This window comes from Dyadobacter luteus, from assembly GCF_003383615.1.
Lineage (GTDB): Bacteria > Bacteroidota > Bacteroidia > Cytophagales > Spirosomataceae > Dyadobacter > Dyadobacter luteus.
The window spans coordinates 115,344-207,824 of record NZ_QNUL01000008.1; the positions used below are offsets into that span (position 1 = coordinate 115,344).

A 92,481-nucleotide genomic window follows, 5' to 3' on the forward strand; every position below is an offset into this window, starting at 1 on the left:
CGTATGTTTAGGTTAACAATTTTACCCTATAAACGATAAACAATGTGCCATAGATTTATTCTGATCAAATTTATTCACATATCAGCACCACCAAACAACAACCAAATAACTTATAATCAATACATTAAACACTAAACAAAGCACTTCTCAGGCTATCGATATAAAAAATCGCAACCTCTGACAAATGGGCAGTCCCATCCCATGCACAATGCCAATTTGTCTACAATGATGGTAAACACCTCAACGGTCGTTATGTCCCAAACCTCGGTCTGGAGCTATAATATCCCTCACTTTTTGTTTCAATTCCTTCGGTTCAGGAAAATGACCTTCTCTCTTTCTGTCCCAAATCAGAACACCGTCCAAATGAATCGTATAGCGTCCTGCTACCTCAGAAGGTACAAGAGTCACACCGTGCAGGTCATCACTAAATGTAGATAACAATTCCTGCGCCATCCAGGCTGACCGTAATAACCAGTTACATTTAGGGCAATATTCAATCGTGATTGCAGGCTTCATATATCAAAACAATTTTACTCAGAAACAGGAGTTTATTTTCCCCGGTTTATTTCACGGGAATCATCAGGAAAGATACTATATGAGAGCGACTTCATATCACTTAAATCAATTCACACCATGACTACCACTTAATAAGCAAAGTGTCACCCTGAATAAAATAAGCACTGAAATAAAAATCAAATATTTGATTATCAACAAGTTAATTTAATTTGCCGTTAAATCAATTTGTAGTTATATCCTTGGGTTTAAGATATCTTCCTTCTAATTTTAACCTGTTGTTAAATATTTCACTACCCATTTAATCTGCAATAACATTATGACTCAAGGGAAAGCCGTATTCACAGGTGACGAAGGAGAAATTATCCTTGCCGCCGATGCAAAAACAATTAAAGATGGCCATAAAGGGCGCAGAAAAGAAATTGAAGAAGGAGGCAAAGACAATTATGTGGAAGCTGAATTTTTTGGCTTAAATACTTTCAATAAACTTATTGCAAACTTTAAAGATGAATGCGTCGGATTCCGCGTTTACCATGGTAGCCGCCATGAAGATCACGCCGGTGAAGGTGTAAAGATCACCAAAGAAGGCTCGGCAAAACGAACCTCACGGGTGGTTATAGTTCCTGTCGATAAATACGGAAACGACTTGAGATCGCCGAGAGGTCTTAAAGATGATTCAGGATCAGCTGTGGCCAATGGTCCTCTATGCCCGAACAAATGCGCACCTCCAACGAACGACTAGTTACGGTTTTAGAGAAACCCTGGCTTGACTTTTACTAAAGGAACCAACAAACTAAATGATTGACAAATACTTATACTACTTCAACTACGATATACTTGCCGGGACTTCAGTGGTAATAACATTATTACCACTGATTTTAATCATCTACCGAAAGGCATACATTGACCCATCCTTCCGGTTGCTTTTATTTTTTCTGATTTCGAAGTTAATCATTGATCTTGCCATGTTTCATTTGGCAGCCACGAGAGCGAATAACCTGGCATTATTCAATGCAACAATCGTGATCCGGTATGTTTTGTTGAGTGGGATGTTTTACTCTAAGTTCGAACGCGAGGCGATACGTCGTTTTATACTACCGGTTTCAGTAATTTTCAGTATTTTCACACTCTGGGATATCTGGCAATGCAACGAAAATCTAAGCAACTTGCATCTTCACCGACTGGTACAATATTCGGCTACGGCAGAGTCAATCCTGATGATTTTATTAGTTCTTCTGTACTTTTATGAATTAATCAGATCTCTGAAAATACCTAACCTGCTGACTTTTCCATTTTTTTGGGTTTGTGCAGGCTTATTACTTTATTACTCGAGTATGGTGTTCGTAGCTCCGGCCCTGCACTATGCTGCTCAATGGGACTCTATCATGAAAATTGGATTACTGGATCGCATACCTTACATTTTCGACATAGTGAGTGTACTGCTGTTTAGCATGGGAATTTTAGTATTTTCAGCACGTCATTATGCAAGAAACTGAACAAATGATATGGACCTTATTCGTAGGGACATTTGCCATGCTCATGATGGCCTTCTTTGTTATATCATTTGTCCTCTATTATCAGAAACGCCGCTTTGCCGAAGAAAAAAAGCTAAATGAGATAGAGAAAAATTACAGCAGGCTCCTGCTTGATACCGCGCTCAATTCCGAAGAAACAGAACGCAGAAGAATCGCTCAGGATCTTCATGATGACATCGGGACCATGCTTTCTCTGACAAAACTGAGTCTCAACCAACTTTCCAAGGTGATCGGTGAGAATAGTGAGAAAGAGGAACAGATTATGAAGAAAACGCAATCTCTCGTGGAAGAAACCATTCTTCATGTGAGGCGTATCACACGCGATCTCGTCCCCACAACGCTGGAAAGGTTCGGGCTGGCGGAGGCTATAGATGAATTTATTCATAAACTGGAGCAGGTAAATACCCTCTCAATAACACTCAATGCCGGTACCGAAGAACTTCCCCGCCAGGGACAAAAAATAGAGCTGACTATTTATCGTATTATGCAGGAACTGGTCAACAATGCTATTAAGCATGCAAATTGTTCCGAAATTGACATAAGCCTGGAAATGAATGACAAGTTTATAGGTCTACGTGTCACGGATAATGGAATCGGATTTGATCCGGAAGCTATCAAAGATGGACATTTGGCTGGTTTAGGACTGTTGGGAATCGAAAGCCGGCTTGCTATCGTAAATGGTACCGTACAGTACAGTAAAAATGGAAACGGCGGTTCGTGCGCGTTAGCTCTGGTGCCGATTATAAGCGAGATCCCGGAAAATAAACCCGGACCGCTGCATCCCTTTCGTCGTGAAAAAGTGATTATCTAAACCAACCAAGCCAATGTTAAAATTAGCTATCGCCGACGACCACGAACTTTTCCGGAAGGGATTTATATCCATGCTTAGTGGTATACCCGACTTTGAGTTCATGCTGGAGGCAGCCAACGGACAGGAGCTTCTGGACAAAATGGCTGCTAACACTCCCGATATCGTTTTCATGGATCTCCAAATGCCTGTTATGGACGGAATCCAGGCTACAGAAGCTACTTTTGAACGCTATCCAAATGTCAAGATCATTGTGGTATCTATGTACAATGAAGATCGGTTTGTGATCCATATGCTTGAAAAAGGCGTACAGGGCTACCTGCTGAAAGACACCAGTCCCGATGAAGTTGAAAAAGCCATACGACGTGTAGCTGATGAGGGTTTTTATTACAACGACTTTGTATCAAAGGCAATGCATCGAAAAATGGTAAACCGTCAACCCAATAAACATCCCTTTTTTCCGAATGCTGCCAATGTAGCATTATCCGCACGGGAAAAAGAAGTGTTGCAACTGATTTGTGATGGCTTGTCCACAACCGAGATCAGCGAGAAGCTTTTTATCAGTGTGCGCACCGTAGAAGGACACCGCCTGCGTGTACTTGAGAAAACGGGCACCAAAACCACCGCTGCAGCTGTTGCCTTCGCTTATAAAAATCAGCTACTCTCGGTCTGAAGTAAGTTCAGTTTCTGCTGACTGGAATTTGCACTGATTTTATGGTATCTTTCATGCCATATCATCCTGCACAAATATCATGAAAGTACTCATCGTTTGTACCAACCACGATACCTATCCTTCAAAATCCGGTAAAACCGGCTCATGGCTGAGTGAACTGACGCATTTTTATGATGTCATGATTAGACGTCGGGTTCTTATTGATATCGTGAGCCCACAGGGAGGACACATCCCGATTGACGAACGTAGCCTGGACCTGAAAGATGAAGTGAATCAGCAATATTGGGACGATGAGACATTTCAGCAAAAAATCACGAACTCTCTTGCCCCTGAACAGGTTCATGCAGAAGATTACCGACTTATCTATTTTTCGGGAGGCCACGGAGCTATGTGGGATCTCACGTCCAATCCGGCATTAGAAAAAATGGCCCGCACCATTTATGAGAATAATGGCATTGTAAGCGCTGTTAGTTATGGAGTTTGTGGTTTGTTAAATATCAAATTGTCTGATGGATCGTTACTGATCAATGACAAATACCTCACAGGTCTTTCCAATGTGGAAGAAACGCTCCAGGCTTTTGTGAGTGAAGTACCTTTTTCCCTGGAAGACAAACTAAAAGAAAACGGAGCGCACTACACCAAATCGATGATCCCTTTTATGGAATTTATAGAGCTGGACGAACGCCTCATTACTGGACAGAATCCTCACTCAGCACGAAAAATCGCTTCAAAAGCTTTGGAAGAATTATTTGAAAAGTAAAACGGGAGGTTCAACAGCTATCACTATCAAACCTCCCGTTCCCAATCAACTTTGTTGATTGTTTATTTCCTGATCTCTCCGAAAAGTTCTTTTAAAGTAGGAAGAATCACATCTTTTTCCGACACGATAGGATCCGCCACGCCCCAGTATATACCCAGTTCAGGATCATTCCAAAGTAGGCCTGATTCTGATTCTTTGTTATATACATTGGTACATTTGTAGCTAAAAACCGAATCTTCCAACGCCACAAAACCGTGTGCAAACCCTTCTGGTATATAAGCCATATTGTTGGTATCACTTCTCAATTCAAACACTTCGTGCTTGCCGAACGTAGGTGATTCCGGGCGGATATCCACAGCAATATCCAATACACGGCCCGATATAACTCTGACTAATTTACCTTGTGCAAACGGAGCATTTTGAAAATGCAGCCCGCGTACAACCCCTTTTACAGAGAATGACTGATTATCCTGAACGAAGTTGGTAGGTAAGCCAAGCTCTTTGAATACTCCCTCATTATAGGATTCAAAGAAAAAGCCACGATCATCTCTGAAAACGCGTGGTGTTAATTCTACTAAACCCTTGATGGATGTTTCTCTGATCTGCATAGGTGTTGTGAATTGCTGATTGTTATGATGTTAATTACTGATATCTGTCTGCAAATTTATGAATCTATTGTCATTGGTTGTAATTTCGGCGCAACATTTCGAAAATCATGACGTATAAGAATCTTTTTGATCATATTTCCTCGAAGAAATCTTACCTCTGTGTTGGTCTGGATACTGACATACGTAAAATCCCTTCACACCTTCTGAGCGAACCGGATCCGGTATTTGCATTCAACAAGCAGATTATTGATGCCACGGTAGACTATTGCGTTTCGTACAAGCCCAACATTGCTTTTTACGAGGCCATGGGTGGAAAAGGATGGGAAAGTCTTCAGAAAACGATGGAATATATTCCGGATTCTCATTTCACTATTGCGGATGCCAAACGCGGAGATATAGGTAATACCTCAGGTTTGTATGCAAGAACATTTTTCGATCCGTCGTCATCAGGCCTCAACTTCGATGCCGTTACAGTTGCTCCTTATATGGGAAGTGACTCCGTACTGCCGTTTCTTGAGTTTGAAAATAAATGGGTGATCCTGCTGGCTCTCACTTCCAATTCAGGCGGGGCGGATTTTCAGAGATTGGAAATAGACGGAAAACCTCTTTATGAACAAGTGCTTGCAAAATCTCAGGAATGGGCGGGTGCCGACCGTATGATGTACGTTGTAGGTGCTACTCAGGCCAGGGATATTGCTCATATCCGGACCATTATCCCGGATCATTTCTTACTTGTTCCCGGCGTAGGTGCGCAGGGAGGAAACCTCGAAGAAGTATCACGCTTTGGTATGAACAGTCATTGCGGATTACTGATCAACGCTTCCAGAAGTATTATCTACGCAAGCAACGGAACAGATTTCGCCCAAAAAGCACAAAATGAAGCAAAGAGTATTCAGCAGGAAATGGCTGTTTACCTCGACAAATATTGTGTGCAATAAAATATCTTTTAAAATTCTATAAGTGCATCCATGCAACTGTCTGACCAAAACCAGTACACCATACAAGGCATAGCTCCTGCCCAACTCGTTGAACAATTCGGAAGTCCATTATATGTTTATGACGGACAAACCATACGCCGTAAAGCTGCTGCCCTGCAGAAGGCTTTCTCTGGTGTAAATATGAAAATTAAATTTGCATGTAAATCCAATACCAACCTTGCCGTTCTTCGCCTGATGCGTGAAATCGGTGTGGAGCTGGATGTTGTTTCCCCGGGTGAGCTTGAAATGGGTAAGCTGGCAGGATACCAGGCAAATCAGATTACTTTTACCCCAAGCGGTGTCCCTTTTTATGAAGTAAAAGAAGCGGTAGAAGCGGGTGCGATCGTCAATGTCGACAGTTTACCCTTATTGGAATGGTTCGGACAAACATTCGGAAATACAAAACCCTGCCTGATCCGTATCAAACCTAATGTTGCGGCTGGGGGACATGCCAAAATTATGACGGCCCATGCTGATTCCAAGTTTGGCATTTCAGTGCTTCTACTGGATCAGATTCTGGAAATTGTTAAGAAATATGATATCAAAATCATCGGTTTGCATCAGCATACGGGTTCAGATATCAAAGACGCAGAGCCTTTCCTGAAAGTAGCCGATATACTTTTTGAAACTGCCAAACATTTCCCTGATCTTGAAATCGTGGATTTGGGCGGTGGCTTTAAGGTTTCCTATATGCCTGGCGATGCCATCACCGATATGGAATTACTCGGAAATAAAATCACTGCACGTTTCAAAAAATTCTGTTCTGAATATGGCCGTGAGTTGCAATTGTGGTTTGAGCCGGGCAAGTTCCTGGTGAGTGAATCGGGAAATCTGCTTGTGACAACTACCGTTGTGAAAGAAGATCCGGCACGCAACTTCGTGCATGTGGATTCAGGTTTGAATCACCTGATCCGCCCGATGATGTATGGTTCGTACCATCACATCCTGAATACTTCCAATCCAACCGGTGAAGAGAAACCTTATAACGTGGTAGGATATATTTGTGAGACAGATACGTTCGCCTCAGATCGTCACCTACCGGAAGTAAGACAGGGCGATATTCTTGCGTTTCTTAATGCAGGAGCCTACGGTTTTACAATGAGTTCGAATTACAACGCACGTTTCCGGCCAGCAGAAGTATTGGTAGACAACGGCGAAGCCCGTCTTGTTCGTCGCCGGGAGACCCTTGAAGATCTTTTACTAACGCAGCAGGGATTATAAAAAATTAGCCACGGATACACAGATTATCACAGATAAAAATTAGTGAACATTCGTGCATCCGTGGCTAAATACCTTCAAAAACTACTTCGCAGCCGTCAGACTTTTAATTAAATCTACTTCTGCCTGACGATACGGTGTTCCGTCTTTACGGAAGATATCGTGGAACCAGAGATCAGGCTCTTTGGTGTACGTTTTCTTCCAGCTGTCCCAAGGATAAATCGTCTGAGATTTACCGTCAACCAATCCCCAGTTAATCGCACCCACGTTGTATTTCTTAGCAATAGGAAGGAACCCTTCGAAGAAACTGCCGTTTCCACGTGACATATATTCTGTACAGATCAACGGACGATCGTACTGCTGCAATTGCTTGATACGCCTTTCGAAATCTTCAGGCTTGTCGTAGTTATGGAAACTCACCACGTCCGACTCTTCTATACTTGCTGTCTCAATAGGTTTTAAACTCTGAGGAGTAGCCCAGTCGCCAGCCCAAACCCCAGCCGTAAGTGGCTGCGACGGATTCGCTGCACGAGCCCAGGTAAACGCGTCTTTCATCAATGGCAATACGTAATCCACTTTGTCAGGAAGCTCTACTTTACCATACGAACTCGTATTCGGATTATCCGGCTCATTCCAGATATCCCATGCAAGTACACGGTCATCGTTAGCAAACTTCGCAACGGTACCATTTACATACCTTGCCAAACGTGGATATTGAGTACTATCTTTCAATGCTTCCAAACCGGGGCTTTGCACCCAACCTGAATTGTGAACGCCTGGCTTCGGATCGCGCTGTTTGCCCAGTTTAGGGAATGGATCCCAGCACGAATCGAACAATACCAGCATCGGTTTGATTTTGTGCTTATCTGCTATATCCAAAAATACATCCAGTCTTTTGAAGAAACCTGCCGAATCCTGCTCGTACAGCAAGTCGTGCAGATATACACGCATTGTATTCATACCAATGCCTGCTGCCCAACCCAACTCTCTGTTAATTGTTGCTGTATCAAAAGAGGCTTCCTGAAACATTTCAAGCTGGTTGATAGCAGTGCTTGGAAGGAAGTCGGCACCTACAAGCCATCCCTGCTTCCCGTACCATTCTTTGGCCTGCTCCTTTGTCCATATTTCACGACTGCTTGCAGTGGCTTCTTCTTTCTTTTCTTCTTTTTTCGCACAGTTCTGAAAGGTTAACCCAATCAGTAACGCGCCCATCGTTAGTTTTAATAATTTCATCGATTAAGGTTTAAAATAGTTAGTCTGATATTTCTCCTCTATAAGACACAGCCGTCTCAATTCTATCCAAAGATTGCTATTCGAGCCAAACGATTTGTGTAAAGGCGCCATTCGCTGCCACATCCCAAACTTCCAGTCTCAGCCATTTTCTGTTCTTCATACTTTTGGTAAAACTGAATGACTTCTGTCCGAAAGCCTGCGTATTGTTCAGGTTGATTACGTCATGAAAAACTTCATTTCCATCGCCCGAGATAATTTCTGCACGATTTAAAGGAAAAGTCCAGCTCGCATCCAGATGGATCGTAACATTCCCTGCTTTATCCACTTTTGTAGTTTCTCCTGATCCTACTCCATTTACTTTGAAAGATGGCAAAAGCACTTCTCCTGTCGAGACAAAGAATTTACCTTTTTCCATCACATCTAAAACCGGCTGCCATCCATCCTGAAAACGTGGAAGCTCATCCAGTTGCAGATAGTTAACATTCAGGTGACCATAAAGCTCGTAGTTTGGCTCAATACGGAACAGATCTGCTTCTGCAATCACATGCTTTTTCTGTCCCCAATTGGCCATATCGTCCATCAGATCAAGTACGCGTTTGCCCAATTTGGGTTGAGATAAGTCTGCCGGCATCGCTTTCCAGGCAGCACCCAGGAATCTGTCCGACTTGTAAAATGTTTCTTCTTTGTACTTGTCAGGATATCCGGTTGAACCTTTCGTACGTGCGTGTGCTGTCCATGCCAGACCTTTTTCGATTTCAAGCAGTTTGAGCATATCTTCCTTGTTTCCGATCCGGTATAGTTTTCCATATTCCGGATGGTTCTCTACAAACGGTTGGTCTTTCTCCCTGGACATGAGCCAGTACACCGGCTTAGGGAAAATATTCATCCAGTGTCCTCCAAAAAAATTATTGGGCTCCTCACCGGGCAGCAGAAGGAAATTCCCACCCGATAGCCGCTCGCATTCACTAAACATAGTTTTCAGTTCAGGCCATCTTTTAGCTTCCGGTCCGCGTGGACTACCCGGCCCGTGAAACTCTCCGAGATGAACTATGTTGACTCCCGTATTACGAAATGCTTTTACGAAACCAGGCATTTCCGCCATTGGTTTTCTAGTCAAAACATCATCTGAATGTTCCTGATGAAAATGGCTCGACATCGTGTAATAACCTGGCAACGGCGCATAGGTATCATTATGCGTAAATGCTTTCACTTTCTCCAACACCTTGCCGTCCTTTTCTCCGCTCAACAGACAAAAGAAGTTGTACCGCTGCTCTGTACCCGGAGGTGCATTGAACCAGGGAACCCAGCGCCTGTCGCCGAGCAAATCGTGCCGGATACCAATTCCGAATCCGGTAATAAGTGTGCGGTAATTTTCTCCATACCAAACATGTTCCAGGTTGTAGCAATTGTCGAGAGGATAGAAATACTGGTGTGGAGCCGGAAATAGCGCCAGGCTACCCTGTTCACCTTCTCCTATAATGGTGCGGTATTTTACGGCCATCATTTCAACCGTATCCGTTTTTACAGCATTTGTACTCCTGATAAAATTCTCAGTATCCGACCAGAAAATTTTTTTCCATGGTACATCCTTTCCTACCATTGCCGCATCATAAATAACAGCCAGTGAATCTACTTTGGTATTCATCACTGCAGCTACATTCATCAGGGGACTTCCATTATACAGCGTGACATGATAGGCTCCGGAAAAAGGCCCCGCCGTAGCACCTGAAACTATAATTTCTGTTTGAGCGCCTGATGTGATCACCTTTACACCAGATTTCACTAATTTCACGGGATAACTTGTGTATTTCTGATAGGCTGTTTTATCGAAGAAGATATTCCATCCATTTTGAGATACGAGATCGCGCTTACCTATTGTGAGAATAACCGCCGGATCCAGCTGTTTTGCAATGGTTTTATATTTCCCCTCCATGCCGATCTGTAGTGCCTGAAACAGGGATTCTGCTTCACGGAGATCCAATATGATTCTCCCGGTTTCTGAGTTTCCGGCAGGCCATTCAATATTCAGTGCATTTCCTTTTTGTGAAACCTGTACACCCGACTTTTTGTCAAAGCCTTTGGTGTCAACGGGGATTTGCGCCATGCTGTCGTATACCCCGAAGAATAAAACCAAAAAGATTAGAATTCGCATAGATGGTGTGGTTGTGGTTCGCCCCCATGCGGCTCACCAGATAAAACATTTTACCTGAGTTTTGTAGCAGAATGTACTATTGCCCAAAGGCCTGCTTGTAAAAAGCAAGTCCTTCACTTGCGAGTTCGTCGGCACTGTTAGCTAGTGGTCGCCATATACATGCTGCTCTTGCGAGTTCTTTAGAAGGCTGACCAAATGTTTCGATCACCACCGCTCCCTTGTAGCCGATTTCCTTCAAAGCTTTGCTGATTCCCTCCCATTCCAAATGTCCGGTGCCCGGAGTACCACGGTCACTTTCATTGCCCTGCACGTGGCAAAGCAAATCTTTCCCGATCTTACGTATCGAAGCAGGAATGTCTTTTTCTTCAATATTGGAATGGAAGGTATCCAGCACAATTTTGAGGTTCGGGCTTGCCACTTCATGTACGATAGAAAGTGCCTGATTAACTGTATTCACCATATCCGTTTCAAATCTGTTGAGTGGCTCCAAACCTACTACAACGCCATGATCAGCAGCGATTTCCCCTATCTCTATCAAGGTGTTTACACACCATTCTCTCTCCTGTTTTTTCTGCTCTTCCGAAACGAGACGTGTTTTACCTACTGCCGAGTAAACCGGTCCGCCAAAAATAGGACTGCCTACGTCCTGAGCAATTTTGATACAGTCAATGATGTATTGTTTTCCCAATTCCCTGTAAGCTGGCTCCGTACTAGAAATATCTCTTTCTGTACCAAATGCGCCACTTATTGTAATTTTTAAGTCGAGGTCGCGGGCAATATCCTTAATCAGTTTCCAGTCGATAATGCTGGTGTCTTCAACGGCTATTTCGATAATGTCGTAGGCCATGTTTTTTACCTTGGTCAATAAATCGACATTAGCACTTGAAAACGGGGATACCCAAATGAATGTGCTTGCTCCAAATAACATTTTTGATGTTTTTAAATTCGGAATATTGCCACGGGCAATGCCCGTGGCAGAGATATATGAGTCTTTCAGGCTGATAGCTAACAGATAAGATTACGCTTCAAAGCTTGGTATCTGTACACGAATACCGCCGTTCATAGCCGACTCGTGCGCGCAGATACCTGCGCATGTATAATTCGCGGCAAGAGCCGCATCCACAGCTGAATCTCTTCCTTCTATAATAGCAGCGACAAATTCCTGTACAAGGTGTGGGTGAGAACCTCCATGCCCTGCTCCCTGAAGGAAGGAAACGTGATTCGGGTCATCAATTTTTTCTCTTCTTGTAAAATGTTTGATCGGTTCAATCAGCAAATCATCTGTATCTGGAATAGAAATGCGTTTTGCATTTTCACCTCCATCAAAAATCACGTGATCTTCATCCTGAAGCTGTTCCCATTCGAACGACATTTTGGTTCCGTACACATCATAACTCTCACGATACTGACGTACCACATCAAACAAAGAACGTGTTGCTTCTGCCACTACGTTTGAGTCTTTCAAAGTGAATGTAGCGGTTTCAACTGCAAACGGAGATCCGTAACGGCTTGCCAGATCTTCCGAAAGACGTCCGGAACCATGGCAAACTACAGTTTCTGCAATCGTATTGTTAATTTTCAAAAGAGGAGAAATGGCGTGCGTTCCGTTCAACATTGGCGGATATCCTTTCCAGTACTCATCCCATCCGTCCATGCTCATATCCTGAATGTGAGAACCACGCACAAACTGAATATCACCCAATTGTCCGGTCTTAGCCAGATCAAGTCCATACAAAAACTCGCGTGTGTATAGTGCGGTTTCCATCATCATATATACTTTGTTCGCTCTGCGTTTTGCATCAACGATAGCGATACAATCTTCCTTGGTCATCGCCATTGGAATGGTACAGGCTGTATGTTTACCAGCATTAAGAGAAGCCAGGGTCATTTGAGCGTGTTGAGGAACAGGCGTTACAATGTGAATCGCATCCACATCATCTCTTTTTGGAACATCATCAAAATTCTCAAATACCAGATTCGGGTCCAGATTGAATTTCGCAGTCAGCTCATCACGGGTTTGTTTGTTGCGGGTACAAATACCCACTGCTTTGATATTCGGATGGCTTTGATAAATAGAGATGAATTCTTTCCCGAAACCCATACCTACGATAACGACTGTAATTTGCTTCTGACTCATGTTTTTTGTTTTTATTGGATAATAATATTTTTATCAATTTCGAATCCCGAACATGTTCCGCGGGCGATGCCCACGGCTCAGGGATTGCGCCCTTTCAGGGCTATTGGGATTTTGACTTCGACGGCGGAGCCGATCTTAACCGCAACGGCGGCCCGGTCTTAACCGCAGCGGCGGCCCGGTCTTAATTCTTAATTCTTAATTCTTAATTTACTTCCCAGCTGCCCATTTCACGGCATTTCTCAGCAGTGTTTTGTAAGGTTGAATGGTGTGCGATTCTGCATCATGCCCCAGCGCAATACCTACAATGCGTGCTTTTGGATATTTCACGATCGTAACACTTGGGAATACATCGTCTGATTCTTTTGCTTTTGCTGTCGCCAATACCTCAACCGGAGAGCCTGACGCATCCGTTTTGAGATAATACAACTCATCTTTCAAATTGAAAGTAGCCGGAACACCCTTCATAACAGGATGTTTTTTATTGGTTACCGTTACATCAAAAGGACCGTATTTATTATGTCCTTTTGAGCCGCCACCCACCAGTTTCTGGTTGTATTCAGGCCAGTCTTTCCAGTTGTACCAAAGCGCAGGATGTGCTAAAACAAGCCCTTTACCTGCATCAGCAAAGGCGAAAATAGCCTTACGCGTAGCCTCATCTTTGATGGGCTGATTATTAGCCAGATAAAGCACATCAATATTAGGCAAGTGCGACAGGATCGTGGAAGGATCGCTTGTATACTCAACGGTAGCAAACCCGCCTTCCTGTAATGTTGCTACATCTTCCTGTTTGTACCATCTGTCGAAATCGTGAGACTCACCTCCTCCGACGAGCAATACCCGTATCGCTTTCTTTTGTCCCGGACCGTCCGCTCTGGTTTCAGCAGCAACCGCTAACAGCGTCAAAAACAGACAAGCTTTTAAAATCAATCTGATCATTTAAAATAGAAGTTAAAGTAGTTAAGAATTTAAAAGAGTTAAGGGTCAGGTTTAGTCTATTTTGTTACACGCAATATTCCGTTCATACCTCTCCAGTGCCCCGGGAAGGTGCATACAAATGGATAGTCTCCCGGTGTTGAAGGAATTGTTATTTCCAAAGTAGCCGTTTCGCCTGTACTGACAAGTTTGGTCGAAAACAGAACCTCAGGGATCTTAGGAACGTACTGCTTTTCAGCTGCCTTCGGATCCGATAACATATCATCTGCTGCCTTACCTACCTTCTGCAATGAACCTGGTTTGATTATCAACAAATTGTGCTGCATACCATCAGGGTTTTCAAGATTGATTACCACCTTTTGGCCAGCTTTCACCTGAATCAGTTTTTTGTCATACTGCAATAACTCCGGCACCACCTGCAGATCAATCACCAACGCATTGCTGTTCGATGAACTTACAGGTTTAGTGGCATTTGCAGCAGCTGTTGAAGCACCTTTACTGTTCGGACGGCTCAATTCCAGAGATGCTTTCTGGAAGTTTCCTTCGAAACCGAAACGTCCTTCGTAGGTACCAATCTTATCATCACCTTCCACGTCTTCACCCGTTCTGAATGAATTGGACAGAGGCGTTGTAAATAACATATGCGCTTTTCCTTCTGCGGCAAGCTTACCATCAATGTAAATGGTGATTTTACCACCGGCTGCGAGATTGGCCACTACATCAAATTTCTCAGGAAGAGGTGTAGAAGTTGCAGCCTGGCTCACCATACCATGTTGTTTCACAGCCATGATCACTTTACCATCCTGGATATACAAACCATAACCTCCATCCTTTCCACCCTGTCCGGCGATGAATCCTTTTAAAGCGCGATCACGTGATTTAGTCACACTTGCTTTAATGGTGATTTCTTTTCCTGAAACATCAGGAGGGAACTGCATTGTATTTCTTCTTCCCAGTGCATACACTTCTTTATTCAGTGCTGCCACAATTTCCTCGCTGAATTTGGATTTCAAAGATTGTTTTTCGGCAGCTGCCAAAAAGCCCTTTTCATGCGTAACTGCTGCTGCGAACAACGCTTTTGAAAGCCATGCATCCTTGGCATTTTGCTCATCCAAAGATGCCTGATATACCGCTTCACCAATTTTTTCAGAGGCTGGCAGTTCAACCAGCGCTACGAAAGCAGCAAGACGTGTATTCAGGTCAGCATCTTTCATCAGCTTTTGAATACCTCCAAAACTCTGTTCCGTTTTAGGCAATACGGAAGCCGCTGCTTTTCTCACACCAGCTGCGGGATGGGTCAATGCTTTGTCTACAACTTGTAACGCTTCAGCATTCGAACCATCCAGTGCACCCAATCCATGTAAAGTCCACAAAGCATGTACAGCCGGACTGTTCAGACCGATTTCATCCACTTTCTGATCGCCGATGATTTTGTATAGTTCAGGTAAAACAGACAGTTTCTTAGATTCAACCAGCAAGCGTTGCGCAGTCATTCTCCAGAACATGTTATCGTTTTGAAGAGCGGTAATCAGTCCGGGCAAATCATCTTTTGACAGCTTCATAGCCGGAGCTTTCTTACCATTTTTATACACAATTCTGTATACACGGCCGTGGTCCAAATCCCTCATTGGGCTGCTGAACGCATTACCCGGACCATGTGGCTGATCTTTAAATGGCAAAATAAATTCAGAAGGAGACTGAGCAGGTACGAATACGTTATGCTGAATGATGAAGTTATACCAATCTGCAACCCATACAGCACCATCCGGTCCTACCTCGGCATGCACCGGACCAAACCATTCATCAGAACTAGCCATAAAATTCCATCCGTCTTTTTCCTTATATCCCGCTCCGTCGCGTTCGATGATTGCTTTATGAATCAAACGAATAGTAGGTTCTGTTACGAAAGCTGTCCTGTTCCAATATTCTTTCGGGTAGTTACGTGCGGTATAAAAATGATGTCCCGCTGCCGAGGTAAATCCACCTACCACATCCACCTGACGTAGATTAGGCGTCATGGAGTGTGCATCATAATGGCCGTCAATCTTGTGTACCGCCTGAATAGAAGGCTGATCCGGATCACCAACAGAACGTTGCAGATATTTGGCAGGCATAGAATAGTACGCGCTGTGCGTGTTGTTGGCAGTAGAAAGGAATACGTTGTTGTCTTCCGTCATACCTAATCCCCAGGTATTGTTGCTGCTGCTTCCCAGGTAGGCGAATTCTTTTCCGTCGGGCTTAAAATGATATACACCCTGTCCAAAGTTGTAAGGTTTACCCTCAATAGTACCTCTAAAGCCTGAATAGCCATTCACTCCCCAGATCTTATTATCAAATCCATATTGAAGATTTGATGGTCCCGCATGCGTATCGTTTTTCCCCCAGCCCGTCATGATCACTTCACGTACGTCAGCCACATCGTCTCCATTTGTATCCTTCATGAAAACAAAGTCCGGAGCCATAGACACGATAATTCCACCATTGGAAAATACCATACTGGTAGGAATATTCAATTTATCGGCAAACACAGTGAACTTGTCTGCTTTGCCATCGCCATCCGTATCTTCACAAATCTTGATTCTGTCGTTAGCCGCACCATCCGTTTCTTTAAATGTGTTAGGATAATCTACCGATTCCACTACCCAAAGTCTCCCTCTTTCGTCCCATGCCATCGCAATCGGATTGGTAATATCCGGTTCCGCCGCGAAAAGCTGAATATCAAAATCATTAGCAACTTGTGTCAGTTTGTTGGATTCTGCCGGACTCAATGCTTCCTGCATTTTCTGAACAACATGACGTTTGGTATACTGAGAAATGGTATCAGAATCATAAATATCAACATCAGGCAAATTGAGGGCTTTGATCTGATCCTGCACTTTATCGCCCATCGCCCATAGTACGCCATTTCTTACCAAATCAAGAAAACCTTTGTTAGTCCAGGTTTTGTCCTCGTGGCCATAAGCAGTATAAAATACCCGTCCTTTTCCCTGATTTCTTACCCAGGTGTAGGGCTCGTGGTGATCGCCTTCCACACGTTCGCCTAATACAATTTTATCAGGGTTCAGATTTTTATGAACATAGGTTTCATCCCATGTTTTGAAGTTGGTAATACCTTTCATTACAGGATGATCCGCTTTCAGAATCACATTTTCAAATGTATCTTCCTTGTGTGAAGCAAACTGCCCGCCGATTGTTTTGATATACCAGTCAGAATTTTTAAAACACCCTGCAGCCGAATGCAGAGGTATTAACCCTTTTCCTCCTTCCACAAATGCCTTCATCGCACTCTCCTGTGAAGCAGACAGTGTATCATGATTTGCATAAATGACCAGTACGTCATATTTGCTCAGATTTTCTGTGTTGATGTCTTTCAGATCGGTGGTATAGGTCATATTAATACCACTTTTAAAAAGCTTTATCGCGAGCCAGGGTGCATATTTCCCGGAATCGTGATGTTTACTATTATGACCCAGAAACAGGACTTCGGCTCTTCGCCCCTCCTGTTTGGAATTTCCGGTTTTTCCACCCGAATTACTCATCTGGTTGTGGGCACAGCCTAATGCGAGTAATCCTAAAAATAATACGGCGACGTACTTCCTCATTAAAACAGTCATTTAAATCAATTATATAGCTCTAAAAAATTCGATATTCTCGCTAAGCTGTTTTGAATCAGCTATCGCCTCACAAAGGCGATAGCTGTATACCCAATCTTAAAAGAAGCAGTCGCCCATTAAGATACTTGTTGCCAGAAGCAATAACTTCTTATTCGTAGGCATTGATGCCCACCGGGTTATCTTCCTGATATTCTAAAAATTAATTCGTTGTACCGGAGAAAAAATCATATCCTCAACTCCGGCAAGCTTAAGACCAACCCTGGCAAAAATGTAATTCTGCGTTGGCGATATAGCCGGGATTCCCACAGTCATTGTGATGCCCGTCATGCTTGTAATCTGAGCAGCGGTAAGCTGTGCACTCGCAATATTGTAGTCTCCTGCCGACACAAACTGCGTCTTGTTGATATACAAATTCGCACGCTCAATATTCTTCGCATTGACATCGGTAACTACTTTTTCCAGATTGAAAGTGCCGGTAACTTTGTTATCAGCTGCTGTAAATACTGCGTTACGGATCATATAGTAAGGCGTTATTTCCACATCAAGTGACTGACTGCCTGCCATCTTCACGGCGATTGAATCCTGGCTGCCATTTGCCGTTCTTTTCCATAGAAACGGACCCTGATTGGCTGGAACAGTCAGTTTATAATCACCATCAAAAAGAAGGGCCGAAAATTTACCATCCTGATCAAACGTGCTGTTTATCGCTCCTACCTTTCCAAATCCGAACTGAAAAAACTGAAACGGAACCTGATTCACTTCTACATTAATCGGCTCGCCTTTGTAAACCAGCCTTCCGCTGAACATCGATTGTGGCGGAGCGTAATTATCCTTTTTACATGATATGAATGATGCCGTCAGTAAAACAGCCATCATGATATATGATATCTTCATTTTCATAATATCTACTCTTAAAATGGTTAATCCTGATTAGGCTGTCTTACTATTTTTGGATTCCGGCTCCGGATATCATCGTTAATAAAGCTGTAGTAATTACCCAGTCTGAATCGGTTAGAACCGGTAACAAGATTGGATATAGCCACTTTATAAATCCATTTGTTGTGATTCGGCTGTCCCGGATTATAGATCTTGTATGGAAGCAATGAATAAGGCTGTGTGCTCTTCTTATTAGCCTTACCTATATTGGCCAACAATTCTGCTTCGGTCAAACGCTCTCCATCCCAAACCACATGTGCCAACCGCCAGCGTTTCATATCATTAAGCAAATGACCTTCAAATGCCAGCTCAACGCGACGCTCATGTACGATTCTGTCAAAAGTGATATCGGCGGCTTTCAATGGAGTAACAAGCCCGGCACGCGCTCTCACCTGGTTCATATATCCTGCCGCTTCTGCTACATTGCCTGTTTCAAAAGCTGCTTCAGCTGCATTCAGCAATACTTCGGCGTAGCGATAACGGATGTAGGGAAGTTCGCTTTGCGTACCTCTTGATCCTGATCCAATCGCCGGATCCAGATACTTGCGGATGTAAAAACCAGTCTGGGCTGTATGTTCTTTACCCACAATAGGTCCGTCGAAACCTACTACCTGAGCCGTAGTACCATCCGGCAAAGGGCGTTGCGAGCCACGGTCATCGCCCGACAAAATGTTTCCGTTTGGTAACTGATAGCCAGCCCATATATCCACAGGCCTCAGCTTAAAAGAACTTCCCGGCAAAATTACCGTACCTCCGAGTCTTGCATCTCTACCGGCAAACGCATCTATTTGTTTATCATAGTAAATCGGGTTACCCGAAGCATCTTTTACAGGAATCGGAGCAAAGGTGTTATCTATTTTTTCAAAAGCCTGCACCAGATTCAGAGAAGGATTAATACGCCCGCCTTCTTCTTCCTCAGCACCAAACCGTGGCTGATTGGCAATGGTAAAGTTGTGTACCTTCACAGTCTTCAACTGGAAATCCTCCACCCATATACTTTCAGGATTATTTCCCTTATCATAGAATATGCTGGCGAAATTTTCCTGCAGATCGTTCGGCTTTTTATTGTACAATGAATAAGCCCCGGCACTACCACTGATGATTTCCTTCGCCGCCGTGAGCGCTTTTGCATAATAACCGGCAGCCATGCTGGCAGGAATTCCTACTTCGTTACCAGGCAATGTAACCTGAGGTGTATTTGAACTACCATATTTGGCAATAGATGCTGCGTACAGGGCAGCTCTTGCTTCCATAGCCAGTGCAGCCGCTTTGGTAGCACGTCCTTTTTGGTTGGCATCTGTCGGCAAAAGACTCTTGATAGCTTCTGCTTCGCTGATCACAAAGTCATATACCTCATGTTCTTTTGCACGGGGAAACTGAAGGTATTCAGCACTTCCACTGTAATCGTAAACCAGCGTTTTCAGAATAAGCGGAACACCGCCCATTCTTTTTACCAGCTCGAAATAGTAGTTCGCTCTTAGAAATCTGGCTTCGGCAAGAAATCTGGTTTTGTCAGCCTCTGAAAGAACTGTTGCTTTTTCAGCTCTTTCCATGAAAAGATTAATGTCACGGATATAAGCGTAATCCCAGCTGTTCCATGAATCATAATTCCAGGATGTTCTTCTCAGAATAGCAACCTGATCTGCACCGTTGTCCGATACGAAGCTCTCACTGAAATCGGCCATGGTCATCCAGCTCTTTACCGTAGCAATATCAACCTGACGGTTGTATAAATTGGCAAGGATAGAAAATACCTGCGGACTACTTGAAAATACCTCGTCGGTAGTGAGGTCACTCAGAGGTTCTTTGTTTAAAAATTTATCGTCGTTACATCCTGCTGCACCAGCCAAAACCAGCAGCATGGTAAGTTGAAGTATCTTTTTCATTCTTATGAAAGTTAGAAGCCGTAACATTAAAATGAAAGGTTAGCCCCGATGTTGAAAATTTTACTCTGCGGATACTGACGTCCCCGACCATCTGACACTTCCGGATCAATGTTATACTTGCGCATATTGTCTATCGAGAACAGGTTATATGCGTTGACATAGAAGCGGGCTTTCTGCAACTTCACTTTGCTGATCAGTTCCTTAGGCAGCGAATATCCCAGTTCGATCGTACGTGCGCGGAAATAGGTTACATCATGCGCCCAGAAAGTAGACGGTCTGCTCGTATTACTATGGTTTCCGTCATTGAAGCGGAGCGCCGGATATTTACCCGGAATCCATGCACTGTTTTTGTCATAGATGTCTGCGCGATGCCAGCGATCTTCAAAAATCGTATTCAGGTTTCCGTCGTAGGCAAAAGGAACACGGTTAGGCTCGGTCATGAACACGGTATAACCTGTTGCGCCTGAAAAATCAGCGTTGAAATCAAAGCTTTTGTAATTGATTCCAAGTGTGAAGCCCATGTTTACATTAGGCAGGTCGTTGGCATATCCGATAGGACGACGATCATAATCGGTAATTTTACCATCACCATCTACGTCTTTATAGATAAGATCTCCCGGTAAAAGTGTACGGTTACCCTGGCCATCAATGTTGACAGGATAATTATTAATCTCTTCCTGGCTCTGGAATTGTCCGATATGTTCAAAACCCCAGACATATCCCTGATAACGATTTATGCCTGAACTGAAATACTGATCCACCGAGTTGAAAAACTGAGGATTGTACTGTTGCAGGTTTTTGCCACGGGATAAAGAAAGGTTACCGGACACGTTGTATTTCACTTCGCCTTTTTGTCCGGAATAACCTAATGCAAAATCGTATCCAAAGCGTAAATCACTGTTAAGATTTTCCAAAGGAAGTGTGTAACCAATCTCTTGTGGCAACAATACGTCGGTACGTGCAGCAGGAAGACCGGTACGTTTGCGACGGAAATATTCAAGAGACCCTGTCAACTGACCATTAAACAAACTAAAATCTGCACCAATATTGGTCATGTGGCTTCTCAGCCAGCTCAATCCCGTAATGGGTACACCTTTATCTCTTGAACCTAAAACCGGTTTCCCATCCAGAATAACTGTTCCTTCACGATATCGGTATCCTTCCAGGTAAGCAAATTCAGCTACAATAGGTTGATTCGCATCGTTTGGATTTCTGTCGTCCCCAAGTACACCATATGATCCGCGGAATTTAAGATCTGTAAGAATAGAGTTGGAAGGCATTATTTTCTTCATGAAGCTTTCCTCTGTAATTCTCCATCCTACCGATCCTCCAGGGAAATAACCTACTCTTTTATCCGGAGCAAACAAATAGGAAGCATCACGACGACCTGATAATTCAAGGAAATAGCGGTTGCCATAGCTATAGTTGATACGGGCAAAATACCCGGCTCTTGCACGATTGATTTCGGAATCATCATATCTGTCAGACGTTTCGAAATACATCAGACGCTGTACATTGGCACTGGGAACCGAGTGTATCCAGTTACGAAGGCTGTTTTCTGTAAGTCTTTCAGTACCAAGAATTACAGCAATGGTATTTTGTCCAAAGTTCTTCTCGTAGTTGAGCCTTGCCTGAGCAGTGGTTTTAATTTCCTTTACCTGCTCACGCTCTCTCCATGGATTGATACTACCACCTGTTCTTGCATAGGTTTCATTTTCAGGATTGTAGGTAAACGTATCGTACGTATATTCATGGTTATTAAGCAGTTTATCAGCCATGTAGTAGGAATAAATTCCATAGACCGAAAGTCCGGGAATGGCTGCAACCTGATATTCTGCATCAAAATTGATCTGAATCTGACGCCAGTCGCTTCTGAACTTCCCGGCATAATTCTTATTCAGATAACCCCAGTTTGTTTCGTTATGTTTGATATCATTCAGATAATCAGGATTATCGTTAGCGTAGGGTCTTTCCAGAGGTGTGTTTCTGATAGTTGAAAACAACGCCACTTCGTAGTCGTCACCACCCGGTACACCCGGATTTGAATTGGTTTCTATACGACCGTTGATACTGCTTCCGATCTTCAGACCATTGGCAATACGTGCAGTAATATTGGATTGAACGTTGGTTCTTTGAAACTGATATTCTCTTCCCAATACAGAATTCTGGAACAAATGTGTACCTGAAACATAATACGTTATCTTATCCGAACCACCCGTAAAGTTGAGGTTATAGGTGTTCATTGGTGCATTCCTTTTAATTACGAAATCGCGCCAGTTGAAACTCCGGTAGTTATATTCTGTTCCGGCTTTATAGCGATCCAGCTCCGACTGAGTGATAGCTGTAGAGCCATTCCGGTTGATCTCAGCTTCCGCACGATAACTCATATACGCATGAGAATCATTCAGCCCTTCGAAGTATCTTGTCCAACTTTGAAAACCAAAATTGACATCTGCGTTAATCGTATTTCTGGCGTTCAGTTTTCCTTTCTTGGTAGATACAACCACAACTCCGTTTGCAGCTCTTACTCCATAAATCGCAGCAGCAGCATCCTTCAATACAGTAATACTTTCAATATCATTCGATGCGATCTGGTTGAATTGCCCCAGATCCTGTTGTACACCATCAATTACGAATAAGGGTCTACCCAGGTTACGTATATTAATGTTGGCTGTACCACCCGGACGGCCGTCTGCCATTCTAAACGATACACCCGGAATCTTTCCGGCCAAAGCAGAACTTACTGTAGAACCAGCTCTCACACGACCGAGGTCATCGCTGGTAATAGCTGCTACGGAACCTGTAATGCTGGTTTTCTTCTGCGTACCATAACCTACAACGATCACGTCATTCAGCTGTGCAGCTTCTTCTTTAAGGATCACATCCAATGTGCTGCGTGTGCCGGCAGGAATTTCCTGTGACACGTATCCGATATAGGAGAATATCAATATAGCATTCTCATTTTCAACATCAATACTATAACGCCCCCCAGCATCGGTAGAGGTTCCTTTTGTAGTTCCTTTGATTACTACGTTCACACCTGGCAGATTGACCCCGGTTGAATCTTTAACGATTCCGCTAACGTTTCTCAAAGAAGTGCCTTGTCCTGCTTTCACCTCAGGTTCAGCCTTAACAGGCTCCTGGTTGGTGCTGCTTTCGGGCTTGATCACGATCAGGTCCTCGGAAGCTTTGTAATTCAGTTGCAATGGCGTCAGTAATTCATCCAGCACGCGTGCGAGAGTGCCATTCTGAACTTTAATAGTTGCTTTACGATCGGATTGAATCAGCTTGGAACTGTAGACAAACTTAATATTAGTCTGTTTTTCAAGCTGATGCAAAATTTTCTTAATGTCCTGATTTTCGACATTAAGCGTCACCTTCTGACTAAGAGCGGACTGACCTCTCCCATCATGTGCCAGCGACACGCCCAGGAACAGGCACGCCAGAAAGCATTGAATGACTGTTATACGCATGAGTGTAAAGAGTAAGTCATCAATTCGTCGAACTTTTTTCATATTTTTGAACGGATTTGTTGGTTAAGGAGATTATTCAACGAAATCTTTCCCTGCATCCACTGAGAAGCGGATGAGCAGTAACGTCAATTACTTTGGGAAACCGTGGGATCGGTCATGCTGCAACATGGCTGATCCTTTTTTGTTTTGTGCGAGTGTGAGGTAATGGATTTATTTCATAGGCTAAAACGGTTTAGTGTTAATAAAATTAAGGGTTCAGGTATAGTCAAATTATTTACAGCCTTTGCCGGATATAATTACATGATCATCCCGGATCTCATACTGCGCGTCCAGAGCAATACAAATTGCTGTTAACTTCTCGGTGAAAGATTGCCCTACCAGTGTGGCATTGAGCGGACAATTGCTGATAAGCGATTCTTTATAAACAATCTTTATGTTATAGGCACTCTCCAACGCTTTGAAAACCTCAGAGGCGGGTGTTTCATCAAATATGAATAACTGATCAGCGATATCCGTAGTAACATTTACAACCCTGGGGGTATCCTGAAGTTTAATCGTTTTACCGTTTACTTTTGAAAACGCTATTTTTTCATCCCGATTCAGAATAGTACCTGTCAACTCCGGTTTGGAAAATGCTTCCTTTTCCTTTTCCGAAGCATTCAGACTCAATGGAAAAACAGAAACCTGACCAGTTTTAACTTCCACCTTTATTTCAGAGCCATTTTCAGGAGCATCAATTAAAAAGCTGGTTCCCAAAACTTTGGTCGCAAGACCGTCAGTATAAACAATAAATGGTCTTTTTTTATCTTTTACAATTTCAAAAAATGCCTTTCCTCTCAAACTCACCTCCCTTTTGGCAGTAGTACTTTTTACGAAAAAGCTCAATTTCCCGGCGGGTTCCAAAACCACAGAACTACCATCTTCGAGCAGTATCGTCATAGGCTTATCAGAATCATTCACTTTCTCGATCACATCACTAATGGTTCCGACTTCTACATTTGCATTCACGATAGCTACCTGCGATGGTTTGTGCTGATACCAATACACAGCTACACCAAAGCCCGCTATCAAAACTACAGATGCAGCGATTCGTGCCCATTGCCAGGAATTGATAGTCTTCTCCTCCGCCACTGAAACCTCTTCTTCTGCATCATCAGCCATATGGCTTTCTACCACACTCCACATTTTCCGGCTTTGTTCCGTAGTTGGCTTATGCTTCCCGGTATCTTCAGCAACCAGATTCACATAACCCCTCGCATCTTCTACTACACTCCGTTTTTCAGGATTATTCTTCAGAAATTCCTGCCACCGTGCTTCACTCGCTTCATCAGGATGTCTCACCCAGGCAATAAAGTCGTCGTTCCGAATTAATTCCGTGAGCGAATATTGATCGTACTTCATGCGAGTGATAAACTGGTTTTAAGGCTTTCAAATAGAAAGAGCCTCACTTTTGCAAAATGACCCCTCCAAAATGAAATTATTTTTAAATAAAATTCTAAAAAATAAATAACAGGCAGAAAATCAGGGAAGAAAGCAGCAAACTCTGGCGGTGTTCCCGCATCGAAGTGAGTGCCTTGTAAATAAAGTTGCGGACAGATTTTTCACTGACTCCCATAATCTGGGAAATCTCGTCAATACTGAAATCATCAAAATAGCGCAGCGTAAGCGCTTCTACCTGCCGCTCCGGCAAGCCAGCGAGCAAATCCTGAATTTGCTTTGATCGGATTTCCGAAGATTCTGAAGCAATCAGCATCGTTTCTGTATTAGAGAAACTTGATGGCTCGTTGTTTTCATCCAATACGCTGATTTCCTCAGTTAGCGGAAATTTCCCCAACGCAACCGTAATTCTCCGGCGAAGCGCTCTGTAGAGATAGAATTTGATGGAAGTAATATCTTCGGTGAGATTGTGCCTCAATCTCCAGATATCTATGAAAACATCCTGAACAGCATCTTCAACAATTCCTGAGTTGCTGCAAAGTTTGAAGCCATAATTGTAGAGTGTAGAATGATAGGCGTCAAACATCATTGTAAACGCTGACTCGTCACCGCGGCGTATCCCAGCCCACAGTTCCTGATCGGTCCCGAAATTTCTCAACGTTTCAAAATTGGCCACGCAATGATGCTTTTAGCTAACAGGGCATAAAGCTAAAAATATATTCTTTAAATGCTATTTAATAAATTTAATAAAAACGAAAAACCGGTTTGACGTTTAGCTAAGGGCCTCACATCAAACCGGTATGGATCGAAACGAATTTCTGAACGATTATAACTTTAATTCCCAGCCATCACGATAATCACGCTTCACGTACTGGTTCGCCAGATCGTAGTTGGTTACTTTCATATTCTTTGCATCCCACAGGAGTTTTTTCCTACCATTGTACTTGTCAGCCGTTTTCAAAGCTTCCGGCGCATCACGCAACATCCAGCTTCGTAGCGCAAGGTTGCCGATCAAAATACTTTCGGTAAACGGCGCTGCATATTCGAAAGGCGAGCTGGTCTGTCCTTTTCCATAACCGGCAATGCATGCATCCACCCAGTTCAGATAGTGGTCTTCATTAGGCACTCTTTTGATCGTCTCGGGTATATTGAGTGTTTCATTTTTCTTTAGTGGCAAAAGGCGTGGATTCGCACCGTAACAATCTGCCATTAGTTTTCCTTTATCTCCGATAAACAAGACACCACCATCCGGATTTCCGAATGCTTCTCCCGGAAGCAATTCCTCCGGGCGCTCCGGCAATATTCCTCCATCATACCAGCTCACTTTGATATTGCCTTTCCCGTCATTCCGTGGATAATCAAGATGTATAGTAGAAGAGAAGGGTGTCCAGTCAGGATTATGATCCTTTTCACGTAACGTGAATGTCCAGGTTCCGGCAACACTGCACTCTACCGATACGGGGTAGAGAATCGGTAAAATACGGTAAACAGGATCCATGATATGACAGGCCATATCGCCCAAAGCACCGGTTCCATAAGGCCACCAGCCACGCCAATTCCAGGGAAGATATGCCTGATTGTAACCTACCTTAGGAGCTGGTCCAAGCCAGAGGTCGAAATCCAGTTCAGCTGGAATCGGATCTATATTGTCTGAAGGAATTGCCTGCGGCCATACAGGGCGGTTGGTCCAGCACAATACCTTATTCACCTGACCAATAACTCCTGAATCATAGATTTCCTTCATCCGGCGTACACCATTACCCGATCCTCCCTGATTTCCCATTTGGGTAATCACCTTGTATTTTTTGGCAGCCTGTCCCAGGATTCGGGCCTCATATATGTCGTGCGTCAGCGGCTTTTGGGTGTAAACATGTTTTCCCAATTGCATGGCTGCCAAAGTGGCTACAGCATGGGTATTGTCAGGGGTTGAGATAGAAACGGCATCAATGCTTTTATTTTCTTTGGAAAGCATTTCCCTGAAATCCTTGTAGTACTTCGCATTTGGGAAGTTGGTTCTTGAAGTTACCGCCTGCCGATCGTCCACATCACAAAGTGCGACAATATTCACATTCGGACTTTTTGCAAAACTGGACAAGTCGCTTCTTCCTTTTCCTCCTACCCCTATTCCGGCAATATTCAGTTTGTCGCTGGGGGGAATAAATCCTTTTCCCAGAACGTGGCGGGGAACAATAAAAAATGAGGAAGCTGCCAATGAAGATGCCTTGATAAAACTGCGACGCGACTGGCCATCATGCTGATTCGTTGAATCTTTCATAGAAAAATTTAAAAAGGTAAGGGAAGGAATAATGGTCTAAGTATCAATACGGAGATGATACATTTTCAGGCTATTGGACAGCCACAAAACAAAGAAGCGCAAAATCCGGAGATTCTACGCTTCTTTACTTTTATGTATCTGTTATGTTTTACAGGGAACCCAGCACGCTGATCAATTCTTCAATTTGAGCCGTGCTTGTTGCGGGAAAATTAGCGATTCTCAGCTGTGACCCCTTAAATTGACCATAACCACTTCCTATTACCAATCCTTTTTCCTTCACTGCTTTAATAATATCGGCCGAAGGGGCCTCTGTATTGGTCACAATCACGGTTTGTGATCGTTGCGTTTTTTCTTTTACAAACAATGAAAATCCGCTCTGCTTTTCGAAAAACTTGTAAAGCAAAGCCGCTTTTTGTTCTGTTTCTTTTCTGATTGCGGCAACACCTATTTTGTTCAGATCCTCCGCTACTTTCCCTAACAGATAAATCCCCATCACATTAGGAGTAGCCGGCGTTTCGTTGTTCTGCGCGTTTTTCCATAATGTAGGCAAATCATTGTGCGCTCCGATGGAATATTGCTGACGAATAGATTCAGCCTTCTGCAAACATTTTTCATTCACGATCCACACGCCTAATCCTGCGGGCAAACCAAAAGCCTTCTGAACAGAAAAGAAAGCAGTATCGATTAAAGAATAATCCAGATCCGGATAAGGCGCAGATGATACCATATCCACAGCTATAAATTTATCAGGATTTTTCTGCTTCAGCTTATGGATCTCGTTTACGTGCATCTGTACACCGGAACTTGTCTCGTTATGCGTGGTGCAAATCAACTCCGCATACTCAGGCACAATTACCTCAGATGCTACGAATCCTTCTCCCATCGGCTTTTCCTGCTTGTGGGCGTACTTGTTCAATGCATTGGAGTAATCATAAAACTTTTTGGAGAAAGAACCATTCACCAAATGGAAGCTCTCCAACTCCACACAACTGAATAAAATGCGCTCCCAGGCTTCCGAAGCAGATCCCAGAAAAAGTATAGCGTGGGTATCGGGTACATTCAGCAAAGTTCTTACCTGATCAACGGTGAACTTGTGCAAATCCCTGTACTGCTGACTTCTGTGAGAGATAGAGCCAAGCTGATTGGCAATAAATGTCTGCACATGTTTCTCAAAAGTAGGATAAAGCTGGGCCGGGCCGGGGGTAAAAAAAGTAAGCATTAAAACAGAAGTTATAGTAGTTAAGTAGTTATTGAAGTTAGCCTTTCGATTAAAATCAGGTCCAATCAGTTACCTGATACTTTTGCTGCATAGCTGTTAAGTAATCGGCTGACCTCTTCGAGCAATAACTTATTTTCCTGGTAATCATTGTCTGACAAATAATTCAGATCCTTGCTTAGACGCAAATAATAGGGACACTCCTCAAGTGACCATTGTGCTATATTGTAGAACCGTGCCTTATCGGCACGGCCCAATCTTTTATAGCCTTCTGCAATATTCGCAGGAATTGAAACTCCTGCCCTTCTGAATTGAGAAGTAAGATTATATATTTCGGAGTTAGGGAATATAGTAGTCATTCGATATATGGCTAACACGAAAGAATGTGCCTTTTGCCAAACGATCAGATCTTCAAAAGATTGACTCTTTTCCATTTCTTTTATGAGTATGATGAAGTGATACTTCAAATCTATCACAATCGAATCAAAAAAACAGACTTTCCAAGAAGTCCCTCCTCTAACTTCTTAACTTCCCCTAACTTCTTTATCTACTTCCTTAATACAACATCCTCGACCGGATCGTACCTTCTACCTCTTTCACTTCCTGAATAAATTCCTCTGTATAACCTTTCGCGATATCTACGATTACATAACCGATATGCTCATTGGTTTTGAGGTATTGACCTGTGATGTTGATATTATTTTTTGCAAAAATCTGGTTCAGCTTTGCAAGCACACCTGGCACGTTGGCATGGATGTGCAGCAACCGGTGAGAATCTTTCAGTTTCGGCAACTGTACCTCAGGGAAGTTTACGCTTCCGTAAGAGCTACCGTTATTCATGAATTCCAACAGTTTTGAAGGAACAAAATGGCCGATATTTTCCTGAGCTTCCTCTGTGCTACCTCCAATATGCGGAGTCAGGATTACATTTGGCAATCCACGTAATTCACTTTCAAAGGATTCGGCATTCGTTTTAGGTTCGTAAGGGAACACGTCCACACTAGCACCTGCCACTTTACCGCTCTTCACTGCTTCTGCCAATGCGGCAATATCTACAACATGTCCGCGAGACAGGTTCATAAATATCACTCCGTCCTTCATCAGGTCAAACTCTCTTTTTCCGATCAGGTTTTTGTTTTCCTTACGGCCATCGACGTGCATACTGATTACATCCGAAATAGCCAGAAGTTCTTCCAGCGTATTCAGTTTTCGGGCATTCCCCAGAGAAAGTTTTTCAATTCCATCATAGAAATAAACCTCCATACCCAACGCTTCAGCCACAACTGACAATTGTGTACCGATACTTCCGTATCCCACCATACCCAATTTTTTACCACGTACCTCGAAACTTCCGTTCGCTGATTTATCCCAGATACCTTCGTGCATCTGGTTACTTTTGGTAACGATGTTACGGATCAGCAGGATCATCTCACCCACTGCCAGTTCAACTACAGAACGTGTATTACTATAAGGTGCATTGAAAACTGCAATACCTCTCTGAGCTGCTTCCTCTAGGTCGATTTGGTTGGTACCAATACAGAATGCACCGATCGCCATCAGACGATTCGCATTTTCAAGAACCCGTTTGGTAATATTGGTTTTTGAACGAATACCAATGATTGATACGTCCTTAATACGCTCGCACAATTCGTCTTCATCCAGAGCTCCCTTCACAAACTCCACGTTGAAACCTTGCTCCTCAAATGCACGAAGCGCTACAGGATGCACGTTTTCCAACAAAAGAACTTTGATTCTGCTTTTTGGATAAGACTGGCTTCTGCTTAATTTATTATCATAAAGAAAATCATCAAAAGATGTAGCAATGTGATCTGCAACGGCTACAACCTTAGGACGCTCTACGTTTTCTGTAAATGCATAGAAGCGACTAGCCAGCCCAGATTCTTTCAATTGATAATCCGTATAGCCATCACCAATTGCAAATACTTCACCTTCCAGTTTCAGACTTTCAAGAAGTTTTATCTTACCACCATCGGTTGACAAAACATTGGTTTCATCTATTCCAATGATATTACCTTCCTCATCAAACCGGAACTCATTGGCATACACATGGTCAGCACGAATACCGAGTTCAGTAGCGATGGGTACGATAAACTCTTTAAAACCACTTGATACAATAAATATGTTGTCGGTATTCTCCGTTAGAAAATGTTGGTTTCTTTTGAATGAATCCGAAACCCTGGTTCTCAGGAATATAATCAGGTCTTCTATGTGGGAGCGGTTTGCTTTCAGCAGATCAATACGCTGACGAAGTCCTTCGGCAAACGACATCTCTCCGTTCATGCCTTTGTTTGTAAGATCAACTATTTCCTGAACGATTTTTTCACGTTCCGGATGCCCTGCAAGCGCAATGGCAGCTAATTCGTCCAGACCTTCAACTTTGGTGAAAGTGCTGTCAAAATCAATAATAATGTACGGGCTGTTAAGTGTTAATGTGGGCATGAAGCGGCAGATAACTTATTAATTACCAATTTAAAAGTATACAAATCAAAAATACTCAATCCGATAGCTTGCTGATAAAGAGACAAAATTACGAATCTGTTTACTATGTCGCTAACAAAATATCCGGTGCAAGCGTTTAATTATCGGCTGATATATCTTTATTTACAAAAATTCATTTTTTTGTATAAAATCCAGTGCTCTTTTCTCCGACCAGTATATATCATCACGTAGTCCGTACTGGCGGAAGCCACAATGTCCCCCCTGGCTACTTAGTTCAAGATGAACATTTTCCAATGAACTGATCAGCTCAACGGGCAAACTGGATCCCGGCACAATGGGATCGTTGTCGGCATTTACGATTAAAGTCGGAATCTGAATGTGTTCAACAAAAAACATTGAACTGCACATTTCGTAATAATGCGATGCATTGTCAAATCCATGTAAAGGTGCTGTATAAACGTCGTCAAAATCATAAAGCGTTTTCACCAGGTGATCCTTCGCCAGACTTATCTGGTCCGGAAATAAACGTGACTTTGCATTGACCTTGGGACGTAGCGTATTGAGAAAACGATGCATGTAAATACGGTTCTCTCTTTTAATAATGGAAAGACTGCATTGCTTCAGATCCATAGGTACACTGAAAACAACCGCCTTACGAATCAGATTACTCCGTTGCCTACCCTTTTCTCCCAGATATTTGAGTGTAAGATTACCACCAAGACTAAAGCCAATAAAATATATCTCTTTGTAACCCCGGCTTATGGCTTGTGTAACAACGATATCCAGGTCATCGGTAGCTCCGCTATGATAAAAAACAGGTGTCTTGTTCATTTCACCACTGCAACTGCGAAAGTTCCAGGCCAGACAATCATATCCCTGGCTGTTCAGCAGCCTCACCATTCCTATTATGTACTGCTTGGTGCTATTTCCTTCAAGACCGTGGGAGAGAATAACGATTTTACGCGAAGGATTGTGGTTAGCCGGCGACCAATCCAGATCAAGAAAATCCTGATCCGGCGTAATAATACGCTCCCTCTGGTATTTCACACCCGTTGTTTTCCTGAAAAGTGCAGGAAAAATCGTCTGTATGTGCCCGTTGGGCAACCAGAATGGAGAAATAAAATCAGTTTCTTTTAAAACCGGCATTTTTTCAAAATAGAAATAATCGAAGTAAAGCTAATCATTTTCTTACATTCGGGAAATATAAATTAAGAACAGAAAAACGATACAAAGAGTTAAAAGAAGCACAATTAAATTGTAAAATACTAAGAATCGAACATATCTCAAAAAACAAAACATATGTAACTATTCTTAAAAGTCTGGTTTTGAAGGCCTAACTAAATAGATTAATTCTAAACCTTTTTACTTATTTATCTTGTATATCTCTATTTTCTATCTACATTTGAGCTTTAAAAAATATAAGATCAATACTAATGGCAGAAGGCACAGTAAAGTTTTTCAATGATTCCAAAGGATTTGGTTTCATCCAACCGTCAAGCGGTGAAAAAGACATTTTCGTACACGTTTCAGGTCTTCAGGACGATATCCGTGAAAACGACAAAGTGTCTTATGACGTAGAAAATGGCAAAAAAGGTCTAAACGCAGTTAACGTTCGCGTTATCTAAGTTTAAGTCATAACAGCATTTTTGAAAGCATCCTGCCGAAGTAGGGTGCTTTTTTTGTTGTTCAAATTTCACTCTTATCCGATTGTTTTACCGCTTAGCTATAATCCTGTTTCATAATTGCTATCTTGATGCTTATTTGAGTACATCAAAAACCTTCAAGCAATCGGATTATGCAAAACTTTACACTCGCAGGATTTGGCAACAGAGTCGTAGCTCAAATTATCGATACACTTATTGTTGGAGTCGCCATGTCAGTCCTTATAGTACCCCTGTTCGGATTAGGCGGATTAGCAGGCACATTTGATAATGACTTTGCAGCTTTGCTAGGTGGACTCGCAATACTACCACTACTTTTGATTGGCTTTTTGGGGCCAATCGTTTATGAAGTCTTCATGCTGAGTTCTCCACGCCGTGCCACTATTGGTAAGAGCCTTATGAAAATACAGGTTCGTGATGAATATGGCAACGGACTTACTCTTGGAGCTGCGATTGGTCGCACCCTTATTAAATACCTGACGCTGAATTTTTGCTTTTTGTTATGGTTATGGCCGCTTTTCAACAAAGAGGAACAAGCATTGCATGACCTTATCGTCCGCGATTTTGTAGTGAGAGATTAATCAGTGATGATACCCCAGGATCATTTGATAAGAAGATTAATTATTTCGGTCACGGTACTTGCTACCGTGACCTGGTATTATATGTTTGATCCGGCGGAACATTCCTCGGCCCCTCCCTGCCTGTTGCACAAAGCTACAGGCTGGCTTTGCTGGGGATGTGGAGGGCAGCGCGCATTTCACCAACTCCTTCACGGCCATTTTCATTCTGCGTTTCAACTGAATGCACTGGTGTATCCGGTTACTTGTATTCTGATTTACATCACCGTCTCAGAATTAATAAAGAACACACCCACCTATTCATTTTTCCGGAATAAAATGGTTGCTGTTTCAGCGCTTCTGATCCTGATTGGGTTCACTCTTTTGAGGAATATCTGAATCAGATTACCTTGCTACTTCGATTTTATACTTCTTCCCTTTCATTTTTTCCGTAGCAATCAGATCCAGCATTTTGCGGACTTTGGTTTTATTCACTGCAGCAAAAGAAATAGTATCTTTCACCTCAATCAATCCCAAATCCTGCTTTTCCAGCTTTCCTTTTTGTAAAAGAAAACCTACGATATCCATTTTATTAAGCTTATTCTTCTTTCCTCCGCTGATATAAATCGTTGTCCATAAAGGAGCTTCAGGTGCGGTATATTGGGAAGGTAGAGCCATAACTTTTGGGGTTATGCTGATGTAATCAGGAACTGCTTCTTCCGGATTCAGCAAAATATAAGCTGTACCTTCTGTCTGCATACGTGCAGTACGACCGTTTCTGTGACGGAATTCATCAGCCCTCATCGGACATTCAAAATGGATCACGTGTCTCACTTCCGGGATATCCAGTCCACGGGCTGCAAGGTCAGTTGCAGCTATGTAGCGCACAGAACCATTTCTGAACCTGATTAATGTCCGTTCACGATCTTCCTGCTCCAGTTTTCCATGGAAAAACGCGCACTCCAGCCCCTCTTCTTTCAATATCTCGCTTATCCGTTCCACTGTATCGCGCTGATTACAGAAAATCATAGCGGATTCACTGCCTATAGCACCAAGAAGCCGAACCAGACTATTCATCTTGTTACTGTCCGGACTGATTACCTGAACAACAGTAAGTCCGCTGGCTTCATTTTTATTGAAAATAAAATCAAGCTCAACCGGGTTTTTAAACTTAACAAATGAAGGAATTTTAGGACCTGCCGTGGCCGACACAAGAACCTTTTTACTAACCCAGCGTACATTCTGGATAATTTCCGTCATCTCTTCCTGAAAACCCATTTCAAGAGATTTATCAAACTCGTCCAGTACAAGTGTGCGCACACGACTGTAAGAGAAAGATTTCCGATGCATGTGGTCCAGAAGACGGCCGGGCGTCCCTATCAACAGCGCAGGCGGCTCCACCAGACTTCTTATTTCGGTTTGCATATCATGCCCGCCGTAGCAGCAGGTAACTTTGAAACCTGTCGCCATTTTTCTCCATACCTGTTCAATCTGAAGCGCCAGCTCCCTCGTTGGCACAATCACCAGGCACTGCACCTGATCATTTTCCCTCTCCATTAATGCGACAAGAGGCAACAAAAAAGCCAGGGTTTTTCCTGAGCCTGTGGGTGATAAAAGAAGCACCTCATCACTTTCTGTAATTGCTTCGCGGGCAGCAACCTGCATTTCGTTCAAGGTTTCAATACCCAAACCTGCAAGTATATTTTCTATTTTTCCTAAATCCGACATGATGCAAAGGTAGTGCTTCGGTCAGGCAAATTGCGAAGAAAGTTCTTATTGTTTAATAACTCCGGTAAACTGCTTGGGTTCATTGTACAAAGTAAGTCCAAGTAGTTTCCAGTTATGAGTACCTGACACCAGATAGTGGATTTTCCCTTCGTTTTCGTAAAAAGTTACATTGGTAGTTTCCCATTGATGCCCACCCATAAGTCCACTTTGAATAATTTCACCTTCTGCACGATCAAGCGTGTCTTTGGGATATGCATAACTGAGCACGATTTCGTGAGAAATCCCGCTTTCCAGAGGTTGCCAGCCAATCGTTCTGTCTCCTCCATTATATCTGGGTGCCTCTTTGTTTATAAGACGCTCCTTCGTGAAGGATAAACATCCAAGTATAAATACGATCAGAGCGGGTATTCCCATGCTTTCTTTGACCAGTTTAAATACGCTGAAACAGATAAATATGAACCAGATCAGCAACCCAAAATTCAGAAGAGTCAAGAGTAAATACAGCATATCGTTGATTTTAGGTAAAAAATAAAGCAGTCCTGCGTGGACTGCTTTGTCAGGATTTACCAAGTTAATACTACCGTTTTTCAATTACCATATAACGGCAGACATTTTGAAGAATTAATATAAATCTTCTGTACGCTCCAGCATCAAAATAGATGATTGAGGTACAATCACATATTTCTCTCCGTCGTACTCAAGATCAATGGCATTTCTCTGAAGATAAATAGCTACATCACCTTCCATCGATTGTAAAGGCATATACTTCACCTTTTCCTCTGTTTCTTTCCAGGGTTCATCTTCTGTTGCTGCCGGTATGGGATAACCCGGTCCCACCTTGATCACATATCCACTTTGCACCTGTTCCTTTTCGGTTACTGTTGGCGGCAGATATAATCCACTATTGGTTCTGTCCGACGGACTTTTTGGTTTTATCAAAACACGATCTCCAACGATAATCAGTTTCTTCAATCGGTTGTCAGCTGTCACTTCGTACATGGTTGTTATTAACTAAATATATTATAAAGCAGGATACCGGAATGTACGCAACATTCCTCCCTATCCGATAACAAATATCAGAGCAAAATGTTTTGGTAAATTCTTAAAACTGGAAATAGATGAATTGATTTTCTGTGACCACACCCAGAAAATAGGTAAGAAAAAGAACGATTCCGAAAAGCAGATAAAACATTCCGGTATTCCGGGTCGGAATCTTTTCGACAAAATGCTCTTTGACAAGTAAAAAAACCACCAGAAATACACAAAACCACATTTCCACACTATTGAAAGGCGTATGAAGCTTTTCGCTCCAGGATAAGGTCATAATTTTATGGAGAATTGTAAAGGACCTACTGACCGGCGATAAGTGATTTCTGAAAAATACCCAGGCAATGGTAACCAGTATAAAAGTGATAACAGTTCCTGCAATTCTCGTGAAAGTATTTTTCGGTATTTCGATACCAGCCTTTTTCATCCATTTATCCCGAATGGAAGCACTCACCTGATACGTACCATGCAATGCACCCCATATCACATAATTCCAGCTTGCACCATGCCATAATCCACTTACGAGGAAAACGATAAACTGGTTGCGGTATTTGGCCAACTCACCTTTACGGTTTCCACCCAACGGAATATATAGGTAATCTTTAAACCAGGTGGAAAGAGATATATGCCAGCGTCCCCAGAATTCCGATACAGAAGCGGCCTCATAGGGAGAACGGAAATTATCCATTAATGTAAAACCCATTACCCTGGCTGCCCCAATGGCAATATCGGAATAGCCACTAAAATCGCAGTATATCTGAAACGCAAAAAATACCGTCGCGACGAGCAGTGAAAGTCCATTTTGTTCCGACGGATTATCATAGACGAAGTTCACCACTTCGGCCAGGCGATCGGCAATGACAATTTTCTTGAACAGACCAAAAGCCATTTGCATTAATCCCGATTTGACCAGTTCGAAATCATACTTAAAGTAGGAATGAAACTGATGCAACATGTTTTGAGGACGCTCAATAGGCCCTGCCACAAGCTGTGGATAGAACATCACGTACAATGCATAAATACCAAAATGACGCTCCGGAATCTGATTACCACGGTATACTTCAATGGTATAACTCATGGCCTGAAATGTATGGAAAGAAAGACCAATCGGCAAAATCACCTCACCACCTCCGTTCACCATCCATTGTGCGATAGAAGCAGGAAGTAATCGTTCCAGTGGAGGAATAATAGATCTGATATCCACCATATTGAGAAGATCATTCACCGAATTTCTTCCAAAATCGTAGTATTTAAAGAAAGCAAGAATACCGATGTTGGATATCAGACTCAGTATCAGCAAAAGTGTCTTCTGTTTTTTATCATGTGTCTGAGCGATCCAGATACCGGCATAGTAATCAATGACAATCGTCCCGAAAAGAATCAGGATGAATACCGGCTTAAAGACCATGTAAAAGTAGCAGCTGGTTGCCAGTAAAAGCATCCAACGCCCCCGCCACGACAGACTGAAATAGGCCAGTGTGACTACAATAAAAAACAGTATAAATTGAATAGAATTAAACAGCATCAGTTAATGTACTCGCAGTTTACAATTTCCTCTTTTACGATAAACAACGGGCGACCTTTGGATTGGAAAAAGATCCTCAGCACGTACTCGCCTATAATTCCCAGAGCGAGAAGCTGAACTCCACTAAATAGGATAATCACGAAAAGCAGTGAGGTAAATCCTTCTATTACATGTGCAAAAAACATTTTTTTGATCACAACGATAAAGAAATAGGCCAATGCGATTAGTATCGATACCATTCCTGTACGCGACATAAATTTGATCGGAAATTCGCTGAAATTAAAAATCCCGTTATAAGCCAGCTTAAATAGTTGCGCAAAGGAATATTTAGATTCTCCGGCAGCCCGGGCGTCACGTTCGTATTCAAATCCAACCTGCTTAAATCCGATCCAGGAACGCATTCCTCTGAGATACCGGCTCTCTTCAGGCATTTTATTCAGTACATCTACCACACGGCGGCTAACAAGTGCAAAATCACCACTATCAAGTGGGATTTCGACATAAGAAATAGAGCGGAGTATTCTGTAAAAGAGGTAATAACCGGTCTTTTTGATCCAGCCCTCTTTTCTTTTTTTCCTCACTGCATACACCACATCATTACCTTCCTTATACAGCTTATAGAATTCAGGTAGTAATTCAGGCGGATCCTGAAGATCTCCATCAATTACAAATATTGCTTCAGTTCCTCTTGCCTTACTAAGTCCTGCAGTTAAAGCAAGCTGATGACCATGATTACGGGATAACAACACCCCATGGTAACGCTGATCCACCAATGCAAGCTGACGAATCTTCATGGCGGTATCGTCTTTGCTTCCATCGTCTACAAGAACAACCTCGATTGACAGATCACTGGAATCCATCAGCGCACTGATACGCTCTACAAGTAGTGGAAATGTTTCAGATTCGTTATATAGTGGCGCAACAATTGATATTTGAGGACTTTTCAAAATTCTTTCTTTGTGTGATGATTCAATGAGGCAAAAATACACCTTTAAGACTATTATCGGAGAATTCCTTATTTAAGGGATAGTTACCTTTCCCAGAAACTGTCCGACAGGAGCATCGTTCATACTACGCACAACACCTAATTCATACTCTCCTTTCTCCAGCGTAGAAAACGGAATTTCAACGATCGAGCCTTTGTCAAGCTGCCGGAATAAGTTGCGTCCGTCATATCTGTTCTGTGCCAATTTGAAGAGATAAATCTTCGCATTCTGTTTCAGATAAGCATACTGGCCACCTTTCCTTTTCAGCGTATATTCAGAAGTTTCATCCTCCACTACAATCGCATTATTTTCAACCCGGTACCGAACATCATTTTCTTTCAGCTTCTCACCATTCTGGCTATTGATTTCGTTTACCAGCCAATCGGCCTCCTGCGGAAAAGAATAAATACCATCAGATGTCATTCTTTTCATCAGATTATCAACATAAACTGCGGTTTTAGAAAATGCAATATGACCTAAGCCAAAAGCATTGTGTTCTTGATTGTAGGCATTAACCATCAGATACTTGCTACGTTCTGCAATTACCGGCAGATAAGTGGCCAGAGAAATGGCCCATATTCCCACACTTGCTATTAATCCAAAACGAAATATCTTTTTGCCAGTTGCAGCTTTTACAGACAGGAGTATAGATAAGTAAGTAACGATCAAAAACAGAGCCGGATACATTTTGTAATTGCTCACGATCATGACAAAAAAACCAAATCGCGGTCTCAGAAAGCCGATGATCAGCGCGTTGGCTAACAAAAACAGAAGTATACCAATGAGAAATTCCTGAAGCGACTTTTCTCCCGGAATAGTTTCATCAGCTACTTTCAGCAACCCTTTTTTCCTGAATGAAATACCGAAAGTCTTTGTCAGCCATGGACGAATATTTGCAAAACCCCATATAGCAATCCAAACCGAAGCTGCCACTCCCAGCAAAACCGGCAACACAGACCTTGTAACAATCTCCTTTTCCGGAAAGAAGTCGACCAGCCCACCCAGAAAAGCGAAAAAGCCGAAAACAGACAACTCAGGATGTGCCAGGAAGAAGTCAACACTGGATTCATTCCCTTGCGGCGACATGCCAATGAAATAGAAAGTAACTGCAACTACGGCTGTAAACAGCCAGATTCCCAGGTTTCTGTAAGACGACTGTAGTATAAGAATGCCGGCTCCAGCTGCCCAAACAAAAATCCCGTTGCTCATACTATAGTTGGCCAGCAAAGCAGCTACAACCGCAAACCAGAATTTATTTCTGGATAGCATCAACATAGACAGTGCCATAAAGAACACAACTGCCTGGTGCTGCATACTACAAATCGCCCAAAGGAAAACAAGATGATACTGTATCTGAAATAAAAGGAAAGCAACTGGTATAAAATAATAAGGACTCAGGTTACTTTTCTTAAAGGCAGACCAGAATAAACCAAAGGTACCAAGCGTAAAGCAAACGCCGGAAAACAGTACAAAATAGATACTGAGTTTACCGGTCAGTTTGTAATAAAACAGCGTGACCAGCTTACCGATCACCATACGGTGTTCATTATTTGGTTGAAAAAGATAGCCAAGCGCTTCTGAAAACGACTTAGCATCAATCCAGCTTCTCAGAAAGTCGGGAAAAGGATCAAAATCATCAAACCAGGGGACATCTACAGCATAATAATATACAACAGCTATCCAGATCAGAACAGGTACAAGTACACCCAGTCTTAATAAGTTTCTATTCAACAACATTTGCTTTTACGATAACTGCCTTCTTGCCAAAATAACCAGCCAGGCATTTGTTCCACCAATGATCTTTTTCTGTCTTGATATCATCATCATAGAAAATAGACAATGGCTTCGATTTTATTGCAGGTAAATAGACAATATCCTCCTTTGAAGCACGGAGTAGCTCATAGCGACTATTCATCTCTTTGTCGAATGCCGCTGCTTTCCCTTTCAATAAATCGGTGTAAACCAGACGTACATTGCTGCTGGAATAGAAAGCAAGGAACGATGATACTGCTAACAGAACATAAAGAATTCCGTATCTGTAGAATGAAAAATCCGAACGTCCGGTACGCCCTTTTTGGAAATAATGGAAAAGAACACCGATGATGTAGAACCAGCCAATCAGGAAAAAGAAATAAACGCAGTTGATCACGCGTGGCGTTGGCTCTATCCCTACTCCATAGTACGAGGGAAAAAGCTGAGCAGCCAGAACGCCCACATAAAGTAAAACCGCATACCAAACCGGTACTGCAAAGTAATTGCGAGCTCCTGTGGACAATCGCGATAGTACAACAAGCCATGCCAACGAAAACAAAAGCAGTGGTGTACGCAAGATCCAGTCAAGGCTCAGCAGACCTAACTTTTTGAAAGAACTCACAAAAGAGAATACTACATCTCCCCCTAATGGGTTCCCACCGATACGGGCCTGATTTCCGGCAGAACTGAAATACAGATAACAAGAAATTACTGTTACGGCCAACATCGCTACCATGAACGCATCCACTTTTCTATGGAATAACAGCCGGTATCCCCACCATGCACCTATGAGCAAAACCATAATCAACAGGTTTGTCTCGCTGCTTCCTATTACTGCAAATATCAGAAATGCAGAGCCCGAGGCTGCAACAATACGTGCAGAGGGATTATCCTGGCGGTAATAACGAAGAACCAGTACTACCCAAAGCAGGGTAAAAATATTGGGGATGGTATAAGTAACGAAGGCGGCCATCCAGTAAAATGCTTCTGAAATACTGGACATTTTCAACAGATAGAGAAAGAATACAATTCCTGCAAAACCCAAATGCGCCAGCCGTGACAAGGTTGGAGTGAGATGTCTGAAAAGACTGTACAGCGCAAACACTACGCCGAGTAACAATACAACCGGCAATATCTTAAACCCCGCTACAGAATGGAAAAGAAGTGGATTGGAATGGTTCAGGAAAATACCGAAGTAACGTCCCGTCCAGCCGGAATAATAGTAATTCATTGCTTCCAGCCATCCGTACTTGAATACTGTGTCGATATAGCAGTAATCATCAGCAGGAGAAGGGTGGTTGTAATAAGACAAAATAATCAGCGGAAGCAAAACACTGATCATAATCAGGATATTAATCCAGTTTCCAAAAACCCGGTACTTTCTATAAAACTTATTCATTTACAATTTTTTCGATGATGTAACGAGGCCGACCTTTAACCTCTTCATAAATCTTTCCGATGTATTCCCCGATCAGCCCCAGAGCCATCATATTGGATCCACTGAAAAAAGTAAGTGGCAGCATGGTGGAAGTCCAGCCCGGAACAGTGAAACCTACAAGATAGGAGAACAATATATAAACCACTATAAGCATGGCCATTACGAAGTTAAAAACTCCGAAATATAACACCAGCCGCATGGGAAATGTAGAAAAGGAAGTAATGCCATTCCAGGCGAAAAGGAGCATTTTATTCAGCGGATATTTTGTTTCACCAGCCTGGCGCTCTAACCGGCTGTAGACAACCTTATCGCTTCTGAAGCCAATAAGAGGAACAATTCCTCTCAGAAACATATTAATTTCCTTGAAATTCCCCAGCTCCTGAAGCACCCGACGATCCATGAGTCGAAAGTCGGCATGGTTAAAAACCACAGGTACTCCCATCTTTTGCATCAATACGTAGAATCCTTCTGCTGTAGAACGCTTAAACCAGCTGTCACTGCTCCGGTCTCCGCGAACACCATAAACGACCATCGCACCTTCACGGTGTTTTTCAATCATTCCGGTTATCGCCTGAATATCGTCCTGCAAATCTGCATCAATAGTAATAAAGCAATCGAAAGCATCAACCTGGTTTTCGAGCCCGGCCATAATTGCACTCTGATGTCCGAAATTACGCGAAAGTTTTACACCAATCACCTGATCGTCAGCGGCACCGAGCTCTTCAATAATCTCCCATGTCCTGTCTCTGCTGCCATCATTGACAAAACAAAGCTTGCTGTCATCAGCGATTAATCCACGGGCCTTAATTTCATCATAATAACGTTTTAGTGTAGTGTATGTCAAATGCAAGATAGCTTCCTCATTATAACATGGTATTACCAGGAGTAGGCGTGCTGGCTTCATTCAATCGTAATTTTAGTTAGCAGACAAAAGTAGTGTAATTATTTGATTTCAATTTTCGGACCCATTGAAAGGTCTGTAAGCTATCTCGGCAAGGTTTTGTACAAAATCAAACCGATAAACGAGAAAACAATATTCGGTAGCCAGACTGCAAATAATGTATTGATAGTACCTGCTTCTGCAACACCTTTTGACAAAAGGAAAAAGAGTATGTAGATAAACGCCAGCATGAAACCCAGCGCGATTTGCCAGCCTACTCCTTTTCTGCTTTTCCGGGCAGACACAATTACACCGATTGCAGTAAGAATCAAGATGGCGAATGGCTGCGTAAATCTGGTATATTTTTCGATCATATACACCTCCAGCCCGTCAGCACCACGACTTTTCAGCAAATCAATATAGGCATTGAGCTCGGGTAGCGTAAAGGTTTCGAAAAGGTTGTAGTCACTTTCAAAATCACGCGGAAACAGATTAATAGTTGTATCAATCTCTACACCGGTTTTAATTTTTTCGCTCAGGCTGTCTAGTGTCCTGATCTGATAGTTCTGTAGTGTCCATTTGCCCTTTTTGGGTTGCCACACAATTTTATCAGCCGAAAATTTCTGTACAAGTTTATTATCCTTGACAGTCTCCATTGTGAATTTATTTCCTGTCTTGGAAGCGGTATTGTAGCTTTCCAGATAAGCATATACATCCGGAGCAATGGTGATATGTACGTTTCTTCCGCTGAAATAGAACTCATTCTTGACATAGGTTTTTTCAAAGGTATTACGCACCTTGTTGGCCAATGGCAAAATCCAGCCTACCTGCAAAAACGTTACAACACCCAATACCGACGCACCAATCATATAGGGCAGCAACATACGCCCGAAGCTGATCCCGCTGCTCAGCATAGCAATAACTTCGGTCCTCGCTGCGATTCTGGATGTAAAGAAGACGGTCGCAATAAACACCATCAGCGGACTGATGTAGTTAATCCAATAAGGAATCAGATTGAGATAGTAATCTATGATAATCGCATTCAGAGGCGCCTTTTTTTCAAGGAAGTTGTCTACTTTCTCTGTATAATCGATCATACAGATGATAAGCACGATGACGAAGGCTACGAAAACGTAGGTTATCAGGAAATTTTTGATCAGATAACGATCGAGTATTTTTAATCTCATGGCTGGTTAAGTCTCATCGGCGCTGAACTAGTAAATTTTTAGACACCTCAAGACTAATGAACAACGTTTGACTGCCGTTGATCCGTACAGAAGCGGACTTATCATATTCGTTAATTTCTGTTATTTCCAGTACGCTGCCCAAAGTAATGCCGGAACGGTCCAGATGCTGAAGAAAAGAGGGGGCGTGATCTAATACACCCATCATCAATACTTTTTCACCTATCCCCACGTCTGTAAGAATTAAATAGTCAGGATCCGTCAGATTGCCCTTTGCATCCGGTATCGGATCTCCGTGCGGATCAAAACGAGGATGTCCTAAAAAAGCATCAAGTCTTTCCACAAGTTCGTTGGAAGGTACATGTTCCAGTTCTTCTGCTATATCATGAACCTCATCCCAGCCAAATCCCAGTTTTTCTACCAAAAAAACTTCCCAAAGCCTGTGTTTGCGGATCACACTGATCGCTACTTTTTCGCCAGCTTCTGTAAGTGTTACACCCTGGTATTTTTTATAATGAATCAATCCTTTGTCTGCCAGCTTGCGCAACATATCTGTTACCGAAGCCGCACGTGTAGAAGTACTCTCAGCCAGCGCATTGGTACTCACTTCTACCCCGTCTCTGCCCGAAAGAGCATGGATGATTTTTAAATAATTTTCCTCTGTGAAAGAATTCTGCATATTTATCAGCTTTCAGCCTCCGGCCATTCGCCATAAACTAAAAGATAATCTGTTGATAAAACTATCTGGTATTAAAGAGATGTCTTCGCAACTTCTCTCTTTTATTTAATCTAATAGGCAAAAGTACAATTTTCAAATCATCTTAAAAAAATTTAGACTAACCTAAAAAATATTTCAATTATATCTTATATTTGTTTTCAATAACCCTTATCGGGGTACACGGAACGAATATAGGAGAATTACAAAGTGAAAGAATCCCCTAAAAACCATATACAACAACCTGAGCTGCTGGCCTCACTTTCGGAGGTTCATTCATCAATATCAGTCCCGGAAGGAGCCGGCTTCTGGAAAAAAATGATGGCGTTTACCGGACCTGGTTTACTGGTAGCGGTAGGCTATATTGATCCGGGTAACTGGGCCACCGACATAGAAGGAGGATCCAGATTTGGCTATACGCTGTTGTCCGTTATCCTGATTTCCAATCTGTTTGCCATGCTTTTGCAACATTTATCGCTCAAACTGGGCATAGCAGCAGGCCGGGATCTGGCGCAGGCATGTCGGGATTATTATTCCCGTCCGGTATCATTCGTATTGTGGATACTATCCGAGATCGCCATTGCTGCCACAGATTTGGCTGAAGTGATCGGTTCCGCAATCGCATTGAATCTGCTTTTCGGATTACCCCTGCCTGTTGGTGTTGTGTTTACTGCCCTGGACGTTCTGCTGGTTTTATATTTCCAACAAAAAGGTTTCCGTATCATTGAGAGCATCGTGGCCGGCCTGATGGGAATTATTCTGCTTTGTTTCGCCTACGAAATGATTGTTTCCCAGCCTTCCGTGGCTGGTATGCTGGATGGACTAATACCAAAAGCCGAGATTGTAACCAATCCGGGCATGCTTTACATTGCTATAGGTATTTTGGGAGCCACTGTGATGCCGCATAATCTTTATCTCCATTCCAGCATTGTTCAGACAAGAGCATTTAACAAAGACGAAGCAGGCAAGAAATCAGCCATTAAGTTTGCCACCATCGATTCTACCGTCTCACTTGGACTTGCGTTTTTTATTAATGGTTCTATACTGATTCTTGCTGCCAGTGCTTTTCATAAAAACGGGCATTTTACAGTAGCAGATATTACAGATGCCTATCACTTACTGGATCCGATATTGGGTGTAAGTCTTGCCGGTGTATTTTTTGCACTCGCGCTTCTGGCATCCGGACAGAGCTCCACGCTTACCGGTACACTGGCCGGACAAATCGTCATGGAAGGATTTCTGAACATACGTTTAAAGGCATGGGTACGCAGACTTATCACCCGTGGAATCGCGATTGTTCCTGCATTGATAGTCGCATCAATATATGGAGAAAAAGGTACAGCAGAATTACTCGTGCTTAGCCAGGTAATCCTTTCCCTGCAATTGAGTTTCGCCGTTGTCCCTCTTGTATTTTTCACTTCCAACAAGAAGATTATGGGTAAGTTTGCCAACTCTCGTATACTCACCATAATCAGCTGGATTATAACGCTTGTGATCATTGGATTGAACATTTTCCTTCTTTACAAAACCTTTTTTTGAGTATTAATCGAGCCTTGAATATTAATTTTTTGCGGGGCTGATAATAGTTTGCTTACGGTTTCCTACCTTTCGCCGTTTTTGTAAAAAATGTAGATGGAATCGAAGCATAATATTGATAAAATTTCCGCCGCTGGCGTGCTTGTCGCATTCGGTATTATTTATGGCGACATAGGAACATCGCCGTTGTATGCCATGCAGGCGATTTTATTAAACGAAGTCATTACAGAGGAACTGATTTATGGTTCCATATCCTGCGTTTTCTGGACGCTCTCTCTTTTAACCACCATCAAATACGTAATCCTGATCCTGCGCGCAGACAATCGCGGAGAGGGTGGGATTTTCGCGTTGTATGCCTTGGTTAGAAAACACGCCAAATGGCTCACTGTACCGGCTGTCATTGGTGGTAGTACCCTTCTTGCAGATGGTATCATTACGCCTCCCATTTCGGTTTCATCGGCTGTGGAAGGTTTGCAGCTCATTTATCCGGATATCCAGACCATCCCGATTGTTATCTCTATTCTCACTGTCATTTTTGTAATACAGGCCTTTGGCACCAAAGTTGTAGGGCGTGCTTTTGGCCCTATCATGGTTACATGGTTCATGATGCTGGGCGTATTAGGATTCTTTCAGGTGATCAAACATCCTGAAATCCTCAGAGCCTTCAATCCGATGTATGGCATACGCCTGCTTACACAGCATCCCGGCGGTTTCTGGATGCTTGGAGCCGTATTCCTTTGTACAACAGGTGCCGAAGCACTCTACTCAGATTTAGGTCACTGCGGACGGGAAAATATACGAATCAGCTGGGTATTTGTTAAAATATGCCTTTTGCTTAACTATTTCGGACAAGGTGCATGGTTGATTTCGGAGCTGGGAAATACGCTGGAAGGCCGCAAACCTTTTTACGAAATTATGCCGGAATGGTGGTTGCTGCCAGGTGTAGTGATTGCGACAATGGCTGCAGTAATTGCGAGTCAGGCTGTAATTACCGGCTCGTTCACATTAATATCCGAAGCAATCCGGCTTAACTTCTGGCCTAAGGTTCGCCTTAATTACCCAAGTGATCAGAAAGGACAGCTTTATGTACCAAGTATCAACTGGTTGTTGTGGCTGGGTTGTACGGGTGTGGTATTGTATTTCGAAAAATCGTCAAATATGGAGGCGGCCTATGGTCTGGCAATTACACTTACCATGATCATGACCACAATCCTATTCTCCTATTACCTGTATCTGAAAAGGGTAAATCTATACATCGTGATAGCATTTATGCTTTTCTACCTGTGTATAGAAATAAGTTTCCTTGGAGCAAACCTGCTTAAATTCACACATGGTGGCTGGTTCACAATTTTGGTAGGAGCGATTGTCGCAGGATTAATGACAGTATGGCTTCGCGCTTTCTATATCAAACTAAGACTTACCGAATACACCAAAATTGACAAGTTCCTGCCAGCCTTGCATGAGCTGAGCCGTGATATCAGTATTCCGAAATATGCTACGCACCTGGTTTTTATGACCAATGCTTCCCGCGCTACGGAAATCGAAACAAAGGTCATTTATTCTATTTTTCAAAAGCGGCCTAAACGGGCTGACATCTATTGGTTCCTGCATGTGGACACCACGGATGATCCGTATACAATGGAATACAAAGTGATGGCAGATGACGATGATGATGACAATGTAATCAAAATCAACTTCCGCTTAGGTTTTAGAGTCGAACAGCGTATTAACCTGTTTTTCAGGAAAGTGGTTGAAGATATGGTATTAAACAAAGAGGTTGATATTACCAGTCGTTACGAATCCCTGAACCGTCAGAACATTACCGGTGATTTCCGGTTCGTTGTATTGGAACGCTTCCTGTCATTTGAAAATGACCTTCCGTTCTTCGAGCAGATGGTAATGAAAACATACTTCTTTGTGAAAGATTTCACTACCGCGGAAGACAAATGGTTCGGGCTCGACAGCAGCTCTGTGAAGATCGAAAAAGTACCGTTGATCATCCGACCAGTTGAAAACATCAAACTCAGAAGAGTTTATAACTAACAGAAAAACCCTGATTGCCGGCGGCGATCAGGGTTTTTCATTATTTCTTTATTTCCAATAATAACTACTTCAAATAAACTCCCTCCTTTGCTGAATCACTCAATATCACCTGCACGTGTTCGCTGATGGTTGTACTTAATGCATAACCGACATAATCCGCGTGAACAGGGAAAAGGTGATGGCTTCTGTCTACAACTACGGCTACCTGCACTTTTTTCATCCTTACCTTTAGAAAAGGTTCAAGTGCAAAAGCGAGGGTTCTCCCCGTATTCAAAACATCATCTGCAACCACTACCACTTTTCCTTCTACTTCAGTATCTCTATCGAAATGAATAAGACTTTGATGGTGAATATTCTTGTCAAAACGTAATTCAATCAGTTGAACATCCAGCGGTGAAATAGCGCTTAGTTCGGCCGTAAGCCTTTGTGCAAACGCATAACCTTCACCTGCAATACCTGCGATGATAATGCTCTTTTCTTCGAAATTCTGTTCATAAATTTCAAAGGCAATACGACGAATCTTCTGGTTTGTCTGATGAGAACTGAGTATCTGGCGCCTGGACTCTGTACTGATTTCGGTCATGTCAACTACTGGTATATAAAAATGTACTCGTAAAAGTAACAATCATCTTTTAACTATTTCAAAGCATTCTCTACAAATTTCCGAACCCATCCGGCAAATATCAGCTCATCAGAGCGCAGAGCCAGAGTGGCAATTCCCTCTCGTACTTTTTCAGCTCCTATACGCTCTACACGCAGTTCCATCAGTGCCTGGTTATATTCGCGGGGAAATTCCGGATGTGCCTGAACTCCTAACATTCTGTTTCCTACAGAGAACATGGCATTCGGACAATTGTCTGCGCTCGCTAAAAGTTGGCTATCAGGCGGAAGTTTTAAAACCTGATCCTGACACATCATCAGCAAATTCAACTCAGATTGTGCAGGTTGCATCCACAACTCCTGCTGCAACAGTTTCAGAGTATGTATTCCTACACACCAGCCTCCGGCATATTTTTCCACTTTCCCTCCCAATGCTTCTCCAAGTAACTGATGCCCAAAGCAAACACCTACGAATACACTTTGAGAGTGAAATATTTTTTGTACAAAATCCTTCAGTTTTTCAATCCATGGTTCCTTGTCATACACCGAACTTTTGGAACCCGTACAAATATACACATCGCATTCATCAGCCGATTCCGGAAAATGCCCGTTACATACATCGTAGAAACTAAAATCCCAGTCAGGAGCAACCTGCAAAAATAACGCTGGAAACATCTGACCGTAATCACCGGCAATATGCACCAACTCTTCCCGTACATGATCACATTCCAGAAGACCGACTTTCATAATTTAGCCGTGAGTTATGAGCTGAAAGCAATTAGCTGTTTAAATGAGATTTGTTTGAGTAATATCAAAAAGTTTTAAAACATCGTAAAAAATTTAGCCTTTGGAAATTTACAGCAACCATTGAATAACAGCTTAACGCCAACAGCTATCAGCTGTCAGCTATCTTCAAATGAAATGACTTAGGCCGCGTCAACGCTTCATATCCAACTACAGACAACGTACATCCTCTTCCTGAATTCTTGACGCCTGTCCAGGCCAAAGCGGGATCCAGATAGTCGCAGCGATTCATGAACCACGTGCCGGTTTGTACCTGTTCACCAATTTCCACCGCTTTCTCTACATCCTTTGTCCAAATAGATGCAGTAAGTCCGTAGGCGCTGTCGTTCATCAGGCTTATTGCTTCCTCATCGTTTTTTACGGACATAATTCCGACTACAGGCCCAAAAGTCTCCTCTGTCATAACACGCATAGAGTGACTAACATCTACCAATACTTGCGGTGCAAGGTAAGGTGTCCCTGGTTTATTGGCAGGAAACAAATCCGGATCAATGAGTGCCTTAGCACCTTGTGCAACTGCTTCGTCAATCTGTTTTTGAGCAAACTCCGCAGCCGAGGCTTTGACCATGGGTCCCAATGTTGTTTCCGAGTTAAGCGGATCACCCAACGTGTAGGTTTTCGTCAATGCTACGAATCCGTGAATAAACTTATCATAAATAGCTTCATGTACATATATCCGTTCGATTCCGCAGCAGGATTGCCCCGAATTGAAGAACGCTCCATCCACCAGATTCTCCACTGCATTGGCAATATCGGCATCTGCCCTCACATACGCAGGATCCTTTCCTCCTAACTCCAGCCCGGCAACAATAAACCGCTTGTTTACAGCAGTCTGAACAGCTTGGCCACCTTCTACCGAACCAGTAAAAGCGACATAATCGATACGCTCATCACCAATCACTTCGGCAACCTGATCGTGACTTAAATGCAAGTACTGGAAAACGCCCTCCGGCAAACCGGCATATTCAAATGCTGCTGCATAACGTTCTGCACACAATGGAGTTTGTTGAGCATGTTTCAGAATTACAGCATTACCAGACAAAATCGCCGGAATAACCGTATTGACTGAAGTCAGATAGGGATAATTCCATGGCGCTATCACGAAAACAACGCCTACGGGATCACGTCTGATAAAACGTGTAAAACCTTCCAGTTCTGCAACCTGCACATCAGCCAAAGCTTGCTCTGCTACGGAAATCATATAACGTGCTCGCTCCTGAAACCCCTTGCGAATTTCATTGGCTGTATACCTGACAGGCCGCCCCATCTGATGCGTCAGCTCCAAGCCGATTTCGTCAGCATGATCGAGAAAGTAGGTAATGAATTTTTCACAAATTGCTTTGCGCTCATCCAAAGTGGTTTTCTTCCACTCCTTTTGAGCAACAGTTGCTTTTGCAAGTACGGTTACGATCTGCGGTTCTGTGGCCAGTTCACGTTCAACATAAACCGAACCATCAATAGGACTTATTGTTTTTTGAGTAGGCATTTGGAGCTATAGGCTTGGGGGATTAGGGCAAAGGGCTTGGGGCAAAGGGGAGAGGGTTAAGACCCTATGCCCTATGCCCCATGCTCTCATACCGGTGTTACATATGCAGAAGTAATACCGCCGTCTACCAGAAAATCAGTACCGGTTACAAAAGACGCCTCATCGGATGCCAGGAACAATGCAGCGTACGCCATTTCCTTGGCTTCTCCGAATCTCCCCATGGGTATATGAACCAAACGGCGTTGTTTTTTCTCCTCTGTATCCAGGAATTTCATTAGTAACTCCGTACGCAAAGGACCGGGACATAGTGCATTGACACGTATATTTTCACGTGCGTGAATAATGGCCAATTCTCTAGTAAGCGCTAGTACGGCACCTTTACTGGCAGTGTAAGCAACCTGCGGCGTGGCTGCCCCTAAAATAGCTACGAACGACGCCGTATTGATAATAGAGCCGCCACCAGCACGTTTCAAGGCTGGTATACCATATTTACATCCTAAGAAAACACCCTTAGCATTGATGTTCATCGTCAGATCCCAAACTGCTTCTTCTGTAGTAACAGCATTGTCATCATCGCTATGCATGATACCTGCATTATTGAAAATGACATTCAGCTTTCCGAATTTCTCTTCCGTAAAAGCAACAGCCGCCTCGCAATCAGACGCTTTGGATACATCGGAATGAATAAAAAATGCTTCACCTCCTGCCGCATTGATCTCGTCGGCAGTAGCCTGGCCGCCTTCGTCGTTCACATCCGTGACTACAATTTTCGCTCCCTCCTTTGCAAAAAGCAAGGCGGTTTCCCGGCCAATTCCTCCACTACCGCCGGTAATAAGTGCAACTTTGTCTTTTAGGCGCATTTTTTGTTGGTGTTAATATGTATGGGTGTTTGTATTTATTACACAGAGAACCACGGAGATTATATCAGAGATACACAGAGTTTTTATTTTTTAGAGTATGGAAAACTCTGTGGCTCTCATTTTTCCTCAGTGGACCTCTGTGCAACCTAAAAACCTATATCTGCTCAAAATATCTCTTCCTCTCCCAATCCGTCACCGATTTATCATAAGCCTTTTGCTCAATCCGGAAAAAATGGCTGTAATGCTTTACCACATCTTCTCCGAATGTTTCTTTTGCAAAAGCACTATTCTCAAATAATGACGTTGCCTCCGCCAGCGAATACGGCACGCGCGGTAAATGAGCGGCTGCATAAATATCTCCGATGAAACATTCAGGCGGTTCAATTTTATTCTTAATACCATCCAATCCCGATGCCAACGATGCAGCAAAAGCAAGATAGGGGTTACAATCCGCACCAGGAATCCTGCATTCGATTCGCAAACTTTCTCCTTTACCTACCACTCTGAAACCCGCCGTCCGGTTATCATAACTCCAGGCTAATCGTGTTGGTGCCCAGGAGCCATCTACATAACGTTTATAGGAGTTAATGGTCGGAGCATAAAAAGGCATCACGTCAGGTACATGCTTAATCCAACCTCCCAGAAACCATTTAAAAATAGCTGAACCTTTAACCGGCCCTATTTGCTCATCTCCTACAAAAGCATTTTTCCCATCTTTCCACAAACTCAGGTGTAAATGACTGCTTGAACCCGCCTGGTCTGTCGCAAACTTGGCCATAAAAGTTATGGAAAGCCCCATAGAATCTGCAATCTCTTTCAGGCATTGTTTATACACAACATGATGATCAGCCATGGCCAACACTTCCGAGTACCGTATATTCACTTCGTGCTGCCCCAGCCCCCATTCACCTTTGGAAGTCTCAACCGGAATACCTGACTTCTTTAAATGCCTGCGCACAGCAGCAGTATATTTTTCAGTGCGTGTTCCCTGTAATATGTGGTAGTCTTCCAGATAATATCCAGCAGGTTTCAGGTTCTGGTAATTTTGTTCAAAAGCCTGCCGGTAACTGTTTTCTAAAAGATAATATTCAAGTTCTGAAGCTGCTTTACAAATCAGTCCATCAGCTGAAAGTGCTTCAAGTTGTTTTCTCAGCACAGATCTCGGTGCAATATTTTCAGGCTGATGTGATTTGTCGTTATGGAGATCGCAAAGTACAATGGCGGTTTTGTCCAGCCAGGAGGCCAATCTTAATGTCAACAAATCCGGAACCATATGAAAATCACCATAACCCAATTCCCAGTTGGCATAATCGTATCCTGGCACCGGCTCCATGGCAATGTCAGTTGTCAACAAATAATCACATCCATGCGTACCTGAGTTGCACACATCATCGAGGAAAAATTCGGCATCAACCCTTTTTCCAAGAAGCCGGCCATAATGATCGGTAAAAGCAACGATGACTGTCTCCAGCTGATCATCCTGTATTAACTGTCTTAGTCCTTCCAGTGTAAGCATAGTAAGTTTATTTACCGGGATATGTTCAATATATCATCTCAACTTCTCAACACGTGCACTCATAGGAAATTTCAAAATCACCTTCTTACCTGATGCCTTTTCCAGAACGGGCGTCAGGATTTTAGTAGCATTTTCTTCCGTTTGCTTTAGAATCCCCATATCAAGCGCCGACTTCTGAATCTGTTTTTCTGCTTGCTTGTAGGCATCCTGAACCAATTTTGCCTCTTCCATAAAGGCATATTCAGTATTGTAAACTTTCGATTTTTCGTGATCTATTTTAAACACACACAGCTCCGGCTCGGGCATGTGCACCACCAGCGTTTCCTGTTCGGAAGTAATATCAGCAATATTGATCTTCGTCAAATCCACACAACCAATCGCTTCTCCCTGAACAATCAGAACCGCTTTTGCATTCGGAAGCCACATCTTCACAATTTCCTGCTCCACTACATCCTTGAAATTGTACTTCACCAGCTCCAGTTTGCCCATCGCAGTGATTTCCTGCAGCACAATTGTATGAACAGTTTCAGTCTGATCTTTACCCGAAAATAAGCTCTTCAGACCATCACCGTGCATTACTGAATTCCAGATGGCGCGCGCTCCGATTAACAATACTACAATTACGGCTAAACGTACCAACCACGACAATATCCTCATGACTATTTTGATCTATTTGACTAACTGACTCTCTTTCTGCTGCCTGGCGATGCGCTGCGCAATAATGCTGGCTGCAATAAGCTGTAGTGCATGATATAGCATAATTGGCAATAACATAATACCAGCCTGAGCTCCTGAAAACAGCACTTTTGACATTACAGCTCCTTGAATCAGTGATTTTTTGGAGCCGCAAAATACTGCAGTTACCTCATCTTCTTTATTGAAACCCAGCATCCTGCAAAAGAAAGTCAGCAAAAAGTATACAGCGAAGAACATCGCGAGCATTCCCATTCCCAAAAATAAAATATCTTTCATTTCAAACTCACTGAACAGATGTTCGCCAAACGACTCACAGAATGAGGTGTAAACAATCAATAATATAGATGACTGATCGAAATAGCGGATATATGTCTTATTTTTTTCAGCCCAGGCTCCCCATTTTCTGTTGAGTAAAATCCCAAGAGCTACAGGCAGTAGAACCTGCAGCGACAATTTGCCGACCACCGACATGATATCATAGTTACCCGCTCCAGTATCAAGCACTACTCCCATCCACAAAGGTGTAATAAAAACGCCCATCAGACTTGATATACTCGCATTGAAAATGGCAGCCGGGATATTTCCACCTGCAATAGAAACCATTACTACCGAAGACGAAACAGTGGAAGGCAGGGTTGTCAGAAAAAATATGGCCAGCCACATCAACTGGTGATCTTCACCGTGAAAAAACGGACGGCATGCCAGTGCCAAAAGTGGAAAAAGTACAAAAGTGGACAAATGTACCATGGCATGTAACTTCCAGTTGGCCAAACCGGCCTTTAGTTTCTCAGGACTCAACCTCAGACCGTAAAAAAAGAAAATCAGTGAAACTGCATATGTGGAAATTTTAATCAAGGGCACCGGACTTTCGCTCATGCCTGGCTCGGGCCAGATATACGCAAGACCAATCATACTGATCAGCATTAACATGAAACCGTCCAATCCTGCCTTCTTCGCTATATCAAATACTTTACTCATTCAATTTATGATTTCTGTAAAATTAGGTCATCACAAACAAGCAGACGACCGATGTCAGTTAAAAGTATATTAAATAAAATGACTATTCAAGGAATTGACAAATATTGCTTCAAACCGCTAAATCGCTATATTTTATAGATTACTTTCCACGTTATTGTTTTTCTTTGTCCGACATTCTCACTTCTGTTCTCTAAATCTTAAAATGAAGTATTTCAAAAAACAATTATTACTCAGCGCTTTTTTTATGATCTCCCTGGCGCCTTCTCAGGCACAGTGGAAGCTAGTCTGGTCAGATGAATTCAATAAGGATGGAAAACCTGACCCCAAAAACTGGAAAGCAGAACATGGATTTGTCAGAAACCATGAACAGCAATGGTATCAGGGTGAAAATGCTTATTGCAAGGATGGTAAACTCATTATTGAAGCCAAACGGGAGGCTATAAAAAATCCAAAATATAAGACAGGTAGTACCAACTGGAAAGAAAACCGGGAATTCTCTGAGTATACTTCTGCCAGTATTATCACAGAAGGTAAACAAAGCTGGCAATATGGCCGGTTCGAAATGAAAGCCAAAATTGATACGCGCCCCGGAATGTGGCCGGCATTCTGGACATTGGGTAACGAAGGCGAATGGCCTGAGAATGGGGAAATTGATATTATGGAATACTATCGCGGCGACCTGTTGGCCAATACAGTACACGGATCTATGCAAAAATGGAAAGGAAACTGGCACACCACCAAAAAGCCAATATCAGAATTTAACGATCCAAAATGGTCAGAAAAATTTCATATATGGCGCATGTATTGGGATGAGAAAAGCATCAAGCTATATGTAGATGATATTTTACTGAGTGATGTGGATCTTGAAAAAACCTACAACGACAAAGAGCCTAAGAAGAACCCTTTCCGCCAGCCTCATTATATGCTTTTAGGAATGGCGATTGGCGGGGATAATGGTGGAGATCCGTCTAACACCGAATTTCCTGCCAAGTACGAGATTGATTACGTAAGGGTATATCAGAAAAAATAGCTCGTTCATAAGTAATGAAGCCGGAAGCAATCAACTTGCCTCCGGCTTCATTTTTATCTTTTCACTGCCAATTCTGGTTTGAGTGTTTTTTAGGTTTTTCTTGGCAGGCTTCTTCTTTTTATTTCTTCCCCACCAGATCATAAACCCTGTAACCGGCAAACTTGCGCAAACAAGACTTGCCAGAAATGCCAGAATTTTCCCCGGCAATCCTAAAATAGCACCGACGTGAATATCATAATTCATACGTCTCAGTTTTCCTGAAAAATCTGCCTCACTGTATTTCCCTGAATAAGGACCGTTTGCTTTAATTGGTTTCAGGGTATGCTGATCGAAATAGGTATAGTCTACATTGTAGTAAGTTCCTGACCGGAAATTCACATAAGAGAAAATGGATTCTGACTTAAGATGTGGTATTGATATATTAATCCCCTCATTATTAGGATACTGCTTCACGAGTTTAAGCCAGGCCTTATCTACAGACTCTACCGGCTCCGACACCAGATGCGTTACTGTTGTATCTGAAGTTGGATTGTAATAGACATCTGACCCGTCGCCACCCGTCGCGGTGTAAACCGATTGAGAAAACCACTGAAAGCCCCAAACCAAACCTGTAAGTGCAAGTATCAATCCTATGGACATCACATAAAACCCAAAGACATTATGTATATCATAATTTTTACGTCTCCACGCAGCATCCCATTTTACAGTAAAACGTTGTTTAGCAGCAGATTTATTCTTTGGCCACCAAAGTATTAATCCTGAAATCAGCATGACCACAAAAATCAGGGTCGAAGAAGCCACAACAGTTTGCCCGATTTCAGCTGGTAACCATAAGTAATAATGCCCATGAAGAATCCAGTGAAAAAAATCTTCATCTTCATTCCATATCTTTTTGACCTCAGCTGTGTAAGGATTTACATACACAACATAGTAGTACTCGGGATCAGCATTGTAGAAACCGACTTCAGCATTTCTGCCTGTGACTCCGTACAGCACCCCGTTGGCCTTTTTTCCTTCCATCACTTTCTCGGCACTGCTTTTCAACACGGAAGGAGGCAAAAGCCTGGCATTCTGAGGCACCTCAGTATATCTATGCGGTTCGGTAAAGCTTTTTATTTCCTGTTCAAAAGCCAGGATACAGCCGGTGATGGATACCATGAATACCACGATTCCGGAAACGAGCCCCAGGTATAAATGGAGCTTTCCTGCTAACTTCTTAAATGTCATGGATGAATGATTACAGTTCTGGTAGTGATATGAATACAAAACTAACTATACTAATTCTAAATAGCAAAATGTAGCTTATTTCCCTTAACAAGCATAGTGCTGAAGGTTTTTTTGGAATACTATTGGCTTCGACCTTATTATAACAATGAAGGGCACTAAGTCTTTACCCAAAAAAATCCGTAATTTTGCACTCCCAAAACTGGAAAAAGAAATCATTGTAACAGTAACATGGCTGAAAGCTACGAGCTGACAGCTAAAAGCTATATGAAATACAACGAGTTTAAAAACCTGAGCTACCCACAGATTGCAGACGATGTACTGAAATTCTGGAAAGAGAATAAAATCTTTGAAGCTTCTGTGGAAACACGTGAAGGATCACCTTCTTTTACATTCTTTGAAGGACCTCCTTCTGCCAACGGAACACCTGGTATTCACCACGTAATGGCCAGATCAATCAAGGATATTTTTTGCCGTTATAAAACATTGCAAGGCTTCCAGGTAAAACGTAAAGGTGGCTGGGATACACATGGTCTGCCTGTGGAATTGCAGGTTGAGAAAGAACTGGGTATTACCAAAGATGATATCGGCAAAACCATTTCTATTGCAGATTATAATGAGAGATGCCGCCAGACGGTCATGAAGTTTACAGACCAGTGGAACGACCTGACTGAAAAGATGGGCTACTGGGTAGACCTTGATGATCCTTATATCACCTACAAAAGTGATTATATCGAAAGTCTCTGGAGCTTGCTTAAAAAGCTTTACGACAAAGGTTTACTCTATAAGGGTTACACGATTCAGCCTTACTCTCCTGCAGCCGGAACTGGTTTGTCGAGCCATGAGCTTAACATGCCGGGTACCTATAAGGATGTAAAGGACACTACGATTGTAGCCATGTTCAAGGTGAAAAATCAGGAAGCATATCCCGTATTTGCCAATACAGCAGGATTGGATATCCGGATTCTTGCCTGGACGACTACGCCATGGACATTGCCTGCGAACTCTGCACTGACAGTTGGGGCGAATATTAATTATGTATTGGTTAAAACCTTTAATCCATACACCTATACACCGGTTCACGTTGTATTGGCCAAGGACCTGGTAGGGAAATTTTTCTCTGAGAAATTCCAGGATGGCGATTTTGATGGCTTCGCCGACAGCGATAAAAAACATCTTCCATGGTCCGTTGTTGCAGAATTTAAAGGAAAAGATATTGAAGGGGTTGAGTATGAACAACTCATGCCTTATATACAGCCGGATCTGCCTGCTTTCCGTGTAATAGTTGGAGATTTTGTAACAACTGAAGATGGTACAGGTGTAGTACATACCTCTCCTACTTTTGGGGCGGATGACTTTCGTGTAGCGCAGGCCAATGGCATCCCGGCTATTATGGTGAAAGACGAGAACGGAAAAGATGTTCCTATTGTAGACCGTCAGGGTAAATTTGTAAAGGAGATTACGGATTATGCCGGACGCTATGTAAAACCTGAATATTACTCTCAGGCAGAACAGAACGATCCTGAATTCCGTGCTACTGACGTTCTGATTGCTATCAAACTTAAAGAGGAAGGAAAGGCATTTAAAGTCGAGAAATACGAACACCCTTATCCACACTGCTGGAGAACAGACAAACCGGTTCTATACTATCCGCTTGACAGCTGGTTTATCAAAACAACTGCCGTGAAGGATAAATTGGTAGAACTAAATAAAACGATCACCTGGAAACCTGAAAGTACAGGTACGGGTCGTTTTGGAAACTGGCTGGAAAACCTGGTAGACTGGAACCTCTCACGATCACGTTATTGGGGCACTCCGTTACCTATCTGGCGTAGTGAATATGGCGAGGAAAGATGTATCGGTTCTATCGAAGAACTGAAAGATTTACTCGAAGAAGCAATAATTTCGGGTCATTTGACAAGGGAACAGGCTGCACACAATTCGGAATACCTGTTGAAATTACAACATGGCGATTTCGACCTGCACCGTCCTTATGTGGATACCATTGTATTGATTTCACCATCGGGACATGTGATGCACCGCGAGCCGGATCTGATCGACGTTTGGTTTGATTCTGGCGCGATGCCTTATGCCCAGTGGCATTATCCATTTGAAAATCAAGAAATATTTAACGAAAGCTATCCTGCCGATTTTATTTCCGAAGGAGTAGATCAAACGCGCGGCTGGTTCTTTACCCTGCACGCGATTGCAGGTATGCTTTTCGATTCTGTAGCGTTCAAGAATGTAGTTTCAACAGGATTGGTTCTTGACAAAAACGGGAACAAAATGTCGAAACGCCTCGGCAACGCAGTAGATCCGTTTGAAACACTTGGAAAATATGGACCTGATGCAACACGCTGGTACATGATCACCAATGCTGAGCCCTGGGATAACCTGAAATTCAACATTGATGGTATCCAGGAAGTACAACGTAAGTTCTTCGGAACATTGGTTAATACGTATAACTTCTTTGCCCTTTATGCGAATCTGGATGGTTATAACTTCCATGAGGCAACATCGGTACCAGTTTCTGAAAGACCTGAACTGGATCGCTGGATCTTGTCCAAACTGAATACTCTGATTAAAGAAGTAGGCGAACAACTGGATGATTACAACCCTACGAAAGCGGGTCGTCTGATTCAGGACTTTGTTACGGATCAATTATCCAACTGGTATATTCGTCTGAACCGTCGCCGTTTCTGGAACCCATCAAGCGACCAGGGCACTGGACTGACAGATGACAAAAAAGCGGCTTATGAAACCTTACAGCACTGTCTTGTAACAGTTTCTCAATTGATGTCTCCAATCGCTCCTTTCTTTGGAGAATGGCTGTATAAGAGTCTTACAGACGGAATCAGGGATGAAGCGAAGCAGGCAAATTCCCTATTGAGATTCGATTCGGTTCACCTGACACACTGGCCTTTGGTAGAATACAATACCATTGACCTGGATCTGGAAGAATCTATGGAAATGGCGCAGTCGATCAGTTCGCTGGTTCACTCAATCCGTAAGAAACATAAACTAAAAGTTCGTCAACCTCTTTCTAAAATACTAATCCCGGCGCTGACAGAGAAAACAAGCCGTCAGATCAGTCAGGTTGCTGCTATTATCTTATCGGAAGTAAACGTAAAAGATGTAGATGCCATTAACGACAGCGAAGGTTTCTTCCATAAAAAAGCGAAGCCAAACTTCAAGGTTCTGGGTAAGAAATTCGGGAAAGATATGCAGGCTGTAGCAGAGAAAATTAAGCTATGGGGAAATACAGAAATTGCACAACTTGAAAAAGAGGGACAGTATCTGATTACAGATCTGCAACCGGTCGCAGCTATCCTTCCGGAAGAAGTGGAGATTTACACAGAAGACGTTCCGGGATGGCTTGTAGCAAGTGAAAACGGCTTAACCGTTGCACTGGATATTACCGTTACAGAAACGTTGAGATTGGAAGGTATTGCCCGCGACTTTGTAAATCGTGTGCAGAATCTGCGTAAAGACAGCGGATTTGAAGTAACTGATAAAATCAAAATCACGCTTCAGAACAATGACGAATTATTAGCGAGCGCAGTTACAGCCAATAAAGACTACATCTGTCAGGAGGTTCAGGCATTGGATCTTGATCTCGTAGGAGACCTGAACGGCGAAGCCAGTGAGATTGAAATGGATGAGTTTAAATTGAAAATGAAGATTGAAGTGGTGGCGTAAGATAGATTACACAGAGAGCCACAGAGGTTATAGGAGGTTCACCGAGATTAATTTCTCTGTGGACCTCTTTTTTGTCGGATATTAGCCAATATCGTTGTGACTACTACTGCTTTGGTAGTCTCAAAAGAAATAAAGGCAACTGGTCTAATGAATTACGAGCCGTACGAATTTATACTTAATGAAGAAAATACTCACTTCAAATTCCAAAGTGTAGGTAAACGAGGCGTTTTTGATAAAGCAATTGCATTCACCCTAATTGGAGATAATATTTACAACCTTGCCTTGCTTGATTTTGATCCAATAGCACAGAATTATACAGATCAGAACGTCACAGATAATGGAGACATGCCCGAGGTGCTGGCAACGGTAATGGCCATAATTCAGGATTATTTAAACCAACATCCTGAACGTAAAGTGTATCTGGTCGGTAATAGCCGTTCGCGAACAAGGCTTTATCAAATAGCGATTAGCAAGGTAATTGATCAAATGAGTGATATTGCTGTATTGGGTTATTATAATTCAGGATGGATTCAATTTGAACCTAATATGCTCTTCGAGAGTTTTTTAATTATAAAAATTATTTTAGATTAGTACAAAATTACCATCCTGCAACATGAGGACAGTGGAAAGAAAAATCGCAGAAAAATCAGCTCCTTCCGTCAAGAAGACATTAGATAACTCTCTCCCTGATTTATCTCAACATCCGGTTGTTGTAAAGAAAGTCACCGCAGCAAAGGAATTCCTAAAAAAGCACCCTATTCCTGAACACCTGCTCAGAAAATAAAACTGTATTGTTTTGACCTTTTGAAAGCCTGAACAATATGCTACTACAAAACGCTACAGCATTAATTACGGGAGGTGCTTCCGGACTCGGAGAAGCCACTGCCAGGCTGTTCCTTTCTGAAGGAGCGCGCATTGTTGTTTTGGATGTTAATGAAGCCGCGGGTAAAACTTTGGAAGATGAGTTTCCTAACAGACTTAAATTCATCAAAGCCAATGTATCCGATGAAGTAGATATAAAACTTGCAATCAATAAGGCGCTGGAAACATTTGGCTCCATCAATATTGTCGTAAATTGTGCTGGTGTCGCACCCGTAGGTAAAACGATTGGTAAGGTTGATGGTGTCTACGGTCCTCATTCACTGGAAGCATTTGAGAAAACCATTAAAGTAAACCTTGTCGGCACATTTAACGTCATCAGGCTGGCAGCCTTTGCAATGGAGCAAAACCAACCTAATAGCGAAGGAGAGCGCGGTGTGATTATCAATACGGCTTCCGTGGCTGCATACGATGGTCAGATTGGGCAGGTTGCCTACGCAGCTAGCAAAGGTGGTATTGTAAGTATGACATTGCCTATCGCTCGTGATCTTTCCAAATCGGGAATCAGAGTAATGACTATTGCTCCCGGCTTATTCGAAACGCCTCTTATGCTGGGCTTACCGGAAGAAGCACGTATATCTCTGGGAGAACAGGTTCCCTTCCCTGCACGGCTTGGGAAACCGCATGAATATGCACTTCTTGCCAAATCAATCGTCGAAAATCCGATGTTGAATGGTGAGGTTATTCGTTTGGATGGAGCTATAAGAATGGGACCAAGATAACATAACGATGAACCTGACAGAAAATCAACGGCTTAAAGTGCCTATTTTACAATGGCTGCTACTGGTATTTTTATCGGCTGGCTTAGTCAGTTCTTCATTTCAATATCAGTCGGTAAGGCCATTTGCCTGTATTGAAAATACATTATACCAGAAATCGCCAGCTACTAATAGTGCTGCGGTTGCCATTTACAGGCAGCGTTTTCCCCGGGCGTTCATTTTCCAAAACTTAAATATTCAGTTAAAGTCCTTACAATTCTTATCCGGAAAGCTGCAACTACTCCACGAACTCAATTTGAGCCGTAATCCTGCTTTCCTGACCTTAATCCTACGTTTCGCTTTTCCCTCCATTTTGCCCAGATGCTCCACTGTGTCTTTCGGGCCAGACTTCATTTTTCGCCCATAACCACTTACTACGGTTTTAATAAGTAACAGTTCCAGCATGTATTGCTGAACTGAGGATACCTATATCATCATGACTCAAAATGAAAACAACTTTCATCTCTTTGATTGGAAAGTGGTTGAGAAGGTTAGTTATGGCATTTATGTTGGGATTTTCTAATGTGTTGAATCAAGAAACCAGAATGATTGACGACACCTTTTTCCTCACGGAACAAACTTCCGAGGATAAAGACAAGCAGTAAAATCGGGTTCCTAGATCACATGAATACCCATGTCACGATAAACCTTACAATCATCACTATCGCCCGTCTGGTCAGTGACAATTGTTGTCAGCTGATCGGTCGGGCATACATAAAAACCTTCTGCTGTCCCCAGCTTCTCTACAGTCGACAATGCAATAATCTCCTTTGATACATCAACCATGGCCTTTTTTACTTCACTTTCTTCGTAATCAGGACCTGTGACACCCAATTCCGGATGAATACTGCATATACCCATCAAACAAATATCTGCCCTGAATTTTGCAAAAAAATGCATGGTATCGCTTCCAACCGTTACGAATGACTTTTTCATCAAACGTCCTCCGGCAAACAAAACCTCCACCTTTTCGTGCTCCTCCAGGATACTGGCAATAGGGAAACTATTGGTAACCACTGTGAGTCTGATATCTTTCGGTAATGATTGCGCTATCAGAAGTGGTGATGTACCTCCGTCAAAAATGACTACCTGATCATCCTTCAAAAAACCTAAGGCCTTGTTTGCAATAATTTGCTTCTTTTCATTTCCGTAACCTATTCTGTCTTTGAAATGATGCGGTCCGGGAGAATGAGGAATAGCACCTCCTCTGACAGATTTCAACAAACCTTGTTCTGCCAACTCTTTAATATCTCTTCTTACCGTATCTTCCGAAACTTGCAAAATATTGCTAAGTCCTGCAAGCTGCACCTTTTGATCAGTATTCAACTGATTAAGAATAACTTGAAAACGTTCCTCCTTTAGCATATAATTAATAATTAGACTGCAATTTAAGAAAATATAGTAAAACAATTTGCAATATATTGCAATATTTGATCTATTTTTAAAGCAAAATATCGCAAACACAAATTGACAGACATGAAAAAGACTATTGCCATTGACATGGACAACGTCATTGTAGATATCGAAACCAACTGGATAAACATCTATGAACAAGAATTTGGCGTAAAGATTGACCGGAATGAAATGCTGGGAAAACCTGAAGATATGGCATTTCCTGATCCTGTTGCTGCCAGAAATTTATTGTACAAACCGGGTTTTTTCCGTTATGCACCCATCATGCCGGGCGCTGTTGAAGCATTGACTGAACTAAATAAAAATTTCGAAATTTATATCGTTTCTGCCGCGATGGAGTTTCCTAACTCACTTGCCGAAAAATACGACTGGCTGGCAGAACACTTTCCATTTATATCATGGAGAAATATTATTTTCTGCGGAGATAAAAGTGTAGTTGTAACCGACTTTCTGATTGATGATCATCTCAAAAATCTGGATTTCTGTAAAGGGACACCTATTTTATTTACAGCCGCGCATAATGTTAACATAACCAAGCACCACAGGGTAAACAACTGGGTGGAAGCACTTCAGTTTCTCCGGGAGCATGTGTAAAGATCACGATTAGGTAATAATTGGTGGGTAATCCCGATTTAGTGATACTTAATAAATGATTTCTTTTACAGTTTGTTTGAACATTCGCTATATTTCGCCGTTTACCTATGGACACATTTTGATCACAAGTAAACAAAGCTCACTTTAATAGAATCTGTTTAGCTTTTACCTACTCACCGTCTAATTCATGAAAACCAAATTACTCTATCTGCTATTCATTGCAGCTCCTTGTTTCGTATCGAAAACTCAGGCTCAAACCTTTACAGCCAAAGCCGGTTTAAATCTTGCCAATGTAAAAGAAAATGGCGGCGGCCTGAACCTTGACTATGATATGAAGCCAGGCCTTCATTTGGGTTTGGCTGCTGAGTTACCGATTAATAACTGGCTAGCCATTGAACCTGCATTACTTTTCAATCAAAAGGGAGCCAAATTCAATAATAATTTATTTGGGACCAAAGTTGACGCCAGCATTAAGATGGATTATCTTGATATTCCGGTTAACCTGAAAGTTTCTCAAAAGATGGAAAACGATATGAGAATATTTGCAACGGCAGGACCCTACCTGGGTATTGGGCTGGCAGGTAAGGTAAAAGCAAATGCGGGGGGCCAAACAGTTGATGAAAAAATAACATGGGGCTCAGATGAAGATAGTATGTACAAACGCCTCGAAGCAGGAGCGACATTTGGCGCTGGTGTTGAAATCAATATGATTCAATTAGGGATTTCTTATGACCTGGGGCTTTCGAATACCTCAGCAGTTACAGATGATGGTTATTCGTCCAAAAACCGGATTCTGAGATTTTCAGTAGGTTACCGATTTGGCAAAAACTAAAAAGAAAAGGAGCTTGATCAAAAATCGGGCTCCCTCTTAGCAAATCACTCTCTAAATCTTTTATCAGGATTTCTCCTTCACACGCTCCTTCAATTGCATTAACTCATCCCGCAAACGCGCCGCTTCAAGGAAGTCAAGATCTTTGGCAGCTGATTCCATTTTACGTTGTGTCTCGGCAATCAATTTCTGAAGATCATTTTTACCCATATATTGAACTACCGGATCCGCCGCTATACGGATTTCAGTTGGTTCTACATATACCTTTCTAGGCTTGGAATCCGCTACAGAAGTTTGTTCCATAATTGCTTCCTTCGACTTCAGAATTGTTTTGGGCGTAATTCCGTGGGCTCTGTTATATTCTAATTGAATACTCCTCCTACGGCTTGTTTCATCAATGGCCTGCTCCATTGATCCGGTCATCACATCGGCATACATAATTACCTTCCCACGGTCATTACGGGCGGCACGTCCGATTGTCTGGATCATAGAGCGCACATCCCGAAGGAATCCTTCTTTATCCGCATCCATAATAGCCACCAGCGAAACTTCGGGCAAATCCAACCCCTCTCTTAACAGGTTCACACCCACCAGTACATCGAATACACCCAACCGTAGCTCCCGTAAAATTTCCACGCGGTCCAGTGCCTTCACTTCTGAATGTATATACCGGCATTTGATACCAACTCTATCCAGATATTTGCTCAGCTCCTCCGCCATACGTTTGGTAAGCGTAGTAATAAGGACCCTGTCACCCATTTCGATTCTCTTAGTTACCTCATCGAGCAGATCATCAATCTGATTCAGACTTGGGCGTACTTCAATTTCCGGATCGAGCAAACCAGTTGGCCGGATGATCTGCTCTACCACCACACCTTCCGATTTTCTCAGTTCATAATCAGATGGTGTCGCACTTACAAATATGGTTTGGGGCGTCATATCTTCAAACTCCTGGAAAGTAAGCGGTCTGTTATCCATCGCAGATGGCAGCCTGAAGCCATATTCCACCAGTGACTCCTTACGAGATCTGTCCCCACCCCACATCGCGCGTATTTGCGGCATGGTTACATGGCTTTCATCAACAACCATCAGAAAATCTTCCGGGAAATAATCCAGTAAACAGAATGGTCTTTGCCCGGGCAAACGACGATCGAAATACCGCGAATAGTTTTCAATACCTGAGCAATAACCGAGCTCACGCATCATCTCCATATCAAACTCCGTACGCTCCTTCACCCTTTCTGCTTCAGCCAATCGGCCTTCCGCGGTGAAATATTTAACCTGCTGTACCAAATCATCCTGAATCTCCTTGATAGACTGATTAAGTACATCCCGGCCCGTCACAAACAGATTAGCCGGAAAAATGGCGATAGCTTTATCATTGGAAATCTTCTTTCCGCTATCAGGTTCAATACGCTGAATTTCTTCAATTTCATCGCCGAAAAAGATGACCCTGTAAGCAAAGTCAGCATAGCCGGGATAGATATCTACCGTATCGCCCTTCACACGGAAAGTACCACGACTAAACTCAACTTCAGTACGGCTATACAAAATCTCCACCAGTCTGAACAGGAATTGATTCCTGCTCACGATATCTCCCAACTTCACACTCACAATACTCTTTTTGTACTCATTGGGATTGCCTGCTCCATATATACAGGATACCGAGGCCACCACCAGCACATCACGTCTTCCGCTCATCAGAGAAGAAACCGTATGTAACCTGAGTTTATCGATTTCCTGATTGATCATCAGGTCCTTTTCTATATAGGTATTTGTAGTCGAAATGAATGCTTCGGGTTGGTAATAATCATAGTAGCTAATGAAATATTCCACCGCATTATTAGGAAAAAACTGCTTGAATTCTCCATATAGCTGCGCAGCCAATGTCTTGTTATGACTCAAAACCAGCGTGGGCCGGTTAATTTCCGCAACTACATTCGCTACCGTAAATGTTTTCCCGGAACCAGTAACCCCAAGCAAAGTCTGGGCAGGCTCACCGGCATTAATTCCATTTAAAAGTTGTCTTATCGCTTCCGGCTGGTCACCGGTAGGTTTGTAATCAGAAGTCAGTTCAAAATTCATAACCTGATAATAAATGTAAATAGCTGTTAGCCAATACTTATTAGCGATTAGCTGAGGAATCAATTGACATCATATGGAGCAAAATCAAATTTCCCAATAGGTGCTTACTCTAAACAACGCTGATTAAATATAGAATAGTTTCTTGTACTGACGGGCTGTAAATACGCCGTGTACAAAAACAATACCCCGACTTTTCCGCCGGGGTATTTCAAAATAAATAATTCTATACGTAAGATTGCACTAGACCAAATGCTGTGCCTTCTCTACAGCTTGCTTCTCTTTCCAATGCTGCCAACCTAAACCAAAAATTTTGGTCATGCTTTTATCTACAAACGTATGTCGAACGATGTTCATACCACCGCGAACAGCAGTAAATACTGAGTTATTAGCACGTAGAGCCAAACTAAATCCTCCGTCTACATAGCGGATATAATGCCACCACAGAGACGGGATAAAGATAGTTTCCCCGTGCATGAGTGTAGTTTCATATCCTGTAAGCCCTTTCAGAGCCGGGAATTTTTCATAGTCCGGATCAATCGGATTCACCTTGCTCATTACAGTGTATGGATGGTGATAAAGCCTCGCGCTATCTTCGGGTGCGAACAGTATTACCTGCTTGCGCGTATGGAACTGTGTCAAGAACACATTCGAGCAATCCATATCATAGTGCAGGTTTGTGATTGCACCCTGTCCTCCGAAAAATACAAATTTGTAAGACTTCAAAAACCCATCCATAATGGTCGGGAAGATAATATCCTTCTCCAATGAAGGTGCTTTTTTGAATATATCGAAGAGGAACAAACGAAGATCTGTAGGTCCTGCTTCAATGGCTGAAAGATAATCTCCAAACTTCATCGTTTTCGCGGTCTGGAAATACTTATCAGCGTCATGCACGTGATTATCTACCAAGGGCACTTCTATTTGTCCATGATTTTCCCTGAGCCAGTCGAATGTCCATTTTTCCATGGCCGGCCAATCCTTCATCAGATCAGTAAATACTACCGGACGACTTGGTTTTAAATAGTTTTCGATGAATTCTTCACGGGTAAGTCCGCTACGCTTTTCTATGGGCACTAATTTCATGACAGAAACAGAATTAATGATAAACTACTGAATAAAAGGATTAATTAAAATACAGTATGTCTGGTGATAACCTGGAATAGAACTAAATGAGCGGGATGCGCTGCGAACAATAACAGTTAAAGACTGCACATAAGTTCTGAAATCCTACCCATTCTGATATCCGATCCAAATTTATTAAAGAGTATTGAGAAACAACATTATTTTCATACTTAATATAAAAATATCCCCTCTAAGTTTATAGAGTTTATATTTTATAAATATCCCAAGAAGGGCCACTATCGTCGTTAAAGATGATTATGCTCATGGGATATGAAATTTGGGCAGTGAATTAAGAAAAGCACAACAAATTTGTAAATTGACCTCCAAATCAAAAACATGGATACCGGAAAGCAGGATATTGAAGACATTCTTGATGTACAGAACATCCAGATTAAAAAATTGCATGACATCGTACTTCAGTCCATAAAAGACCAGGATTTACTTCTAAGTAATCTTCTACATCCTCCTACCGAAAAATCAACGGTCGGGCAAAGAATTTCGGATCAGGTGGCGAAGTTTGGCGGCAGCTGGACCTTCATCATCACGTTCTCCATTCTGCTCATTGGCTGGATCGCCTACAATTCCATGGTACCGGCATCTGCTCAGTTTGATCCCTTTCCCTTCATACTAATGAATCTTGTTCTGTCGTCAGTCGCGGCTTTACAGGCTCCGATCATTATGATGAGCCAGAACAGGCAGGAAGAAAAAGACCGTATTAATGCCGAAAACGATTATATGGTCAATCTGAAGGCTGAACTTGAAGTTCGCAGCCTGCACCAGAAAGTGGATTTACTCTTGGAGGAGCAAATCAAAACGTTATTTGAAATTCAGGCCAAACAAGTAGAAATGCTAAAAAAGCTGGATCAGAAGATCGACCTGGTCCTTAAAAACGGCGAAAACAGTAACAATAGATGAAAATCAACTACGATAATAAAGTATTCAATCCTGTTTCCAATTCAGAGAACGGAGAAGTAGACCTCAGTATGCAGTTCGTTTACAAACAAACTGGCAATATCGTCACTTCAACCTATTCCGGCGGGCGCATTGTATCAGGACAGCTGATCGCCCTTGTCAATGAGGATGGTGGACTGGACATGCGTTATCATCAGATCAATACCAAAGGAGAAATGATGACTGGAATATGTATATCCACACCTGAGCTGTTACCTAATGGGAAAATACGGCTTTATGAAAAGTGGCGATGGACAAGCGGCGATTTATCGGAAGGAGAATCTGTTCTGGAGGAACAATAATTTAAAGTCCGTGCATTATTATTCAGAAATCTGATCTTGATATGAAGCATCTTCCTTTTATACTGATCCTCTGGACCGTTTTTTCAAATATCACCAATGCCCAAACAAGTCGGGTTGTTTCGGGCTCAACTAATTTCAGTGTAAAGTTTGTCCTGGGCACCTGCGATGGTACTTTTGATGCACCAAAGGGAACTGCTGTGTTTGATGAAAATAATCCTGGAAAATCGTCATTCAACCTCACTATTGATGCTTCATCCTTTCAAACCGGAAATAAAACCCGTGATAAGGACATGAAGAGTGAAAAGTATTTTCATGTCGCCAAATTTCCTGAAATCCGATTCAAATCTTCAAAAATTGAAAAATCCGGCAATAATTACCGTGCTTCCGGAACACTTATAATCCGCGATGTAAGTAAAAATGTTACACTCCCCTTCGATGCCAAAAAGAACAAAGACGGTGGTTACACCCTCAGCAGCCAATTTGAAGTAAACCGGCTGGATTATCAGATCGGTGAAAAGGACTGGAAATTGAAGGATATTGTTACGGTACAAATCGTTGCAGAGATCCATTAGTACATTTCATTCTATCTTCCTTTAAGAGCAGAAAACCGTTTTTTCAGGTGATTTTCAAGACCGGGAAAATTATTCCGTACACTTTACTTTGTAATTAGTCTAAATACTATTTTATTTGCAATTCTATAATTGGTCTAAATTGACATAATTAACAATGAAACTTATTTACTCGACCATTTGCATCCTCTTCCTCTTGGTCGCTCATCACACCACATCAGCACAACGGGGACAAGTCTCAGGCAGGATTATCTCATCCGATAATCAACCGATACCCGACGCATCAATTGTCATCAAAAACACCAGTTACGGCGCACTTTCTGACTCAGATGGAAACTTCAAACTGAGTTTACCAACAGGAAATTATACCATTGGAGTCAGCCAAATGGGTTTTCAGGAGAAGACACAGCAAATTCAGATCTCCACAGGATCAACTACTTCATTAAATGACATTACACTAACTGAACTTCCATTATTTCTCTCCGATGCTGTCGTTACAGGCCAGTTTGAAAAGCAGTCCCTTCGTAATTCAGTCTATCAGGTACGAAGTATCGATGGTGAACGTATAAAGCTTAGAGGTGCCACCACTATTCAGTCCGTTCTGAATACAGAGCTAGGCATTCGCTTTTCCAATGATCCTATTTTAGGCACAACAGACATACAATTAATGGGTATGTCCGGTCAGAATGTGAAGATATTATTGGATGGTGTTCCCATGGTAGACCGTGGCGGAACCAGGGAAAGTCTTGGGCAAATTGATGTCAATATTATTGAACGCATTGAGATTGTAGAAGGTCCGATGTCAGTAATATACGGGACTGATGCGCTGGCAGGTGTAATTAACATTATTACAAAAAAGGGAGGCGGACAGGATAACCTGAGCGTTTCTGCAAGAGTACTGGAGGAAACTGTGGGTACTGAATACAATGCTTTCAATAATGATGGAACTCACCAGGCGAATGTGGGAATTGCCTGGCAAAAAAGCGGATTTCGCGCGTCTGGTAATGTAACGAGAAACAACTTTGGCGGGTGGCAGGGAGATCTCACCGGTCGTGCCAAAATGTGGCTTCCCAAAGAACAGATGTTGTTTAACGGTATGTTGGGATACAGTGGAAAAAACTGGAATGCCTGGTATCAATTTAACGGAACAGATGAGACTATCAAGTTACTGGGAAACGCAACTTCCATTAACCAGGCAGGAGATAAAGATTACATCACCAAACGCTGGTTTCATCAGGCACAAGGCGAATACAGAGCCAGCGACAAACTTGATTTTTCAGGCGCACTGTCTTATACGGATTATAGCCGCAGAACTTTAAGTACCAATATTGACCTCAATACAGGTAGAAGAACACTCTCGCTAGACCCGGCTGGCCAGGACAAATCTATCTTTACCACTACATTTTTTCGTGGAATGGCGAAGTACAAAGTATCTTCAAACGTCATTCTATTGCCCGGCATAGAGATCACAAATAACAGCAGCAGCGGTCAGCGTATCAAAGGAGAACCTACGATTAATGAATATGCGTTTTTTGTTTCTTCTGAGCTGAAGTTACCTGTGGGAATCAAATTGAGCCCCGGTGTAAGATTCCTAAAGAACTCCATTTACGATGCACCTCCGATAATTCCTTCGCTTAATGCCAAGGTTAGCCTGAGTAAGTCTTTCGACCTGAGATTGGGCTATGCAAGAGGTTTCAGATCCCCTGCTCTTCGCGAACTTTACTTCGACTTCCACGATGCATCACATTCGATCAATGGAAATGAGAATCTTAAGGCAGAATATTCCAACAGCTTTAATTCTTTCCTTGTATGGAATGCTCCACAGAAAAACAACATCCATTTCACTTCAACACTTGGGGCTTTTTACAATGTTTTTCATGACCGTATAGACACTGCACTGGATCCCGACAATCCGACACAAACTACCTATCTGAACATCAGTTTATTTAAAACTACAGGCTTTAGCCTGGATAATAAGTTTTCGAGAAAACATCTGCAGGCATCTCTTGGGGCCAACTATATAGGTTCCTACAACGAAATTCTGGACAATGCCGAAGGATTAGGCGATTTACCTCAGTTTATCTGGTCTCCGGAAGTGAATGCCAATCTGGTTTACCTGTTTTCTAAAATCAATACAAGCATCAGTTTCTTTTACAAATACACAGGAAAGAGACCGAGATACATGCTCACCACTACAGATCCTGTAACGGCTACCTTAGGTCAAATCAATAGCTACCATCTAGCAGATCTGACTATCACTAAGAATTTCCGCAAGTACATAAGCCTTACAGCGGGCGCAAAGAATCTTTTCAATTTAACATCTATAAACAGTAACATCCTTTCTTCCGGTCACGACGCAACCGGCCCCGGATTTAGTGGCCGCTCCTATTTCCTTGGCCTGAACTTCCGTTGGTCCAAAAACTAATTAACGCCTATTTTAAACAAACAACTATGAAGAAGTTAATCAAGCCTCTATTGGTCTTCGCATTCCTGGGAATTTTTAATGCATGTAAAGATGACGAACCACCACTACCAGACAATCTCGCTGCATTTGAAACAACCGCCCAGGGTTTTGAGGGAGAACAAACAGAAGTAAAAATCGTATTGAGTCGTGCAGCAGAAAGTGCAACAGCAATTTCTGTGAATCTTACACCGACCAATCTGACTTACGGTACTGAATTTACAACAGAACCTGCAGCAACAAGCAACGCTTTCACAGTAACGGTACCAGCAGGTTCGGCTACCGCATCTTTTAAGGTTCTAAAAAAAGCAGGTGTACTTCTGGATGGTGACGAAGCCATTCAGTTCAAAATTGCCACAGTGGCGACTCCAGTACTTATCGGAGCTAACACTGAAACTAAACTAAGCTTTAAAGCAATCATTTCAGAAGGAACAAGCATTCAGTTGAATGGTCTGATTGACAAAGAATCAGGTGCAAGCGCAGGTAACTCCGTGTTTCTTGATCTTAGCGCAAACACACAAACTCCCGTTGCCCGTGACAGCTGGGATCTTGGATTTTTAAGTGGAACTGATTTCCGCGTAATCATCAACAATACCAATGTTGCATCTGCTATAGAAGTGAATAAAACTGATATTAACACAGTTACTGCAGCCGATCTTGACGTTACCAGACTTGGTTTAGGTCAGGGAGTTGGTACCTTCTCTTTGTTCGATGATGTAACAGGCGACCTCACTAAAACTGTGATTAAAGCAGTTTCAGCTACAGATGCTGATAATAAGGTATATGTCATTAACCGTACCGGCGGTACAGGTGCTGTACTTCCGAACGATCAGCTATACAAAGTTCGCGTTATTCGTAAAGGAACGGGGTATACTTTACAATATGCTAAGTTGACTGAGACTACACACAAAACATTAGATATCACAAAAGATGCAGCTTATAACTTCCAGTTCGCTTCTCTTGTGACTGAAAAAGTAGTAAACGTTGAACCACAAAAAGCGCGTTGGGATATTGTATGGGGTTACAGCATCTATTTCACAGGAACTATCCCTTACGCATTCTCTGACCTTGTATTCCTGAACACGCAGGCTGCAATAGAGGCTGCTGAAGTATTAACTACCACAGCAACTTATGATGCATTTGCAGAAGCAAACCTTACTGGTATCACTTTCAGCAAAGACCGTGATGTAATTGGTTCTAAGTGGAGAGCAACAACTGGTACAGTTGGTGTTAAAACAGATCGTTTCTACCTGATCAAAGATTCGTCAGGAAATATTTATAAACTGAGATTTGTAAACTTCCATGCAAGTGATGGTGGAGAAAGAGGAAGACCAAAGCTGGAGTACAAATTGGTTAAAAAAGGAGCTTAACCCTTACCTTAATATAATTCACTCAGAGAGGAGCGTTATGCTTCTCTCTGCTCATTTTAATTTCAATCGAAACTAATGATACAGATATTACTTGGCTCTATGCTTTCATTGGCAATGCCTATGGAGGGAGCTAAATCTGCGAAACAAATCAGCATTCAAACCGCTGCCATTTCCAAATCGGAGATTGTTGTGGTTAAGGACCTGAACGCAAATACAAAACCTTATGTCTATTTCAGTCTCGCTACTGGTAAAGATGCTGCAGCTGAAGATGCAAAAACAACTAAATGGGATCTCGCTTTTAGTAAAACAACCATTGTTGTTAATGGTGGTACAAGTGGTCCGGGACAGGGCGGGGCGATTGTTCTTGAAAAATCTTTTGATCAGGTAACTGAAGCTCCCAAAGAGGGCTATAAAACAGACGGAGAGAGCGGAAATGCTATTCCAGGCGGCAGCGGAAATTCATGGTATAAATATGATATGAGTGTTCATGCTATCCTCCCTATTGTTGGCAGAACAATCGTAGTTAAAACAGCAGAAGGGAAATTTGCCAAAGTAGAAATCATCAGCTATTACAAAGGTGCTCCGGAAGAGGTCCCAACTGAAGAATCCAGCTATTTCACATTCCGTTACAGTCTGGCTGACGAAAACGGTAAGTTCTGAACCAAATCACCACGAAACCAGCTTTAAAAAACTGGTTATCGTGGGTGAAAATACTTTCACTTTTCAAGCAGCTGCTTCAAATTGCTAAGTCCCTGCCCAAAGTCTTTTCCTACTGACTCTTCAATATTCATCAGCGGCATCAGCGCATTCATGGGATACGGTATCTCACCTGTAAATCCCCACTTGACCCTCGTTTTATTTCCTGCTATACTTTCTGTAGAAATATAAGCCGCATTGGTAGCCTCCATAGGTTCGAGAAATCTTAATTCAGTTTCGATGCGGGCTCCTTCGACTATTCTGGTAATCTCCTGTTCTCCTTTCCCAACTTCATCATTACCTTCCCATCGGTGCGTAAAGCCAACGGTGCGGTCGGTTCCTGAATAAGTATGTTTCATATTCGGATCCAGCTTCGCCCATACGCTCCAGTTGTTCTGATTTTCGAGAGACTCTACATATTCATATACTTCAGAATTAGGAGCATTGATTACAATTTCTTTCTCCACAGCACACGTTTTGGGCATCACCAAACCCGCAATCAGAAAAACACCGATCAGAGCAAGAATAACGTAAAGTATCTTTTTCATAGTGAATCCGGTTTTATGTAGATAAGTAAATTTATATTTGACTTCATCAATATCTTCGATCAGCGCTGTATTCAACATACCTGCCTTTTCCAGGACACGTATAGATGCAGCATTTTCAACATTCACAAAAGCAATCACTCTTCTTATACCCAGCCCTTCATACGCAAACCGAATCAAACCCTTTGTGACTTCTGTGGCAATACCTTTGCCCCAGTATTCTTCCCTGATCCTGTAACCGATCTCAATTTCCCGGGCAATCTGATCCAGCTTTGCCGCCCCGATCACCTCTCCGTTTTCCCGGTCTTTTATAAAGTATCTGCCTAAAATTTCGTCAGCTTCATTGTCTTCCAGGATGCACCGGAACATCTCATCTGACTCCCTTCTCGAAAGTGCATAACCGGTAACAAACTTCATTACATTCTGATTACAGCTGATACTATGATAAAGGGCCTGATCTCCATCGACCATTTTTACCAAAACAAACCGCTTTGTGTGTAAAAGATTCGAGCTCATGCTAACCAAGTTACAAGCAGTTTTAGAAAAATGAAAACTAATCACCAATTTTTCCAATATGGTACATTTGTAAGTCCGGACATAAAGAAAGGGCAAGCCAAACAGCCTGCCCTTTACATGACACTTTTACTTCAACGCTACTTTATAAAATGTAAAAACGTGATGGCGCCATAGCGGTAGGCATATCGTGTTTTTCACGCATCATTTGTTTCAAATCTCTTTCAATGTTTCTTGAAATAGAAAGTACAGGTGTATCAGTCGGTTTGTTTTCGAACGGATCCTGAAGATGAATTGCCATCTTCTCAATCAGAAAGAAACAAGCGGTAATTACAACCAGAACAGGTACCATCAGAAAACCAAACAATTCCACAAGACCAAATGGCAGCAACAGAATAAAGAAATGCAGTGCCAGGTGGATGTACAAACTATAGGTAGAAGGAAATACAGTATTTTTAATCCTTTCGCATTTACCCATATGGTCGCACAAACGTGTAAGCGTACTGTCAATTTCGACTTGCTGATATGGATTAACCCAGCCTTGTTTCAACGCATTGTTCAGATCCCTGGCATGTAATTGAAGCAGGCCAATGTGTTTGTTATCGAACTCATCTACGAACTCGGCCTCCTCCGCCGAAACATACTTGCGAACCAGCGGCATCGGATCATTTTTCCGAAGTCCTTTCCCCAATGCATAACACCATGCAATTTGCCTTTTGATCATCCTGTGCTTAAACGGCGTGATCGCATCCTCGTCGTAAGGGTCATTCATCAACGAAAGTACCTGCCTTGCCAGGGTACGGGAGTCGTTAACAATGGCTCCCCACACTATACGTGCTTCCCACCAGCGATCATAAGCCTGGTTGCTACGAAAGGCCAGTAGCAGAGATATAATTGTTCCTAAGACCGTATGGATGGTCATGGGAATAGATATACTGGTGATATGAAAGTTTTGATAGATGATCTCAATAGCAATACCATAAATTGCTACAAACAGCACTTCATATTTGATTTTCCCAAATATGTAACCGATCGGAATATTCTTTTTTAACAACATAGTGTAAATTCTTTAAGTGTAATCCGAAACAGCATAGCCTGCCACGATAGATTATTATCCGGCATCCGACATCACTGTTTCCCTCATCGCATCTGTATTAATCAGATACATGCCGCATTTTTTGATAACCGGCATAGCGTCAATACTACTTTTGCTCAGCTTGGGCACACCATAGCTCTCGGAGTAAGCGATCATTTCAGCATCATTATAATCAAGGAAGTTCTTGAAACCTGCCAGTTTGCTTCCGTAGAAAAACTCCGTCTTTACGCTCACCAGATGTGGATATACGCTTTTCAGAATATGAACCTGTTTGTTAAACTCTTCAGATACGAATTCGTATTCTTTCTTTCTGTAATTTGAGAAAAGCAAATCCTGAATATCGTCTGCTACATGGAACAGATGGGTAAAAACAAATCTTATATCTGTTTTGTCATTTCTTAGGATTGTCTCTGCTACCTGAATGGACTCATTACTAAAATCACTCGGAATTACTATCGTCTTCATAATCCTACTGTTTTGATTAACAATGCATTTGCATCAATAAATTGACAATACAATGTTACAACCGGGACATTAGCACCAGCTAAAAGAAGAATTATAATACGATAAGTAAATTATTAGAACGAGATAAGAAAATTAAAATAAAGTAAGAAAATCAGCGTATCACCGGCAGATAGGTGATAAAATGGGTCCCCACCCCCACTGTACTATTCACCGAAATACTGCCCTGATGCATTTTTATAATATTATTTGTGAGTGGGAGTCCGATTCCATGCCCTTTGTAGCGATTTGTATTGGAAGCACGGAAGAAAGGAACAAATATCTGAGCTATTTCCCGGTTCGGAATTCCGATACCCTGATCGATTACCTCCACTACTACATGAGGCCCCTGGTTTCTGATGATTACCGATACAGGTTTATTGTCTGAATACTTACAACTATTAAGTACAATATTAGTGAATGCAGCCTTTAGGAGTGCCTCATTTCCGTTTACCTCCAGCATACTTTCATCGTCCGGTAAGTCGTCAAAGTTGATCGTCACGTCATTGGCAGGCATGATCTGATCAATACTGCCTTTCACCGAAAATATAAGTTCATCAATCCGGAGCTTTTCCCATTGTTCACGTTTTCCGTCGAATCCGGTTTGTGCCAGATTTAACATGCTGTTGGTCAGATGTTCCAGCTTTTCAACCTCTTTAAAAATAACCTGAAAAGATTCGCGGGCTTCGGGCGATAACTGAGGCAACGACAGGCCTATTTGTGCCTCTCCGCTAATGATGGTGAGGGGCGTGCGGAATTCATGACTTGCATTACTGACAAAATTATTCTGCATTTCAAATGTGATCTCCAGACGATCCAGCATGTCGTTGAACGTTTTAGACAAATCACCCATTTCATCCTTCGTTTCATCGACAGTTAACCGCTGATTGAGATTATGCGCATTAATGCCTTTCACATTTCTGATGATTCTTCTGATAGGCTCGAAAACCTGATTGGAAAACAATTTCCCAAAAGTAAACACGAAGATCATAGCTATAAAAAATCCAGTAACCAGCAGATTCTGAAGATTTTCTAACTCCTCCAAACCATACAAATCAACAGCCTTTGATATAATGATGATGTTTTTACCTTCAAGTGTAATATTCAGTCCGACGTAAGAAGTATCACTATCGAAGTAACGTGCGGGCTCCTTTCTTACAATCTGATCATAAAACGAAGGAGATACAGGAAGACTCGACTTAAGCGAGTTCACTTTATCTATATCCCCTGTACGAATAATCGTATGATGCTCATAAGGAAGATCTCCAAGGTGTTTCTCCTTAATGTCATAGTAGATAGAGGTCTGAGACTTATTCTCGTGAAGAGAGGCGTGCCCTACAATGTCGGCACGCACCTCCAGCCGATGAAAAAAACTATTCTCAACACCTTTTCTGGAAAATGTATATACAAATACACTCAGCGCAATGATGATTCCCGCCGTCAGAAAGGTAAATATCAGCGCTATCCTATTTTGGATCTTCATAGGTCTGCCGCATTACATAGCCCATCCCAAAGACCGTATGAATCAGTTTCACAGCATGTTTCTTATCAATTTTTTTTCTGAGATAATTGATATATACGTCTACCACATTAGTACCCAGATTGAAGTTAATATCCCAGACATTTTCCAGAATTTCCATTCTGTTGAGCACCTTATTCTGGTTTTGCAACAGAAACTCTAACAACCTGAATTCTGTGGCAGTTAGCTCTATCGGCTGCCCGGCTCTGGTAACGGTTTTAGTAATGGTATCCATAATCAGGTCAGCAATGCGCAGCCCTGTAACAGTCTTCTCTTTTTCAGTCTCTTTTCCACGTCTTGTCAGCGTGCGGATACGTGCCTCAAGTTCGGCGAGCTTAAAAGGCTTGGTCATATAATCATCGGCTCCGGCATCAAGACCGGAAACGATATTCTCTGTAGTTCCGAGCGCAGTAAGCATCAGGATAGGAGTGCTGATATTCGCACTTCGTACCTTACGGCAAACCTCCATTCCGTTGATTAACGGAACCATCAGATCCAGGATTATAATGTCAAAATCATGCTGCAGACACATCTGCAAACCCGACTGACCATCCATTGCCACCGTAATTTCATTTCCTGGCGAAAGGCTTCTCTGTATTAGAGAAATCACACTTGGCTCGTCCTCTATTATTAATAACTTCATTGGTGCAATAAGGGTAGTTGGCATCACTTGTATAGGTCTCAATAACCTGCGTTTACATTAAAAAATTTCTTCAATCTTAAAAAATCCTGATTCGAATGTTCTTAAGAATTACGTACTCCTGATCAACAGATCCTGTTTAAATAACTCAAAAACCTTTAAAAATCAAAATTAAGTAGAAATCAGAGGTGCAAAATCAGGCCCAAAACCCAAGATTTTACACCGTTTTTTCAAATTTTTGAGCTTAAAATCTATACAAAACCTTCCCACTTAACAATTGTTAACTTTCTTAAAAATTTGCAATCTTCATTTGAATTATTATATTTGACATATAGCAGGCATTTATCAAATTTCCGCCCCCATAATTCCAATCATTCTTGAATTCATTATAAAAGTATGAATTTTTTAATGTACTGATACCCATCAGCATCATGACAAAAAGAACTTTTGTATTGTTTTTATTCCTGGTTCATACCTTGGTCTTTTCGCTGTTTTCAGGACAGTCAAGGGCATCGTACAAGCCAGATATTTTCACAACCAGGTTCATTGCCTATATTCCGGCGAACCAGGAGGTATTGGAAGATTTCGAGATTTGTGAGGAAGAAGAACTGATAGATGCACCTATTATTCAGGCAGATGAATGCGAATGGAGGGAAAATCTTACAGATCTGCTCCGACACAGGCATTCCTCTTACAGGTTCTCCCTTTTTGAATCTGCACCCTCTGCTTTCATAGATTTTCTTCCCAATCTTAAAGGGCTTTCAAAAGCTCATAAGCCATTATTTTCTGTATATCTGAGCAAAAATATTCTGCCGGATTATTACAGCTTCCTTCATCGTCTCTGCCCATTCTAAGGCCAACTTCACTTTTCTGATCTGAATGTTACATGTATTCTAATGAATATATTGTAACCGCTTGTATACATGACACTTATTCATGCTGGCATTCGTTTTTTAACGTGCTGATACATAACGGGTCTGCTCTCCCCTATTCGATTTTACACAGAAGACATTAATCATATTACTAACTCATCATGAAAAGATTCATTTGGCCAGTATTCGTGTTAGCCAGCGCATTCGTAACAGGTTGTGCTACTCAAAGCAAGGATACATCAGAAAGCAGCGACAGCATCAGGACGATTCCTGTAACTGAGCTTAAAACGCAGAGTACGAAGCTTCACAGAGAATATGTGGGTGATATCCACGCAGTGAAAAACGTAGAAATCTACGCCCGCGTAAAAGGGTACCTTGAAGAGGTATATGTTGACGAAGGCAAAGAAGTAAGAAAAGGACAGGTTCTCTTCAGAATCAACAATGAAGAATACGAAGCTAACCTTGCAAAGGCAAAAGCAACGCTACAAAGTGCTGTGGCTGAAGCCAAAGGCGCTGAACTGGAATTGAAGCGAGTGAAATTACTCGTTGAAAAAAATGTAATTTCTAAAACTGAAGTGGAGGTTGCAGAAGCTAAACTTGCCGCTGTTAACGCCAAAATTGAAGAAGCAAGATCTGAGAAGGCAAATGCTGCACTTCAATTGGCTCAAACACAAATCCGCGCTCCATTCGACGGCATTATCGACCGTATCCCGTCGAAGACAGGAAGTTTGATTAACGAAGGAACGTTGTTAACAACATTGTCAGATACCAAGCATGTATTCGCTTATTTCAATGTATCTGAAAATGAATATCTTGAATACGTAAAGGCAAGAGGAAAATCGGAAAGTCAGCAGTCGCTCGTAGAGCTGGAATTGGCTGATGGATCCTATTTCAAACACAAAGGAACCATCGAAACCATGGAGGGTGCGTTTGATGAAGGAACCGGATCTATTGCATTCCGTGCGCGTTTTTCCAATCCTGACAAACTGCTGAAACATGGGTCAACAGGTACGGTACGTCTTACCAATGCGGTGGATAACGCGATCCTGATTCCGCAAAAAGCGGCATTTGAGATACAGGATAAAAACTTTGTATACGTAGTACAGCAAGACAATAAAATCAAAACCCGCGTATTTACTCCGCAGTCGCGCTTAGGGGATTATTATGTAGTGAAATCAGGATTGGAACCTGGCGAAAAGATTGTTTATGAAGGATTGCAGGGATTAAAAGATGGTGCAACCATCAATCCTAAAACAATCTCGCTTGACAGTCTTAAAACTCCGGCAAGCAAAGTAGAACTATCTGCCCGCTAAGCCCTTTTCGTTCCACCTGAATAAACAATCATGTTCCAACAATTTATAGAACGACCGGTGTTGTCACTGGTCATCTCAATCTTTATAACTCTGCTCGGACTATTGGCATTTTTGGATTTGCCAGTGTCACAGTTCCCCGATATTGTTCCGCCTTCTGTAGTTGTAACTGCCACATACACAGGAGCTAACTCCGAAGTTTGTGTGGATGCCGTGGCCGTTCCTCTTGAACGTGCAATTAATGGTGTACCTGGTATGACATACATGACCAGCGTATCCGGTAATGATGGTGTAACAACCATTACCATTTCATTTAATGTCGGTATTGATCCTGATCTCGCTGCAGTAAACGTGCAGAACAGGGTACAAACGGTGATTGATGAGCTACCCGAAGAGGTAATTAAAGCCGGGGTAACCACAGAAAAAGAAGTAAATAGTATGTTGATGTATCTGGACATAATGAGTTCAGATTCAACAGTTGGCGAAGATTTCGTATATAACTTCGCTGACATTAATATCCTTAAAGAATTAAAAAGGATTGATGGAGTAGGACGCGCCCAGATCATGGGTAGTAAAGATTACTCCATGCGTGTGTGGTTAAAGCCCGACCGTATGAATGGCTATAGCGTATCCGCCGATGAGGTGGTGCAGGCCATTCGCGACCAGAACGTAGTAGCGGCTCCGGGAAAAACCGGGGTGAGCTCAGGAAGAGAAAAGCAGGCTCTGCAATATGTATTGAAATATACAGGAAAACTCTTCCAGCCTGAACAGTATGAAAACATCGTTATCCGTTCCAATGCGGACGGTTCCATGCTTAAACTGAAAGACGTTGCCGATATTGAATTCGGTACACTGGAGTACGATATGGCATCCAAATCGAACGGAAAGCCATCTGCTTCGATCATGATCAAACAGCGTCCTGGTTCTAATGCGCAGGAAGTTATTGCAAACATCAAAGCAAAGGTAGAGGAGCTGAAAGGGACTACATTTCCTCCGGGAATGGATTACTTCGTTTCTTATGACGTTTCCCGCTTCCTTGATGCCTCCATTCATGAAGTTGTGCGTACACTGATAGAGGCATTTATCCTCGTAATTATCATCGTATATCTGTTCCTTCAGGATTTCCGTTCTACTGTGATTCCGGCACTGGCTGTACCGGTTGCACTTGTAGGTACCTTCGCATTTATGCAGTTGTTCGGATTTTCGATCAACCTGCTTACCTTGTTTGCACTTGTACTTGCGATTGGTATCGTGGTGGATAACGCGATTGTCGTCGTCGAGGCCGTCCATGCTAAGATGGCCGAAAAACATCTGGATGCGCGGCAGGCCACCATTGAGTCTATGAAAGAGATGAGTGGTGCCATTATCGCGATCACACTGGTTATGTCGGCGGTATTCGTACCGGTAGCATTTATGTCTGGACCGGTCGGTATCTTCTATCGTCAGTTCTCTATCACACTCGCAATCTCCATCGTTATTTCTGGTATCAACGCACTTACGCTCACACCTGCCTTATGTGCGCTGATGTTGAAAAATACGCACGGACAACCTTCCAAAAACACACCTTTGGACAGATTTTTCCGAGGATTCAACAATGGGTATGATGGCATTTCGAACAAATACAGAAAACTACTTTCGCTGATTGTCAACCGCAGAATGATTACAATCGGTCTGCTTCTGGCATTCTGTATCGGAACCTATGGAATCAACGCTGTACTGCCTACAGGATTTATCCCTACGGAAGACCAGGGGGTTATCAATGTGAACGTTACGACTCCGGTGGCATCTACTGTGGAACGGACTGAAGCTGTATTGGATGAAATCCAAAAAGTAGCTCAATCACTTGAAGCTGTGGAATCAGTTTCTTCTCTTTCAGGATATAGTCTGATCACAGAATCTGCAGGTTCTTCATATGGTATGGCCATGATCAACCTGAAAGCATGGGACGAACGTGAAGCTTCGGTACAGGATATTATCGCCGAAATGGAAAAGAAAACCAAGCACATTACTGACGCTGATATTCAGTTTTTCCCACCACCAACTGTTCCTGGATTCGGTAATTCCAGTGGTTTTGAGCTAAGGGTTCAGGATAAAACAGGTAGTGATGATTTGCAAAAGACTGCCGATATCACTAATAAGTTTGTGAAAGATTTGATGGATAGTCCTGAAATAGCTACCGCTTTCAGTAGTTTCGACGCCAGTTTTCCGCAGTACATGATCCACGTCGATGCAGATATAGCTTCCAAAAAAGGAGTTTCTGTGGATGTCGCTATGAGCACGTTGCAGACACTTATTGGTAGTTTGTATGCCTCCAACTTTATCCGTTTTGGACAAATGTATAAGGTAATGGTTCAGGCTGATCCGGATTTCCGCAAAAGCCCGGAAGATATTCTTAAACTGTATGTGAAGAATAATCGTGGTGAAATGGTACCGTTCTCGACCTTTATCAGACTGGAACGTGTTTACGGCCCAGAGCTTCTGACAAGGTACAATATGTTTACTTCCGCGATGATCAACGGGGATGCTGCACCTGGATATAGTAGCGGAGATGCGATCAAAGCTGTCGAAAGAGTGGCGGCAACAAGTTTGCCAAGAGGATTTACCTATGAATGGTCAGGTATGACGCGGGAAGAAATCCTTTCCGGTGACCAGGCTATTTACATTTTTGCAATATGTCTGATCTTCGTATATCTGCTGCTGGCGGCTCAATACGAAAGCTTCTTGCTTCCGCTTCCTGTAATTTTGTCCCTTCCTACAGGTGTGTTCGGAGCATTCCTGGCACTGAAACTGATGGGGCTGCAAAACAACATTTATGCGCAGGTTTCACTTGTCATGCTCATCGGTTTGCTTGGTAAAAATGCGATTCTGATTGTTGAATATGCAATACTTCGCCAGAAAGAAGGTCGTACCGTTGTGGATGCCGTATTGGAAGGAGCTACGGAAAGGTTACGCCCAATCCTGATGACTTCTTTTGCATTCGTGGCGGGACTTATCCCATTGGTAGTAGCATCAGGAGCAGGTGCAATCGGTAACCGGTCTATCGGTACCGCAGCAGCGGGAGGTATGCTTATCGGGACATTGTTCGGAGTTATCGTAATTCCCGGACTGTACGTTCTGTTTGCGAGTATGGTAAGAGGCAGCAAGCCTCCCAAACCTACCGTAGCAACTCAGGAAGAGGTATTGCATTAAGCCCCGGTTCAGCCTTCTGCATTTCCAGAAGGCTGAACAATATTTTACATCAGAAAAAGACATTAATGAGAACATACAAAATATATCCGGTCCTGATTGCCTCAGCACTGGTAGTAAGCAGTTGCAAACTCTCCAGGCCTGTTCCGCAGACTCCTGTTCAAACTCCTGAAACTTTTATAGGACACAAGGACTCAACCGGAATCGGTGATATTCCATGGAAAACCTTTTTTACGGACCAAAATCTGGTTGCCGTTATTGACACGGCCATTCAGAACAATCTGGATTTGAAGATGGCAGTTCAGAGAATCGAAATGGCGCAGTCCAATGTCTTGTTTGCAAAAGGAGCATTACTTCCTGTTGTAGATGTAGAAATATCAGGTGGCGGCAGAAAATTCGGAGACTACACCATGGACGGTGTGGGTAACTATGATACCAATTTCTCTCCAAATCTGGATGACAACCGTAAGCTTCCTGCCCCCTTCCTACCCGATTATTTTGCCGGACTGAGGAGTTCATGGGAAGTAGATATATGGGGAAAACTAAAAACCCAGCGTAAGGCTGCTTTCACAAGATTCCTTGCATCTGAAAAGGCGAGACAAGCCATCACTACAAGTCTCGTAGCGAATGTGGCGAGTTTATATTTTGAGCTGATAAATCTGGATACTGAACTTAATATTATCAAAAAGAACATCAACCTTCAGAAAACAGCTGTAGAAACAATTGGTGTTCAAAAGGAAGCAGGTCGCGCCAACGAGTTAGCTGTTCGTCAGTTTAAGGCTCAGTTGCTCAATACACAAAGTCTGGAGATTGATGTGAACCAGCGTATCATCGCAGCAGAAAATCAATTGAATCTGTTGTTGGGTCGTTTTCCACAAAAGATCACGCGCAGCACTGTTGTTCAGCAATCTTTTCCACAGCAAGTACAGGCAGGTATTCCTACCCAAATGCTTCGTAACCGCCCTGATGTGAAACAGGCGGAACTTGAAATGCTGGCAAATTATGAAGATCAACACGCAGCCCGACTGGCATTTATGCCATCTCTGAACATCACGGCCATGCTGGGTTTTAATGCTTTTAAAAGTAGCCTGATCTTCAATCCGGGATCCATCGCATACAATGCTTTGGGTGGGTTAACAGCTCCGTTGCTTAACAGAAAAGCGCTCAAAGCAGGACAAAAAAGAGCGGAAGCAGCAAGCCTGGAATCGCTTTACAATTACAACAAATCCATACTGACCGGTTTTCAGGAAGTAAGTACAAGTCTGAACCGCATCGAGAATTCGAGGAAAATCACGGAGTTCAAGCGCGAAGAAGTTGCCGTATTACAACAGGCCGTAACTACCTCACGTGATTTATTCGTGACAGGCTACGCTACCTATCTGGAAATCATCACGGCTCAGAAAAGTGTATTGGAGGCAGAATTAACACTCGCGAATGTACAAACGGATCAATACCTCGCATTGATCGAACTGTATCGTTCAGTGGGTGGAGGCTGGAAATGATCCTTGAAAATATGACAACAAAAAACCGGATAGGCTGAGCCCATCCGGTTTTTTGTTGATCAAGCAACTGGCAATTACTTCTTCTTAGTCCCTGCCAAACTTGGCTCTTTCGATATCTGAATAAGATCCACCAGCATTCTACCGGTTTCGTTAAGATAAATATCCTTTTTCTTTTTCACTTCTTTCGGAGCTTCTACAGCCTTTCCATCCACTTCTTCCTCTTCTTCATCCGGCTCGCCCAATTGTTTCATTGCGGCACGTTTTTTCTCTGCTTCTTCACGCTCTACTTTTCGTTTCGTTTCCTGCAGAGAAACAATTTTATTTTCACGTGCTTTTTTGAAATCATCGAGTGTTTTCACCAGCGTTTTCAGTTCCTCATCTGATTTCAAACGACTGTTGTATTTATCTTTCAATTGAGAAATAATCTTCTCATTTACATTGTTTGTCGTCTCATATCTGGATGATGGAATTTGATCCCATGGCAGTGCACTTGGTTGTGAACCTTCACCATATTCATTTACCTTGAATGCAGATGGCAATTCCAGATCAGGCATTACACCTTTCAACTGCGTGCTGCTTCCATTAATACGGTAGAACTTGGCAACGGTAAGTTTGGCTTCGCCTAATGGCTCAGGGTATTTAGTATCGTATTGATTTAAGTTAATCAAGGTCTGTACCGTTCCTTTACCGTAAGTTTGCTCCCCTACGATGATACCACGTTTGTAATCCTGAATAGCGGCAGCAAAAATTTCTGATGCCGAAGCACTGAAACGGTTCACCATCACTGCAAGCGGACCATTGTAAGCGATTGATGGATCATTATCAGACTGCACATCAATTTCTCCCTGGCTTTCTTTCACCTGAACCACAGGCCCTCTGTTGATAAACAAACCTGTTAGCGAAATCGCTTCAGTCAAAGAACCACCTCCGTTGTTACGCAAGTCAATGACGATACCGTCCACATTTTCACCTTGTAATTCAGTGATCAGTTTTTGCACATCGCGTGTAGTACTCGAAAACTCTTTCTCTCTCTGTTGCGCACCTTCAAAGTCACGGTAGAAAAGCGGAATATCAATTACACCCACTTTATAATCCTTCTTACCGGAAGTGATGGAAACGATTTCTTTTTTGGCGCGTTGCTCTTCAATTTTAATCTTCTCACGTACCAAACGATATTCTTTAGGAGGTGTACCAGGCAAGGCATCAGCCGATATGATCTGCAGACGAACCACAGTTCCTTTTGGTCCTTTGATCAGCTTCACGGCATCATCCACAAACCATCCCACGATGTCTACGATTTTACCCTCGTCTCCCTGTGCTACTCCTGTGATTTTATCTTCTTTCCTAAGTTGTTTGCCTTTGAAAGCAGGACCACCAGGAATAACCTCTTTTATCTTAATATAGTTATCTTCTTCCTGAAGCAATGCTCCGATACCTTCCAGCGACTGGCTCATATCCTGTTTGAAGCGATCTGCCGCAGTAGGCGCCAGATAGGACGTATGCGGATCCAAAGCCTCGGCATACGAATTCATAAACATCTGAAACACCTGTTCAGTACGGATTCTCGCCAACGCCCGATCCCTGTTTTTATAACGGTCACGAAGGGTTGTGGTAATAGAAGAGTCTGCCTTTCCTGAAAGTTTCAGATCCAGCGCCTCACTTTTGAGATATTTGCGCCATGTATCGTTAAGTTCGTCAGCACTTTTGGCCCAGGGTGCTTTTTCGCGATCCGTATTAATGGATTCGTCGGCTGTAAAGTCAAAAGGTTTCTCTTCTTTCAGCAATGCCTGAATATATTCACTCCTTTCCTTATAGCGTTTTCTGAAAACGTTATACATATCGAATGGTACATCAAGCTCTTTTCTGATAAGAAAATCATCAAATGAAAGTTTGTACTTCTCAAAATCCGCGATGTCAGAAGCCAGGTAATACAGACGGCCATGATCTATACCATCTATAAACTTATCAAACATTACTGCCGACAGCGAATCATTCAGTTTCGTCTTTCTGTAGTGGTAATTAGATAAGATACGGGTAGTAAGTTCTTCCGCCTTGAACTGCGAAGCAACCGGCTTTATGTCGCCCTGTGATAATGTATCCACAAGCGTCAGTGAGCCTTTCTCCCTGCTGGGACCGCTCTGCCAACCTAGCAAAACAACCGGAATAAGAGTTATTAAGTACTTTTTCATTGTTGAATGTTCTATTTAACAATATCCAATAATTCAACTTCAAATACCAACGCTGAATACGGTGGTATCTGACCTCCCGCCCCACGCTCTCCATAAGCAAGGTCGTAAGGAATAAACAATTTCCATTTAGAACCAACAGGCATCAGCTGCAAAGCCTCTGTCCACCCTTTGATCACACCGTTTACCGGAAACTCAATCGGTTCACCACGATCTACAGAGCTGTCAAAAACTGTTCCATTGATCAGGGTACCATGGTAATGTGTTTTTACTTTATCAGTAGAAGTCGGCTTAGCACCCTCTCCTGCTTTGATAATTTCATATTGTAAACCGCTCTCTGTGGTAACTACACCTGCTTTCTTCTTATTTTCTTCCAAAAACTTCTCTCCTTCAACGCGTACTACTGCTCCTTTCTCTTCCATTTCCTTTTGTTTTACAGATGCTATCTTTTCGAAATAAGTTTGCAAAAATGCATTGGCAGCTTCCGGGCTCAAAGCCGTTTTCTCCCCGTTCAATGCAGCACTGATTGTTTTAGTCAAAACTGCTGTATTCAGGTTACCTATGCCCTGAGATGCTACTGAGTTGGAGAAGCTCACACCAATGGCTGCTGACAAAGAATCCATCTGAGTTTTTAGAACAACTGGCGCAGGCGCTGGCTTGGCTGCAGGTTTTGCTGTGGTTACAGCGGTCTTCTTCACGGGAGCCGCAGGTTTAACAGGTTGTTTGGATGTTTGGGCAAAGGAAGGTGTAGCTGCTACGAAACCACAAACAACACCTGTCAAAATCATTTTTTCTAATTTGTACATTCTGCTAAAAAAAGATAGTCGGAAGTTTAAGTTTTATTCTGTAATTACTCTAAACGAACTCAATTACAACAAAAACACAATTAGTACCTAAAAAAGTTTTAAAAACGTTTATTTAGGCTGATAAACGGCAATTTGAATTGTCCTGATAAGCCCAATCTCCCAAACTTGGAAAAATCTAATTTCGGATGATAGTTTTTTCGGAAAAACATTCTTTATATACCAAAATAAAAACCTACCTTTGCGGCTGATTTCAAAATCTTACTACTATACTCTAAATAAGTCAATTATACTATGGTATCTGTTAGACCAGATGAAGTTTCAGCCATTCTACGTGAGCAACTTGCAGGCGCTAAATCTGAAGCGGAACTCGAAGAAGTAGGAACCGTCCTTCAGGTTGGTGATGGCGTTGCCCGCATTTACGGTCTTTCGCAGGTTCAGGCAGGTGAGCTGCTTGCTTTCGAAAACGGCCTTAAAGCACTCGCACTTAACCTTGAAGAAGACAATGTCGGTGCCGTATTGCTTGGTGATTACAGCGAAATTAAAGAGGGCGCTACAGTAAAGCGTACTAAAGAAATCGCTTCTGTTAAAGTTGGTGATGGCATTATCGGTCGTGTTGTAAACACGCTGGCAGAACCAATTGATGGTAATGGCCCGATTCAGGGACAAACTTACGAAATGCCACTAGAGCGTAAAGCTCCGGGGGTAATTTTCCGTCAGCCTGTAACTGAGCCTCTTCAGACAGGTATCAAATCAATCGATGCCATGATTCCTATCGGACGTGGACAACGCGAATTGATCATCGGTGACCGTCAGACTGGTAAAACAGCTGTTGCTATCGATACCATTATCAATCAGAAAGAATATTTTGATAAAGGAGAGCCTGTATTCTGTATTTATGTAGCCTGCGGTCAGAAAGCTTCTACTATCAAAGGTATTGAAGCTACACTACGTCGCTATGGCGCTATGGATTACACGGTGATCGTTGCCGCTGGAGCTTCTGATCCTTCTCCAATGCAATTCTACGCACCATTTACAGGAGCTGCTATCGGTGAGTTCTTCCGTGATACAGGTCGTCCTGCTTTGGTTGTTTATGATGACCTTTCAAAACAAGCTGTTTCTTACCGTGAGGTTTCCCTTCTTCTTCGTCGTCCTCCGGGCCGTGAAGCTTATCCGGGAGACGTATTCTATCTTCACAGCCGCCTTTTGGAGCGTGCAGCGAAGGTAATCGCGGATGACAGCATTGCTAAAAATATGAACGATCTTCCTCCATCATTGAAGGATATCGTAAAAGGAGGTGGTTCTTTGACTGCCCTTCCAATTATCGAAACACAAGCTGGTGACGTTTCTGCTTATATCCCTACTAACGTAATTTCGATTACTGACGGACAGATATTCCTTGAATCTAACCTATTCAACTCTGGTATCCGTCCTGCAATTAACGTAGGTATCTCGGTATCACGTGTGGGTGGTAACGCACAGATCAAATCCATGAAGAAAGTTTCAGGTACGCTGAAACTTGATCAGGCACAGTTCCGTGAACTAGAAGCTTTTGCTAAGTTTGGTTCTGACCTTGATGCTGCTACGAAACTTGCCATCGACCGTGGACGCCGTAACCAGGAAATCCTTAAGCAACCTCAGTATGCTCCTGTTCCTGTTGAGCAGCAAGTAGCAACTGTATATGCTTCTACAAAAGGTCTTTTGGACAGAGTACCTGTTGAGCGCGTGAAAGAATTCGAAAAAGAATTCCTTACTGTTCTTTCTGTTCAGCATAAAGATGCTTTGGCCGCTTTGCGCGCAGGTAAACTGGATAACAGCGTTACTGACGTAATCGATAGCGTAGCAAAAGAAATATCAGCTAAATACTAAGCTAATCATCACTCATTATAACTGCCGCAGGCAATTTGCAGGCAGCAGTTATAACCGCAACGGCGAACCGTTTTTAATTTCCCAAGAATGGCAAGTTTAAAAGAAGTACGTAACCGGATTGTATCGGTTAACTCTACCCAGCAAATTACAAAGGCCATGAAAATGGTGGCCGCAGCCAAGTTGCGCCGGGCACAGGAGAATATTCTCCAGATGCGCCCTTACGCTCAAAAGCTGGGAGAAATGCTATCCACCGTATCGGCAGGATCAGAAAGCTCTGTGGATAGCCCGCTGAAAGTTGTTCGTTCGATCGAAAAAGTATTGATCGTAGTTGTAACATCTGACCGTGGATTGTGCGGAGCATTCAATACCAATGTAGTTAAGGCAACAGTGCAATTGATCGAAGACAAATATGCTGCTCAGGCTGCAAAAGGAGATGTCGAGATCTTTGCAATAGGTAAAAAAGGTGCAGAATCATTTAGCCGCAGAGGCTTTAAGGTAAACTCTACCTATACAGATTTATTTACAAGACTTAGTTTTGTTGCCGTTAAAGAAGCTGCGGAGATCATCATGACCGCCTTCTCTGAAGGTCGCTACGATGCTGTAGATCTTGTCTATAACGAATTCAAAAATGTAGCTACTCAGATCATTCATACTGACAGATATCTTCCTATTGTCTCGGAGCAACCAACCTCAAAAGTGAAAAAAGCTGAGGTGAATTACATCTTCGAACCGACAGAAGAAGAAATTCTTGCTGAATTGATCCCGAAGTCTCTGAAAATTCAGTTGTACAGAGCTGTTCTTGAATCAAATGCTTCAGAACAAGGTGCACGTATGACTGCAATGGACAAGGCTACTGAAAATGCACAGGAACTTTTAAAAGAGCTGAAACTGGTTTACAACCGTACACGCCAGGCTGCAATTACTACCGAGATTTTGGAAATCGTAGGTGGTGCAGAAGCTTTAAAAGCATCATAAAGAGAAATATAGTTATCGAACTGGAAACGAGCGGATCAATTGATCCGCTCGTTTTTTATTATCTTTAAATACTAGTGATGCGTTAACTTTTAAAAAATTCTTATAACACGTTGTAAATAAATTAATTATGAACGTTCTTTGATTTT

The 92,481-nt window shown here is 42.5% G+C and carries 77 protein-coding genes; 31 read left to right on the forward strand and 46 right to left on the reverse strand.

Annotated features, from left to right (window positions below; all coding sequences use genetic code 11):
- Nucleotides 1–240 precede the first annotated feature (240 nt).
- Nucleotides 241–516: an Rdx family protein gene (locus DSL64_RS12655; protein ID WP_115831264.1), complete on the reverse strand. Its 276-nt coding sequence runs from the start codon at nt 514–516 to the stop codon at nt 241–243.
- Nucleotides 517–832: 316 nt separating this feature from the next.
- Between DSL64_RS12655 and DSL64_RS12660 the strand changes: the two genes are divergently transcribed.
- The 5 genes from DSL64_RS12660 to DSL64_RS12680 all read left to right on the forward strand — a co-directional run bounded on the left by DSL64_RS12660 (nt 833) and on the right by DSL64_RS12680 (nt 4,289).
- Nucleotides 833–1,255: a hypothetical protein gene (locus tag DSL64_RS12660; RefSeq protein ID WP_115831265.1), complete on the forward strand. Its 423-nt coding sequence runs from the start codon at nt 833–835 to the stop codon at nt 1,253–1,255.
- A 55-nt stretch (nt 1,256–1,310) separates the two neighbouring features.
- Entirely contained in the window at nt 1,311–2,009 is a 699-nt protein-coding gene (locus DSL64_RS12665) for a hypothetical protein (RefSeq protein ID WP_115831266.1), read from the forward strand.
- Nucleotides 1,996–2,859 (forward strand): sensor histidine kinase, encoded by an 864-nt coding sequence (locus DSL64_RS12670; RefSeq protein ID WP_115831267.1) that lies wholly within the window; start codon nt 1,996–1,998, stop codon nt 2,857–2,859. The genes DSL64_RS12665 and DSL64_RS12670 overlap by 14 nt, the downstream gene beginning before the upstream one ends.
- Before the next feature lie 13 nt (nt 2,860–2,872).
- On the forward strand, nt 2,873–3,529 hold the full coding sequence (locus tag DSL64_RS12675) for a response regulator transcription factor (protein ID WP_115831268.1): 657 nt from the start codon (nt 2,873–2,875) through the stop codon (nt 3,527–3,529).
- Between the two features lie 79 nt (nt 3,530–3,608).
- The gene (locus tag DSL64_RS12680; RefSeq protein ID WP_115831269.1) at nt 3,609–4,289 is read left to right on the forward strand and encodes a type 1 glutamine amidotransferase domain-containing protein; all 681 of its coding nucleotides are present in this window, start codon (nt 3,609–3,611) and stop codon (nt 4,287–4,289) included.
- Nucleotides 4,290–4,351: 62 nt separating this feature from the next.
- Here the strand turns inward: DSL64_RS12680 and rfbC are convergent, their stop codons facing one another.
- Entirely contained in the window at nt 4,352–4,897 is a 546-nt protein-coding gene (gene rfbC, locus DSL64_RS12685; RefSeq protein ID WP_115831270.1) for a dTDP-4-dehydrorhamnose 3,5-epimerase, read from the reverse strand.
- A 107-nt stretch (nt 4,898–5,004) separates the two neighbouring features.
- Here rfbC and pyrF point away from each other — a divergent pair, with 107 nt between their 5' ends.
- A complete protein-coding gene (gene pyrF / locus DSL64_RS12690; RefSeq protein WP_115831271.1) occupies nt 5,005–5,835 on the forward strand; it encodes an orotidine-5'-phosphate decarboxylase in 831 nt (276 codons plus the stop codon).
- 30 nt (nt 5,836–5,865) lie between these two features.
- Entirely contained in the window at nt 5,866–7,095 is a 1,230-nt protein-coding gene (gene lysA / locus DSL64_RS12695; protein WP_115831272.1) for a diaminopimelate decarboxylase, read from the forward strand.
- A gap of 81 nt (nt 7,096–7,176) precedes the next feature.
- Here the strand turns inward: lysA and DSL64_RS12700 are convergent, their stop codons facing one another.
- The 16 genes from DSL64_RS12700 to DSL64_RS12775 all read right to left on the reverse strand — a co-directional run bounded on the left by DSL64_RS12700 (nt 7,177) and on the right by DSL64_RS12775 (nt 31,990).
- Nucleotides 7,177–8,325: a cellulase family glycosylhydrolase gene (locus DSL64_RS12700; protein ID WP_115831273.1), complete on the reverse strand. Its 1,149-nt coding sequence runs from the start codon at nt 8,323–8,325 to the stop codon at nt 7,177–7,179.
- Between the two features lie 76 nt (nt 8,326–8,401).
- Nucleotides 8,402–10,477: a CehA/McbA family metallohydrolase domain-containing protein gene (locus DSL64_RS12705; protein WP_115831274.1), complete on the reverse strand. Its 2,076-nt coding sequence runs from the start codon at nt 10,475–10,477 to the stop codon at nt 8,402–8,404.
- Between the two features lie 76 nt (nt 10,478–10,553).
- The gene (locus DSL64_RS12710; RefSeq protein ID WP_115831275.1) at nt 10,554–11,405 is read right to left on the reverse strand and encodes a sugar phosphate isomerase/epimerase family protein; all 852 of its coding nucleotides are present in this window, start codon (nt 11,403–11,405) and stop codon (nt 10,554–10,556) included.
- Between the two features lie 90 nt (nt 11,406–11,495).
- Nucleotides 11,496–12,614, reverse strand: a complete 1,119-nt coding sequence (locus DSL64_RS12715) for a Gfo/Idh/MocA family protein (RefSeq protein WP_115831276.1) — start codon at nt 12,612–12,614, stop codon at nt 11,496–11,498.
- A gap of 207 nt (nt 12,615–12,821) precedes the next feature.
- Nucleotides 12,822–13,550, reverse strand: a complete 729-nt coding sequence (locus DSL64_RS12720; RefSeq protein ID WP_115831277.1) for a ThuA domain-containing protein — start codon at nt 13,548–13,550, stop codon at nt 12,822–12,824.
- Nucleotides 13,551–13,606: 56 nt separating this feature from the next.
- Nucleotides 13,607–17,149, reverse strand: coding sequence for a PVC-type heme-binding CxxCH protein (locus DSL64_RS12725; RefSeq protein WP_115831278.1), 3,543 nt, complete (start codon nt 17,147–17,149; stop codon nt 13,607–13,609).
- Between the two features lie 204 nt (nt 17,150–17,353).
- The gene (locus DSL64_RS12730) at nt 17,354–18,055 is read right to left on the reverse strand and encodes a DUF3823 domain-containing protein (RefSeq protein ID WP_199539386.1); all 702 of its coding nucleotides are present in this window, start codon (nt 18,053–18,055) and stop codon (nt 17,354–17,356) included.
- Nucleotides 18,056–18,081: 26 nt separating this feature from the next.
- A complete protein-coding gene (locus DSL64_RS12735) occupies nt 18,082–19,983 on the reverse strand; it encodes a RagB/SusD family nutrient uptake outer membrane protein (protein ID WP_115831280.1) in 1,902 nt (633 codons plus the stop codon).
- A gap of 26 nt (nt 19,984–20,009) precedes the next feature.
- Nucleotides 20,010–23,498, reverse strand: a complete 3,489-nt coding sequence (locus DSL64_RS12740; protein WP_229217065.1) for a TonB-dependent receptor — start codon at nt 23,496–23,498, stop codon at nt 20,010–20,012.
- 228 nt (nt 23,499–23,726) lie between these two features.
- Complete coding sequence (locus tag DSL64_RS12745) at nt 23,727–24,857, reverse strand: FecR family protein (protein ID WP_115831281.1); 1,131 nt, start codon at nt 24,855–24,857, stop codon at nt 23,727–23,729.
- Between the two features lie 94 nt (nt 24,858–24,951).
- A complete protein-coding gene (locus DSL64_RS12750) occupies nt 24,952–25,569 on the reverse strand; it encodes an RNA polymerase sigma factor (protein ID WP_229217066.1) in 618 nt (205 codons plus the stop codon).
- A gap of 150 nt (nt 25,570–25,719) precedes the next feature.
- A complete protein-coding gene (locus tag DSL64_RS12755) occupies nt 25,720–27,168 on the reverse strand; it encodes a Gfo/Idh/MocA family protein (RefSeq protein WP_115831282.1) in 1,449 nt (482 codons plus the stop codon).
- A 148-nt stretch (nt 27,169–27,316) separates the two neighbouring features.
- Complete coding sequence (locus tag DSL64_RS12760) at nt 27,317–28,387, reverse strand: aminotransferase class V-fold PLP-dependent enzyme (protein ID WP_115831283.1); 1,071 nt, start codon at nt 28,385–28,387, stop codon at nt 27,317–27,319.
- Between the two features lie 65 nt (nt 28,388–28,452).
- Nucleotides 28,453–28,818, reverse strand: coding sequence for a four helix bundle protein (locus DSL64_RS12765; protein WP_115831284.1), 366 nt, complete (start codon nt 28,816–28,818; stop codon nt 28,453–28,455).
- 121 nt (nt 28,819–28,939) lie between these two features.
- Entirely contained in the window at nt 28,940–30,844 is a 1,905-nt protein-coding gene (gene serA, locus DSL64_RS12770; RefSeq protein ID WP_115831285.1) for a phosphoglycerate dehydrogenase, read from the reverse strand.
- Nucleotides 30,845–31,006: 162 nt separating this feature from the next.
- A complete protein-coding gene (locus DSL64_RS12775) occupies nt 31,007–31,990 on the reverse strand; it encodes a YheT family hydrolase (RefSeq protein WP_115831286.1) in 984 nt (327 codons plus the stop codon).
- Between the two features lie 287 nt (nt 31,991–32,277).
- Between DSL64_RS12775 and DSL64_RS12780 the strand changes: the two genes are divergently transcribed.
- The 3 genes from DSL64_RS12780 (at nt 32,278) to DSL64_RS12790 (ending at nt 33,461) form a co-directional block, all read left to right on the forward strand.
- Nucleotides 32,278–32,469, forward strand: coding sequence for a cold-shock protein (locus tag DSL64_RS12780; protein ID WP_115831287.1), 192 nt, complete (start codon nt 32,278–32,280; stop codon nt 32,467–32,469).
- A 170-nt stretch (nt 32,470–32,639) separates the two neighbouring features.
- Nucleotides 32,640–33,086, forward strand: a complete 447-nt coding sequence (locus DSL64_RS12785; RefSeq protein WP_115831288.1) for an RDD family protein — start codon at nt 32,640–32,642, stop codon at nt 33,084–33,086.
- A 24-nt stretch (nt 33,087–33,110) separates the two neighbouring features.
- Nucleotides 33,111–33,461, forward strand: a complete 351-nt coding sequence (locus tag DSL64_RS12790) for a DUF2752 domain-containing protein (protein ID WP_158547912.1) — start codon at nt 33,111–33,113, stop codon at nt 33,459–33,461.
- A 6-nt stretch (nt 33,462–33,467) separates the two neighbouring features.
- On the opposite strand, the gene DSL64_RS12795 is transcribed toward DSL64_RS12790, so the two are convergent.
- From DSL64_RS12795 to DSL64_RS12840, 10 genes are all read right to left on the reverse strand, one after another.
- Nucleotides 33,468–34,790: a DEAD/DEAH box helicase gene (locus DSL64_RS12795; RefSeq protein ID WP_115831290.1), complete on the reverse strand. Its 1,323-nt coding sequence runs from the start codon at nt 34,788–34,790 to the stop codon at nt 33,468–33,470.
- A 45-nt stretch (nt 34,791–34,835) separates the two neighbouring features.
- The gene (locus DSL64_RS12800; RefSeq protein WP_147300361.1) at nt 34,836–35,297 is read right to left on the reverse strand and encodes a hypothetical protein; all 462 of its coding nucleotides are present in this window, start codon (nt 35,295–35,297) and stop codon (nt 34,836–34,838) included.
- A gap of 114 nt (nt 35,298–35,411) precedes the next feature.
- On the reverse strand, nt 35,412–35,789 hold the full coding sequence (locus tag DSL64_RS12805) for a co-chaperone GroES (RefSeq protein ID WP_115831292.1): 378 nt from the start codon (nt 35,787–35,789) through the stop codon (nt 35,412–35,414).
- A gap of 103 nt (nt 35,790–35,892) precedes the next feature.
- Complete coding sequence (locus DSL64_RS12810; protein ID WP_115831293.1) at nt 35,893–37,362, reverse strand: MBOAT family O-acyltransferase; 1,470 nt, start codon at nt 37,360–37,362, stop codon at nt 35,893–35,895.
- Nucleotides 37,362–38,309, reverse strand: coding sequence for a glycosyltransferase family 2 protein (locus tag DSL64_RS12815; RefSeq protein ID WP_115831294.1), 948 nt, complete (start codon nt 38,307–38,309; stop codon nt 37,362–37,364). Before DSL64_RS12815 ends, DSL64_RS12810 begins: the two co-directional genes overlap by 1 nt.
- A gap of 72 nt (nt 38,310–38,381) precedes the next feature.
- Complete coding sequence (locus DSL64_RS12820; RefSeq protein ID WP_229217067.1) at nt 38,382–40,079, reverse strand: hypothetical protein; 1,698 nt, start codon at nt 40,077–40,079, stop codon at nt 38,382–38,384.
- On the reverse strand, nt 40,072–41,499 hold the full coding sequence (locus DSL64_RS12825) for a DUF6056 family protein (RefSeq protein WP_115831296.1): 1,428 nt from the start codon (nt 41,497–41,499) through the stop codon (nt 40,072–40,074). Before DSL64_RS12825 ends, DSL64_RS12820 begins: the two co-directional genes overlap by 8 nt.
- Nucleotides 41,492–42,442: a glycosyltransferase family 2 protein gene (locus DSL64_RS12830; protein ID WP_115831297.1), complete on the reverse strand. Its 951-nt coding sequence runs from the start codon at nt 42,440–42,442 to the stop codon at nt 41,492–41,494. Before DSL64_RS12830 ends, DSL64_RS12825 begins: the two co-directional genes overlap by 8 nt.
- 80 nt (nt 42,443–42,522) lie before the next feature.
- Nucleotides 42,523–43,605 carry an LptF/LptG family permease gene (locus tag DSL64_RS12835; protein ID WP_115831298.1) on the reverse strand — a complete coding sequence of 361 codons (1,083 nt, stop codon included), beginning with the start codon at nt 43,603–43,605 and terminating at the stop codon, nt 42,523–42,525.
- A gap of 13 nt (nt 43,606–43,618) precedes the next feature.
- Complete coding sequence (locus tag DSL64_RS12840; protein WP_115831299.1) at nt 43,619–44,281, reverse strand: metal-dependent transcriptional regulator; 663 nt, start codon at nt 44,279–44,281, stop codon at nt 43,619–43,621.
- Nucleotides 44,282–44,527: 246 nt separating this feature from the next.
- On the opposite strand from DSL64_RS12840, the gene DSL64_RS12845 reads away from it, so the two are divergent.
- Together DSL64_RS12845 and DSL64_RS12850 are read left to right on the forward strand one after the other, a co-directional pair.
- A complete protein-coding gene (locus DSL64_RS12845) occupies nt 44,528–45,856 on the forward strand; it encodes an Nramp family divalent metal transporter (protein ID WP_115831300.1) in 1,329 nt (442 codons plus the stop codon).
- A gap of 93 nt (nt 45,857–45,949) precedes the next feature.
- The gene (locus DSL64_RS12850) at nt 45,950–47,896 is read left to right on the forward strand and encodes a KUP/HAK/KT family potassium transporter (RefSeq protein ID WP_115831301.1); all 1,947 of its coding nucleotides are present in this window, start codon (nt 45,950–45,952) and stop codon (nt 47,894–47,896) included.
- A gap of 64 nt (nt 47,897–47,960) precedes the next feature.
- Here DSL64_RS12850 and DSL64_RS12855 read toward each other — a convergent pair whose 3' ends face one another.
- The 7 genes from DSL64_RS12855 to DSL64_RS12885 form a co-directional block, all read right to left on the reverse strand.
- Entirely contained in the window at nt 47,961–48,479 is a 519-nt protein-coding gene (locus tag DSL64_RS12855; protein ID WP_115831302.1) for a phosphoribosyltransferase family protein, read from the reverse strand.
- 53 nt (nt 48,480–48,532) lie between these two features.
- On the reverse strand, nt 48,533–49,243 hold the full coding sequence (locus DSL64_RS12860) for a glutamine amidotransferase-related protein (protein ID WP_229217068.1): 711 nt from the start codon (nt 49,241–49,243) through the stop codon (nt 48,533–48,535).
- Between the two features lie 148 nt (nt 49,244–49,391).
- Nucleotides 49,392–50,786: an aldehyde dehydrogenase family protein gene (locus tag DSL64_RS12865; protein WP_115831304.1), complete on the reverse strand. Its 1,395-nt coding sequence runs from the start codon at nt 50,784–50,786 to the stop codon at nt 49,392–49,394.
- An 86-nt stretch (nt 50,787–50,872) separates the two neighbouring features.
- Entirely contained in the window at nt 50,873–51,646 is a 774-nt protein-coding gene (locus DSL64_RS12870) for a glucose 1-dehydrogenase (RefSeq protein WP_115831305.1), read from the reverse strand.
- Between the two features lie 154 nt (nt 51,647–51,800).
- Nucleotides 51,801–53,162 (reverse strand): glutamine synthetase family protein, encoded by a 1,362-nt coding sequence (locus tag DSL64_RS12875; protein WP_115831306.1) that lies wholly within the window; start codon nt 53,160–53,162, stop codon nt 51,801–51,803.
- Nucleotides 53,163–53,195: 33 nt separating this feature from the next.
- Entirely contained in the window at nt 53,196–53,819 is a 624-nt protein-coding gene (locus DSL64_RS12880) for a DUF4230 domain-containing protein (RefSeq protein WP_115831307.1), read from the reverse strand.
- Between the two features lie 12 nt (nt 53,820–53,831).
- Complete coding sequence (locus DSL64_RS12885) at nt 53,832–54,836, reverse strand: bile acid:sodium symporter family protein (RefSeq protein ID WP_115831308.1); 1,005 nt, start codon at nt 54,834–54,836, stop codon at nt 53,832–53,834.
- 202 nt (nt 54,837–55,038) lie between these two features.
- Between DSL64_RS12885 and DSL64_RS12890 the strand changes: the two genes are divergently transcribed.
- The gene (locus DSL64_RS12890; RefSeq protein WP_115831309.1) at nt 55,039–55,866 is read left to right on the forward strand and encodes a glycoside hydrolase family 16 protein; all 828 of its coding nucleotides are present in this window, start codon (nt 55,039–55,041) and stop codon (nt 55,864–55,866) included.
- A gap of 30 nt (nt 55,867–55,896) precedes the next feature.
- Here the strand turns inward: DSL64_RS12890 and DSL64_RS12895 are convergent, their stop codons facing one another.
- Nucleotides 55,897–57,093, reverse strand: coding sequence for a PepSY-associated TM helix domain-containing protein (locus tag DSL64_RS12895; RefSeq protein ID WP_115831310.1), 1,197 nt, complete (start codon nt 57,091–57,093; stop codon nt 55,897–55,899).
- Nucleotides 57,094–57,357: 264 nt separating this feature from the next.
- On the opposite strand from DSL64_RS12895, the gene ileS reads away from it, so the two are divergent.
- The 4 genes from ileS (at nt 57,358) to DSL64_RS12910 (ending at nt 62,390) form a co-directional block, all read left to right on the forward strand.
- Complete coding sequence (gene ileS / locus DSL64_RS12900) at nt 57,358–60,789, forward strand: isoleucine--tRNA ligase (RefSeq protein ID WP_115831353.1); 3,432 nt, start codon at nt 57,358–57,360, stop codon at nt 60,787–60,789.
- A 96-nt stretch (nt 60,790–60,885) separates the two neighbouring features.
- The gene (locus DSL64_RS12905) at nt 60,886–61,380 is read left to right on the forward strand and encodes a DUF6934 family protein (RefSeq protein WP_115831311.1); all 495 of its coding nucleotides are present in this window, start codon (nt 60,886–60,888) and stop codon (nt 61,378–61,380) included.
- Nucleotides 61,381–61,411: 31 nt separating this feature from the next.
- Nucleotides 61,412–61,573, forward strand: a complete 162-nt coding sequence (locus DSL64_RS28950) for a hypothetical protein (protein ID WP_158547913.1) — start codon at nt 61,412–61,414, stop codon at nt 61,571–61,573.
- 37 nt (nt 61,574–61,610) lie between these two features.
- A complete protein-coding gene (locus DSL64_RS12910) occupies nt 61,611–62,390 on the forward strand; it encodes a 3-hydroxyacyl-CoA dehydrogenase (protein WP_115831312.1) in 780 nt (259 codons plus the stop codon).
- Nucleotides 62,391–63,041: 651 nt separating this feature from the next.
- On the opposite strand, the gene DSL64_RS12920 is transcribed toward DSL64_RS12910, so the two are convergent.
- On the reverse strand, nt 63,042–63,791 hold the full coding sequence (locus DSL64_RS12920; protein WP_115831314.1) for a DeoR/GlpR family DNA-binding transcription regulator: 750 nt from the start codon (nt 63,789–63,791) through the stop codon (nt 63,042–63,044).
- Nucleotides 63,792–63,902: 111 nt separating this feature from the next.
- Between DSL64_RS12920 and DSL64_RS12925 the strand changes: the two genes are divergently transcribed.
- A complete protein-coding gene (locus DSL64_RS12925; RefSeq protein WP_115831315.1) occupies nt 63,903–64,433 on the forward strand; it encodes a 5' nucleotidase, NT5C type in 531 nt (176 codons plus the stop codon).
- A 187-nt stretch (nt 64,434–64,620) separates the two neighbouring features.
- Nucleotides 64,621–65,265 (forward strand): porin family protein, encoded by a 645-nt coding sequence (locus DSL64_RS12930; protein ID WP_115831316.1) that lies wholly within the window; start codon nt 64,621–64,623, stop codon nt 65,263–65,265.
- 63 nt (nt 65,266–65,328) lie between these two features.
- Here DSL64_RS12930 and uvrB read toward each other — a convergent pair whose 3' ends face one another.
- Nucleotides 65,329–67,347 carry an excinuclease ABC subunit UvrB gene (gene uvrB, locus DSL64_RS12935; RefSeq protein WP_115831317.1) on the reverse strand — a complete coding sequence of 673 codons (2,019 nt, stop codon included), beginning with the start codon at nt 67,345–67,347 and terminating at the stop codon, nt 65,329–65,331.
- Nucleotides 67,348–67,587: 240 nt separating this feature from the next.
- Nucleotides 67,588–68,430, reverse strand: a complete 843-nt coding sequence (locus tag DSL64_RS12940; RefSeq protein ID WP_115831318.1) for a cupin-like domain-containing protein — start codon at nt 68,428–68,430, stop codon at nt 67,588–67,590.
- 375 nt (nt 68,431–68,805) lie between these two features.
- On the opposite strand from DSL64_RS12940, the gene DSL64_RS12945 reads away from it, so the two are divergent.
- The 6 genes from DSL64_RS12945 (at nt 68,806) to DSL64_RS12970 (ending at nt 74,782) form a co-directional block, all read left to right on the forward strand.
- Nucleotides 68,806–69,384 carry a DUF1003 domain-containing protein gene (locus tag DSL64_RS12945; protein WP_115831319.1) on the forward strand — a complete coding sequence of 193 codons (579 nt, stop codon included), beginning with the start codon at nt 68,806–68,808 and terminating at the stop codon, nt 69,382–69,384.
- Nucleotides 69,381–69,722 (forward strand): avidin-fold protein, encoded by a 342-nt coding sequence (locus DSL64_RS12950; protein WP_115831320.1) that lies wholly within the window; start codon nt 69,381–69,383, stop codon nt 69,720–69,722. Before DSL64_RS12945 ends, DSL64_RS12950 begins: the two co-directional genes overlap by 4 nt.
- Nucleotides 69,723–69,763: 41 nt before the next feature.
- Nucleotides 69,764–70,294, forward strand: coding sequence for a YceI family protein (locus DSL64_RS12955; RefSeq protein WP_115831321.1), 531 nt, complete (start codon nt 69,764–69,766; stop codon nt 70,292–70,294).
- A gap of 154 nt (nt 70,295–70,448) precedes the next feature.
- Nucleotides 70,449–72,716, forward strand: a complete 2,268-nt coding sequence (locus tag DSL64_RS12960) for a TonB-dependent receptor (RefSeq protein WP_115831322.1) — start codon at nt 70,449–70,451, stop codon at nt 72,714–72,716.
- Between the two features lie 26 nt (nt 72,717–72,742).
- Nucleotides 72,743–74,122 (forward strand): HmuY family protein, encoded by a 1,380-nt coding sequence (locus DSL64_RS12965; RefSeq protein WP_115831323.1) that lies wholly within the window; start codon nt 72,743–72,745, stop codon nt 74,120–74,122.
- Between the two features lie 75 nt (nt 74,123–74,197).
- Nucleotides 74,198–74,782: an HmuY family protein gene (locus DSL64_RS12970; protein WP_229217069.1), complete on the forward strand. Its 585-nt coding sequence runs from the start codon at nt 74,198–74,200 to the stop codon at nt 74,780–74,782.
- Between the two features lie 56 nt (nt 74,783–74,838).
- Here DSL64_RS12970 and DSL64_RS12975 read toward each other — a convergent pair whose 3' ends face one another.
- From DSL64_RS12975 to DSL64_RS12995, 5 genes are all read right to left on the reverse strand, one after another.
- Entirely contained in the window at nt 74,839–75,879 is a 1,041-nt protein-coding gene (locus tag DSL64_RS12975) for a GNAT family N-acetyltransferase (RefSeq protein ID WP_115831325.1), read from the reverse strand.
- Nucleotides 75,880–76,021: 142 nt separating this feature from the next.
- On the reverse strand, nt 76,022–76,933 hold the full coding sequence (locus tag DSL64_RS12980; RefSeq protein ID WP_115831326.1) for a bestrophin family protein: 912 nt from the start codon (nt 76,931–76,933) through the stop codon (nt 76,022–76,024).
- Nucleotides 76,934–76,987: 54 nt separating this feature from the next.
- The gene (locus DSL64_RS12985; protein ID WP_115831327.1) at nt 76,988–77,437 is read right to left on the reverse strand and encodes a hypothetical protein; all 450 of its coding nucleotides are present in this window, start codon (nt 77,435–77,437) and stop codon (nt 76,988–76,990) included.
- Nucleotides 77,438–77,588: 151 nt separating this feature from the next.
- The gene (locus tag DSL64_RS12990) at nt 77,589–78,956 is read right to left on the reverse strand and encodes a HAMP domain-containing sensor histidine kinase (RefSeq protein ID WP_115831328.1); all 1,368 of its coding nucleotides are present in this window, start codon (nt 78,954–78,956) and stop codon (nt 77,589–77,591) included.
- The gene (locus DSL64_RS12995; protein WP_115831329.1) at nt 78,940–79,635 is read right to left on the reverse strand and encodes a response regulator transcription factor; all 696 of its coding nucleotides are present in this window, start codon (nt 79,633–79,635) and stop codon (nt 78,940–78,942) included. The genes DSL64_RS12990 and DSL64_RS12995 overlap by 17 nt, the downstream gene beginning before the upstream one ends.
- 428 nt (nt 79,636–80,063) lie before the next feature.
- On the opposite strand from DSL64_RS12995, the gene DSL64_RS13000 reads away from it, so the two are divergent.
- The 4 genes from DSL64_RS13000 to DSL64_RS13015 all read left to right on the forward strand — a co-directional run bounded on the left by DSL64_RS13000 (nt 80,064) and on the right by DSL64_RS13015 (nt 86,502).
- Nucleotides 80,064–80,486, forward strand: coding sequence for a hypothetical protein (locus DSL64_RS13000; protein WP_115831330.1), 423 nt, complete (start codon nt 80,064–80,066; stop codon nt 80,484–80,486).
- A gap of 179 nt (nt 80,487–80,665) precedes the next feature.
- Complete coding sequence (locus DSL64_RS13005) at nt 80,666–81,817, forward strand: efflux RND transporter periplasmic adaptor subunit (RefSeq protein WP_115831331.1); 1,152 nt, start codon at nt 80,666–80,668, stop codon at nt 81,815–81,817.
- 30 nt (nt 81,818–81,847) lie between these two features.
- Nucleotides 81,848–85,003 (forward strand): efflux RND transporter permease subunit, encoded by a 3,156-nt coding sequence (locus DSL64_RS13010; protein ID WP_115831332.1) that lies wholly within the window; start codon nt 81,848–81,850, stop codon nt 85,001–85,003.
- A 65-nt stretch (nt 85,004–85,068) separates the two neighbouring features.
- Nucleotides 85,069–86,502, forward strand: coding sequence for an efflux transporter outer membrane subunit (locus tag DSL64_RS13015; protein ID WP_115831333.1), 1,434 nt, complete (start codon nt 85,069–85,071; stop codon nt 86,500–86,502).
- Between the two features lie 74 nt (nt 86,503–86,576).
- Here DSL64_RS13015 and DSL64_RS13020 read toward each other — a convergent pair whose 3' ends face one another.
- Together DSL64_RS13020 and bamJ are read right to left on the reverse strand one after the other, a co-directional pair.
- A complete protein-coding gene (locus DSL64_RS13020; protein WP_115831334.1) occupies nt 86,577–88,691 on the reverse strand; it encodes a carboxy terminal-processing peptidase in 2,115 nt (704 codons plus the stop codon).
- A gap of 11 nt (nt 88,692–88,702) precedes the next feature.
- Nucleotides 88,703–89,494 (reverse strand): BamJ family beta-barrel-assembly machinery protein, encoded by a 792-nt coding sequence (gene bamJ, locus DSL64_RS13025; RefSeq protein WP_115831335.1) that lies wholly within the window; start codon nt 89,492–89,494, stop codon nt 88,703–88,705.
- Nucleotides 89,495–89,785: 291 nt separating this feature from the next.
- Here bamJ and atpA point away from each other — a divergent pair, with 291 nt between their 5' ends.
- Nucleotides 89,786–91,360, forward strand: a complete 1,575-nt coding sequence (atpA, locus tag DSL64_RS13030; RefSeq protein WP_115831336.1) for a F0F1 ATP synthase subunit alpha — start codon at nt 89,786–89,788, stop codon at nt 91,358–91,360.
- A gap of 87 nt (nt 91,361–91,447) precedes the next feature.
- Nucleotides 91,448–92,335 carry an ATP synthase F1 subunit gamma gene (gene atpG, locus DSL64_RS13035; protein WP_115831337.1) on the forward strand — a complete coding sequence of 296 codons (888 nt, stop codon included), beginning with the start codon at nt 91,448–91,450 and terminating at the stop codon, nt 92,333–92,335.
- The last annotated feature ends 146 nt before the right edge of the window (nt 92,336–92,481 follow it).

Coding starts and splice junctions, on each gene's coding strand:
- DSL64_RS12655 (WP_115831264.1), bottom strand. CDS start 516: ATGAAGCCTGCAATCACGATTGAATATTGCCCTAAATGTAACTGGTTA.
- DSL64_RS12660 (WP_115831265.1), top strand. CDS start 833: ATGACTCAAGGGAAAGCCGTATTCACAGGTGACGAAGGAGAAATTATC.
- DSL64_RS12665 (WP_115831266.1), top strand. CDS start 1,311: ATGATTGACAAATACTTATACTACTTCAACTACGATATACTTGCCGGG.
- DSL64_RS12670 (WP_115831267.1), top strand. CDS start 1,996: ATGCAAGAAACTGAACAAATGATATGGACCTTATTCGTAGGGACATTT.
- DSL64_RS12675 (WP_115831268.1), top strand. CDS start 2,873: ATGTTAAAATTAGCTATCGCCGACGACCACGAACTTTTCCGGAAGGGA.
- DSL64_RS12680 (WP_115831269.1), top strand. CDS start 3,609: ATGAAAGTACTCATCGTTTGTACCAACCACGATACCTATCCTTCAAAA.
- rfbC (WP_115831270.1), bottom strand. CDS start 4,897: ATGCAGATCAGAGAAACATCCATCAAGGGTTTAGTAGAATTAACACCA.
- pyrF (WP_115831271.1), top strand. CDS start 5,005: ATGACGTATAAGAATCTTTTTGATCATATTTCCTCGAAGAAATCTTAC.
- lysA (WP_115831272.1), top strand. CDS start 5,866: ATGCAACTGTCTGACCAAAACCAGTACACCATACAAGGCATAGCTCCT.
- DSL64_RS12700 (WP_115831273.1), bottom strand. CDS start 8,325: ATGAAATTATTAAAACTAACGATGGGCGCGTTACTGATTGGGTTAACC.
- DSL64_RS12705 (WP_115831274.1), bottom strand. CDS start 10,477: ATGCGAATTCTAATCTTTTTGGTTTTATTCTTCGGGGTATACGACAGC.
- DSL64_RS12710 (WP_115831275.1), bottom strand. CDS start 11,405: ATGTTATTTGGAGCAAGCACATTCATTTGGGTATCCCCGTTTTCAAGT.
- DSL64_RS12715 (WP_115831276.1), bottom strand. CDS start 12,614: ATGAGTCAGAAGCAAATTACAGTCGTTATCGTAGGTATGGGTTTCGGG.
- DSL64_RS12720 (WP_115831277.1), bottom strand. CDS start 13,550: ATGATCAGATTGATTTTAAAAGCTTGTCTGTTTTTGACGCTGTTAGCG.
- DSL64_RS12725 (WP_115831278.1), bottom strand. CDS start 17,149: ATGAGGAAGTACGTCGCCGTATTATTTTTAGGATTACTCGCATTAGGC.
- DSL64_RS12730 (WP_199539386.1), bottom strand. CDS start 18,055: ATGAAGATATCATATATCATGATGGCTGTTTTACTGACGGCATCATTC.
- DSL64_RS12735 (WP_115831280.1), bottom strand. CDS start 19,983: ATGAAAAAGATACTTCAACTTACCATGCTGCTGGTTTTGGCTGGTGCA.
- DSL64_RS12740 (WP_229217065.1), bottom strand. CDS start 23,498: ATGAAAAAAGTTCGACGAATTGATGACTTACTCTTTACACTCATGCGT.
- DSL64_RS12745 (WP_115831281.1), bottom strand. CDS start 24,857: ATGAAGTACGATCAATATTCGCTCACGGAATTAATTCGGAACGACGAC.
- DSL64_RS12755 (WP_115831282.1), bottom strand. CDS start 27,168: ATGAAAGATTCAACGAATCAGCATGATGGCCAGTCGCGTCGCAGTTTT.
- DSL64_RS12760 (WP_115831283.1), bottom strand. CDS start 28,387: ATGCTTACTTTTTTTACCCCCGGCCCGGCCCAGCTTTATCCTACTTTT.
- DSL64_RS12765 (WP_115831284.1), bottom strand. CDS start 28,818: ATGGAAAAGAGTCAATCTTTTGAAGATCTGATCGTTTGGCAAAAGGCA.
- serA (WP_115831285.1), bottom strand. CDS start 30,844: ATGCCCACATTAACACTTAACAGCCCGTACATTATTATTGATTTTGAC.
- DSL64_RS12775 (WP_115831286.1), bottom strand. CDS start 31,990: ATGCCGGTTTTAAAAGAAACTGATTTTATTTCTCCATTCTGGTTGCCC.
- DSL64_RS12780 (WP_115831287.1), top strand. CDS start 32,278: ATGGCAGAAGGCACAGTAAAGTTTTTCAATGATTCCAAAGGATTTGGT.
- DSL64_RS12785 (WP_115831288.1), top strand. CDS start 32,640: ATGCAAAACTTTACACTCGCAGGATTTGGCAACAGAGTCGTAGCTCAA.
- DSL64_RS12795 (WP_115831290.1), bottom strand. CDS start 34,790: ATGTCGGATTTAGGAAAAATAGAAAATATACTTGCAGGTTTGGGTATT.
- DSL64_RS12800 (WP_147300361.1), bottom strand. CDS start 35,297: ATGCTGTATTTACTCTTGACTCTTCTGAATTTTGGGTTGCTGATCTGG.
- DSL64_RS12805 (WP_115831292.1), bottom strand. CDS start 35,789: ATGTACGAAGTGACAGCTGACAACCGATTGAAGAAACTGATTATCGTT.
- DSL64_RS12810 (WP_115831293.1), bottom strand. CDS start 37,362: ATGCTGTTTAATTCTATTCAATTTATACTGTTTTTTATTGTAGTCACA.
- DSL64_RS12825 (WP_115831296.1), bottom strand. CDS start 41,499: ATGAATAAGTTTTATAGAAAGTACCGGGTTTTTGGAAACTGGATTAAT.
- DSL64_RS12830 (WP_115831297.1), bottom strand. CDS start 42,442: ATGAAGCCAGCACGCCTACTCCTGGTAATACCATGTTATAATGAGGAA.
- DSL64_RS12835 (WP_115831298.1), bottom strand. CDS start 43,605: ATGAGATTAAAAATACTCGATCGTTATCTGATCAAAAATTTCCTGATA.
- DSL64_RS12840 (WP_115831299.1), bottom strand. CDS start 44,281: ATGCAGAATTCTTTCACAGAGGAAAATTATTTAAAAATCATCCATGCT.
- DSL64_RS12850 (WP_115831301.1), top strand. CDS start 45,950: ATGGAATCGAAGCATAATATTGATAAAATTTCCGCCGCTGGCGTGCTT.
- DSL64_RS12855 (WP_115831302.1), bottom strand. CDS start 48,479: ATGACCGAAATCAGTACAGAGTCCAGGCGCCAGATACTCAGTTCTCAT.
- DSL64_RS12860 (WP_229217068.1), bottom strand. CDS start 49,243: ATGAAAGTCGGTCTTCTGGAATGTGATCATGTACGGGAAGAGTTGGTG.
- DSL64_RS12865 (WP_115831304.1), bottom strand. CDS start 50,786: ATGCCTACTCAAAAAACAATAAGTCCTATTGATGGTTCGGTTTATGTT.
- DSL64_RS12870 (WP_115831305.1), bottom strand. CDS start 51,646: ATGCGCCTAAAAGACAAAGTTGCACTTATTACCGGCGGTAGTGGAGGA.
- DSL64_RS12875 (WP_115831306.1), bottom strand. CDS start 53,162: ATGCTTACACTGGAAGGACTAAGACAGTTAATACAGGATGATCAGCTG.
- DSL64_RS12880 (WP_115831307.1), bottom strand. CDS start 53,819: ATGAGGATATTGTCGTGGTTGGTACGTTTAGCCGTAATTGTAGTATTG.
- DSL64_RS12885 (WP_115831308.1), bottom strand. CDS start 54,836: ATGAGTAAAGTATTTGATATAGCGAAGAAGGCAGGATTGGACGGTTTC.
- DSL64_RS12890 (WP_115831309.1), top strand. CDS start 55,039: ATGAAGTATTTCAAAAAACAATTATTACTCAGCGCTTTTTTTATGATC.
- DSL64_RS12895 (WP_115831310.1), bottom strand. CDS start 57,093: ATGACATTTAAGAAGTTAGCAGGAAAGCTCCATTTATACCTGGGGCTC.
- ileS (WP_115831353.1), top strand. CDS start 57,358: ATGAAATACAACGAGTTTAAAAACCTGAGCTACCCACAGATTGCAGAC.
- DSL64_RS12910 (WP_115831312.1), top strand. CDS start 61,611: ATGCTACTACAAAACGCTACAGCATTAATTACGGGAGGTGCTTCCGGA.
- DSL64_RS12920 (WP_115831314.1), bottom strand. CDS start 63,791: ATGCTAAAGGAGGAACGTTTTCAAGTTATTCTTAATCAGTTGAATACT.
- DSL64_RS12925 (WP_115831315.1), top strand. CDS start 63,903: ATGAAAAAGACTATTGCCATTGACATGGACAACGTCATTGTAGATATC.
- DSL64_RS12930 (WP_115831316.1), top strand. CDS start 64,621: ATGAAAACCAAATTACTCTATCTGCTATTCATTGCAGCTCCTTGTTTC.
- uvrB (WP_115831317.1), bottom strand. CDS start 67,347: ATGAATTTTGAACTGACTTCTGATTACAAACCTACCGGTGACCAGCCG.
- DSL64_RS12940 (WP_115831318.1), bottom strand. CDS start 68,430: ATGAAATTAGTGCCCATAGAAAAGCGTAGCGGACTTACCCGTGAAGAA.
- DSL64_RS12945 (WP_115831319.1), top strand. CDS start 68,806: ATGGATACCGGAAAGCAGGATATTGAAGACATTCTTGATGTACAGAAC.
- DSL64_RS12950 (WP_115831320.1), top strand. CDS start 69,381: ATGAAAATCAACTACGATAATAAAGTATTCAATCCTGTTTCCAATTCA.
- DSL64_RS12955 (WP_115831321.1), top strand. CDS start 69,764: ATGAAGCATCTTCCTTTTATACTGATCCTCTGGACCGTTTTTTCAAAT.
- DSL64_RS12960 (WP_115831322.1), top strand. CDS start 70,449: ATGAAACTTATTTACTCGACCATTTGCATCCTCTTCCTCTTGGTCGCT.
- DSL64_RS12965 (WP_115831323.1), top strand. CDS start 72,743: ATGAAGAAGTTAATCAAGCCTCTATTGGTCTTCGCATTCCTGGGAATT.
- DSL64_RS12970 (WP_229217069.1), top strand. CDS start 74,198: ATGATACAGATATTACTTGGCTCTATGCTTTCATTGGCAATGCCTATG.
- DSL64_RS12975 (WP_115831325.1), bottom strand. CDS start 75,879: ATGAGCTCGAATCTTTTACACACAAAGCGGTTTGTTTTGGTAAAAATG.
- DSL64_RS12980 (WP_115831326.1), bottom strand. CDS start 76,933: ATGTTGTTAAAAAAGAATATTCCGATCGGTTACATATTTGGGAAAATC.
- DSL64_RS12985 (WP_115831327.1), bottom strand. CDS start 77,437: ATGAAGACGATAGTAATTCCGAGTGATTTTAGTAATGAGTCCATTCAG.
- DSL64_RS12990 (WP_115831328.1), bottom strand. CDS start 78,956: ATGAAGATCCAAAATAGGATAGCGCTGATATTTACCTTTCTGACGGCG.
- DSL64_RS12995 (WP_115831329.1), bottom strand. CDS start 79,635: ATGAAGTTATTAATAATAGAGGACGAGCCAAGTGTGATTTCTCTAATA.
- DSL64_RS13000 (WP_115831330.1), top strand. CDS start 80,064: ATGACAAAAAGAACTTTTGTATTGTTTTTATTCCTGGTTCATACCTTG.
- DSL64_RS13005 (WP_115831331.1), top strand. CDS start 80,666: ATGAAAAGATTCATTTGGCCAGTATTCGTGTTAGCCAGCGCATTCGTA.
- DSL64_RS13010 (WP_115831332.1), top strand. CDS start 81,848: ATGTTCCAACAATTTATAGAACGACCGGTGTTGTCACTGGTCATCTCA.
- DSL64_RS13015 (WP_115831333.1), top strand. CDS start 85,069: ATGAGAACATACAAAATATATCCGGTCCTGATTGCCTCAGCACTGGTA.
- DSL64_RS13020 (WP_115831334.1), bottom strand. CDS start 88,691: ATGAAAAAGTACTTAATAACTCTTATTCCGGTTGTTTTGCTAGGTTGG.
- bamJ (WP_115831335.1), bottom strand. CDS start 89,494: ATGTACAAATTAGAAAAAATGATTTTGACAGGTGTTGTTTGTGGTTTC.
- atpA (WP_115831336.1), top strand. CDS start 89,786: ATGGTATCTGTTAGACCAGATGAAGTTTCAGCCATTCTACGTGAGCAA.
- atpG (WP_115831337.1), top strand. CDS start 91,448: ATGGCAAGTTTAAAAGAAGTACGTAACCGGATTGTATCGGTTAACTCT.